The sequence below is a fragment of the Salinispora vitiensis genome (assembly GCF_000378825.1).
GTDB classification, from domain to species: domain Bacteria; phylum Actinomycetota; class Actinomycetes; order Mycobacteriales; family Micromonosporaceae; genus Micromonospora; species Micromonospora vitiensis.
In genome coordinates this window covers 2,783,941-2,898,115 of sequence record NZ_KB900388.1, presented here as the reverse complement: position 1 = coordinate 2,898,115, position 114,175 = coordinate 2,783,941, and the positions used below count along the sequence as shown (strand labels likewise).

Annotated in this window: 103 protein-coding genes, 4 tRNA genes and 1 pseudogene (2 of these 108 running past the window's edge); 71 read left to right on the top strand and 37 right to left on the bottom strand. The window is 70.1% G+C overall.

Features of this window, described 5'->3' with window-relative positions; translation table 11 throughout:
* From SALPAC2_RS0113480 to SALPAC2_RS0113435, 10 genes are all read left to right on the top strand, one after another.
* On the top strand, positions 1-1,160 hold the 3' portion of the coding sequence (locus SALPAC2_RS0113480; RefSeq protein WP_018217169.1) for an NADH-quinone oxidoreductase subunit G. 1,360 nt of this gene lie to the left of the window's left edge; 1,160 of the gene's 2,520 nt are visible here — the last part of the coding sequence; its start codon lies off the left edge, out of view; its stop codon occupies positions 1,158-1,160.
* Between the two features lie 61 nt (positions 1,161-1,221).
* A complete protein-coding gene (nuoH, locus tag SALPAC2_RS0113475) occupies positions 1,222-2,568 on the top strand; it encodes an NADH-quinone oxidoreductase subunit NuoH (protein WP_018217168.1) in 1,347 nt (448 codons plus the stop codon).
* A gap of 1 nt (position 2,569) precedes the next feature.
* Positions 2,570-3,205 (top strand): NADH-quinone oxidoreductase subunit NuoI, encoded by a 636-nt coding sequence (gene nuoI, locus SALPAC2_RS0113470; RefSeq protein ID WP_012015255.1) that lies wholly within the window; start codon positions 2,570-2,572, stop codon positions 3,203-3,205.
* Positions 3,202-3,972 carry an NADH-quinone oxidoreductase subunit J gene (locus SALPAC2_RS0113465; protein WP_018217167.1) on the top strand — a complete coding sequence of 257 codons (771 nt, stop codon included), beginning with the start codon at positions 3,202-3,204 and terminating at the stop codon, positions 3,970-3,972. The genes nuoI and SALPAC2_RS0113465 overlap by 4 nt, the downstream gene beginning before the upstream one ends.
* A complete protein-coding gene (gene nuoK, locus SALPAC2_RS0113460; protein WP_018217166.1) occupies positions 3,969-4,286 on the top strand; it encodes an NADH-quinone oxidoreductase subunit NuoK in 318 nt (105 codons plus the stop codon). The genes SALPAC2_RS0113465 and nuoK overlap by 4 nt, the downstream gene beginning before the upstream one ends.
* 13 nt (positions 4,287-4,299) lie before the next feature.
* Positions 4,300-6,258, top strand: coding sequence for an NADH-quinone oxidoreductase subunit L (nuoL, locus tag SALPAC2_RS0113455; protein ID WP_018217165.1), 1,959 nt, complete (start codon positions 4,300-4,302; stop codon positions 6,256-6,258).
* An 82-nt stretch (positions 6,259-6,340) separates the two neighbouring features.
* A complete protein-coding gene (locus SALPAC2_RS0113450) occupies positions 6,341-7,873 on the top strand; it encodes an NADH-quinone oxidoreductase subunit M (protein WP_018217164.1) in 1,533 nt (510 codons plus the stop codon).
* Positions 7,870-9,423 carry an NADH-quinone oxidoreductase subunit NuoN gene (gene nuoN / locus SALPAC2_RS0113445; RefSeq protein ID WP_018217163.1) on the top strand — a complete coding sequence of 518 codons (1,554 nt, stop codon included), beginning with the start codon at positions 7,870-7,872 and terminating at the stop codon, positions 9,421-9,423. The genes SALPAC2_RS0113450 and nuoN overlap by 4 nt, the downstream gene beginning before the upstream one ends.
* A gap of 114 nt (positions 9,424-9,537) precedes the next feature.
* On the top strand, positions 9,538-10,623 hold the full coding sequence (locus tag SALPAC2_RS0113440; protein ID WP_026184711.1) for a polyprenyl synthetase family protein: 1,086 nt from the start codon (positions 9,538-9,540) through the stop codon (positions 10,621-10,623).
* Between the two features lie 198 nt (positions 10,624-10,821).
* On the top strand, positions 10,822-11,604 hold the full coding sequence (locus SALPAC2_RS0113435) for an IclR family transcriptional regulator (protein WP_018217161.1): 783 nt from the start codon (positions 10,822-10,824) through the stop codon (positions 11,602-11,604).
* 99 nt (positions 11,605-11,703) lie between these two features.
* On the opposite strand, the gene SALPAC2_RS0113430 is transcribed toward SALPAC2_RS0113435, so the two are convergent.
* Complete coding sequence (locus tag SALPAC2_RS0113430) at positions 11,704-13,818, bottom strand: PhoX family protein (protein ID WP_018217160.1); 2,115 nt, start codon at positions 13,816-13,818, stop codon at positions 11,704-11,706.
* Positions 13,819-14,068: 250 nt separating this feature from the next.
* Between SALPAC2_RS0113430 and SALPAC2_RS0113425 the strand changes: the two genes are divergently transcribed.
* Complete coding sequence (locus tag SALPAC2_RS0113425; protein WP_018217159.1) at positions 14,069-15,106, top strand: FAD-dependent monooxygenase; 1,038 nt, start codon at positions 14,069-14,071, stop codon at positions 15,104-15,106.
* On the opposite strand, the gene SALPAC2_RS0113420 is transcribed toward SALPAC2_RS0113425, so the two are convergent.
* On the bottom strand, positions 15,087-15,473 hold the full coding sequence (locus tag SALPAC2_RS0113420; RefSeq protein WP_018217158.1) for a phage holin family protein: 387 nt from the start codon (positions 15,471-15,473) through the stop codon (positions 15,087-15,089). The two genes, SALPAC2_RS0113425 and SALPAC2_RS0113420, sit on opposite strands and share 20 nt — an antisense overlap.
* 307 nt (positions 15,474-15,780) lie before the next feature.
* Between SALPAC2_RS0113420 and SALPAC2_RS0113415 the strand changes: the two genes are divergently transcribed.
* Positions 15,781-18,222, top strand: a complete 2,442-nt coding sequence (locus SALPAC2_RS0113415) for an SseB family protein (RefSeq protein WP_026184710.1) — start codon at positions 15,781-15,783, stop codon at positions 18,220-18,222.
* Positions 18,219-18,584: a hypothetical protein gene (locus tag SALPAC2_RS0113410; RefSeq protein WP_018217156.1), complete on the top strand. Its 366-nt coding sequence runs from the start codon at positions 18,219-18,221 to the stop codon at positions 18,582-18,584. The genes SALPAC2_RS0113415 and SALPAC2_RS0113410 overlap by 4 nt, the downstream gene beginning before the upstream one ends.
* Before the next feature lie 11 nt (positions 18,585-18,595).
* Here SALPAC2_RS0113410 and SALPAC2_RS0113405 read toward each other — a convergent pair whose 3' ends face one another.
* From SALPAC2_RS0113405 to acs, 3 genes are all read right to left on the bottom strand, one after another.
* Entirely contained in the window at positions 18,596-19,528 is a 933-nt protein-coding gene (locus tag SALPAC2_RS0113405; protein ID WP_018217155.1) for an alpha/beta fold hydrolase, read from the bottom strand.
* 150 nt (positions 19,529-19,678) lie between these two features.
* Positions 19,679-22,087 (bottom strand): immune inhibitor A domain-containing protein, encoded by a 2,409-nt coding sequence (locus tag SALPAC2_RS0113400; protein ID WP_018217154.1) that lies wholly within the window; start codon positions 22,085-22,087, stop codon positions 19,679-19,681.
* A 237-nt stretch (positions 22,088-22,324) separates the two neighbouring features.
* Entirely contained in the window at positions 22,325-24,310 is a 1,986-nt protein-coding gene (acs, locus tag SALPAC2_RS0113395) for an acetate--CoA ligase (protein ID WP_018217153.1), read from the bottom strand.
* A 200-nt stretch (positions 24,311-24,510) separates the two neighbouring features.
* Here acs and SALPAC2_RS0113390 point away from each other — a divergent pair, with 200 nt between their 5' ends.
* Positions 24,511-25,260 (top strand): Fic family protein, encoded by a 750-nt coding sequence (locus tag SALPAC2_RS0113390; RefSeq protein WP_018217152.1) that lies wholly within the window; start codon positions 24,511-24,513, stop codon positions 25,258-25,260.
* Positions 25,261-25,347: 87 nt separating this feature from the next.
* Here the strand turns inward: SALPAC2_RS0113390 and SALPAC2_RS0113385 are convergent, their stop codons facing one another.
* Positions 25,348-26,151, bottom strand: coding sequence for an HAD family hydrolase (locus SALPAC2_RS0113385; protein ID WP_018217151.1), 804 nt, complete (start codon positions 26,149-26,151; stop codon positions 25,348-25,350).
* 558 nt (positions 26,152-26,709) lie between these two features.
* Between SALPAC2_RS0113385 and ssd the strand changes: the two genes are divergently transcribed.
* The 7 genes from ssd to SALPAC2_RS0113350 are packed head-to-tail and all read left to right on the top strand — an operon-like array spanning position 26,710 to position 31,751.
* Positions 26,710-27,762 carry a septum site-determining protein Ssd gene (ssd, locus tag SALPAC2_RS0113380; RefSeq protein WP_018217150.1) on the top strand — a complete coding sequence of 351 codons (1,053 nt, stop codon included), beginning with the start codon at positions 26,710-26,712 and terminating at the stop codon, positions 27,760-27,762.
* A complete protein-coding gene (locus tag SALPAC2_RS0113375; RefSeq protein ID WP_018217149.1) occupies positions 27,759-28,964 on the top strand; it encodes a TadA family conjugal transfer-associated ATPase in 1,206 nt (401 codons plus the stop codon). Before ssd ends, SALPAC2_RS0113375 begins: the two co-directional genes overlap by 4 nt.
* Complete coding sequence (locus SALPAC2_RS0113370; RefSeq protein WP_018217148.1) at positions 28,961-29,956, top strand: type II secretion system F family protein; 996 nt, start codon at positions 28,961-28,963, stop codon at positions 29,954-29,956. The genes SALPAC2_RS0113375 and SALPAC2_RS0113370 overlap by 4 nt, the downstream gene beginning before the upstream one ends.
* Positions 29,953-30,714, top strand: coding sequence for a type II secretion system F family protein (locus SALPAC2_RS0113365; protein ID WP_018217147.1), 762 nt, complete (start codon positions 29,953-29,955; stop codon positions 30,712-30,714). The genes SALPAC2_RS0113370 and SALPAC2_RS0113365 overlap by 4 nt, the downstream gene beginning before the upstream one ends.
* Before the next feature lie 25 nt (positions 30,715-30,739).
* Positions 30,740-30,907, top strand: a complete 168-nt coding sequence (locus SALPAC2_RS26115; RefSeq protein ID WP_018217146.1) for a DUF4244 domain-containing protein — start codon at positions 30,740-30,742, stop codon at positions 30,905-30,907.
* Positions 30,904-31,308 carry a TadE family type IV pilus minor pilin gene (locus SALPAC2_RS0113355; protein WP_026184709.1) on the top strand — a complete coding sequence of 135 codons (405 nt, stop codon included), beginning with the start codon at positions 30,904-30,906 and terminating at the stop codon, positions 31,306-31,308. The genes SALPAC2_RS26115 and SALPAC2_RS0113355 overlap by 4 nt, the downstream gene beginning before the upstream one ends.
* Positions 31,309-31,361: 53 nt before the next feature.
* Positions 31,362-31,751 carry an Rv3654c family TadE-like protein gene (locus tag SALPAC2_RS0113350; protein WP_223874193.1) on the top strand — a complete coding sequence of 130 codons (390 nt, stop codon included), beginning with the start codon at positions 31,362-31,364 and terminating at the stop codon, positions 31,749-31,751.
* A 91-nt stretch (positions 31,752-31,842) separates the two neighbouring features.
* Here SALPAC2_RS0113350 and SALPAC2_RS0113345 read toward each other — a convergent pair whose 3' ends face one another.
* Positions 31,843-32,421, bottom strand: coding sequence for an LURP-one-related/scramblase family protein (locus SALPAC2_RS0113345; protein ID WP_018217144.1), 579 nt, complete (start codon positions 32,419-32,421; stop codon positions 31,843-31,845).
* A gap of 96 nt (positions 32,422-32,517) precedes the next feature.
* Entirely contained in the window at positions 32,518-34,926 is a 2,409-nt protein-coding gene (locus SALPAC2_RS0113340; protein ID WP_018217143.1) for a DEAD/DEAH box helicase, read from the bottom strand.
* A 152-nt stretch (positions 34,927-35,078) separates the two neighbouring features.
* Between SALPAC2_RS0113340 and SALPAC2_RS0113335 the strand changes: the two genes are divergently transcribed.
* The 6 genes from SALPAC2_RS0113335 (at position 35,079) to topA (ending at position 43,061) form a co-directional block, all read left to right on the top strand.
* On the top strand, positions 35,079-35,414 hold the full coding sequence (locus tag SALPAC2_RS0113335) for an STAS domain-containing protein (RefSeq protein WP_018217142.1): 336 nt from the start codon (positions 35,079-35,081) through the stop codon (positions 35,412-35,414).
* Positions 35,414-35,848: an ATP-binding protein gene (locus tag SALPAC2_RS0113330; protein ID WP_018217141.1), complete on the top strand. Its 435-nt coding sequence runs from the start codon at positions 35,414-35,416 to the stop codon at positions 35,846-35,848. Before SALPAC2_RS0113335 ends, SALPAC2_RS0113330 begins: the two co-directional genes overlap by 1 nt.
* Positions 35,849-36,176: 328 nt before the next feature.
* Complete coding sequence (locus SALPAC2_RS0113325; RefSeq protein ID WP_018217140.1) at positions 36,177-38,525, top strand: sodium-translocating pyrophosphatase; 2,349 nt, start codon at positions 36,177-36,179, stop codon at positions 38,523-38,525.
* Between the two features lie 109 nt (positions 38,526-38,634).
* Complete coding sequence (locus tag SALPAC2_RS0113320) at positions 38,635-39,171, top strand: hypothetical protein (RefSeq protein ID WP_026184707.1); 537 nt, start codon at positions 38,635-38,637, stop codon at positions 39,169-39,171.
* The gene (locus SALPAC2_RS0113315) at positions 39,162-39,938 is read left to right on the top strand and encodes a hypothetical protein (protein WP_018217138.1); all 777 of its coding nucleotides are present in this window, start codon (positions 39,162-39,164) and stop codon (positions 39,936-39,938) included. Before SALPAC2_RS0113320 ends, SALPAC2_RS0113315 begins: the two co-directional genes overlap by 10 nt.
* A gap of 294 nt (positions 39,939-40,232) precedes the next feature.
* Positions 40,233-43,061 carry a type I DNA topoisomerase gene (gene topA, locus SALPAC2_RS0113310; protein WP_018217137.1) on the top strand — a complete coding sequence of 943 codons (2,829 nt, stop codon included), beginning with the start codon at positions 40,233-40,235 and terminating at the stop codon, positions 43,059-43,061.
* Between the two features lie 78 nt (positions 43,062-43,139).
* On the opposite strand, the gene SALPAC2_RS0113305 is transcribed toward topA, so the two are convergent.
* On the bottom strand, positions 43,140-44,453 hold the full coding sequence (locus SALPAC2_RS0113305) for a D-arabinono-1,4-lactone oxidase (RefSeq protein WP_018217136.1): 1,314 nt from the start codon (positions 44,451-44,453) through the stop codon (positions 43,140-43,142).
* A 224-nt stretch (positions 44,454-44,677) separates the two neighbouring features.
* Here SALPAC2_RS0113305 and SALPAC2_RS0113300 point away from each other — a divergent pair, with 224 nt between their 5' ends.
* A complete protein-coding gene (locus tag SALPAC2_RS0113300; RefSeq protein ID WP_018217135.1) occupies positions 44,678-45,271 on the top strand; it encodes a TetR family transcriptional regulator in 594 nt (197 codons plus the stop codon).
* Positions 45,272-45,346: 75 nt separating this feature from the next.
* Here SALPAC2_RS0113300 and SALPAC2_RS0113295 read toward each other — a convergent pair whose 3' ends face one another.
* Positions 45,347-46,564: an amino acid deaminase/aldolase gene (locus tag SALPAC2_RS0113295; RefSeq protein ID WP_018217134.1), complete on the bottom strand. Its 1,218-nt coding sequence runs from the start codon at positions 46,562-46,564 to the stop codon at positions 45,347-45,349.
* 311 nt (positions 46,565-46,875) lie between these two features.
* Between SALPAC2_RS0113295 and tmk the strand changes: the two genes are divergently transcribed.
* The 6 genes from tmk (at position 46,876) to SALPAC2_RS0113265 (ending at position 52,635) form a co-directional block, all read left to right on the top strand.
* A complete protein-coding gene (gene tmk / locus SALPAC2_RS0113290) occupies positions 46,876-49,068 on the top strand; it encodes a dTMP kinase (protein WP_080637005.1) in 2,193 nt (730 codons plus the stop codon).
* Positions 49,068-50,276 (top strand): DNA polymerase III subunit delta', encoded by a 1,209-nt coding sequence (locus SALPAC2_RS0113285; protein ID WP_018217132.1) that lies wholly within the window; start codon positions 49,068-49,070, stop codon positions 50,274-50,276. The genes tmk and SALPAC2_RS0113285 overlap by 1 nt, the downstream gene beginning before the upstream one ends.
* A gap of 131 nt (positions 50,277-50,407) precedes the next feature.
* Positions 50,408-50,737, top strand: a complete 330-nt coding sequence (locus SALPAC2_RS0113280) for a YbaB/EbfC family nucleoid-associated protein (RefSeq protein ID WP_018217131.1) — start codon at positions 50,408-50,410, stop codon at positions 50,735-50,737.
* Positions 50,738-51,043, top strand: a complete 306-nt coding sequence (locus tag SALPAC2_RS0113275) for a hypothetical protein (protein ID WP_018217130.1) — start codon at positions 50,738-50,740, stop codon at positions 51,041-51,043.
* Positions 51,043-51,738 (top strand): hypothetical protein, encoded by a 696-nt coding sequence (locus SALPAC2_RS0113270; protein ID WP_018217129.1) that lies wholly within the window; start codon positions 51,043-51,045, stop codon positions 51,736-51,738. The genes SALPAC2_RS0113275 and SALPAC2_RS0113270 overlap by 1 nt, the downstream gene beginning before the upstream one ends.
* Positions 51,739-51,801: 63 nt before the next feature.
* Positions 51,802-52,635 (top strand): PSP1 domain-containing protein, encoded by an 834-nt coding sequence (locus tag SALPAC2_RS0113265; protein WP_018217128.1) that lies wholly within the window; start codon positions 51,802-51,804, stop codon positions 52,633-52,635.
* 32 nt (positions 52,636-52,667) lie between these two features.
* On the opposite strand, the gene SALPAC2_RS0113260 is transcribed toward SALPAC2_RS0113265, so the two are convergent.
* Positions 52,668-54,521: a metallophosphoesterase gene (locus SALPAC2_RS0113260; RefSeq protein WP_018217127.1), complete on the bottom strand. Its 1,854-nt coding sequence runs from the start codon at positions 54,519-54,521 to the stop codon at positions 52,668-52,670.
* Positions 54,522-54,674: 153 nt separating this feature from the next.
* On the opposite strand from SALPAC2_RS0113260, the gene SALPAC2_RS0113255 reads away from it, so the two are divergent.
* Positions 54,675-54,748 (top strand) — tRNA-Thr (locus SALPAC2_RS0113255).
* A gap of 86 nt (positions 54,749-54,834) precedes the next feature.
* On the opposite strand, the gene SALPAC2_RS0113250 is transcribed toward SALPAC2_RS0113255, so the two are convergent.
* On the bottom strand, positions 54,835-55,590 hold the full coding sequence (locus tag SALPAC2_RS0113250; protein ID WP_018217126.1) for an ABC transporter permease: 756 nt from the start codon (positions 55,588-55,590) through the stop codon (positions 54,835-54,837).
* Complete coding sequence (locus SALPAC2_RS0113245; RefSeq protein WP_018217125.1) at positions 55,587-56,564, bottom strand: ATP-binding cassette domain-containing protein; 978 nt, start codon at positions 56,562-56,564, stop codon at positions 55,587-55,589. Before SALPAC2_RS0113245 ends, SALPAC2_RS0113250 begins: the two co-directional genes overlap by 4 nt.
* 92 nt (positions 56,565-56,656) lie before the next feature.
* Here SALPAC2_RS0113245 and SALPAC2_RS0113240 point away from each other — a divergent pair, with 92 nt between their 5' ends.
* Positions 56,657-57,112 (top strand): MarR family transcriptional regulator, encoded by a 456-nt coding sequence (locus SALPAC2_RS0113240; RefSeq protein WP_018217124.1) that lies wholly within the window; start codon positions 56,657-56,659, stop codon positions 57,110-57,112.
* 288 nt (positions 57,113-57,400) lie between these two features.
* Here the strand turns inward: SALPAC2_RS0113240 and SALPAC2_RS0113235 are convergent, their stop codons facing one another.
* Together SALPAC2_RS0113235 and SALPAC2_RS28485 are read right to left on the bottom strand one after the other, a co-directional pair.
* Positions 57,401-58,414, bottom strand: a complete 1,014-nt coding sequence (locus SALPAC2_RS0113235) for a trypsin-like serine peptidase (RefSeq protein ID WP_018217123.1) — start codon at positions 58,412-58,414, stop codon at positions 57,401-57,403.
* A gap of 171 nt (positions 58,415-58,585) precedes the next feature.
* Positions 58,586-58,959 (bottom strand): annotated as a pseudogene (locus SALPAC2_RS28485) (hypothetical protein).
* Between the two features lie 67 nt (positions 58,960-59,026).
* Between SALPAC2_RS28485 and SALPAC2_RS0113225 the strand changes: the two are divergent.
* Positions 59,027-59,746, top strand: coding sequence for a phosphatase PAP2 family protein (locus SALPAC2_RS0113225; protein WP_018217121.1), 720 nt, complete (start codon positions 59,027-59,029; stop codon positions 59,744-59,746).
* A gap of 39 nt (positions 59,747-59,785) precedes the next feature.
* On the opposite strand, the gene SALPAC2_RS0113220 is transcribed toward SALPAC2_RS0113225, so the two are convergent.
* A complete protein-coding gene (locus SALPAC2_RS0113220; protein WP_018217120.1) occupies positions 59,786-61,033 on the bottom strand; it encodes a sensor histidine kinase in 1,248 nt (415 codons plus the stop codon).
* A gap of 277 nt (positions 61,034-61,310) precedes the next feature.
* On the opposite strand from SALPAC2_RS0113220, the gene SALPAC2_RS0113215 reads away from it, so the two are divergent.
* The 3 genes from SALPAC2_RS0113215 (at position 61,311) to SALPAC2_RS0113205 (ending at position 64,461) form a co-directional block, all read left to right on the top strand.
* The gene (locus tag SALPAC2_RS0113215) at positions 61,311-62,429 is read left to right on the top strand and encodes a glycosyltransferase 87 family protein (RefSeq protein WP_018217119.1); all 1,119 of its coding nucleotides are present in this window, start codon (positions 61,311-61,313) and stop codon (positions 62,427-62,429) included.
* A 134-nt stretch (positions 62,430-62,563) separates the two neighbouring features.
* Positions 62,564-63,874, top strand: coding sequence for a right-handed parallel beta-helix repeat-containing protein (locus SALPAC2_RS0113210; RefSeq protein ID WP_018217118.1), 1,311 nt, complete (start codon positions 62,564-62,566; stop codon positions 63,872-63,874).
* Positions 63,875-63,960: 86 nt separating this feature from the next.
* Positions 63,961-64,461, top strand: a complete 501-nt coding sequence (locus SALPAC2_RS0113205; RefSeq protein WP_018217117.1) for a hypothetical protein — start codon at positions 63,961-63,963, stop codon at positions 64,459-64,461.
* 4 nt (positions 64,462-64,465) lie between these two features.
* On the opposite strand, the gene SALPAC2_RS0113200 is transcribed toward SALPAC2_RS0113205, so the two are convergent.
* Entirely contained in the window at positions 64,466-65,020 is a 555-nt protein-coding gene (locus SALPAC2_RS0113200; protein WP_018217116.1) for a GNAT family N-acetyltransferase, read from the bottom strand.
* 326 nt (positions 65,021-65,346) lie between these two features.
* On the opposite strand from SALPAC2_RS0113200, the gene SALPAC2_RS0113195 reads away from it, so the two are divergent.
* Positions 65,347-66,633, top strand: a complete 1,287-nt coding sequence (locus SALPAC2_RS0113195; protein WP_018217115.1) for a hypothetical protein — start codon at positions 65,347-65,349, stop codon at positions 66,631-66,633.
* Positions 66,634-66,777: 144 nt separating this feature from the next.
* Here SALPAC2_RS0113195 and SALPAC2_RS0113190 read toward each other — a convergent pair whose 3' ends face one another.
* The 4 genes from SALPAC2_RS0113190 to SALPAC2_RS0113175 form a co-directional block, all read right to left on the bottom strand.
* Positions 66,778-67,158 (bottom strand): hypothetical protein, encoded by a 381-nt coding sequence (locus SALPAC2_RS0113190; RefSeq protein WP_018217114.1) that lies wholly within the window; start codon positions 67,156-67,158, stop codon positions 66,778-66,780.
* A gap of 110 nt (positions 67,159-67,268) precedes the next feature.
* The gene (locus SALPAC2_RS0113185) at positions 67,269-68,441 is read right to left on the bottom strand and encodes a serine hydrolase domain-containing protein (protein WP_018217113.1); all 1,173 of its coding nucleotides are present in this window, start codon (positions 68,439-68,441) and stop codon (positions 67,269-67,271) included.
* Between the two features lie 88 nt (positions 68,442-68,529).
* Positions 68,530-69,024, bottom strand: a complete 495-nt coding sequence (locus SALPAC2_RS0113180; RefSeq protein WP_018217112.1) for an OsmC family protein — start codon at positions 69,022-69,024, stop codon at positions 68,530-68,532.
* Between the two features lie 147 nt (positions 69,025-69,171).
* Complete coding sequence (locus tag SALPAC2_RS0113175) at positions 69,172-70,524, bottom strand: hypothetical protein (protein ID WP_018217111.1); 1,353 nt, start codon at positions 70,522-70,524, stop codon at positions 69,172-69,174.
* A 402-nt stretch (positions 70,525-70,926) separates the two neighbouring features.
* Here SALPAC2_RS0113175 and SALPAC2_RS0113170 point away from each other — a divergent pair, with 402 nt between their 5' ends.
* Complete coding sequence (locus tag SALPAC2_RS0113170; protein ID WP_018217110.1) at positions 70,927-72,555, top strand: isovaleryl-CoA dehydrogenase; 1,629 nt, start codon at positions 70,927-70,929, stop codon at positions 72,553-72,555.
* 15 nt (positions 72,556-72,570) lie between these two features.
* On the opposite strand, the gene SALPAC2_RS0113165 is transcribed toward SALPAC2_RS0113170, so the two are convergent.
* A complete protein-coding gene (locus SALPAC2_RS0113165) occupies positions 72,571-73,188 on the bottom strand; it encodes a pyridoxamine 5'-phosphate oxidase family protein (protein WP_018217109.1) in 618 nt (205 codons plus the stop codon).
* A 99-nt stretch (positions 73,189-73,287) separates the two neighbouring features.
* Between SALPAC2_RS0113165 and SALPAC2_RS0113160 the strand changes: the two genes are divergently transcribed.
* The 3 genes from SALPAC2_RS0113160 to SALPAC2_RS0113150 are packed head-to-tail and all read left to right on the top strand — an operon-like array spanning position 73,288 to position 75,461.
* Positions 73,288-73,779 carry a DUF2231 domain-containing protein gene (locus SALPAC2_RS0113160; protein WP_018217108.1) on the top strand — a complete coding sequence of 164 codons (492 nt, stop codon included), beginning with the start codon at positions 73,288-73,290 and terminating at the stop codon, positions 73,777-73,779.
* 10 nt (positions 73,780-73,789) lie between these two features.
* Positions 73,790-74,323 carry an Hsp20/alpha crystallin family protein gene (locus tag SALPAC2_RS0113155; protein WP_018217107.1) on the top strand — a complete coding sequence of 178 codons (534 nt, stop codon included), beginning with the start codon at positions 73,790-73,792 and terminating at the stop codon, positions 74,321-74,323.
* 7 nt (positions 74,324-74,330) lie between these two features.
* A complete protein-coding gene (locus SALPAC2_RS0113150) occupies positions 74,331-75,461 on the top strand; it encodes a glycosyltransferase family 9 protein (protein ID WP_018217106.1) in 1,131 nt (376 codons plus the stop codon).
* A gap of 13 nt (positions 75,462-75,474) precedes the next feature.
* Here SALPAC2_RS0113150 and SALPAC2_RS0113145 read toward each other — a convergent pair whose 3' ends face one another.
* From SALPAC2_RS0113145 to SALPAC2_RS0113135, 3 genes are all read right to left on the bottom strand, one after another.
* Positions 75,475-76,335, bottom strand: a complete 861-nt coding sequence (locus SALPAC2_RS0113145) for a glycosyltransferase family A protein (RefSeq protein ID WP_018217105.1) — start codon at positions 76,333-76,335, stop codon at positions 75,475-75,477.
* Positions 76,332-78,014, bottom strand: coding sequence for a D-glycero-beta-D-manno-heptose 1-phosphate adenylyltransferase (gene rfaE2 / locus SALPAC2_RS0113140; RefSeq protein WP_018217104.1), 1,683 nt, complete (start codon positions 78,012-78,014; stop codon positions 76,332-76,334). The genes SALPAC2_RS0113145 and rfaE2 overlap by 4 nt, the downstream gene beginning before the upstream one ends.
* Before the next feature lie 61 nt (positions 78,015-78,075).
* Positions 78,076-78,567, bottom strand: a complete 492-nt coding sequence (locus SALPAC2_RS0113135) for an NUDIX domain-containing protein (protein WP_018217103.1) — start codon at positions 78,565-78,567, stop codon at positions 78,076-78,078.
* 83 nt (positions 78,568-78,650) lie between these two features.
* Here SALPAC2_RS0113135 and SALPAC2_RS0113130 point away from each other — a divergent pair, with 83 nt between their 5' ends.
* The gene (locus SALPAC2_RS0113130) at positions 78,651-80,300 is read left to right on the top strand and encodes a fatty acid--CoA ligase (protein WP_033662109.1); all 1,650 of its coding nucleotides are present in this window, start codon (positions 78,651-78,653) and stop codon (positions 80,298-80,300) included.
* Positions 80,301-80,534: 234 nt separating this feature from the next.
* On the opposite strand, the gene SALPAC2_RS0113125 is transcribed toward SALPAC2_RS0113130, so the two are convergent.
* The 5 genes from SALPAC2_RS0113125 to ku all read right to left on the bottom strand — a co-directional run bounded on the left by SALPAC2_RS0113125 (position 80,535) and on the right by ku (position 85,216).
* Entirely contained in the window at positions 80,535-81,548 is a 1,014-nt protein-coding gene (locus SALPAC2_RS0113125) for an NADPH:quinone reductase (protein WP_018217101.1), read from the bottom strand.
* Between the two features lie 68 nt (positions 81,549-81,616).
* Positions 81,617-82,312, bottom strand: a complete 696-nt coding sequence (locus tag SALPAC2_RS0113120) for an HAD family hydrolase (RefSeq protein ID WP_026184702.1) — start codon at positions 82,310-82,312, stop codon at positions 81,617-81,619.
* A gap of 35 nt (positions 82,313-82,347) precedes the next feature.
* The gene (locus SALPAC2_RS0113115; RefSeq protein ID WP_018217099.1) at positions 82,348-83,202 is read right to left on the bottom strand and encodes an SCO6745 family protein; all 855 of its coding nucleotides are present in this window, start codon (positions 83,200-83,202) and stop codon (positions 82,348-82,350) included.
* A gap of 128 nt (positions 83,203-83,330) precedes the next feature.
* Positions 83,331-83,966 (bottom strand): FKBP-type peptidyl-prolyl cis-trans isomerase, encoded by a 636-nt coding sequence (locus tag SALPAC2_RS0113110; protein ID WP_018217098.1) that lies wholly within the window; start codon positions 83,964-83,966, stop codon positions 83,331-83,333.
* Positions 83,967-84,139: 173 nt separating this feature from the next.
* Positions 84,140-85,216 carry a non-homologous end joining protein Ku gene (gene ku, locus SALPAC2_RS0113105; RefSeq protein WP_026184701.1) on the bottom strand — a complete coding sequence of 359 codons (1,077 nt, stop codon included), beginning with the start codon at positions 85,214-85,216 and terminating at the stop codon, positions 84,140-84,142.
* Positions 85,217-85,301: 85 nt separating this feature from the next.
* Between ku and ligD (SALPAC2_RS0113100) the strand changes: the two genes are divergently transcribed.
* The 3 genes from ligD (SALPAC2_RS0113100) to SALPAC2_RS0113090 all read left to right on the top strand — a co-directional run bounded on the left by ligD (SALPAC2_RS0113100) (position 85,302) and on the right by SALPAC2_RS0113090 (position 88,105).
* Positions 85,302-86,240: a non-homologous end-joining DNA ligase gene (gene ligD, locus SALPAC2_RS0113100; protein ID WP_026184700.1), complete on the top strand. Its 939-nt coding sequence runs from the start codon at positions 85,302-85,304 to the stop codon at positions 86,238-86,240.
* Positions 86,233-87,141: a non-homologous end-joining DNA ligase gene (gene ligD, locus SALPAC2_RS0113095; RefSeq protein ID WP_018217095.1), complete on the top strand. Its 909-nt coding sequence runs from the start codon at positions 86,233-86,235 to the stop codon at positions 87,139-87,141. The genes ligD (SALPAC2_RS0113100) and ligD (SALPAC2_RS0113095) overlap by 8 nt, the downstream gene beginning before the upstream one ends.
* 139 nt (positions 87,142-87,280) lie before the next feature.
* Entirely contained in the window at positions 87,281-88,105 is an 825-nt protein-coding gene (locus SALPAC2_RS0113090; RefSeq protein ID WP_026184699.1) for a LolA-like protein, read from the top strand.
* 85 nt (positions 88,106-88,190) lie between these two features.
* On the opposite strand, the gene SALPAC2_RS0113085 is transcribed toward SALPAC2_RS0113090, so the two are convergent.
* On the bottom strand, positions 88,191-88,448 hold the full coding sequence (locus SALPAC2_RS0113085) for a hypothetical protein (protein WP_018217093.1): 258 nt from the start codon (positions 88,446-88,448) through the stop codon (positions 88,191-88,193).
* Positions 88,445-88,762, bottom strand: a complete 318-nt coding sequence (locus SALPAC2_RS0113080) for a DivIVA domain-containing protein (RefSeq protein WP_026184698.1) — start codon at positions 88,760-88,762, stop codon at positions 88,445-88,447. The genes SALPAC2_RS0113085 and SALPAC2_RS0113080 overlap by 4 nt, the downstream gene beginning before the upstream one ends.
* Before the next feature lie 356 nt (positions 88,763-89,118).
* Between SALPAC2_RS0113080 and SALPAC2_RS0113075 the strand changes: the two genes are divergently transcribed.
* Entirely contained in the window at positions 89,119-89,328 is a 210-nt protein-coding gene (locus SALPAC2_RS0113075; RefSeq protein WP_018217091.1) for a GntR family transcriptional regulator, read from the top strand.
* A 190-nt stretch (positions 89,329-89,518) separates the two neighbouring features.
* Positions 89,519-90,514, top strand: a complete 996-nt coding sequence (locus tag SALPAC2_RS0113070) for an NAD-dependent epimerase/dehydratase family protein (RefSeq protein ID WP_018217090.1) — start codon at positions 89,519-89,521, stop codon at positions 90,512-90,514.
* 61 nt (positions 90,515-90,575) lie between these two features.
* On the opposite strand, the gene SALPAC2_RS0113065 is transcribed toward SALPAC2_RS0113070, so the two are convergent.
* On the bottom strand, positions 90,576-90,950 hold the full coding sequence (locus SALPAC2_RS0113065) for a VOC family protein (RefSeq protein ID WP_026184697.1): 375 nt from the start codon (positions 90,948-90,950) through the stop codon (positions 90,576-90,578).
* A gap of 309 nt (positions 90,951-91,259) precedes the next feature.
* On the opposite strand from SALPAC2_RS0113065, the gene SALPAC2_RS0113055 reads away from it, so the two are divergent.
* The 3 genes from SALPAC2_RS0113055 (at position 91,260) to SALPAC2_RS0113045 (ending at position 94,893) form a co-directional block, all read left to right on the top strand.
* Positions 91,260-92,573, top strand: a complete 1,314-nt coding sequence (locus SALPAC2_RS0113055; RefSeq protein ID WP_026184696.1) for a M48 family metalloprotease — start codon at positions 91,260-91,262, stop codon at positions 92,571-92,573.
* A gap of 21 nt (positions 92,574-92,594) precedes the next feature.
* Entirely contained in the window at positions 92,595-93,863 is a 1,269-nt protein-coding gene (locus tag SALPAC2_RS0113050) for a zinc ribbon domain-containing protein (protein WP_020493363.1), read from the top strand.
* 238 nt (positions 93,864-94,101) lie between these two features.
* Positions 94,102-94,893, top strand: a complete 792-nt coding sequence (locus SALPAC2_RS0113045) for a LolA-like protein (protein ID WP_018217086.1) — start codon at positions 94,102-94,104, stop codon at positions 94,891-94,893.
* 105 nt (positions 94,894-94,998) lie between these two features.
* Here SALPAC2_RS0113045 and SALPAC2_RS0113040 read toward each other — a convergent pair whose 3' ends face one another.
* Complete coding sequence (locus SALPAC2_RS0113040; protein ID WP_018217085.1) at positions 94,999-96,678, bottom strand: DNA repair helicase XPB; 1,680 nt, start codon at positions 96,676-96,678, stop codon at positions 94,999-95,001.
* 422 nt (positions 96,679-97,100) lie between these two features.
* Here SALPAC2_RS0113040 and SALPAC2_RS0113035 point away from each other — a divergent pair, with 422 nt between their 5' ends.
* Positions 97,101-97,337, top strand: a complete 237-nt coding sequence (locus SALPAC2_RS0113035) for a hypothetical protein (protein WP_018217084.1) — start codon at positions 97,101-97,103, stop codon at positions 97,335-97,337.
* Between the two features lie 46 nt (positions 97,338-97,383).
* Here SALPAC2_RS0113035 and SALPAC2_RS0113030 read toward each other — a convergent pair whose 3' ends face one another.
* Positions 97,384-99,849: a helicase-associated domain-containing protein gene (locus SALPAC2_RS0113030; RefSeq protein WP_018217083.1), complete on the bottom strand. Its 2,466-nt coding sequence runs from the start codon at positions 99,847-99,849 to the stop codon at positions 97,384-97,386.
* Positions 99,850-100,057: 208 nt separating this feature from the next.
* Here SALPAC2_RS0113030 and SALPAC2_RS0113025 point away from each other — a divergent pair, with 208 nt between their 5' ends.
* On the top strand, positions 100,058-100,444 hold the full coding sequence (locus tag SALPAC2_RS0113025) for a cold-shock protein (RefSeq protein WP_026184694.1): 387 nt from the start codon (positions 100,058-100,060) through the stop codon (positions 100,442-100,444).
* Here SALPAC2_RS0113025 and SALPAC2_RS0113020 read toward each other — a convergent pair.
* On the bottom strand, positions 100,405-101,298 hold the full coding sequence (locus SALPAC2_RS0113020) for a 1,4-dihydroxy-6-naphthoate synthase (protein ID WP_018217081.1): 894 nt from the start codon (positions 101,296-101,298) through the stop codon (positions 100,405-100,407). The two genes, SALPAC2_RS0113025 and SALPAC2_RS0113020, sit on opposite strands and share 40 nt — an antisense overlap.
* A 67-nt stretch (positions 101,299-101,365) precedes the next feature.
* Here SALPAC2_RS0113020 and SALPAC2_RS0113015 point away from each other — a divergent pair, with 67 nt between their 5' ends.
* On the top strand, positions 101,366-102,619 hold the full coding sequence (locus SALPAC2_RS0113015; RefSeq protein WP_018217080.1) for an MFS transporter: 1,254 nt from the start codon (positions 101,366-101,368) through the stop codon (positions 102,617-102,619).
* A gap of 53 nt (positions 102,620-102,672) precedes the next feature.
* On the opposite strand, the gene SALPAC2_RS0113010 is transcribed toward SALPAC2_RS0113015, so the two are convergent.
* On the bottom strand, positions 102,673-103,137 hold the full coding sequence (locus SALPAC2_RS0113010; RefSeq protein ID WP_026184693.1) for a hypothetical protein: 465 nt from the start codon (positions 103,135-103,137) through the stop codon (positions 102,673-102,675).
* Positions 103,138-103,537: 400 nt separating this feature from the next.
* On the opposite strand from SALPAC2_RS0113010, the gene SALPAC2_RS0113005 reads away from it, so the two are divergent.
* From SALPAC2_RS0113005 to rpoB, 14 genes are all read left to right on the top strand, one after another.
* Positions 103,538-106,066, top strand: a complete 2,529-nt coding sequence (locus tag SALPAC2_RS0113005) for a putative bifunctional diguanylate cyclase/phosphodiesterase (protein WP_026184692.1) — start codon at positions 103,538-103,540, stop codon at positions 106,064-106,066.
* 92 nt (positions 106,067-106,158) lie between these two features.
* Positions 106,159-106,231: transfer RNA gene (locus SALPAC2_RS0113000), tRNA-Thr, on the top strand.
* 24 nt (positions 106,232-106,255) lie between these two features.
* A tRNA-Met gene (locus SALPAC2_RS0112995) sits at positions 106,256-106,328 on the top strand.
* 133 nt (positions 106,329-106,461) lie between these two features.
* The gene (rpmG, locus tag SALPAC2_RS0112990) at positions 106,462-106,629 is read left to right on the top strand and encodes a 50S ribosomal protein L33 (RefSeq protein WP_012184342.1); all 168 of its coding nucleotides are present in this window, start codon (positions 106,462-106,464) and stop codon (positions 106,627-106,629) included.
* Positions 106,630-106,740: 111 nt separating this feature from the next.
* Positions 106,741-107,187, top strand: coding sequence for a MaoC family dehydratase N-terminal domain-containing protein (locus SALPAC2_RS0112985; RefSeq protein WP_018217077.1), 447 nt, complete (start codon positions 106,741-106,743; stop codon positions 107,185-107,187).
* Position 107,188: 1 nt separating this feature from the next.
* Entirely contained in the window at positions 107,189-107,581 is a 393-nt protein-coding gene (locus tag SALPAC2_RS0112980) for a MaoC family dehydratase (RefSeq protein ID WP_018217076.1), read from the top strand.
* A gap of 125 nt (positions 107,582-107,706) precedes the next feature.
* Positions 107,707-107,779, top strand: a tRNA-Trp gene (locus tag SALPAC2_RS0112975).
* A 206-nt stretch (positions 107,780-107,985) separates the two neighbouring features.
* On the top strand, positions 107,986-108,363 hold the full coding sequence (gene secE / locus SALPAC2_RS0112970; protein ID WP_018217075.1) for a preprotein translocase subunit SecE: 378 nt from the start codon (positions 107,986-107,988) through the stop codon (positions 108,361-108,363).
* A gap of 38 nt (positions 108,364-108,401) precedes the next feature.
* Entirely contained in the window at positions 108,402-109,130 is a 729-nt protein-coding gene (nusG, locus tag SALPAC2_RS0112965; protein ID WP_018217074.1) for a transcription termination/antitermination protein NusG, read from the top strand.
* Between the two features lie 194 nt (positions 109,131-109,324).
* Positions 109,325-109,756, top strand: a complete 432-nt coding sequence (rplK, locus tag SALPAC2_RS0112960) for a 50S ribosomal protein L11 (protein ID WP_018217073.1) — start codon at positions 109,325-109,327, stop codon at positions 109,754-109,756.
* Between the two features lie 80 nt (positions 109,757-109,836).
* Complete coding sequence (gene rplA / locus SALPAC2_RS0112955) at positions 109,837-110,553, top strand: 50S ribosomal protein L1 (protein ID WP_018217072.1); 717 nt, start codon at positions 109,837-109,839, stop codon at positions 110,551-110,553.
* Positions 110,554-110,968: 415 nt separating this feature from the next.
* Positions 110,969-111,514, top strand: coding sequence for a 50S ribosomal protein L10 (rplJ, locus tag SALPAC2_RS0112950; RefSeq protein ID WP_018217071.1), 546 nt, complete (start codon positions 110,969-110,971; stop codon positions 111,512-111,514).
* Between the two features lie 55 nt (positions 111,515-111,569).
* Complete coding sequence (rplL, locus tag SALPAC2_RS0112945; RefSeq protein WP_018217070.1) at positions 111,570-111,956, top strand: 50S ribosomal protein L7/L12; 387 nt, start codon at positions 111,570-111,572, stop codon at positions 111,954-111,956.
* Positions 111,957-112,518: 562 nt separating this feature from the next.
* Positions 112,519-114,175, top strand: the start of a protein-coding gene (rpoB, locus tag SALPAC2_RS0112940; protein ID WP_026184691.1) for a DNA-directed RNA polymerase subunit beta. 1,775 nt of this gene lie beyond the right edge of the window; 1,657 of the gene's 3,432 nt are visible here — the first part of the coding sequence; the start codon lies at positions 112,519-112,521; the stop codon falls past the right edge of the window.

The window sequence follows — 114,175 nt, the reverse complement described above, 5'->3', positions numbered from 1 at the left end:
GCGAGGAGGCGAGCGTGCTCGCCGAGCACGCGACGGTCGCCGAGGCGCTCAGCCAGCCGGGGGCGGTCCTGCTCGTCGGTGAGCGGCTGGGCGCGACCCCGGGTGGGCTCTCCGCCGCGGCGGAGGTGGCCCGGCGTACCGGCGCCAAGCTGGCCTGGGTGCCGCGGCGCGCCGGTGACCGGGGCGCGGTGGACGCGGGCTGCCTGCCGAACCTGCTCCCCGGTGGTCGTCTGGTCACCGAGCCCGCCGCCCGCGCCGAGCTGGGCGAGGCGTGGGACGTGCCGGCCGGGACCATCCCGAGCCAGGCGGGCCGGGACACGGACGCCATCCTCGCCGCGGCAAGCGCCGGCGAACTCGGCGCGCTGGTCGTGGCCGGCGTCGACCCGGCGGACTTGGCCGACCCCCGACTGGCCGAGCAGGCGCTGGACACGGTGCCCTTCCTGGTCAGCCTCGAGCTGCGCAACAGCGCGGTGGCGCGGCGGGCGAACGTGGTCCTTCCGGTCGCCCCGGTGCTGGAGAAGGCGGGAAGCTTCCTGGACTGGGAGGGGCGGCTGCGTCCCTTCGAGGCGGTGCTGAACACCGCCGCGATGACCGACGGCCGGGTGCTGGACGCGCTCGCCGCGCAGCTTGACGTACGGCTCGGCACCGCCGATGTGCCGGCCGTCCGCCGCGAGTTGGGCGAGCTGCCGCCGACCCGGACCACGAAGCCGGCCCCGCCGACGGTGGCCCCGGCGGCCGTACCGCAGCCGGGCGCCGGCGAGGCGGTGCTGGCCACCTGGCACCAGCTGATCGACCTGGGCACGCTGACCGAGGGGGACGAGCACCTCGGCGGTACGGCCCGCCCGGCGGTGGTCCGGCTGTCCCGGAGCACCGCGGAGTCGATCGGTGTCGCCGAGGCGGAGGCGGTGACCGTCGGCACCGAACGCGGCGGCGTCACCCTGCCGGTGGTGGTGACCGAGATGCCGGACGGTGTGGTCTGGTTGCCCACCAACTCGCCCGGCTCGACCCTCCGCCGCAGCCTTGGCGTCGCGGCCGGCGCGGTGGTGCGGATCTCCGCCGGTACGACCGGCTCGACCGTTCCCCCGCAGTCCGACGCCCCGGTCGCCGCCGACGTGACCGACCGCCCGGGCCCGCTCCTCAACTCCGGTGGTGTCCAGTGAGGGTGGGGAGAGCACGAGTGGGGCGGGTTAGCCCCGCAGTCGCGACCGAAAGGTGGGCACAGTGACCTTCCTCGCCCAGGAACCGACGCTGGCCGATTTTGGCCAGGACCCGTGGTGGCTGGTCCTGATCAAGGTTGTCTTCGCGTTCGCGTTCGGCCTGCTGGCCACGCTGCTCGGCGTCTGGTTCGAGCGGCGGGTCGTCGGCCGGATGGCGGTCCGGCCGGGTCCCAACCAGCTCGGCCCGTTCGGCCTGCTCCAGACGCTCGCGGACGGCATGAAGATGGCCTTCAAGGAGGACATCCTGCCGCGCTCCGCGGATAAGGTCGTCTACTTCTTCGCGCCGGTCATCTCGGTGGTCTGTGCGGTCACCGCGCTGTCGGTGATGCCCTTCGGCCCGATGGTCAGCATCTTCGGGCACCAGACGCCGTTGCAGGTCACCGACGTCTCGGTGTCGGTGCTGCTGGTGCTGGCCTGCTCGTCGATGGCGGTCTACGGTGTGGTGCTGGCGGGCTGGGCCTCCGGGTCGACCTACCCGCTCCTGGGCGGCCTGCGCTCCGCCGCGCAGCTGATCTCGTACGAGGTCGCGCTGGGCCTCTCCATCGTGGCGGTCTTCATGCTCTCCGGCACGATGTCGACCAGCGGGATCGTCGCGGCGCAGGGAGAACGCCCCCAGCTTGAGTTCTTCGGCTTCGATATCTCGGCGCCCGGCTGGTACGCGATCCTGCTTTTCCCGAGCTTCGTCATCTTCTTCATCGCCATCGTCGGGGAGACCAACCGGGCCCCGTTCGACCTGCCCGAGGCCGAGTCCGAGCTGGTCGCCGGCTTCATGACCGAGTACAGCTCGCTGAAGTTCGCGCTGATCATGCTCTCCGAGTACGTCGCCATGGTGACGATGTCGGCGTTCACGGTGACGCTCTTCCTCGGCGGCTGGCGCGCGCCCTGGCCGATCACCTACTTCTGGGATGGGGCGAACTCCGGCTGGTGGCCGATGCTGTGGTTCTTCGGCAAGGTTCTCCTCCTGGTCTTTGTCTTCGTCTGGCTGCGGGGCACCCTGCCCCGGCTCCGCTACGACCAGTTCATGCGCCTCGGCTGGAAGGTTCTGCTCCCGCTCAACCTGGTCTGGATCCTGGTGCTGGCGGGCTGGCTGAAGACCCAGGGCTGGGAGCGCGCGGACCGGCTGATCCTCTACGGGGCCATCGCCGGTGTGGTGCTGATCGTCACCCTGTTCTGGCCGAACCGGCAGCCGGCGCCGAAGCCGACGCTGGCCGAGGAGGTCAACAACCGGCCGGCGGGCAGCTTCCCGCTGCCGCCGCTGGATCTTCAGGTACCACCGAGCCCGCGGACGCAGCGCATCGTCGCCGAGCGGGAGCCGGCCAACCTCGCCGACACGGACTCCAGGGAGGTGTGACGTGGGCGCGATCACCGGAACGTTCAAGGGCTTCGGGGTCACCTTCTCGCACATGTTCAAGAAGGTGGTCACCACCGACTACCCGTTCAAGCCGCCGGTCGCGGCACCGCGCTACCACGGGCGGCACATCCTCAACCGGCACCCGGACGGCCTGGAGAAGTGCATCGGCTGTGAGCTGTGTGCCTGGGCCTGCCCGGCGGACGCGATCTACGTGGAGGGTGGCGACAACACGGAGGAGGAGCGTTTCTCCCCCGGCGAGCGGTACGCCAGCGTCTACCAGATCAACTATGCCCGCTGCATCTTCTGCGGACTCTGCATCGAGGCGTGCCCGACCCGCTCGCTGACCATGAGCAACGAGTACGAGCTGGCCCGGGACAACCGCCAGGATCTGATCTTCACCAAGGAGCAGCTCCTGGCGCCGCTGCTGTCCGGGATGGAGCAGCCGCCGCACCCGATGCGGTTGGGTGACAGCGAGAAGGACTACTACGTCGGCGCGTTGGAGAACCCGGGCACCTCTGCCGGGGCGGAGCGCTCGCCGATGGGCCCCGGCCGCTACCGGATCAGCGAGCACCCCGGTGTGCAGTTCCCCGGCGCCGACCAGGCCGCAGAGCGGGCGGACAAGGGAGACGGAGCATGACCACGCAGACGGTGCTCGCCGCGGCGGGTTCGGTACCCGGCGGTGAGGCAGTCACCTTCTGGATCCTCGCCCCGCTGGCGCTGATCGGCGCGATCGGCATGGTCGCCGCCCGCAACGCGGTGCACTCGGCGTTGATGCTGGTCCTGACGATGCTCTGCCTGGGCGTCTTCTACGTGGTCCAGGCCGGGCCGTTCATCGGCTTGGTGCAGATCATCGTCTACACCGGCGCGATCATGATGTTGTTCCTCTTCGTGCTGATGCTGGTGGGCCGCGGCGCCTCGGATTCGGTGATCGAGACGCTGCGCGGCCAGCGGGTCGCGGCGCTGGTGCTCGGCGTCGGGTTCGCCGGCCTCGTCGGCACCGGCATGTACCGGGCGCTGGCCGGTAGCACCGCCGCCGGTCTCGCCCAGGCCAACGCCGAGGGCAACGTGCAGGGCATCGCCCGGCTGCTGTTCACCAGGTACGTCCTCGCCTTCGAGCTGACCTCGGCGCTGCTGATCACGGCGGCGGTCGGCGCGATGGTGTTGGCGCACATCGAGCGGCGCCGGGAGGACCGGATGGACCAGTCCGCCACCATGAGGGCGCGGTTCCGTCCCGGTAACTACCCCGGCCCGAAGCCCGGCCCCGGCGTCTTCGCCACCTCCTCGTCGGTCGCCACGCCGGCCCGCCTGCCCGACGGCCGGCTGGCCGAGCAGAGCACCCCGGAGATCCTGCCGGTTCGGGAGCTGACCGCCGAGGACACGACGTTGAAGGGGACCGAAAAGTGAGCGAGTTCTTCTCGGTCGAGCCGAACTACTACCTGGTCCTCGCCGCGGTGCTGTTCACCATCGGCGCCGCCGGGGTACTCGTCCGGCGGAACGCGATCGTGCTGTTCATGTGCGTTGAGCTGATGCTCAACGCGGCCAATCTGACCCTGGTCACCTTCAGCCGGATCAACGGTGACCTCAATGGGCAGATCATGGCGTTCTTCGTGATGGTGGTGGCCGCGGCCGAGGTCGTGGTCGGACTCGCGATCATCATGGCGATCTACCGGACCCGGCGCTCGGCGAGCGTCGACGACGCCAACCTGCTGAAGTACTGAGGGGCCTGCGGTGATGGAGATTCTGGCGAAAGCCCCCGTCGAGCCGGTGGGCGCCGTCACGTACGGCACCGCCGAGGGGTTGCTCGGCAGTGTCTGGCTGCTGGTGGCGATCCCGCTGGTAAGCGCTGCGATCCTGCTGCTGCTCGGCCGCCGGGCGGACCGGTGGGGGCACTGGCTGGGTGTCGCATCGGTCGGTGTCGCGTTCCTGCTGGGCCTGACCTACTTCTTCCAGCTCCGCGGCCTGGAGAACCGGTCCGTTGAGCTGAGCCTCTGGGATTTCATCGCGGTCGGTGACCTCCGGGTGGACTTCGGGCTGCTCTTCGACCCGCTGGCGGCGGTCTTCGTACTGCTGATCACCGGGGTGGGCTTCCTGATCCACCTGTACGCGGTGGAGTACATGGCCCACGACCCGGGGCGTCGGCGGTTCTTCGCGTACTTCAACCTGTTCGTCGCCGCCATGCTCCTGCTGGTGCTCGGCAACAACTACGTGATGCTCTTCTTCGGCTGGGAGGGCGTCGGGCTGGCGTCGTACCTGCTGATCTCCTTCTGGTACGTGCGGCCCGCCGCCGCCACCGCCGGTAAGAAGGCGTTCCTGATGAACCGGGTCGGCGACGCCGGCCTGCTGATCGGCATCTTCATCATGTTCGCCACCCTGGGCACCACGCAGTACGACGAGGTCTTCACCGGCGTCGGCTCGCTGACCGCCACCACGGTCCTGCTGCTCGGCCTGCTCCTGCTGCTCGGTGCGGCCGGAAAGTCGGGTCAGTTCCCGCTGCAGGCGTGGCTCCCGGACGCGATGGAGGGCCCGACCCCGGTCTCGGCGCTCATCCACGCGGCCACCATGGTCACCGCGGGTGTGTACCTGATCGCCCGCTCCAACCCGATCTTCTCGGCGAACTCGACGCTGCAGCTGGTCGTGGTGAGCATCGGTGCGCTGACGCTGCTGCTCGGCGCCGTCATCGGGATGGCCAAGGACGACATCAAGCGGGTGCTCGCCTGGTCAACGGTGAGCCAGATCGGCTACATGTTCCTCGGTGTCGGTCTCGGTGGCGCGGCGTACGCGCTGGCCATCGTGCACCTGCTGGCGCACGGCTTCTTCAAGGCCAACATGTTCCTGGGCGCCGGCTCGGTGATGCACGGGATGAAGGACCAGGTCGACATCCGGCGCTTCGGCGGGCTGGCGAAATACATGAAGATCACCTGGTTGACCTTCATGGCCGGCTGGCTGGCGATCATCGGCCTGCCGCCCTTCTCCGGCTTCTTCTCCAAGGAGCCGATCATCGTGGCCGCGTTCGAGCGGGACGACTGGACGGCCTGGCTGTTCGGCATGGCGGCCCTGCTCGGTGCCGGCCTGACCGCGTTCTACATGACCCGGCTGTTCGTGCTCACCTTCCACGGCCCGGCCCGCTGGACCGAGGAGATCGACCACCCGCACGAGTCGCCGAAGCTGATGACGATCCCGCTGATCCTGCTCGCGGTCGGTTCGATCGCCGCCGGTGCCCTGATGGTCGGGCCGGTCCCCGAGTGGCTGGAGGCGACCGCCGGACTGGGCGGTGGCTCGGAGGCCGCGCACGAGACGGTGCTCTCGCACCTCGCCATCACGATCCTGTCGATCGGGGTGACCGTGGTCGGCGCCGGGCTCGCCTGGTTCCTGTTCCGGCGTGGCACGGCCACGGAGCCGCAGCCGGCGGGGGTGCTGGTCACCGCCGCCCGGAAGAACCTCTACACCGACGCCGTCAACGAGACGGTGTTCGAGAAGCCGGGCATCTTCCTCACCCGGGCGCTGGTCTACCTGGACAACCGGGGCATTGACGGACTGGTCAACGCCCTCGCCGCCGGCGTCGGCGGTGGCTCGGGTCGGCTCCGGCGGCTGCAGACCGGCTTCGTCCGGTCGTACGCCACCACGATCCTGGCCGGTGCCCTGCTGGTGGTGGCGGCCTTCCTGGCCGTCGAGGCGGGGTGGCTGGTGTGATCGATCTCAGGAGGCGGTCGGGGAACCCCGCGGTGGCCGCCGTCGGCGGACCGCACAGTGACGACGGAGGTAAGGCCGCGTAATGTCCGACTTCCCGTTTCTTTCGGTGCTCACCGTGGCGCCGCTGGTCGGTGCCCTGGTGGTCGCCGTCCTGCCCCGCCGCCGGCCGGAGTTGGCCAAACAGGTGGCGCTCGGCTGGTCGCTGTTGGTGCTGGCGCTCTCGGTGGTCATGTGGGTGACCTGGCAGACCGGCGGTGACCGGTTCCAGTTCCGCGAGTCCTATCCGTGGATTCCGAACTGGGGCGTCAACTTCACCTTCGCCGCCGACGGCATCGCGTTGGTCATGCTGATGCTGATCGCGCTGCTGGTGCCGCTGGTGATTCTGGCGTCCTGGCACGACGCCGAGTCGTCCAAGCGGTCGGTGCCGGTCTACTTCGCCCTGCTGCTGGTGCTCGAGTGCACGATGATCGGCGTCTTCGCCGCCGCCGACGTCTTCCTCTTCTACGTGTTCTTCGAGATCATGCTCGTGCCGATGTACTTCCTCATCGGCAGTTACGGCGGACACCAGCGGCAGTACGCGGCCGTGAAGTTCTTCCTCTACTCGCTGGTCGGCGGCTTGTTCATGCTCGCCGCGGTGATCGGCCTCTGGGTGGTCGGCGGAAAGACCTTCGACTGGGCTGCGCTGTCGGAGGTGGACATCTCCACCGGTGCCGAGCGTTGGCTCTTCCTCGGCTTCTTCATCGCCTTCGCCATCAAGGCCCCGTTCTTCCCGTTCCACACCTGGCTGCCGGACGCCGGTGGCGCCGCCCCCGCGGGTGCCGCCGCACTGCTGGTCGGGGTGCTCGACAAGGTCGGGACGTTCGGTCTGCTGCGCTACTGCCTGCCGCTGTTCCCGGACGCGGCCAAGTGGTTCGCGCCGTGGGCGCTGGCGCTGGGCGTGATCGGCATTATCTACGCGGCGCTCCTCGCGATCGGTCAGAACGACCTGAAGCGGCTGGTGTCGTACACCTCGATCGCGCACTTCGGCTTCATCGGGGTCGGCATCTTCGCGTTCACCAGCCAGGCGGCCACCGGCGCGGTGCTCTACATGGTCAACCACGGGCTCGCCACCGGTCTGCTCTTCCTGGTGGTCGGGATGCTGGTGGCCCGCCGGGGCTCCGCGCTGATCAGCGACTTCGGCGGTGCCGGCAAGCTGGTTCCGCTGCTGGCCGGGGTGCTCTTCTTCGCCGGTCTCGCCTCGCTGGCGCTGCCCGGCACCGCACCGTTCATCTCCGAGTTCCTGGTGCTGATCGGCACCTTCTCGGTGAACAAGCCGGTGGCGGTGATCGCCACGCTCGGGGTCATCCTGGCCGCCGCGTACGTGCTGTGGATGGTGCAGCGCACCACCCAGGGCACGCTCAACCCGGCGCTGACCGAGGTCGAGGGGATGAAGCGTGACCTGAACCTGCGCGAGAAGGTCGTGGTGGCCCCGCTGGTCGCGCTGATCCTGCTGCTCGGCTTCTACCCGAAGCCGGTCACGGATGTCATCAACCCTGCGGTCCAGGCGACCATGCAGGATATCGGCAAGACTGACCCGGCCCCGTCGGCCGGAACTCCACAGGAGGCGAGCCGGTGAGCGAGCTGAAGCTTCCGTCGATCGATTACGCGGCGCTCGCGCCGACGCTCATCTTGTTGGGCGCCGCCCTGGTCGGTGTCCTGGTCGAGGCGTTCGTGCCGCGCCGGCTGCGGCACGTGGTGCAGCTCGCGGTGGCGCTGCTGGCGGTGCTCGGTGCGCTGACCATGGTGGTGCTGAACGCCAATGATCGTCTGGTCACCATCGGTGGGGCGATCGCCATCGACGGGCCGGCGCTCTTCCTGCAGGGCGCGATCCTGGTGTTGGCCGCGATGGCCTTGCTGCTCATTGGCGAGCGTACGGTCGAACGCGGCGGGGCGTTCGTGGCGCAGGCGGCGGTGACCGCCGAGTCGGCGGACGACCGTCGGCAGGCCGAAGGGGCCCCCGGTCTGACCGAGGTGTACCCGCTGATCAGCTTCGCGGTCAGCGGCATGCTGATCTTCGTGGCGGCGAACGACCTGCTGACCATGTTCATCGCGCTCGAGGTCCTCTCCCTTCCGCTCTACCTGCTCTGCGCCCTGGCTCGCCGCCGGCGGCTGCTGAGCCAGGAAGCGGCGATGAAGTACTTCCTGCTCGGCGCGTACGCCTCGGCCTTCTTCCTCTTCGGCGTCGCGCTGGTGTACGGCTTCACCGCCGGCACCCCGGATCGGGCGGCGGGGGTCGACTTCGCCACGATTCACGCCGCGGTCGCGGAGAGCTCGTCCAGCTCGGTGCTGCTCTTCGGCGGTATGGCGTTGATCGCGATCGGCCTGCTGTTCAAGGCCGGCGCCGCGCCGTTCCACGTCTGGACGCCGGATGTGTACCAGGGGGCGCCGACCCCGATTACCGGCTTCATGGCCGCCTGCACGAAGGTCGCCGCGTTCGGCGCCCTGCTGCGGGTCTTCCACGTCGCCTTCGAGGGTGCCCGGTGGGACTTCACCCCGGTCCTCGGCGTGGTGGCGGTGCTGACCATGCTCGTCGGGGCGGTGCTGGCGGTCACCCAGACCGACATCAAGCGGCTGCTCGCGTACTCCTCGATCGCCAACGCGGGGTACTTGCTGGTCGGGGTGCTCGCGCCGACCAGCGAGGGGGTCTCCGGAACGATGTTCTACCTGGTGGCCTACGGCTTCTCGGTGTTGGCGGCGTTCGCCGTGGTCACCCTGGTCCGGGATGCCGATGGTGAGGCCACCCACCTGTCCCGCTGGGCGGGTCTGGGCCAGCGTTCGCCCTTCTACGCCGGGCTGTTCACCTTCGTCCTGCTCGCCTTCGCCGGTATCCCGGCGACCAGCGGCTTCACGAGCAAGTTCGCGGTCTTCAGCGCGGCGTTCGACGGCGGTCAGGGCTGGTTGGTGATCGCCGGTGTGCTCACCAGCATGGTGCTGGCCTTCCCGTACCTGCGGGTGGTCGTGCTGATGTGGCTCTCCGAGCCCGGTGAGTCCACTCCCGCCGTCGTCATGCCGGGCTGGCTGACCTCGGCGGCGCTGACCGTCGGTGTGGTCGCCACCCTGGTGCTCGGCGTGTTCCCACAGCCGCTGCTCGATCTCGCCGCGGGAGCCGCAGAGTTCGTGCGGTGACACTGTTGATCCGAGGCCGGCACGTGACCTCTGTGCCGGCCTCGGGGCTGTTTTCGGAGGTCATGGACGCATTCCGGGCGATCCCCGCCCCGGGGTCGACGGTACTGGTGTGGCATGGTGGGAGGCGTGGTGAATCCGGCTGACAAGCTTTCGGGTGCCACCGGCGTGGGCAGTCATTCCGGCCGGGGCGGCGTGGGTCAGCTGGGTGCCGTCGGGTTGCACCCGGTTGACGCGGGGCTTCCGGATTCGGCGCTTCAGGTGCTGGCGGGGGTCGAGGCCGCGCTGCGGGCCGATGTCGTCAGCGCCGACCCGTTCGTCACCGAGGCCGCCCGGCATCTCCTCGACGCCGGTGGCAAGCGATTCCGCCCGTTGCTGGTGGCGCTCGGCGCCCAGTTCGGGGATCCGACCCGGGCGCAGGTGGTGCCGGCCGCCGTGGTGGTGGAGCTCACCCACCTGGCCACGCTCTACCACGACGACGTCATGGACGAGGCGGCGGTGCGTCGGGGGGGCCCGAGCGCCAATTCGCGGTGGACGAACTCGGTGGCCATCCTGGTCGGTGACTATCTCTTCGCCCGCGCGGCGGATATCTCCGCCGATCTGGGCACCGAGGCTGTCCGGTTGCAGGCGCGGACCTTCGCCCGGTTGGTGCACGGCCAGATCGCGGAGACCGTGGGGCCGCGTACCGGGGTGGACCCGGTGGCGCACCACCTGCACGTGATCGCCGAGAAGACCGGTTCGTTGATCGCTACCGCGGCCCGGTTCGGTGGGATGTTCAGCGGGGCCAGCCCAACGCACACCGAGGCGCTGGCTGGCTACGGTGAGACCATCGGGGTCGCCTTCCAGCTTTCGGACGACCTGTTGGACATCTCCAGCGAGGCGGAGCGCTCCGGCAAGACCCCCGGGACCGATCTCCGCGAGGGTATCCCCACCCTCCCGGTGCTGTATGCCCTCGCCTCCGACGATGCTGACGCCGCGTCGGTGCGGCTGCGGGAAATCCTGGCGGTCGGTCCGCTGACCGACGATGACCTGCACGCCGAGGCGCTCGGACTGCTCCGGGAGAGCCCGGCGTTGAAGCGGGCCCGGGAGACGGTGCGGAGCCGTGCTGAGGAGGCACGCGCGCAGCTCGCGCCGCTGCCGTCGGGTCCGGCCCGGCAGGCGCTCGAATCCCTCTGCGACCAGATCGCCGACCGGACCAGCTGACCCAGCTGTCGGAGTGGCGGTGGCGCCTCCGGCGGCGGACATCACCTCGGCTCAGCAGTAACCGGGCACCCATGCGTCACCCTAACGTGATCAGTGATCACCGACAGTGGATGATGATCTGGTGGTCTCTACCCGAACAGGCGTTTCCTACCGGTCCTAAATTTCATATGGTGTAAGTCCCCGGCTGCGGAGGTGGTTGTGCGTGACCCCCTGGCGGAGCCTTCGGACCTCATCCGAAGCGTGTCCCGCGCGCTACGAGTGCTCGAGTCAGTCGGTCGTGCCCCGAAGGGGCTGACTGTCAAACAGATCGCGCGACGGTGCGAGCTGACCGTGGCGACCACGTACCACCTTGTCCGCACCCTGGCGTACGAGGGCTACGTGATCCGGCGCGAGGACGGCACGTACATCGTGGGCTTGGAGATCGCCGACCGCTACCGTGAGCTGGTCAGTGCCTTCCGCGGACCGCCGACGGTCGGGGAGTCCCTGCGGCGCGCCGTCCTGGACACCGGCTACAGCCACTTTCTCGGCCGGTTCGTCGGGGGGCAGGTCGCCATCACGGCCGTCACTGAAGGCCCGCGCTCCCCCCACCTAGAGGACCTGGTTCCCGGCTTCGACGAGGGGGCGCACGCCACCGCACTCGGTAAGGCGCTGCTCGCGACCCTCACCACCGAACAGCGGCTGCGCTACCTGCGCGAGAACGGCATGCGCCCGTTCACCACCGGGACGCTGACCACCACTGAGGCGTTCGAGACCGACCTCGCGGCTGGCGAGCGGCGGGGGATGCAGCTGGAGCTGGGGCAGTACCGGCCGGGGGTGGCCTGCGCGGCGGTGTTGGTGAGCGCTGACAAGGACGTGGAGCGGCGGGTGGCGCTCGCCTGTGCCCTACCGGCCGGCGAGATGATGGCCTCCGCCCGGGTCGTTCGGGCGAAGCTGCTCGCCACTGCCCGGAGCATCGCCGACGGCCTCATCGGCGACACCTGACCGGAGGCGAGGTGTGGGCCGGGTGCAACGGGAACGGGCCCTCACCCACGCGGGGAGAGGGCCCGTTCGCGCCCGGAGGGGACCGGGGGAGCTGAGCGGTCAGCTACCGATCGGGCCGCCGTCCAGGCGCCAGGTGACCACCACACCCGGCTTGGCGTAGTCGCCGTCCGGCCAGGTGGAGGCGGGGTTCTCGACCGAGGCGCCGGAGACCTCCCCCGGGTGCTGCACGGCCACGAAGACCGAGCGGTTGTCGCCGGTGACGAACGGTCCGCAGGTCTCCGCGCCGACCGGCACGGTGAGGAACTGCTTCAGGTGGCCGCGCTCCGGGCCCTCGATCGGCGTGGCGAAGAGGCCGTCATTGCTGCCCAGCGCGTTGCCGTCGGTGGAGATCCAGAGGTTGCCGGTGGCGTCGAAGGCCAGGTTGTCCGGGCAGGAGATCGGGGAGACCTTCGTCTTGTCGTACCCGGCGAAGTAGGTCGAGGAGTCCGCCGGGTCGCCGGCGACGATCGGCAGCGACCAGGTGAACGTCTCCGCCGAGTTGTCCCCGTGCTTCTCGACCAGCTCCAGCACGTGGCCGTGGCGGTTGGCGTTACGCGGGTTCGCCTCGTCGGCCTTCGGGTTGCTGCTAACCCCACGTGAGGAGTTGTTGGTGAGCGCCACATACACCTTGCCGGTGTGCAGGCTCGCCTCGACATCCTCGGGCCGGTCCATCTTGGTGGCGCCGACCTGGTCCGCGGCGAACCGGGTGAAGGTGAGTACCTCGGCGGCGGTCATGCCCTCGATGTACGAGCGGTTGCCACTGACCAGCTTGATCCACCGGCCGCCGCCGTTGAACGCACCGTCGCTGGGCAGCTCACCGGAGCCGTCGATCTCGTCGGCGCTGGTGTAGTCCAGCTTGGCGACGTAGAGGGTGCCCGACTCCAGCAGGGTCAGGTTGTGCTCCCGGTCCCGCCAGGAACTCCCCTTCTTGTACTTCTTCTCCGACACGAACTTGTAGAGGTAGTCGAACCGCTCGTCGTCGCCCATGTACGCGACCACGTGTCCGCTCTTCGCCACGATGACGTTCGCGCCCTCGTGCTTGAACCGGCCCAGCGCGGTGTGCTTGCGCGGCCGGCTCTCCGGGTCGTACGGGTCGATCTCGACAACCCAGCCGAACCGGTGCGCCTCGTGCGGATGCGCGGTCAGGTCGAAGCGCTCGTCGGCGCGGTCCCACTTCCGGTTCCCGCTCGGGTAACGGTCGGTGGTGTTGATGCCGTACCGGGCCAGCTTCGGCTTCAGCTCCTCCGGGGCGCCGTCGCCGCCGATGAAGTACTGGTTGAAGTTCTCCTCGCCGGAGAGCACCGTACCCCAGGGGGTTACCCCACCGGCGCAGTTGTTCAACGTGCCGATGGCCGTGCGCCCCTTCGGGTCGGCCGCGGTCTTGAGCCAGTCCGAGCCGGCGGCCGGGCCGGTCAGCTCGAACTTCGTCTTCGAGGCGGTCACCCGGCGGTTGTACGGCCGGTTGCCGGATTTGACCGGGCGCCACTCGCCGGTGTCCTGGACCCGCTCCAGCTCCACCACGGACATGCCGTGCGCGGCCATCGCGACCTTCAGCTGCTCGACGCTGAGCGAGTCCAGGTCGGTGAAGCCGGGGAAAATCAGGTTCTCGTTGGTGTACTCGTGGTTGACCACGAGCAGCGCGTTCTTCCGGCCCAGCGGCAGCACGCCGACGAAGTCGTTGTTGTAGCCGAACTGCAGGGCCTGTGCCTTGGCCGTCTGCTTGTGTAGGTCGAACGGGGGCGCGCCCGGCACCACCTCGTCACCCCAGCGGATGACCACCGAGTGGTCGTAGCCGTTCGGGACGATGAAGCTGTCCAGGGTGTTCGGTGGGACCGGCTTGAAGGTCAGCTTCCCGTCGCCGACGCCACCGGGCGGGGCGGCGAACTCGGTCGCTTCCGGCGTCACCGGAACGGAGCTGGCGGCGGAAGCGGCGCCGCTGCCCGCGAGCGCCCCGGCGCCGGCGAAGCCCAGGACCAGCGCACCGACGGTGCCGGCGCGGACCACGCCGCGGCGGGAAACCTCGGCGTCCACCAGGTCGCCGAAGTAGGTGTTGTCCGAGGTGTTGGGCGCCGGGTGGTCACAGGCGTTGCCACACCGGTAGAGACAGGTCATGACGTCACGACTGCCGTGGCGGATGGAGCCGAGCAGCGGGAGCAGCCGAGGGCGGTCGCTCATGTGGAGGAGCCTCCTGGTTTCGATGGTGCACGCCGAGGTCAGCGGATGGCATGCGTACTCGCCGGAGGCTAGGAGGAGACAATTACCGCCAGTGTGCAGCCGTGTGAACCGAAGCTGAACTCCGGCGGTTGGGCGGCTGACGCCGTAGTCAGCTGGCCGGGGGCAACCGCCGTGCATTTTTCGGTGCGCTCAGCCCGATATCCACGGTTTCGATTGTCCGGCACCGTCGTCACCTCGTAGCGTGGCCCGAGTGACTACTGCTCTCATCGTCGGGGGTGGGATCGCGGGCACCGCCACCGCCATCGCACTGCGGACCGTCGGCATTGGCTCCGTCATCTACGAGGCGTATCCGAGTGGGGGTGAGGACGCTGGCGCCTTCCTCACCGTCATGCATAACGGCATGGCCGCACTTCAGGAGATTGAAGCCGGCCGCGCGGTGATCGACGCGTCTTATCCGGCGAGGGGTGTGTCGCTCCTCGACGCTGGCGGGGGCCTGCTGGAACAACGGTCGATTGATCCACCCGGACGGACGCTCACCCGAGCGACGCTCTACCGGGTGCTGCAGGGTGAGGCGGTTCGCCGCGGAGTTCGGATCGACCGTGGTCGCCGGCTGGTCAACGCCACGGTCGAAGCTGGCGGCGTCCGGGCTTCCTTCGCTGACGGGAGTGGGGCCCGGGGCGACTTCCTCGTTGGCGCGGACGGGCTCCATTCAGTGGTCCGTCGCCTCATCGACCCCGACGCGCCGGGTCCGCGCCACACCGGCCAGCACGTGGTCTACGGGTACGCGGCGGGAGGCCGGGTCCACACCGCGCCCGACGCCTACCACATGGTGTTCGGCAGCCGCGCCTTCTTCGGGTACACGACCCCGTCGGACGGGTGGACCTGGTGGTTTGCCCGGCTCGCCGCCGCCGAGTCGACACAGCGGATCGGGCCGGGGGGCTGGCGGCACCGCGTACTGGACGCGTTTCGTGACGATTCCGGACCGGCAGCGGAGATCGTCGCGGCGACCGGTGACGACATCGTGGGTGGTGACTCGTATGACATCCCCACCACACCGAAGTGGCACAACGGGTCGATGGTGTTGGCTGGTGATGCCGCGCATGCGGCATCACCAGCCGCCGCCCAGGGCGCCTCTATGGCGCTGGAGGACGCCGTGACGCTGGCGCGCTGCCTGGCAGCGCGCGGCGACCTGCGGAATGCCTTCGACGGCTACGAGTCGTTACGCCGCGAACCGACCGAGGAGACGGTCGCCGCGAGTGCCCAGCTGACTAGTCGCGGTCGAAGATAGCTCCGAGTAGCCAGGTGGCCACGCCGACGAAGAGCGCGCCGAGTACGGCGGCCGGCCAGAATCCGTCTACCTGGAAGGGTAGTCCGGCCTCGCCGGCGATCCAGCTGGTCAGCAGGAACAGCAGGCCGTTGACGACCAGTGCGATCAGACCGAGGGTGAGGAGGTAGAAGCCGCAGCCCACGGTTCTGATGATCGGCTGGAGTACCGCGTTGACGACGCCGAAGATCGCGGCGACGACGACCAGCGTGGTGACCGTCTCAGTGGCCGATTCCGCGTTTAGTGTGATGCCCGGGATCAGGAGTGTGGCCAGCCAGAAGGCAACCGCGGTGGCGCCTAACCGGATCAAGAGCCCTTTCAGGAAACCCATGGCGGAGAATGCTGCCACGGACCGTTCTTTCTGGGAAGCTCGGGTCCTGTTTGGCGGGTGAACCGGCCTGGAGCCGGCGGCTCTGGGTCTCCCTCGCCTCCGGCGCGAGCACCACGAGCGAAGTCGCCGAAGAAGCGGCGAGCCGGGTGCGACCGGTTCCATTACGTCGACTGACTCCGTATCGTATCTGCACTGGAGCGGGGCGTTATCGCCCGTGATGATTCGGTACGGTCACGCCGTCATGATCTTGTGCGCACCTTGTAGGTTGTATCCGATACGGGTGCGTTGTCGCCGGGAGGAGCTGGCCTTGACCAAATGGGAGCCGGCCACCGAGGCGGAGGTTACGCTGAGTGAAGCGTTGCTTGCCAAGGATCAGCAACGATACTTCCGCGTCCTGGCCCGCACGGAGCTGTTGCTACCCGTCTCCGCGCAGGCGCTGGCCGGTCAGGCACCGATGAGCTGGGGCACCTGGACCACCGGTGGTCGAACCCACGTGCTGGCGTTCACCTCGGTTGCCGCGCTACGCGCCTGCCTCGGTGAGCACGCGGGCGCGAACCGCCGAGCCCGCTACGCTGAGCTTGCCGACCATTGGCCCAACCACGAGTGGTGGCTGGCGGTCAACCCGGGCTTGCCCATCGAGGGCTACCTGCCGGCCTGGTATGTCACCCAGCTCTCCCGTGGCGACGTCCGCCTGCCCGGTCGCACGATGGGGACGCGGGCCCGGCTGGAGCGCGACGAGGCCTACCCCCGCCCCCGTCCCTCCGGGCGCCGGGAAGGGGAACCGGCCGCCGGGACGAAGGGGTCGGACCGCGCTCCGCGGGCGGGCCAGACGCCCGACGGCTTCGCCTCCCTGCGCCCGTCGCCACCGGCGTCGTCCCCCGGTGCGCCGCTGCGCACCCCAGCCGACCTGCGTGCGGCTACCCTCCGACGGCCGATGATGGACGCTGGTCGCCTCGCCGGCGGGGAGCCGGTGGCCCCCGGGGCTCGCCCATCCGGGTCCGGCCTCGGCCACCAGCCGGTCAGCGGATCCGCGTCGCCGAGGGAGCAGCCCCGGGGTCGCTCCGGACCGCCCCCCAGCCGCCGGTCATTCTTCGAACCGGCCGCGGGCCGTGGCGACCGGGATGAGCAGAGCGTCGGACCGCCGCGCCTTACCCGGGGCGCGCAACAGTTCCCGCGCCGCCGCCCGGCCAGTGACCCGCCGCCGGCCGCGTCGCCGATGTTCTCGGCCCGAGCCACGACCCGGGTTGACCAGGACGCCGCTGCCCCGTCCGGCGAGCCACCACCCGGGCTGGCTCGGCAGCAGACGCCGGCCGAGGAGACCCGGACCGTCCGTTTCCCGGTGCCCGACCCGGCGACACTTCGGCGGTACGCCCGTCGTGCCGCCGAGGAGGAGAGAGCCCTCCGACCGCACCCCACCTCGGCGGAGTCGGAGTCCAACCAGATCACTGAGCCGGTGTCCGGTTCGCTACCCCGGCGAACGCCTCCGCCGACCGTGATCGAGGGGACGGTCGTTGATTCTCAGAACTTGACCGCCGCCGGTACGGCCGACGCATCGATGACCGTACCCATGTCGGCGACGGCAGGCGTGGTCACCGTCAACCGCGTTTCAGCGGTACCGGCCACCGGTGACCCGACGCTGCCCGACGGCGGCGTTCCGGCCGAGGCCACGCTCCGAATCGACGTGGCGGGAGCGGGTGACCTTTCCTCGCCCTCGCCCTCGGCCTCGCCCACGGCAGCTGTGCCCCCCGACTTCGACCCGGCCAATGAGGTCGAGGCGGACCTCGTCACGGCGGCCATCAGCGGCAACACCGACACATTCCTGTCGACGCTGTTGCTTGCCCAGGTGCTGCTTCCGGTGGCAGCCGACTCGGCACCGGACAGCCGGCCCGGCGGCACGGGGTTCGTCTGGCGGACCGAGGAGCGGGATGGAGCCGTGTCCGTGGTCGTCTACACCTCCCCGGAGCGGCTCGCCGACCACACCGCCGGGACGGTCGAGACCATCCGAGTCCGCTTCGTGCAGCTCATCCAGCGTTGGCCGGACCGGTCGTGGTCGTTCGCCGTCAACCCGGGATCTCCGATCGGCACGACGATGCCCGGCGAGCAGATCGTCGGTCTCGCCAACTGGGCGGCGGAGGTGGGCCTGGGTGCGGATGGGCCAGAGCCGGAGCCAGGGCCGGAGCCAGCGGCGGCGACTGCGTCGGCGCCGGTCGACTCACCGGCAACTGCCGACCGGCCGCGCTACCGGCCGCCGAGCCCCGACGCCACGTGTCCCGTCCTGATGCAGAAAGCGGTGGCGGCCAGCCAGCTCGCCTACTATCTGGACCGGGGGTACGACCGCGTCTCCGGTTTCGTGCACCGGGCGGCCGAGCTGGCACACCTGACCACCCCGGCTCAGCTCTTTGACGCGCTCGGCCTGGGCTACCCCGGTTCTCCCTTCGAGCGGAGCGCCGAGAAAATCTACGTACTGCGGTGGCCGGCGTTCCGACCGAACCTCTACCGAATCCCGTACGGCGGGCAGAGTGAAGCCGCGATGCGGGCCATGGAGGGCTGGGTGATCGAGCGGCCGCCGTTCCGTGGCAACGGCTTCGCCCCGAGCGAGAGTAGCGATGTCGTGGCGGAGTTCAAGGTCGACAGTGCCCGGCTGCCGCACGGCGCACAGCTGTGGCGGATCGGCGCGGACGGCGCCGAGCGGCTCGTAGCCACGTTGGATGTGGACGCACTGCGGTGGCGACAGGCGGGTGACGGGTGAGACGGGACGGGTACGTGGCTCGCTGGCGGGACCGCGAATACCAGGCCAGCCCGGACGGTGACGACATCCGGCTCTATCAGCACGAGCCGGATGCGGGTTTCACCCAGGTACGCCCCGGCCGCCACCTCCGCGTCGTGCCGGCGGCCGAGGTCGACGAGCTGACGTACATCCGCACCACCTGCACCTGGCAGGGGCAGCCGTTCATCGTGTTGGGCGAGCACGAGGGTTGGCTGCGGGTCGAGTACACGGGTGGGCGCTGGCCGGTCGCCGAGGCGATGGGTCTCGAGGCGTTCGACTACGGCGTCTACCAGGGCTGGGCACCGGCCGCCGAGGTCCGCGACCTGCGGGAGCTTCGCGTCTAGCGCCGGTCAGCTTAGGACTTCGACCAGCGCAGGATCTCGCCGAGCACGATCTCCGGGGCCTCGAGGTGTGGGAAGTGCCCGACCTGGTCGAGCAGGCGCCACTCGTACGGGGCCACCACGTACCGGCCGGAGCCCTGAGCGGTACGTGGCAGGATCGCCCGGTCGAGGGCGCCGTGTAACTGGAGGGTTGGCGTGACGAGGGGCTTCTGCATGAGCCGAACGAAGCGGTAGCCGTGCAGCCGGAGCACTGACCGGAAGGCCCACCGGTAGCCCTCCAGGGCACAGAACGCCGCCTGTGGGATCTGCATCGCGGTCCGGCACCGAGCCGCGTACGGCTCGAACTCGGGGCTGTGCACCCAGCGTGGCCCGCCCCAGCGGCGCAGGATCTCCGCTACCGCCGCCCCGTCGTCGCGGGTCAGCACGTGCTCGTAGCGCGGCAGCTGGAACAGCAGCGTCGGGGTGGAGGCGGCGAACTGGCCGCGCGGATCAGCGAAGATCGCGGCCCGTAGCCGGAGCGGGTGCGGGGCGCCGAGCACCACCAGTCGGCGGACCAGCGTCGGGTGGAACGACGCCGCTGTCCAGCCCAGTAGCCCGCCGGCGCCGGAGCCCACCACGGTGGCGGAGCGCTCACCCAGCGCCCGGATCAGCCCGGCGACATCGCCGGCCAGGGTGTACCCGTCGTACCCCCGGGGTGGCTTGTCACTGGCGCCGTAGCCGCGTAGGTCGACCGCGACCGCCCGGAACCCGGCGTCGGCGACCGCCGGTAGCAGGTTGTGCCACGCCCACCAGTGCTCCGGAAAACTGTGCAGGAAGAGCACCATCGGGCCGGTCCCGGCCTCGACCACGTGGAACCGGCTGCCGTTGGCGCCGACGAACCGGTGCGTCCACGGCCCCTCGGCGAGGACGCAGGACTCGTCAAGGGCCCCGTCGCGCTGCTCGGTCATGTGCCACAGCCTAAGGCCCGGGTCATAACCGGTCCGGACGCGTGGCGCACAAGCCGGGGCCCGTGCCGGTGTCGGGTCGGGTGTCGGTGTCGGGGAAGGGCGATGCCCGAGCCGGTCACCGGCCCGGGCATCGCCCTCGTGTGGTTCTCGTTACTTGAAGCGGACCTTGATCGACGTGCCCTTCTGCTTCAGCACCTCGATCTTCGTGCCGGTCGCGGGGAGCTTCACCCCGTGGTTGGGCAGCTCCTCGTACCAGTACTTCTGGGTGTCGTCGAAGAGCGGCTGCGCGGCCTGGCCGCGGATGTACTGCGGCTGGCTGTCGATGTGCAGCGTGAACGAGTCCGCCTTCTGGAGGCTGAACGGCGCGTCGTACACCTGGACCCGGGCCCGCCATGGCTCGCCGGTCAGGTTGTAGATCGGCCGCGGGCGCGAGTCGATGTAGAGGTTGCGCCCCTCACCCGGGTGCGCGAACGTGTCGTTGTCCGCCCAGCGGGTGTTCCAGTAGGAGATCAGCAGACCCTCCTGGTACGCGTAGTGGTCCACCCAGTCCGGGCGGGTGTTCGCGTACCCGAAGTAGTACGGCCCGGTCTCCAGGTACTTGTCGTACGAGACGTACGACCGGTGGCCGGCGATGTAGTAGTTGTCGAAGAGCTGGGTGTACTTCTCCTCGGCGATGCTCCAGCCGGCGAGGTTCCAGTCACCGGCCCCGGTCTCCCCACCGTCGTTGAGGATCGTCTCGCCGTCGGCGGTGACCGTGATCTCGTCGCCGAAGAAGCCGCCCTCGGAGACCCCACCGTCGGTCTGGTAGCGCAGCCGGAACTGGACTGACTTCCCAGCCTGGGCGTCCATCGGAAGGTTGACGTCGACCCACTCGTCGTTGCTACTACCGTCGAGGGCGAACCGACCGGGGGAGATCTCCTTGAACGGCGTGCCGTCGGCGGTACCGGGCAGCGGCGTCCAGGTGTCCCCACCATCCTCCGACACCTCGAAGAAGAGGTAGTCGTAGTCGGCCTCGATGCTGTAGCGGCCCTTCATCGTCAACGCGGCCGACGATTTCCCGGTGAGGTCGAGCGTCCGGGTCATCGTGTTGTTGAGGCCGTCCTCGTTGCCGGAGAAGAACTGCTTCGTGCCGGCGAACGGTGCGCCGTTGTCGAACTCGTACTCGCGCTTCGGGAGCACGACCACGGCGGCCTGCGGCTTCTTGGAGTTGTATGCCTGTGGGCCGAGGGTCATGGTGCGCTTCTGCCCCGCGACGACCACCTCGTAGTCGAGCCAGCCGAGCTGGAGCTTGTTCCAGGCACCCAGGTCGCCGCCGCGCTCGCCGATGCCACCGTCGCCCTCGGCACCGAGCCGGCTCTGGGCCATCAGCGTCCAGTGCTCGTTGTTGTTGTCGCCGCCACTAACCACGTTGTAGTCGTCCGGCAGACCGAGGTCGTGCGCGTACTCGTGGTAGAAGACGCTGCGTCCGCCGTTTTCCGGCTGGATCGTGTAGTCACCGATCCAGATGCCGGTGTCGCCGATCTGGGTGCCGCCCGCCGGGAAGTTCGGCGGGCCGGTGCGGCCCTGGTCGGACGCGAACGCGTACCACCGGTGGCTCCAGATCGCGTCCTCGCCCTGGTGCGGGTCGCTGTTGGCCATGTCGCCACCGGAGTGGACGATCTGGAAGTGGTCGATGTAGCCGTCCGGCTCGTTGAAGTCGCCGTCGGAGTCGTGGTCGTACCGGTCCCACCGGTCCATCGCCCGGAGATCATCGGCGATCTCCGCGTCGGTACGGCCAGCGGCCTTCTGGTCGGCGACCCACTGGTTCGCGGCGTCCCGCACCAGGGTCCAGACGTTGGTGCAGACTCTGCCGCCGCAGACCGCCGGGTCGTCACCGTTGGCGTCGGTCGGGTCGTCCAGGGAACGGCCGTAGCGGGCCGCGTTGTACTGGACCTTGACCCAGTCGGTGACCGTGCCCTCGACGCTGTACCGGCCCGAGGACTGGGCCTCGAAGTACTGCTTGACCGATTCGTCGCCGTCCGCGTCGCCGAAGTACAACGTCCGGAAGTGGTCGGCGCTGTAGTCCGCCTGCCAGCTCGTGGAGTTGTCCAGCGCCCGGTTGGGCTCCGGGATCTCGTTGTGCAGCGGGCCGTCGAACCGCGCCGGGCCCGGCCAGGTGGGGGCGGTGTCCTGGTCGGGATAGGCCGGGTGCCGCTCGTTGCCGAACTCGGCCAGGATCACGAAGATCCGGTCCGTGTTCTCCCGGGAGAGTTCGACGTACTGGTCCTTCTTGCCACGGTGACCACGGGCGGTCGGGGAACCGCCGTCCGTCTCACCGACCTTGACGACAGTGCTGCCGTTGACTCGCTGCGATGTCGCCTCGCCGGAGAGGACGCTGCTCAGGCCCTCCTGGCGTAGCGCCCGTCGCTTCTCCTCGAGCGGGTTGGGCAGATCGTGGTCAACGTGATCAGGCTCTGCGGCTGAGGGAGCCGATGTCGGCTGCTGGAGCTTCGGCGCGGCGCTGGCGGATGGTCCGACCGCCAGTCCCGTTGCCGTCAGCGAGAGCCCGAGTAGACCCACTGCGACTTTGCGCACGCGGTACCTCCGGGTGTGAAGGAAACCGGCCTAGCGGGGGCATGGGCCGGTGCGGCGATCCCACGGGTGGGACCACTGGTGAAGATAGACATCGTTGCTGATGAGGGGAAGACTGTCCGGACACTTTGTTGCAAGAAGTTGTTTGCCAGGCGTTCCGGCGTCATACACCTGCCGGCCAGCTGACACCCCCGCAGCTGGCCGGCACCGCCGATGCGCTCCGGCTCAGTCCTCGCCCCTGCCAGCGCCCATGCCGGTGGCGATGAGCTCCATCACCGAGGAGTCCTGCAGCGTGGTCACGTCGCCCAGCGACCGGTTCTCCGCCACATCCCGCAGCAACCGTCGCATGATCTTGCCGGAGCGGGTCTTCGGAAGCTCCGGTACGAGCATGATCTGCCGCGGCTTCGCGATCGGGCCCAACGTGCGCGCGACGTGGGTACGCAGGTCCGCGATGAGCTGCGCCCCCGCCGCCCCCTCGGTCTCAGCGCTGGCTCGGGGGATGGCGAAAGCAACGATCGCCTGCCCCGTGGTCGGATCCGTCGCGCCGACCACCGCCGCCTCTGCCACCGACGGGTGCGACACCAGGGCCGACTCCACCTCGGTGGTGGAGATGTTGTGCCCGGACACCAACATCACGTCGTCCACTCGGCCGAGCAGCCAGATGTGGCCTTCGTCGTCCTTCTTGGCGCCGTCCCCGGCGAAGTAGACCCAGTCGTCGCCGACACCCGCACCGGCGCCGAAGCGCGACCAGTATGTCTCCACGAACCGGTTGTCGTCGCCCCAGATGGTCCGCAGCATCGACGGCCACGGGTCCCGAATCACCAGGTAGCCGCCGCCGCCGTTGGGCACCGGCTGCCCCTGGTCGTCCACCACGTCGCCGTTGATCCCCGGTAGCGGGGTCATCGCCGACCCCGGCTTGGCGTGGGTAACCCCGGGCAGCGGAGAGATCATGATGGCGCCGGTCTCGGTCTGCCACCAGGTATCCACAATCGGTAGCTTTCCCCCGCCGACGTGCTGCCGGTACCAGATCCAGGCCTCCGGGTTGATCGGCTCGCCGACGCTGCCCAGCAGGCGCAGGGAGGACAACTCGAACCCGGCGGGGATCTCCTCACCCCACTTCATCATCGTGCGGATGAGGGTCGGGGCGGTGTAGAGGATCGTCACCCGGTACTTGTCGACCAGTTCCCAGAACCGGCCCCGGTGCGGGGTGTCCGGAGTGCCCTCGTACATGACCTGGGTGGCGCCGTTGGAGAGCGTGCCGTACACGATGTACGAATGGCCGGTGACCCAGCCGACGTCGGCGGTGCACCAGTAGACATCGCTCTCCGGTTTCAGGTCGAAGACCCCGTGCATCGTGTACGAGGCCTGGGTCAGGTAGCCGCCGCTGGTGTGCAAAATCCCCTTCGGACGCGCGGTGGTGCCGCTGGTGTAGAGGATGAACAGCGGATGCTCGGCGTCGAAGGCGACGGCCTGGTGCTCGGCCGACGCCCGCCCGACCGTCTCGTGCCACCAACGGTCCTTCGCCGACCAGGCGCACTCCTCGCCGGTGCGACGGACCACCAGCACGTGCTCCACCGACGGGCAGTTCGACACCGCCTCGTCCACGGTCGGTTTGAGCGCGGAGGGCCGACCCCGCCGGTAGCCGCCGTCGGCGGTCACCACCACCTTCGCCGCGGCGTCCTGAATCCGATTTGTCAACGCGTCGGCGGAGAAGCCGCCGAAGACCACACTGTGGGTGGCGCCGATCCGGGCGCAGGCCAGCATCGCCACCACGGCCTCCGGCACCATCGGCAGGTAGATCGCCACCCGGTCGCCGGCCCTCACCCCGAGCTCGGTCAGCACGTTCGCGGCCTGGCAGGTCAGCTTCGTAAGTTCCGCGTAGGTGATCGTCCGAGTGTCACCCGGCTCGCCCTCCCAGTGGATCGCGACCCGGTCACCCCGGCCGGCCTCGACGTGCCGGTCCAGGCAGTTGTACGCCACGTTGAGCTGACCGCCGACGAACCACTTCGCGAACGGCGGCTTCGACCAGTCGAGTACCCGGTCCCACGGCTTTGTCCAGGTCAGTCGCTGGGCCTGCCGTTCCCAGAAGGCCAGCCGGTCGGCGTCCGCCGCGGCGTACGCCGCACTGGTGACGTTGGCGCTCGCGGCGAGCTCGGCCGGCGGCGGGAACTGGCGCGTCTCGTGCAACAGGTTGGCCAATGCCTCGCTCATGCCTGCTCCCTCGTCGCTTGGGGTGACCTGCGTCTCGGTGCAGAGGTTAGCCCGCCGGCCGGGCGCAGGCGACAGTCGAGAGCAACGGATCGCGCCGAACGGAGCCTCCCCCGCGCCAGGCGGCATGCCACCCGGCCGGCTGCGCGCCGGGTGGCATGGCACCCCGCGGGGAGTACGAGCGGTCCCGTTAACGTGGCGGGGTGACCGATGACCCGCTCGCCCCGCTACTTGCCCTCGCCGATGTCGCCGCTGCCGTGGAGCGGGCCCGCGAGCGCTTCGACCAGGCGCAGCGGCACCGCGCCCTGCGCCGGCACGGCGGTCGGGTCGCCGCGGAGGTAAGCCTCCGCTGCGCGGTGGCCAGCGCGGCCCTTGAGGGGCACACCCATGATCGCGAGGAGGTTCGTGCCGGTACCGTCACCGAGCCCGTGCTACAGGGTGCGCTGCGGGTCGCCGGGGCGCTACCCGGGCTGACCGACCTTTGGCCGAAAGCGCCCCGGCAGGCGCTCGCGAAGCTGCACGTGCTCGCCGCGCGGGAGCTGGTGCCGGAGACCGACCTGGGACGCCCGGTGCCCGACGCGGTGGTGGCGGCCCGGCTGGACGGGCTGGCCGCCCTGGTGGCCGGGGGAACCACGGCTCCGCCGCTGGTGCTCGCCGCGGTTGTCCACGGTGAGCTGTTGAACCTGCGGCCCTTCGCCGGCCCCTCCGGGGTGGTCGCCCGTGCTGCCGCCCGGCTGGTGCTGATGTCCCGGGGCGTTGACCCGCGGGGCCTGCTCGCCGTGGACGTCGGGCATCGGGAGCGGGAGCCGGAGTACGTCGGCTCGGCCGGGGCCTTCGCCACCGGAACCCCGGATGGGCTTCGCTCGTGGCTGCGGCACTGTCTGAGCGCCGTCGAGGTGGGCGCCGACCAGCTCACCGCTATTGGCGACGAGGTGCTCGCCGCGACCCCGTAACGTTCCCCGCCCGACCTACCCCGACCCCGTGGCTTTTCCCGCCCGACCTGCCCCGAGCCCGGTCCGGCCCGCAGCCGGCCGCGGCGGTCAGGTCGTCGGGGCAGCCCGGGCCCGACGGTACCGGCCGTACCAGGCGATGCCGATCGCCACGCCAACCCCGACGCCGAGCGCGGCGGCGGCGACCGGCACGGCGGGGCGGTCCCGCAACCGACGCCCCAGTGGAATCGGGTGCCGGAACTCCAGCACCGGCCAGGAGTTCTCCCCGGCGAGCCTGCGTAGCTGGCGGTCCGGATTGACCGCGGTCGGATGGCCGACGCACTCCAACAACGGGCGGTCCGTGTACGAGTCCGAGTAGGCGTACGAGCCGCTGAGGTCGTAGCCCCGCGTGAGTGCCAGCTCGCCCACCGCGTCCACCTTGGCCGGGCCGGCCGCGTAAAACTCGATCTCTCCGCTGTAGTGGCCGTCCACCACGGCCATCCGGGTGGCGATCACATCGGTAACCCCGAGCAGCGCCCCGATCGGCCGGACCATCTCCTCTCCGGAGGCCGAGACCAGCACGACGTCCCGGCCGGCAGCCTGGTGCTCCTCGATCAGGGCAGCGGCTTCGGCGTACACGTAGGGGTTGATCAGCTCGTGGAGGGTCTCCGCGACGATCTGGCGGACCTGCTCCACCTGCCAGCCCTTGCACAGCGCGGCGAGATAGTCCCGGGTCCGGGCCATGGTCTGCTCGTCGGAGCCGCCCAGCCGGAACATCAGCTGCGCGTACGCCGACTTGACAACGTCTCGTCGGGTTATCAGCCCATCTCGATAGAACGGCCGACCGAACGCCAGTGCACTTGACTTGGCGATGACGGTCTTATCCAGATCGAAAAAAGCGGCGCTTCGGCCCACGGCGCGCAAGTCTAGCCCGATGGTCTATCGTCTGCGGGGGCCCGGGTCCGTCAACCCCTCGGACGTGTGCGATGTGATCGACTGCAGGCCTGTTCTGAGTGACCGTGACCACCCTTCCGCGCTGAATTTAGCAGGGAGTGGAAGCGGCGCCACTCGACGTAACCAGGTTCACTCAGGCAGACTGTCGACACAACAGGCGTTCATCTTTCGGACAACCGGCAGGCCCTCGGCGGTTGCGCCCCCGTGACCGCTGAGCGGTTCGGCTCGCCCCCCCCGGAGCCGAACCCGACGACCCCCGTCTTCCCCCCGACGGGGGTCGTCCCTTTATGGGGGTGATGGCGCGATCGCAGGCCGACAGCCGGTGCGGGCATAGCAGATCAACTTTTTCGGTGGAATCCGTCCACAGGTGCCGTGCTCATCCACAGGCCGGCAGCCGGTGTCACCCTCGGGTCAGTCGGGCGGCGAAGGCTTCCAGTCCAGCGAAGCCCGAGCCGACTGCTGGAGGCCGTGATGCCACCTCGCCCCGACGTACCACCCCCGCGCCGCCTGCCCCTTCTCGTGACCTCCGACGATGTGCTCCTCGACGACCTGCTGCGGCTCGCCGCAGCCGGTGGCGTCGAAGTTGACCTCGCACCGGATCCGGTAGCCGCCCGATCCCGCTGGGCCCCCGCGCCGTTGGTCCTGGTCGGCAGCGACCAGGCACAGCCATGCCTCCGGGCGCGGCTGCCGCACCGGCGGCGGTTGGTGCTGGTCGGCCACGCCGGGCATCTTGATCCCGGCCGGGATGTGGCCGACCTGATGGGTGCCGAGTTCGTGGCCGTCCTGCCCGCGGCCGAGCCCTGGCTGGTCGACCGGTTCGTCGAGTGCGGCCCGGAGCAACCTGAACCGGCAGCGGCCCGGGCCGTCGCCGTCCTCGGCGGACGGGGCGGCGCCGGCGCCAGCGTCCTTGCTGGCGGGCTCGCTGTCACGGCGGCCCGCTCCCGCCTGCGGACGCTGCTGGTGGACGCAGACCCCCTCGGGGGCGGGCTGGACCTGGTGCTCGGCTGGGAACAACTGGGCGGACTGCGCTGGCCCGCGCTGACCGACGCCGACGGTCGGGTGGACGCCGCGTCGCTGGTCCGGGCCCTGCCCAGCCGGGGCGACCTGGTGGTCCTCTCGTGGGACCGAGGTGATCTTCGGTCGTTGCCGACTGTGGCGATGGCGGCGACCCTCGACGCGGCCCGGCGGGCTCGCGACGTGGTCGTGGTTGATCTACCCCGGCACCTGGATGACGCGGCGGTAACCGCCCTGCAGTCGGTCGACCGGGCCCTCGTCGTGGTACCCGCTGAGCTCCGCGCCACCGCTGCTGCCGCTCGGGTGGTCAGCGCCGCCGCACCACACTGTCCCAACCTCTCCCTGATCGTCCGTGGTCCCGCCCCCGGCCGACTCAAGGCCACCGAACTCGCGCGGACGCTTGGGTTGCCGTTGGCCGGCACGCTGCGTCTGGAGCCGGCACTCGGCCGCGGCCTGGAACGGGGTGAAGCGCCGGCGGCGGACGGGCGGGGCCCACTGGCCACCCTGTGCCAACGGCTCCTCAACGAACTGACCGGTACGGCGCCGGGTGCGGCATGACCACGACGGACGATGGCCTCGCCGCGCGGGTCCGACAGCGAATCGTGTCCTCCTCAACGCCGGTCACCCCGGCGGCGATTGTCTCCGCCGTACGCGCCGAGCCGGCCGCCGCGGTGCTCGGCGATACCACGCTGCTCCGCCTCGCCGACCGGGTGCACGACGACCTGGTGGGCGCCGGTCCGCTGGCACCACTGTTGGCCGACCCAAAGGTCACCGATGTTCTCGTCAACAACGTTCACGTCTGGGTCGACCGGGGGGAGGGCCTGAAAGAGGTCGCGGTGCCGGTGGGCTCGGTGGACGACGTCCGCCGGCTCGCGCAGCGACTCGCCGCCAGCGCCGGCCGGCGGCTGGACGACGGCTCACCGTACGTTGACGCGCGACTCGCTGACGGCACCCGGCTACATGCGGTCCTGCCACCGGTGGCCACCGACGGTCCGTACCTATCCCTGCGGACCTTCCGGCAGCGACCGTTCACGCTCGACGAGCTGGCCGGTCAGGGGGCCGTGCCGCGGGCGGTCGCCCCGGTGCTGGCCGCTGTGGTGGCGGCCCGGCTCGCGTACCTCGTGATCGGCGGCACCGGTTCTGGCAAGACCACATTGCTCAACACGCTACTCGGCCTCGTTCCCGGCACGGAACGGATCGTGCTGGTGGAGGACGCGGCTGAACTGCACCCGGCGCATCCGCACGTCGTCGGGCTGCAGGCGCGCACAGCGAATGTGGAGGGCATGGGCGCGGTGGGCCTGACCGACCTGGTCCGGCAGGCGCTGCGGATGCGACCGGACCGGCTCGTCGTCGGCGAGTGCCGGGGCCGGGAGGTCGTGGACCTGTTGGTGGCGATGAATACCGGTCACGAGGGAGGCGCCGGGACGCTGCATGCCAACACCCCCTCGGACGTGCCGGCTCGACTCGAGGCACTCGGTCTCCTCGGTGGATTGCCCCGCCCCGCACTGCACGCCCAGGTTGCGGCCGCACTCCAGGTGGTGCTGCAGGTACGCCGCGCGGATCGGGGGCGGGTGCTGGATTCCATCTGCCTGCTCCTGCCGGATGGCCCTGATCGGCTGGTCAGGGCGGTTCCGGCGTGGGATCGCGCTGGTGGGCCCGGGCCAGCGGCCCGGACGCTGGCCGAGCTGCTGGGCGAGCGGAAGGTGCCGGTCCCACCGATCCTGCGGGAGTCCCAGCCCGGTCCGGTAGGTGTGGGATGACCCCGACCCAGCTCCTGCTACCGCTGCTCCTGGTAGCCCTAACAGTGGTCGCGGTGTGGATGGTGACCCGGCTCGCCCGGCAACGGGTCCAGCCCAGCAGCGGCGCGGGTGCCGCCGACGACCCACTGGTGACCTGGGTGGCCAGCCTGCGGCACAGCACCCCGCCGACCGGACCTGGGCGCGGGGTGGTGCGGGATGTGGCGCGGTCGAAGCCGGCCGGGACGCGGCCCCAGCAGCGCGGGCAGGGCCATTCGGCAGGGCCGCCATCCCGGCGTGACTCGAGGCGTCCGAGCAGGATGGCGCACCCGATGTCTGGTGCCCGCCAGGATGGTGCGGTCTCCGGTGCGTGGAGCGCGGGGCCCCCGCCACGTTCTGCCTGGTATCACCCCCTGGCGGCGGCACCCCGGCGCACGCTGGTGCTCTCGGGGGTCCTGGCCGCCGCCGTGGGTGCCCTGCTGGGCGGTCCGGTCGCGGCCGTGGTCACCGGCGCGTATGGCACGTTGGGAGTCCGGGCGCTGCTGCGACGACGGGCGACCCGGCAGGCCGACCAGCTTCGCCGCCGTCACCTCGACCAGCTCTGTGATCTCGCCGCTGACCTGCGCGCCGGTCTGCCCGTGGGCCAGTCCACGGCGCTGTCGACGGCCGGAGGTCCGGGCGGCACCTTGATCCGGGCGGCTGTCCGGCTCGCTGATCGTACCGGTGCGCCCCTCGCTGACCTGCTGGATCGGATCGACGTGGACGCCCGCGCCGCTGACCGGGGCCGGGCCACGGCAGCGGCGCAGGCGGCCGGGGCGCGGGCGACCGCCTGGCTGCTCGCGGCGCTTCCGATCGGTGGCATCGCCCTGGGGTACGGCATCGGTGTTGACCCGGTCGCGGTGCTACTGCACTCGGCGGCCGGCGGTAGCTGCGCGGTCCTCGCTGTCGTGCTCCAGGTCGCCGGGTTGTTCTGGACGGAGCGGCTCACCGCGGTCCCCGGCGGGGAACTCGGATGACCCCGCCGGTGCTGACTGCCGAACGTTGGGCCGTGCCAGCCCTGCTGAGCAGACTCGGATGGCGGAGGCGTCGTCCGGTCCGTCGGCTGCGTGACCTCAACCGGGTCCCGCCCGGCCCGCCACTGATCAGACCGGCGGGTGCGATCCCGGAGGAGTCCCGCCACCGGCGGCGCGCGATCCGGCTCGTCGCAGTGCTCGCGGCGGTGGCGCTCGCTGTGCTGGCCGGTGGAGTGCCGGGCCTGCTCGGGGCCCCGCCCGCCGCGGTGCTGCTCGACCGCCTGCTCCGTCGGGTCGAGTCACCGGCCGTCCGGGAGCGGCGTCGACGGGAGAACGCGGCCCTGCCGCTCGCTGCTGACCTGCTCGCGTCGGCGATGCGCGCCGGCGCCCCGGTCGACCGGTCGGTACTGGCGGTGGCGGAGTCGCTCGATGGGCCCCTCGCCGAGCGACTCGTCCGGGTCGGGCGCCTGCTCCGCCTCGGAGCGGAGCCCGCGGAGGCCTGGTCATCGCTTGCGGCGGTGCCCGGCGCCGAGCGCCTGGTCGGTGCCGCGCTCCGCTCGGCAACCAGCGGTGCCTCCCTGGCGGGCGCGTTGACCCGTCTCGCCGAGGATCTGCGGGCCGACCGGGCTGCGGCGGCCGAGGCGACAGCCCGCCGTTCCGGGGTGCTGATTGTGCTGCCGTTGGGGCTCTGCTTCCTACCGGCCTTCATTCTCGCCGGCCTAGTGCCGGTGATCGTCGCCGTTCTCGGTGACGTGCTCTGACCGATCTCGAGAAAGGACCACGGACATGCGCAGAATCACCGCCCGACTTCGAGGCGACGCCGGGATGAACACCGCCGAATACGCTGTCGGCACGCTCGCCGCAGTCGCCTTCGCCGGGCTCCTACTCAAGGTGCTTACCTCTGACAGTGTGCAGGCCGCGTTGACCGGCATCATTGACCGGGCACTTCAGTGAGGCGGTGCCGGTGGGCCGGCCGCGACCGGGGCTCCTTCACCGCTGAACTGGCGGCCGGCCTGCCGGCATTGCTCTTACTCCTGTTCGTTGGTCTGACGGCGGTTGACGCGGTGGGCACCAAGGGCACCGCTCTGCACGCGGCACGGGAGGCGGCGGTCGCGGTATCTCGGGGTGCAGATGGGTGGGCCGTGGCCCGCGCGCTCGCCCCACCCGGAGCCAGGGTGTCGATCGACAAAGACGGGCAGCGGGTACGCGTCACTGTTCGCGCCCCGGTCCGGGGCCTCGGGACGCGGATTCCCCGACTGACGGTCACGGCGACGACTGTGGCCGCGGTCGAACCCGGCCCTGAGCTGTTCCCGCCGGTCGAAGCTGTCGTCGGTGGATCCGGAGTAGGAGGGTGACCGGCAGTGGAAGCGGGGGCCGCCGCTCCGCCGGTTGGGACCGGAGGGCTTGGTTGGGGCAGCGGGCGACCGGCGAAAAATGGGGGCGGGTGTGTGCTGGTGGCGACCGGGGCGGTGCCACGGTCCTGCTGCTCGCGGTCGGCCTCGCATTCGTGGTCTTCGGGGTGGCGGGCATGGCGGTTGGGGTGGCTCGGGTGGCCCGACAGCAGGCAGGTGTCGCGGCCGACCTGGGTGCGCTCGCTGGGGCGGCAGACGCCGTGCTCGGAGTCACCACCGCGTGTGAGTCGGCCCGAGCGATCGTGACCGCGAACGGCGGCCGGCTCGTCGACTGCCGGCTCGACGGGCTGGATCTGTTGGTCACCGCGGAGGTGACCGCCACCGTGTTGCCGGGCCTGGTCCGGGCCGCGACCGGGCGCGCCCGGGCCGGCCCGCTGCGTGGGTGAGCACGCGGGCCCCCGGGCCGTCTCCGCTGGTGCGGGCGCTACCAGCCGTGCACGGTGAGCCGGGCCTTCGGGGGCTGGTAGCGCCAACGGATCAGCGGGACTGGAGCGCGTCCAGTCCGATCGCCATGGCGATGACCAGCCGGCGATCGAGCTGTGGGTTGTGGATCTGCACGACATACCGGTCGCGGAGACCCCACTTCTTGACGACCGAGAAGGCCGGCTGGTCGTCGGCGACGAAATCGAAGTGGTAGGGCAGCCAGGAGAGCGAATCGACGAAGCGGCGGAGCAGAGCGACCGGCAGGGACCGTTCCGCCCCGGTGAACTGGGGCAATCCGTCCTGCTCGAGATGCCACGTGGAGCGCAGCAGGGACTTCGCGAAGTCTTTGCGGAACAGGCCGATCGGGTTTCCGGCTTGATCAGTGACGTCGTAAGTGGCGCCTAGGTCGAGGCGCTGCCGTGCCTTGAATCCGAGCAGCGGCTGCTGCTGTGTGTCGTCAGTGTAGATGGTCACCTGTTCCTTGAAGGCGAGCCGTTTCTGCTGGGCGAACGCCAGCAGACCCCCCTCCGAGCCGTCCGCGGCGACGGCGTGAACCTGGTACTGGTTGACGGCCAACCGGATTCGCTGGCGGATGTGGAACTGCTGGTGAGTCTGAAGGGTGTCGGGTTGCATGAAAAAATTCCTTTCGGTTCAAGCGGGCTGGACCGGGGGCAGGGGTTGTCGGCGTTCCGCGCGCCGTCGGTGCGCGGAGCCCAGGCCCGTTGGCGCTCAGGACCCCCAGCTGGCCCGCGCCACTCCGGACAGCAGGTTAGCCAGCACGATGTCGAGGACCCGAATCGCGTCCGCCTTGGACAGCGGGTTGTTGCCATTACCACACTTCGGGGACTGGACGCAGGACGGGCAGCCGGACTCGCAGTCACACTCCGTGACCACGTCCCGGGTCGCCCGCAGCCACGTCGCCGCCGTGCCGTACGCCCGCTCGGCGAAACCGGCCCCGCCGGAGTGTCCGTCGTAGACGAAGATGGTTGGTGCCCCGGTGTCGGGGTGTGCCGCGGTGGACAACCCGCCGATGTCCCACCGGTCGCAGGTGGCGGTCAGTGGCAGCAACCCGATCGCGGCGTGCTCGGCGGCGTGCAGCGCGCCCGGTACGTCGGCGGGGTCGACTCCGCCCGCAGTGAGGGATTCCGGCGAGAGCGTGAACCACACCGCCACGGTCCGCAGCTCCCGGGCCGGCAGGTCCAGGGGGCGGGTGTCGATGATCTCGCCGGTGGCGATCCGGCGGCGCTGGTACGACACCACCTGGCTGGTCACGTCGACCTCACCGAGGAAGAGCCCGACCGGCCCGGCGTCCACGTACGACCGGACTGCCGCCACCGACAGCGAGGTGACATCACGGGCGTGGGTGGACCAGTCCGGCTCCTCGGGGTGCACCAGTGCGCACCCGTCGGCGAGGTCGAGGGTGTCGACCACGTACGAGATGCCCTGGTGCAGGTAGACCGCCCCGGGGTGCAGCAGGAAGTGCGACGACCCGCCGTCGACCGTGCCGAGGAGTCGCCCGGTCGCGGTCTCCACCACGCAGATCGGGGCGCCGTCTCCACCACGGAGCTCCACCTGGGGACGCTCTCGGTGGCGCCAGTACCACCCGGTGGGGCGTTGCCGGAGCGCACCGGCCTCGACCAGGGCGTCCACCGCCTCCTTCGCACCCGCCCCAAACAGGTCCAGGTCCGCCGGGGTGAGTGGCGCCTCGGCTGCGGCGCAGGCGAGCTGCGGCCGGAGCACGTACGGATTGGTGGGGTCGAGTACGGTCGCCTCGACCGGGGTCCCGAAGACCGCCTCGGGGTGGTGGACGAGGTAGCTGTCGAGCGGGTCGTCCCGGGCCACCAGCACCGCCAGCGCCTCCTGGCCGGAGCGGCCGGCCCGCCCCGCCTGCTGCCAGAGCGAGGCGCGGGTGCCGGGGTAGCCGCAGATCAGCACCGCGTCCAGCCCGACTAGGTCGACGCCGAGCTCGAGGGCGTTGGTCGAGGCCAGTCCGCGCAGTTCACCGCTGAGCAGAGACCGTTCCAGCTCGCGTCGCTCCTCCCGCAGGTAGCCGGCGCGGTAGGCGGCCACCTGGTCACCCAGCCCGGAGAACGCCTCGTCGAGGGACCGCCGGGCGTTGGCGGCCACCGCCTCGGCCCCCCGTCGGGACCGGACGAAGGCGAGCGTGCGGACCCCGGCGGCGACCGCGTCGGCGAGCAGGTCGGCGGTTTCGCGCAGCGCGGATCGTCGTACCGGCGCGAGGTCGGTGTCGTCGGGGGAGTCGGGCGGGGCGGGCAGCGTCGGCGGCTCCCACAGCGCGAAGGTCACTCCGCCGTGGGGCGAGGTGTCTGTTGTGACGGCCGCCACGGGCAGGCCGGTGAGCCGTTCGGCGGTCGCGGCCGGGTCACCCGAGGTGGCGGAGGCCAGTACGAAGACCGGCGTACGACCGATTCGGGTGCACTGCCGGCGCAGCCGGCGCAGCACGTGTGCGACCTGCGAGCCGAAGACGCCCCGGTAGCTGTGGCACTCGTCCACCACCACGTACGCGAGCCGGCGCAGGAACCTCGCCCACTGGGCGTGACCGGGCAGGATGCCGTGGTGCAGCATGTCGGGGTTGGTCAGCACGAACCGCGCGTGCTGCCGGATCCACTCCCGTTCGGCTCGGGGGGTGTCGCCGTCGTAGCAGGCGGGGCGCACTCCGTCCAGCTCCAGCTCGGTGACGGCCCGGAGCTGGTCAACGGCGAGTGCCTTGGTGGGAGCGAGGTAGAGCACGGTGGCGCGGGGGTCGGTGAGCAGTGTCGACAGCGCCGGTAGCTGGTAGGCCAGGGACTTGCCGGACGCTGTGCCGGTGGCGACGACGACGTGGCTGCCGGCGTGGGCGAGGTTGGCGGCTTCGGCCTGGTGCCGCCACGGTGCGTCCACGCCCTGCCGGGTGAGTGCCACGCGCAGTTCCGCCGGGACCCAGCTGGGCCAGGGCGCGGGCTCGCCGGCGCGGGCGGGTACCCGTTCGACGTGGGTTACCGGGTCGGTGTCGTGCCGGGCGCGGAGCTGACCCAGCAGCTCTACCGGGGACGGGCCGGGGGTTGCGGCACGGGCAGCCCCGGGTGGCCCCGGCCGGCCGGGGCGCCGCGGCCGGGGCGCCGGGCTGTCGGAGGTCACGTCTGCACACTCGCACGGGTGTTCGGGGATGGGTAGCGTTGGTCCCGGGGGGCTGAGGTGCCTGCCTGCCGGGGCGCTGCTGGTAACCAGTATTACCGGTGGTGATGGTTGAATGCCCGGGGAGAGTTTACGGCTCTTGCGAGGAGGGTCTGATGGAGCTGTCGCTGGCGACGCGCACCGTGGGGGAGTTCGCGGTGGTCGTGGTCGGCGGTGAGGTGGATGTCTACACCGCCCCGCAGCTCCGGGAAAACCTGTTCGAGTTGATCGATTCGGGGGTCGAGCACGTCGTGGTTGACCTGGGCCGGGTCGATTTCCTCGATTCCACCGGGCTCGGCGTGCTGGTGGGTGTCCTCAAACGGCTGCGGACCGCCGGTGGCTCCTTCGCGTTGGTCTGTGACCGGGAGCCGCTGTTGAAGATCTTCCGGATTACCGCGCTTGACCAGGTTTTCCCGCTGTATCCGACGGTTGACGCGGCGACCGGCGCGTGATGGCCGTGGTCCGTCTCTCCTTCTCGCCCGCGCCGGTGCACGTTCGTACGGCGCGGCTGGTTGGTGTCGCCGTGGCGCGACGCGCGGGGGTCCGGCAGGGCCTGCTGGACGAGGTGCGACTGGCGATTGGTGAGGCGTGCACCCGGGCGGTGGCGCTGCACCAGCAGCACAACCTGTCTGACCCGGTGCGGGTCGAAATGTCCGATGACGGGACTTATGCCGTCCGGGTGGTGGACCGGGCGCCGATCGAGGCCGGCGCAGATCTTGCGGCATTGCCGCCGTACGAACTGGCCCGCGAGCCGCTCAGTGAGGACGCCTTGACCACCGGCGTCGGATTCGCGTTGCTTGCCGGCTTCGTCGATGACCTCCTGGTACGTCCGGCGGACGGGGGCATTGGCACCGAGGTGCAGATGGTGTGGCCGCTCGAGCGCTGAGCGCGCTGGAGTGCCGCCCGGCTCTACCGCTGTCCGAAACGGACCTCGGCTGTCCTCTTGATCTCGATCGGCGCTTCGCTATATCAGAGTTTCGCTCATAGCACAGCGATGAAGATCATTCCGACACGATGACCACTAGGTGTGACCTCGGACACTGCGGAGGGCTACAGTACCCGGGTTGTCAGCAAGTGAACCCTTCCGCAGCCAGCGGGAACGGTGCTCCATCGCTGGTCCGCTCGGTGGGTTGGCGCGTGCTTGCGACACCGCATCCAGGCGCCGGCCCTGCGTCTCCACGGTCGGCGCGAGCGTTCGGTACAGGAGGACACAGATGTCCGACACCTTGGCCGCCGAGGGCGGCGGGATCTCCCTAACCGGGAACAATGTCACGTTGGTGGTTCTCGCCGCCGTGATCGCGGCCGTGGCGCTGGCTTTCGCCGCCGGGCTGACGCGGACCGTGCTGGCCGCCGGCAGGGGCACCACCAATATGCAGGAAATCTCGGGTGCGGTGCAGGAGGGCGCCTCGGCGTACCTGTTCCGGCAGTTCCGTACCCTGGCGATCTTCGTGGTCGTCGCCGTGCTGCTGCTCTTCCTGCTGCCGGTGCACGAGACCGACGGCAGCGAAACCGCCGTGAAGATCGGCCGATCGGCCTTCTTCGTCATCGGCGCACTCTTCAGCGCGTTCATCGGGGGAGCCGGCATGTGGCTGGCGACCCGGGCCAACCTGCGGGTCGCCGCCGCGGCCCGGGAACGGGTGGGTGGCCGGGAGGCCGCCATGCGGATCGCGTTCCGCACCGGTGGCGTCGTCGGCTTCCTCACCGTCGGCCTCGGTCTCCTCGGCGCGGCACTGGTCGTCCTCTTCTACCGGAGCGACGCCCCGACCGTGCTGGAGGGCTTCGGCTTCGGTGCCGCGCTGCTCGCCATGTTCATGCGGGTCGGTGGCGGCATCTTCACCAAAGCCGCCGATGTCGGCGCCGACCTGGTCGGCAAGGTGGAGCAGGGAATCCCCGAGGACGATCCGCGCAACGCCGCCACCATCGCCGACAACGTGGGCGACAACGTGGGCGACTGCGCCGGCATGGCCGCCGACCTGTTCGAGTCGTACGCGGTGACCCTGGTCGCCGCGCTGATCCTCGGCCGGGCCGCCTTCGGTGAGCAGGGGCTGGTCTTCCCGCTGATCGTCTCCGGCATCGGGGTGATCGTCGCGATCATCGGCGTCTTCATCACCCGGCTGCGCACCTCGGACCGTTCCGGGCTGACCGCTATCAACCGGGCCTTCTACGCCTCCGCGCTCATCTCCGCGGTGCTGGTGGCCATCGCCGCCTGGGCGTACCTGCCGGCCAGCTTCGCCGAGTTGACCCAGGGACTGGCCGACGTGGACCAGAACCCGCGACTGGTGGCCATCGGCGCGGTCGTCATCGGTATCGTGCTGGCCGCCGCGATCCAGGCGCTGACCGGTTACTTCACCGAGACCGAACGGCGCCCGGTGCAGGACATCGGCCGCAGCTCGCAGACTGGTCCGGCCACCGTCATCCTCGCCGGCATCGGCGTCGGCCTGGAGTCCGCGGTCTACTCGGCGCTGCTGATCGGGGCGGGCGTCTTCGGCGCCTTCCTGCTCGGCGGCAGCTCCATCACGCTGTCGCTGTTCGCGGTCGCGCTGGCCGGTACCGGACTGCTCACCACGGTCGGCGTCATCGTCGCGATGGACACCTTCGGTCCGATCTCCGACAACGCCCAGGGCGTGGCGGAGATGTCCGGCGACATCGACGCGGACGGCGCCCGCACGCTGACCGAGCTGGACGCGGTCGGCAACACCACCAAGGCGATCACCAAGGGCATCGCGATCGCCACCGCGGTACTGGCCGCGACCGCGCTCTTCGGCTCGTACACCGACACGCTGCGCATCGCGTACGCCGACGCGGGCATCACCGATGTCGGTGGCGAGATTCTCAACTCGCTGAACGTGGCGAACCCGCGGAACCTGGTCGGCCTGATCATCGGTGCCGCGGTGGTCTTCCTCTTCTCCGGGTTGGCCATCAACGCCGTGTCCCGTTCGGCGGGGGCGGTGGTGATGGAGGTTCGCCGGCAGTTCCGGGAACTGCCCGGGATCATGGACCGTACCCAGCGCCCCGAGTACGGCAAGGTCGTCGACATCTGCACCCGGGACGCGCAGCGGGAGCTGATGACCCCCGGCCTGCTGGCGATCATGGCGCCGATCGCGGTCGGCTTCGGGCTCGGGCCGGGCGCGCTCGCGTCCTACCTGGCCGGGGCGATCGGGGCCGGCACCCTGATGGCCGTCTTCCTGGCCAACTCCGGCGGCGCCTGGGACAACAGCAAGAAGATGGTCGAGGATGGCGCGTACGGCGGCAAGGGCTCCGAGGCGCACTCCGCGACGGTTATCGGCGACACCGTCGGCGACCCCTTCAAGGACACCGCCGGCCCGGCGATCAACCCGCTGCTCAAGGTGATGAACCTGGTCTCGCTGCTGATCGCGCCGGCCGTGGTGGCCTGGAGCGTGGGCGACGACCGCAACACCGGGCTGCGGATCTCGATCGCGGTGGTCGCGACCCTGATCATTGTGGCCGCCGTACTGTTCAGTAAGCGGCAGGGTGTGTCGATGTCGGATCCCGGCGCGGGCACGGGCAGCCCGGAACAACGTCCGGAGGCGGTCCGGGCCTGACCTGCCCCCGCACCGCCGCCCGCCCGGCCCGCGTCGGGAGGGCGGCGGTGCGGATGCCCGGCGAACCTGATCGCGGTACGGGACGGCGCGACACCGTACGCTGCAACGCATGCGTGTGTGCCGGGCGACAGCCGGAAGGCTGGCGGCGATGCTGGCTGCGGTTGTCCTGATCGCCGGATGCGGTGGTGGGCCGAGCCCTGGGGCGTGGGCGACCTCGGTCTGCTCCGCCCTGACCCCCTGGCGAGCCGAGATCAGCAAGCTCACCAGTAGCACCGACCAGCAGATGACCGCCCAGACCAGTCCGGCTCAGGCCCAGGAGAATCTCGTGCGGCTCTTCGACGGGGCGGCGCAGGCCAGCGAGACGGCGCGGCGCCGGGTGGAGCAGGCCGGCGTCCCCGACGCGGAGCGGGGCGCCGAGGTGTCCGAGCGGGTCCGTGCGGCGCTGGCGCAGATGCGGGACGCGTACGCCAAGGCCCGGGACTCCATCGACAGCCTCAGCACGAGCCAGTCCACCGCCTTCTACGACGGGGTACGGGATGCGGTCCAGACCCTGAACCAGGAGTACGAGGCCAGCGCTTTGGATGCCAGTAACCTGAACTCGGAGGAGCTGACCCGCGCCTTCGCCGAGGTCCCCGAGTGCCGTTGACCGGGCCGTTGGACGGGGAGCCGGCGCCGGGGCTCTTCCCGGCGCCCCAGCTGGACCCGCCCGCTACCCGGAGCCGCGCCACCCGGAGCCACGCCGACCGGGCCGCGCGTCCGGGTGCGGCCATCGCCCGGGCCGCGCGTCCGGGTGTGGCCGCCGCCCGGGTCGACCCGGCGGATCGCCGGCAACGAGGTCACGACGCGGGTCGTCAGCTCGCCCTCTTCGGCGCCGAGGCCACCGAACCCGCCGTCACCGACCTGGCCGGCCTGCTCGCCGGACCGGCCGAGGGGTCCGTGATGGGGGGCACCGCCCGCCTGGCCGTGGTGGTTGACGACGCCTGGCGGGTGCACGTGCTGGTCGCCGAGTTGGCGGCGCGACACCTCCCCACGAGCTGGGCGGCCGCGGGGGGTGGCCGGCATTCCGTGCGGACGGCGTACACGACGGTGCTGAAACCGCTCGTGGCGGCGTGGCTGTGCGGCTCGGTGAAGCACCCGCCCGACGCCTTCCACCTGGATGGGCGGGGGTTGCGGCTGTGGTTCGTCGCGGCCGGTTCGATGGCGGACTCCGAGGTCCTGCTCCGCCTCGGGCTGGCCGCCCACCAGCGGGTGGGGGCAGCGCTCGCCGCGGTGGGGTTGCCCGCGGTGCCGGAGTCGGGGCCGGACGGCCTGGCCTACCGGATCACCGGACGGCGCCTGCTGAACCGCTTCGCCGAACTGGTCGGCGACCCACCCCCCGCCGTGCCCCCGGTGGCCTGGCCGTACCGCGGTTGAGCGGCGGCGCTCGCGACGCCGTTGCGTCGGGGCGGGCGGCGGGCAGCTCCTGCGACGGCACCCCGCCCCGACCGGGTGCGTTGGGTCCCGTTCGTCACGGGAAGCGGTGGTCGGGCCTACGGGCAGTGTACGGTGACGCCGGTCGGGTCCCTCCGGTGTTTGTCGCCCACGAAACCGGAATCCCGGATGACGCGTTACGTTGGACATCCGGACTGTTGGGGCACCGGCGGGGTCAATGCGCCCCGTACCGGACACCACGGCGGTCGCGATGCGGAAGTGAGGTCGGAGAGAGACGTGCCGAGCAATGCTGGAACCACCCGTCTGGTCATCGTCGAGTCCCCGGCGAAGGCCAAGACGATCTCGGGCTACCTCGGCCCGGGGTACGTCGTGGAGGCCAGTTTCGGGCACGTCCGCGACCTGCCGCGGAACGCCGCCGATGTGCCGGCGAAGTACAAGGGCGAGGCGTGGGCCCGGCTCGGCGTCGATGTCGACAACGGCTTCCACGCCCTCTACGTCGTCTCCCCCGACCGCCGGCAGCAGATCAGCAAGTTGACCAAGCTGGCCCGGGAGGTTGACGAGATTCTCCTGGCCACGGATGAGGACCGGGAGGGCGAGGCGATCGCCTGGCACCTGGTGGAGACCCTCAAGCCGAAGGTTCCGGTCAAGCGGATGGTCTTCCACGAGATCACCAAAGCGGCGATCCGGGCCGCCGTGGCGAACCCGCGGGAAATCGACCGCGATCTGGTTGACGCCCAGGAGGCCCGCCGCATCCTCGACCGGTTGTACGGCTACGAGGTGTCCCCGGTGCTGTGGAAGAAGGTCATGCCGAAGCTCTCGGCGGGCCGGGTGCAGTCGGTGGCGACCCGCATCGTGGTCGAGCGGGAGCGGCAGCGGATGGCGTTCCGCAGCGCCGAGTACTGGGACATCCTCGCCACGCTCGCCGCCGAACAGCCCGGCGCGGGACCCCGCACTTTCACCGCCACCCTGGTCGCGCTCAACGGTGACCGGATCGCCACCGGCAAGGACTTCGAGCCGACCACCGGGCGGGTCCGTCCCGGCGCCGGTGTGGTGCACCTGGACGAGGGCGGGGCCCAGGGGCTGGCCGCCCGGCTGGCGGATCGGCCGTTCACGGTTACCCGGGTCGAGGAGAAGCCGTACCGTCGCCGCCCGTACGCGCCGTTCATCACCTCGACGCTGCAGCAGGAGTCGGCCCGTAAGCTGCGTTTCTCCTCGCAGCAGACGATGCGCACCGCGCAGCGGCTCTATGAGAACGGCTACATCACCTATATGCGTACCGACTCGGTGAACCTGTCGGAGACCGCCATCGCCGCGGCCCGGCAGCAGATCGTCGAGCTGTACGGGGAACGTTGCGTCCCGCCGGAGCCGCGTCGCTACACCGGCAAGGTGAAGAACGCGCAGGAGGCGCATGAGGCGATCCGCCCCGCGGGCGACACCTTCCGCACCCCCGGTGAGCTGCGCAACGAGCTGTCGGTTGAGGAGTACAAGCTCTACGAGCTGATCTGGCGGCGCACCGTCGCCTCCCAGATGACCGACGCCGTGGGCTCCAGCGTCTCGGTGCGGATCCGCGCCGTCACGGCGGCCGGTGAGGAGGCGGACTTCGGCGCCACCGGCAAGACCATCACCGACCCGGGCTTCCTCCGCGCCTACGTGGAGTCCAGCGACGACGAGAACGCCGAGGCGGAGGATGCCGAGCGGCGCCTACCGACGCTGGTGAAGGACCAGCCGCTCACCGCCGAGCAGCTCGCCGCGCAGGAGCACCACACCCAGCCGCCCGCCCGTTACACCGAGGCGTCCCTGGTCAAGGCGCTGGAGGAGCTGGGCATCGGCCGTCCCTCCACCTACGCGTCGATCATGCAGACCATCCAGGACCGGGGGTACGTCGTCAAGCGCGGTCAGGCGATGATCCCGTCGTTCCTGGCCTTCGCCGTGGTCGGGCTGATGGAGCGGCACTACCCGCGCCTGATCGACTATGGCTTCACCGCCAGCATGGAGAACGAGCTGGACGAGATCGCCGGCGGCGACCACGCGGCGGTGGACTTCCTCACCGCGTTCTACTTCGGCACCACCAACGGCGCCGGTGACCAGGACATCGCCCGCTCCGGTGGGCTGAAGAAGCTGGTCACTGAGAACCTGAGTGAGATCGACGCGCGGAGCGTCAACTCGATTCCGCTCTTCAGCGACGACCAGGGGCGTCCGGTCGTGGTCCGGGTGGGCCGTTACGGGCCGTACCTGCAGCGGGAGTTGCCCGGGGAGGCGGCTGCCGTCGACGGTGAGGAGGGCGGTGGTCAGGGCGACCGGGCTCCGATTCCGGAGGGGCTGGCCCCGGATGAGTTGACGCCGGAGAAGGTGCACGAGCTTTTCCTCGGTGGCGGTGGCGAGCGCAAGCTCGGGGAGGATCCGGCCACCGGCGAGCCGATTTTGCTCAAGTCGGGCCGGTTCGGCCCCTACGTGGCCAGCGGGGAGCGGAAGTCGTCCCTGCTGCGCTCCCAGTCGCCGGACGCCCTCACCCTCGACGAGGCGCTGCGGCTGCTGACCCTGCCGCGGCTGGTCGGTGTTGACCCGGAGGGCAACGAGGTCTTCGCGAACAACGGCCGCTACGGCCCGTACGTGAAGCGGGGCGAGGAGTTTCGGTCGCTGGAGTCCGAAGAGCAGATGTTCACGGTCACGCTGGACGAGGCGCTGGCGCTGCTGGCCGCCCCGAAGACCCGGCAGCGTCGGGCTCCCGCACCTCCGCTGCGGGAGTTGGGCGCCGACCCGCTGACCGAGAAGCCGCTGGTCATCAAGGATGGCCGGTTCGGGCCGTACGTGACCGACGGGGAGACCAACGCGTCGTTGCGGCGGGGGCAGACCCCGGAGGCGCTGAGCCTGGAGCAGGCGTCGGAGATGCTCGCCGAGAAGCGGGCGAAGGGCCCGGCGCCGCGGAAGAAGGCGGCCAAGAAGGCCGCGCCGGCCAAGAAGACGACGGCGAAGAAAGCGACGGCGAAGAAGACGACGGCGAAGAAGGCGACGGCGACGAAGAAGAGCGCCGCGGCGGCCAAGACGACGGCGGCGAAGAGCGCCGCGGCCAAGCCGTCGAAGCGGGCGGGCAGCGCGGCGGAGTAACGAATCCGCCGGCCTGCGGTCAGCCGCGGCGGGACGGGCCGGGGCTGCGCCAGCCGCGGCCGGACGATCCGGGGCGCGTCAGCCGAGGACGCGGGACAGGTGTTCGCTGGCGAACACCCGGTGCGGGTCGAGCCGGTCCCGGACGGCCTGGAAGCTGTCCCACCTGGGATAGGCGGGGGCCAGGGAGGCCGCGTCGCGCCAGTGCAGTTTGCCCCAGTGCGGCCGGCCGCCAAGCCCTTCGGCCAGCTCTTCGACGGCGCGGAAGTACGGCTCGTACGGCATCCCCACGTACTGGTGGACGGCGAGGTACGCGGAGTCCCGGCCGTAGCCGTGCGAGAGCCAGACGTCGTCGGCGGCGCTGAACCGGACCTCGACCGGGAAGAGGACTTTGACCGGCAGCCGGTCCACGATCCGGCGCAGGTCGGCCAGGGCCGGGGCGAGGGCCGCGCGGGGCAGCGCGTACTCCATCTCGACGAAGCGGACCCGACGTGGGCTGCAGAAAACCGCGTCGGAGGGGCCGGTGTAGCGGCGCTCGGTGAGCACCCGCGCGGCGACAGAGCTGATGCCGGGGGCGAGTGCCGGTATGGCCCGGCCGAGCCGGCAGGCCCCGGCGAGAACCGTGTTGGAGAGGAACTCGTCGTTGAGCCAGCGGTGCCAGTGCGGCAGCGGACGGTCGTTGACGGGCACCCGGTCGTTGCTCTTGACCTGGACCCGATCGGTGTAGGGGAACCAGTAGAACTCGACGTGGTCGTGTCGCTCGACCAACTCGGGTACCTCGGCCAGCACCGCGGCCAGCGGCGCGGGCCGCTCATGTGCGTGCAGTACGAACGCGTCCACACAGCTCAGGGTGACGTCGACTAGGACGCCGAGCGCGCCGAGCGAGACCCGGGCGGCGGCGAAGACATCCGGGTGCTCGTCGGCGGAGCAGTGCAGCACCTCGCCGGCGCCGGTGACCATGGTTAATGCGGTGACGAAGGTGGACAGACAGCCGTGTTGGGCGCCGGTGCCGTGGGTGCCGGTCGAGATCGCGCCGGCTACCGTCTGCGCGTCGATGTCACCCAGGTTCGGCAGGGCCAGCCCGTAGCCGGCGAGCAGTCGGTTGAGGGCGCGCAGCGTGGTGCCGGCGGGGACCGTGACCAGCCGCCGATCGAGATCGACCCGTACCTCGTCGGTCAGGCCCGTCAGCTCCATCCGATGACCGTCGGTCCGGGCGACCGGGGTGAAGGAGTGGCCACTGCCGACTGGGCGGATCCGCTCTCCGGCCGCTACGGCGGCCCGTACCGCCGCCGCTATTTCCGCGCTTGACGTGGGACGGAGCACGCTGGTGGCGGTGCCACGCTGATTGCCGGCCCAGTTGGACCAGGCGCTGACGGAGCTTGCGGTAGCGGCCATGGACGCTCCTCGAAATGAATGTGAAGTGACTTCATATCAGGAACGTTGTGCCTGGTAAATACCGTAATCGAGTTCCGCTCGTTGTACCGGTAGTCACGGACTCGTGACGTGCAGATATATGTTCTTCCGTCGAAGGGGGGTGGCGAGTGTCCACACCAGCCGCCACGACCGGGCCGCTGCGCCGCGTACCGGTGCAGGGTCGAAGTGTCGCTCGGGTCCAGCGAATGCTGGACGCCTGTGCGGAGCTCGTCGACGAGGTGGGGTACGAGGGGCTGACCACGACGCTGCTCGCCGAGCGCGCCGAGGTGGCGATCGGGTCGGTCTACCAGTTCTTTCCGGACAAACGGGCAATCGTGCAGGCGTTGACCCTGCGCACGATGGAGTCCTATCTCCAGCGGCTCGACGAGAGGTTCGCCTCGGATGACCTGACCCACTGGTGGGACGGGGTCGACGCGGCGATCGACGAGTACATCACGATGCACCGCACCGTTCCCGGGTTCCGTACCCTGCACTTCGGCGACGTGGTCGACCTGCACCTGCTCGATGAGCAGCGGGACAACAACGGGGTGATCGCGGATCAACTCGCCCGGGTCCTCACCGAGCGCTTCGGACTCACCGACGTCCCGGAGCTCCAGTTCCACCTCGAGATCGCGGTCGAGGGTGCTGATGCGCTCATCCAGCTGGCGTTCCGCCGGCGGCAGGAGGGCGATGACCGGGTGCTCGTCGAGGCGAAGGCGTTGATTCGGGAGTACCTGTACCGCCAGCTCGACGCTCGGGGGGGCGTGGACCGGCCGGTGGAGGTCGTCCAGCCAGCCTGATCGGTGTTCACCCGCCCGGACGTCCCAAACCGGTCCGGCCGGCGGGCTCCGGCCCCGGACGTCCGGGGTGGGTCCTCAGAGGAAGGCCCACCCCTCACCGCGGTAGGTGGCGGCGGCCGCTGCGACGGTCTCCGTCTCCACCAGGTGGAGCTCGTTGACGTGCTCGGCGAGCTCGCCGGCCTTGGCGTGCCGGAACCAGACCCGGTCGCCGATCCGAAGCGTGTCGGCTCCCCGGCCGGTCAGCGGAGTCTGCACCTCACCGGCGCCCTCCGCGCCGACCAACCGGAGGCCGGCCGGGAGGACCGGGCGGGGGAGGCGACTGCGTTCGGCCGGCCCGGAGGCGATCCAGCCGCCGCCGAGCACGGTGGCGTAGCCCGGCGCCGGCCGGCGCGCCACCGCGCAGGCGAAGAAGGCGGCGGGGGTCGGGCGCCAGGCCCGGTAGGTGTCGAAGAGCGTCGGCCCGTACAGCCCGGAGCCCGCGGCGACCTCGGTGACCGCGGGGTCGGCGCTGGTGGCGGCCAGGCTGCCGGTGCCACCACCGTTGACGAACTCCAGCTCCGCGTGCTCGCGGACCGCCGCCACCGCCGCACTCCGGCGGGCCAGCAACTCCCGGTACGACCCGCGCTGAACCAGTCGGATCGCCGCGCCGAGCAGCGCCCGCCCCGGCGGCGCGTCGCCCATCCCGGCGATCTGCGCCTCGTACGCCATCAGTCCGACCAGCCGGAACCCGGGTCGGGCGGCGACGGCGGCGGCGAGCGCACCGGCCGCCCGTGGATCATGTACGGGGGAGCGGCGCACCCCGAGGTGCAGCCGCCCGCCCAGCGGTCGCCAGGAGGCGTCCAGGTCCAGGCAGACCCGCAGCTCGGGCCGGTGACCTGGGGCGCGAACGGCGTCCACCAGATCGAGCTGGGCGGGATCGTCGATCATCAGGGTCACCGCGGCGGCGAGCGTCGGATCACTGGCCAGTTCGGCGAGCGCGGCCCGGTCGGTCGCGGGGTAGGCCACCACCACGTCGTCGGTGACCCCGCAGCGGACCAGCCAGAGTGCCTCGGCGAGGGTGAACGCCAGCACACCCGCCCAGCCGGGGGTGGCCAGGGCCCGGGAGATCAGCGTCCGGCAGCGTACCGACTTGCTGGCCAGGCGGACCGGCTTACCGCGGGCGCGCTCGGCGAGGGCGGTGGCGTTGGCGTCGAACGCCCGGAGATCAACCACCGCGTACGGCGGGTCGAGGCGGGCGGTCGCGCGGTCGAGTCGGGCACGCAGTTCCGCGGTGTCGGGGGCCACGTGGTGCACGCTAGCCGGACCGGGGTCGACGCCCAAGCACCTCGCCTCGGGCGGGGCTGCGGGCGGTGGACCCCCCCGCCTAGGCTCGGCGAGCAGGGGAATGTCATGGCGGGATGCCATCGGTCCGGGGCTAGAGTGTTGCACCGAGACCGCCCGGTAACGGGTTGCGACGTGGAGGTACGGCCATCAAAAGCCAGCAGAACGGCGAGTCGGCCAACGGCTCGTCACCCGCCGCCCAGTCCGGACCGGCGGGCCCGTCCGGTACCGCGGCGCCGGCCAGCCAGCCCGACCACTCGGGCTACGCCGCGATCCGCTCAGTCCTGCGCATCCGCCCGTTCCGGCGGCTCTGGATCGTGCTCGGCGCCGCCTCCTTCGGTGACTGGTTCGGCCTGCTCGCCACCTCCGTCTTCGCCGCCTCCCAGGTGGAGGGGAGCACCGCCAAGGGCGCGGCCTTCGGCACGGTCATCGCGATCCGGCTGCTGCCGGCGCTGGTCCTCGGGCCGATCGCCGGCGTCTTCGCCGACCGGTTCGACCGCCGCTGGACGATGGTCATCTGCGACCTGCTGCGGTTCCTGCTCTTCGCCTCGATCCCACTGGTCGCCGTCCTGGGCGCGAGCGGCGCGGTGGCGGTCGGGTGGGCCACGATCGCCACGTTCCTGATCGAGTCGATCACCCTGCTCTGGATTCCGGCCAAGGAGGCCGCGGTCCCGAACCTGATCCCGCGGGCCCGGCTCGAAGCGGCCAACCAGCTTTCGCTGATCACCACGTACGGCCTCACCCCGGTCGTCGCGGCGACTGTCCTCGCCGCGCTGGACGGCGTGGTCCGGGCCGCCACCGGTGGTGCCGCTCCGGACTGGGCCGAGCCGGCCCAGCTCGCGCTCTGGTTCAACGCGCTCTCCCGGCTGGCCATCGCCGTGGTGGTCGCGTACGGCATCCGGGAGATCAGCCAGGGCCCCGCCGCCGAGCGGGACCAGACCGAGCAGAGCATGCTGCGCCAGTTCAAGGACGGCTGGCGGTTCATCGGCCAGACCCCGCTGGTCCGGGGTCTGGTGTTGGGCATCTTCGGTGCCTTCGCCGGCGGTGGCATCGTGATCGGCACGGCCCGCTTCTTCGCCAACTCGCTCGGTGCCGGTGACGCCGCCTTCTACCTGCTGTTCGGAGCCATCTTCATCGGCCTGTCGATCGGCATCGGGCTCGGTCCGATGATCGTCAAGGAGATGTCCCGGCGGCGCTGGTTCGGCATGAGCATCGTGCTCGCCAGCGCCGCGGTGATGACCCTGGCCTTCGCCATCCACCTCTCCATGGCGATGGTCGGTGCGGTCCTGGTCGGCGCGGGCGCCGGCATGGCCTTCCTCGCCGGCACCACGCTGCTCGGTGGTGAGATCGCCGACGAGGTGCGGGGGCGGGTCTTCGCGGTGGTGCAGATCGGTACCCGGCTGGTGCTGATCATGGCCATCGCGTTGAGCAGCCTGCTCGCCGGGGTTGGCGGATCCCGCCGCTTCGAAATCGCCAACCTGGGGATCTCGATCTCGTCCACCCGACTGCTGCTGCTCGCCGCGGGGCTGGCGGGCATCTTCGCCGGAATCAGCGCGTTCGGGCAGATGGACGACAAGAAGGGCGTTCCCGTCCTGGCCGACCTGTGGGGTTCGATACGCGGGCGACCGCTGACGCCAGCTGAGCCGTTCGCCTCCGCCGGGCTGTTCGTGGCCTTCGAGGGGGGCGAGGGAGCCGGCAAGTCCACCCAGCTCGCCCTGCTCGCCGACCGGCTGCGGGACCAGGGGCGGGACGTGGTGATCACCCGCGAGCCGGGCGCCACCGGAGTCGGCGAGCGAATCCGGTCCCTGCTGCTCGGCCAGCCGGGTTCCGACGTGCCCTCCCCCCGCGCCGAGGCGCTGCTCTACGCCGCCGACCGGGCCCACCATGTGGCCACCGTGGTGCGGCCGGCGCTGCGCCGGGGCGCCGTCGTGGCCAGCGACCGTTACATCGACTCATCTCTGGCCTACCAGGGCGCGGGGCGGACGCTCCCCGTTGACGAGGTCTCCTGGCTCTCCTCCTGGGCCACCGGTGGGCTCAAGCCTGACCTGGTGGTGCTCCTGGACATTGATCCGCGTGCCGGGCTGTCCCGGGTGGCGGCCCGGAGTGGGGCCCCCGACCACCTGGAGGCCGAGTCGGTCAGCTTCCACGAACGGGTCCGGCACGCGTTCCTCGACCTCGCCGCCGCCGATCCGAAGCGCTACCTGGTGCTGGACGCCGCCCGGTCGACCGACGAGATCGCCGACGAGGTGGCTCGGCGGGTCGGCGAGCTGCTCGGCGCTCAGGCCGACGGGCCGCACCCGCCGGCGTCGAGCGGCGGGCCGGCGGCGAGTGGTGGGCCGGCGGCGAACGCACCCGCGGCGGGCGGGCCGCATCCACCGGCGGGCGGACCGCATCCGCCGGCGGGGAGCGGGCCGGACACCACGGTCCACTCCGAGTTATCCGACCCGAAGCTGGTGACGATGGAGCGTCGGAGCTGATGCCAGACGTCTTCGCCGACCTGGTCGGCCAGGACGAGGCGGTGGACGTGCTGCGGCGGGCCGCAGCGGACGCCGCCGCCGTGCTCCGTGCCGGGCCGCCCGGCCCGGCGGAGCGCGAACCGGGGGCGGGGATGACGCACGCCTGGATCTTCACCGGGCCGCCCGGGTCAGGCCGGTCGGTCGCCGCGCGAGCCTTCGCCGCCGCCCTCCAGTGCGGGGACGGCAGCGGATGCGGCACCTGCCCCGGCTGCCACACAACGATGGCCGGCACTCACGCCGATGTCCGGCTGGTGGTACCGGAGGGGCTCTCGATCGGCGTCACCGAGATGCGCGCCCTGGTGCTTCGTGCCGCCAGTACCCCCTCCGGCGGGCGGTGGCAGGTGGTGGTCATCGAGGACGCGGACCGCCTCACCGAGGCCGCCGGCAACGCCCTGTTGAAGGCGGTGGAGGAGCCACCCCCGCGAACGGTCTTCCTGCTCTGCGCGCCGTCCATCCACCCCGACGACATCTCGGTGACCATCCGGTCGCGCTGCCGGGTCGTACCCCTGCGGCAGCCCGCACCGGCGGCGGTTGCCGAGGTGCTCGTTCGGCGCGACGGCGTCGAGCCCGACGTCGCGAGCTGGGCGGCAGCCGCGGCCCAGGGGCATGTCGGGCGGGCCCGGCGGCTGGCCCGTGACCCGCAGGCACGTACCCGCCGGGAAGCGGTGCTCGCGGTGCCCCGCCAGCTCACCGGCGTGGGCGCGGCGATCGATGCCGCCGCCGCGCTGATCGGAGCCGCCGAGGCGGAGGCCGCGGCGTTGGTGGCGGACACCGACGCGGCCGAACGGGCCGCCCTGGAGACGGCCCTCGGCGCGGGCGGCACCGGCCGGCGGGCCGCCAGCGCGTTCCGCGGCGCCGCCGGGCAGGTCAAGGAGCTGGAGCGGCGGCAGAAGTCCCGGGCCACCCGGGCGCAGCGGGACGCCCTGGACCGGGCTCTGGTGGACCTCGCCGGCTTTTACCGGGACGCGCTCACGATGGCGCTGGGCGCCCCGGTCGAACCGGTACACACCGACACCGCCTCGGTCGCCGAGGCGGGGGCGCGCAGGTGGGACGCCGACGGCGCGCTGCGTCGCCTGGAGGCGGTCCTGGCCTGCCGGGCCGCGATCGAGGCGAACGTCAAGCCCCGGATCGCCGTCGAGGCGATGATGCTCGGCCTCTGGAAGGGCTGACCAGACCCCCTGTTGCCCCGCTGGCGGGACAGTTTCGCGGCATCGACACACTCCACTTCGGTGCGGTACGGTCCGGGGTGCCAAAGTGACGCGGGGGCGACGCTGAGTTATTCCAGTGTGGGAGGACGCCGATGCCGCGGGGGGAGATCGACGAAACCTGGATCGAGGAGGCGGTGCGGCGCTACCGCCGGATCGAGTCCCTGCAGTCCGAGTTCGACCAGGCGGTGACGACAGTCGAGGTCACGGTCCGTTCGCCGGACGGGCTGGTCGAGGTGGCGGTCACCGCGGCGGGGCGGATCACCGGCGTGCGGTTCCTCGGCACGTTGCAGAACCGCCGGCCCGGCGACGTCGCCGGGTCCGTGCAGGCGGCGGTCACCGCCGCAGCGGACGCCGCGCAGTGGGCGCGGGAAAAGCTACACAACGAGACCTTCGCCGCCTACCGTCCGCTCACGGGGGCGTGAATGGAGACGTTGCGCTCCCTCGCCGGTCGGCTGGAGGCGGCGAGCGACACCCTGACCGACCTTTCCTACGCTGCTCCGGCCGCCGACCCGCCGGGAGTCGCCTTTGGCGGCGATGCGGTGGGACGCCCCGGCGAGATTGGCCGGGCCCTGCACCGGCAGTGGACCGCCGCCACCGGTGATCGGGCCCGCGAGGCTCACCTGGCCGCCCAGCGGCTGGCCGCGGTGGCAGCCGCCGTCCGGTCCGCCGCCGACAACTACGTCGAGACCGACCAGGACGCGCGTTGGCAGTTCCTGGGGGAGACGTGATGGACCCACTGGACCGAATCGCCGAGCCCGGCCTTGACCTGCTGCGTCGGGTCGACACCCTGCTCGCCACCGGTGCCCCGGAGGGGCACCGGGTCTGGCCGTTGCTGCGCCGCATGCAGGTGCTACCCGGTGCGGCGGTGCGGAGCTTCCTGGAGCTACCCGCCGTGGCCTTCTCCGATGCCGGCCGGTCGGTGCGTCAGCTGATCCGGGGGTATGACGAGGTCTCCGCCGCGCTCACCGCACCGGTGCGCTGGTCCGGCGCCGCCGGGACCGCCTTCGGGGAGTACCGGGCCGCGCTGCTGCGTCACCTCGACGAGGGGCCGGAGAGCCTGGTGGGGCGGTTGGAGTCGACCGCCGGCTACGCCGATGCCATCGCCGATTGGATCGAGGGCAGTCGGCGTACGCTCGCCCGGACCCTGGCCGGCGCGTTGGGCTCGACCGAGGCGGTGGCCGTGGTCGTCGCGACGTCGGCGCCCGCTGCGGCCTCGGCGCAGTTCGCGGTGCCGGTGCCACACCCCGCGGCGGAGGTCGAGGCGGCCGAGATCGGCGCACAGGTGCTGGCGGTGCTCTCCGCCGCCTACGACGGGGTGGAGACACTTCTGCGGCACTGGGGCCCTAACCTGGCCGAGTCCCCCTGGCGGGAGCCGGTCATCGGGACGCCCCGCTACGACACCCCGACCCACGTCGGATGGTGAGCACCCCCGCGCCGGCCGAGAGTGTGGCTCAGGACGGGCCCGGCAGCGACGTAGGGTGGGGGCATGGGCATGCTCTGCGCGGTCAGTTTCCACCGGTACGGGCGCCTCTACTACTTCGATCCGGGTGAGTTTCGGCCTCAGGTCGGCGACAAGGTACTGGTCCCCACCGACGAGGGGCCCGAGGTGGCCGAGTGCGTCTGGGCCGCCCAGTGGACCTCCGACGACACGGAGGGGTTCCCGCGCCTGGCCGGGCTGGCCCAGGCGGAGGATCTGCGCCGCGACGAGCTGCTGCGCCGACGCAGAGCCGAGGCGAAGGTCGCGGCGAAACGCCTGATCCGGGAGCACGACCTGCCGATGAAGGTGGTCGCCGTGGACCACGTGCGCGGTGCGACGGAGGGCGGCGAGCGGAGCACGATCTACTTCACCGCCCCGCACCGGGTCGACTTCCGGGCGCTGGTCCGGGACCTCGGCGCGACCCTGCACTGCCGGGTCGAGCTGCGTCAGCTCTCCGCCCGTGACTCGGCCCGGGCGCAGGGCGGCATCGGCTCGTGCGGGCGGGACCTGTGCTGCGCCACCTTCCTCACCGACTTCGAGCCGGTGACCATCCGAATGGCCAAGGACCAGGATCTGCCCCTCAACCCGCTGCGCATCTCCGGCGCGTGCGGTCGGCTGATGTGCTGCCTCAAGTTCGAGCATCCGCTCTACTCCGGCAGCGGTTCCTACCCCGCCTCGGGTCAGCGAGTCGAGACACCAGCGGGAACGGCGAAGGTGGTGTCCCGGCATCCACCGAGCGAGACGGTCACCGTCCGGCAGATCTCCGACGGATCCATTCGACGGTGCGCGCTCTCCGACGTCTGCGGATCGCGCCAGGCGTACGAGTCCCGCGACCGCGACTGACCCCAACCGCGGCGCGAGCGGCGGCCGGTGGTTCAGCGGAGGACCACCGGGGGCTCGGCCAGGCGGGGCTCCAGCGGGGTCCGCGGGACCAGCCACGACGATTCGGGCGACTGGTCGGGGTTGACCTGCCAGTGGCGACTCACCCGATCCACCCCGATCGGGTAGATCGTCAACGTCCCGTCCGGGGCGATGCGCATGCGGACAAAACCCTTCGCGTCCTCGATCCCCTGCCCGGCGAAGAGCTCGTTGGCGTTGACCCCGAAGGCGCTGGCGACCAGGAGGTACGCCGCCACCAGCTGGCTGGCCACCAGCCCGCCCACCGAGCCGAAGAAGACAACCGCGGCGACCACCGACAGCGGCCACGGCCAGTCGTGGAACGGCAGCGCCAGCCACACCCAGGTGCCGGCGGCCGCCAAACCCAGGTGGGCCAGGCCGTGCCCCAGGCCGAGCAGCCAGTGCCGGAGCCGTCGCTGCACGGCACTGGGTGCCTCGGCGAAGAGGACCGTCGCGGTCAGGGTCACCAGCAGCATCGCCACCAACGGAACGCTGAACAGCCGTAGCTGGGTGCCGTTGTGGTTCGTGGAGACGCCGACCATCGACAGGATCAGCAGGGTGTACAGGGCGCCGAGCAGCGTGGTGAAGCCCGGGTTGCGCCACGGCAGCCGCGGGAAGATGCCCCAGGCGTACCGTCGGGACCGCGCCGCTTCCGGGTAGCGTCCCGCCAGCTCGTAGGAGTGCGGGGCGCTCGCCCGCCGCGCCCGCGTCCCCTTCGGCGGGACCTCGATGCGCTGGGGCAACAGGTGCGTCGGATAGAGGTACGCGCCGCCGCCACCACAGGTGATCAGCTGGCGGCCCGGCCCCGCGTAACGGGCGTAGTGGTGGTGGTCGCCGGAGATGAGCAGGCGTACCTGGGCGCCGGTCGGCGCGACGATGGTGCGGATGAAATAGTCGATCGAGTCGTACGCCGAGGGGTCTTTGGTGGTGGCCTTGGTCCAGGTCGGCATCGGTACGGCCAGGATCACCCGGCTCTGCGGCCCCAGCCGCTCCGCCACCGAGTCGAAGTAGCTGAGCTGCGGGTCGTCCAGGTATGAGCCGGACTGGTCATCCAGGCCGAACAACCACCAGTCCGCCGGCAACTCCACCGCGAAATACGACCGGGTCTGCGCGGTGCTCCAGCCGCCGAAGTGCCGGTCCCGGGACCGGACGAAGAGGCGCAGGAACGCGGTGAGACCGTCGTACCAGTCGTGGTTGCCGGGGATCGCGAAGAGCGTCGGCTTTTCGGGCGGGGTGACCGGCAGCGCCGCCTGGTACGGGCCCTTGCACCGGTCCTCATACGTGTCGAAGGCCGCCGACGGGTAGACCTGATCACCCCCCAGCACCAGCACCTGCGCCCGGGGCAGCCGATGCCCGTCCACCGTCAGCTCCCGCTGGGCCAGCAGGTACGCCACCGAGTACGTGGCGTCGAAGCCATCACCCAGGTCGGCGACGTAGTCCAGCCAGAGCCCACCGTCCGGCCCGACCTGCCGGGTCACCGTCGCGTCGAAGGTGTGCTGTAGCTCCCGTTTGTCCAGGTAGGCGCCGAATAGCAGCGCGAGTAGCGTCCGGATACCGGTGCTGATCAGCAGAAGCGGCGCCAGCCACGGCACCGGCCTGCGTGGGGTGAAGCCCAGCTCGAGCGGGTCGGTGCTGCGGGGGCGGTGCGCCGGCTGCCCGCCGGCCGCCTCACTGGCGTGTGGGCCACTCGGCGGGGGCTCGGGCCGTTGGGTCGTCGGTCCCGGACCAGCGCCCCGGTGACCGGGGCCCTGCTCGTCCTGGTCACCGTTGCCGTCCGACCCGTGCGGAGTGGGATGCTGGTCTGGGAGGCCAGCAGCATGGTCGTCCGTCATCTGCGCAGCGTAGTGCGGTCGGGTCGGCGGCGCTATCTGGAGAACGTCAGGTTACGGCCCCCGGTCCGGGGAAGGTGCCGCGCTCGGCCCCGCGGTCCCGGTGGGGATCCCAATCGGCGGGCCCGGCCGGGTGGCGTACACTTGCTGATCGTTGCCGCCTTAGCTCAGTCGGCTAGAGCGACGCACTCGTAATGCGTAGGTCGACGGTTCGATTCCGTCAGGCGGCTCAAAGTGAGGCCCTGACCAGCAGGAATGCTGGTCAGGGCCTCATGTGCTTCCTCGCGGCGGCCAGCTGAGCACCGCCGCGGGTGGGTCAGACGCGCACGTCGCGCATCACCCGGGCACCGAAGAACAGGCCGAGACCGGCGATGGCCAGGGCGCAGACGCCGCCGTACAGCACCGCTGGCTCGGCGAACCGGCCGGCGAACAGCGCACGCTCGGCCTCCACAATGTGGGTCACCGGATTGAACCGGCTGACCGTGTAGAGCCACGACGGCGCCAGGCTCATCGGCAGCAGCACTCCGGAGAGCAGCATCAGCGGCAGGAAGCACGCCTGCTGGACGAGGTAGAACACCTGCTCCTGCTTGCGGGCGAGCACCGCGAGCGTGAACGACAGCGCGCCCAGGCCCACCCCGAACGTGGCCAGCAGCACCAGCCCGGCCAGCGCGCCGAGCGGGAACAGCTCGAAGCTGGTGGGCAGCAGCACCAGGATCAGCAGCACACCCTGTGCCGCCAGGGTCAACACCTCCTTGAGGGTGCGACCGGCCAGCAGCGCGGTGCGGTTCATCGGGGTGACCAGCATCCGCTCGAACGAACCAGAGTTGATCTCCATGAGCAGATTCCCGCCAGCGCCGGCGGTGCCGGACAGGGCGAGCAGCACCAGGATGCCGGGCAGGAACCACTGCCACGGCGAGCCCTCGCCAATGCCCGGCGTGCTGGTCAGCAGCGGACCGAACAGGGCGAGGAACAGCAGCGGCAGGACTGCGTTGACCGCCAGCGCGATAGGGGCCCGCAGCTCGGGCACCATCTCCCGGGCGAATGCGATCCCGGTGTCCGTCACCATCTTCATGCCTCGCCACCCGCCTGCTCGGCGGCAGTCTCGCGCAGCCGGCGACCCGTCAGATTGAGGAAGACGTCGTCGAGGGTGGGCCGGCTCAGCTCCGCGGTGAGCGCCTTGACCCCGGCGGCCTCCAGGGCACGCAGGTACTCCGGCAGCCCGACCGCGCCGTCTCCCAACCGCAGACGTACGGTCTTGCCGTCCGCCGTCGCGCCGTGTGCGCCCGGCACCTGCTCGCCGACCGTGGCCGCGTGCCGAGCCGACTCCTCGTCGCCCGTCGTGACCGTGATGCAGTCGCCGGCTTGTTGCTCCTTAAGCCGCTCCGGCCGGTCGTCGGCGGCCACCCGGCCGTTGTCGATGATCAGTACGCGTCCCGCGTACTGGTCGGCCTCCTCCAGGTAGTGGGTGGAGAAGAAGATGGTGGTGCCGTGCAACTCGTGCAGGCGCCGGATGTGCTGCCAGATGTGGGCCCGGCTCTGCGGGTCGAGGCCGGTCGAGGGCTCGTCGAGAAAGAGCAGCCTCGGCCGGTGTACCAGCGCCAGCGCGATGTCGAGGCGGCGGCGCTGACCACCGGATAGCGAACCGACCCGCCGGCGCGCCATCGGCGCCAGGTCGAAGTCGGTCAGCAGCTCGTCGGCGCGTCGGCGGGCCGCGCGCCGGTCCATCCCGTAGAAGCGGCCCTGGTTGTAGAGCTCGTCGCGGGGTTCATACAGGTGCCCGGCGTTGTTGCCCTGTCCCAGATAACCGATGTGCCGGCGCACCTGCGCGGGTTCACGGACCACGTCGTGCCCGGCGACGACGGCGGTTCCCGAGGTCGGCGACAGCAGCGAGGTGAGCATGCGCAGGCTGGTCGACTTGCCGGCGCCGTTGGGTCCGAGGAAAGCCACCAGCTCCCCCTCGGAGACGGACAGATCGAGGCCGCGTACGGCTTCGACGACTCCTTTCTTGACCCGGAAGCTCCGGGTGAGGGCACGAGTTTGGATCATCGATTCGGCTCCCAATCGGGATCGTGCACTTGACTAAATCAGGCTAGGGGAGTTTCATACGTTTCTGTCAGGGAGCCTGACAAGGGGGGAACGTGGACGACGACGGCACCTTGCTGCCCTACCTGTTCGCCGGCGCCGCCACCGTCGCCAGCCGGTGGGCGGACGAGGCGCTGCGCCCGTACGGGGTCACCACCCGGCAGTTCGGGCTGCTCACCCAGCTCCAGCGCGAACCCGAGCTGTCCACCTCCGAAATCGCCCGCCAGCTCGGCGTCAGCCGGCAGTCGACGCACGAGATGATCGGCCAGCTGGAACAGGCCGGATACCTGCGCCGCACCGCCGGCGTCGACGGGCGCAGCCGCCGCATCGACCTCACTCCGAACGCGCCGCACCTCATCTCCCGGATGAGCACCGCGGTCGGCCGCGTCGAGCGGCGGCTCACCGCCGACCTCGGCGACCACGAGCGGGAGGCGCTGCGACTGCTGCTGCGCCGGGTGCTCGCCCGCGCCACCGACGACGAGGCGTGGCTGCCTACCGGCGGCGTTCGATAGCGGTTCGAGTCACCCCGCCTACGGTGCGGCCATGACCGCCGCGACTTGACCAGGCCCTTCGTCATGTCAGTGGTCGACCGGTGGCGATCAAGTACATCGTGTGATCACTATCTGAGGACAAATCTGAAAACACACAGCTACCCGGCGCTCTTCCGAGCCCGATGCTCAGCAAGATCGGAGAGGCGCGGTGGCCGTGGTTGCCCTACGTGTTGCCGGACGGGCGCCCCGTCATGTCCGGGGCAGCCCACGCGTTTCTTGGTCGGCGGTCAACTACGGTTGACCCTGAACTTAGGAGGCGGCGTACTCTTCCACGTCGTCATAAAGGTCCCCGACATGAGCGCCGAATAGCGGCCCCCAGCCTTTCCCAGGGATAGACGAATAGCCGTGAGTATGTATGCTGTTAATATAACCCACGCCACCGTTGTAATCGGTCAGGAAGGGAGACCCGCTGGCGCCGCCCTCCGATGGGGTGTCAATCCCAACGTATACGTCATCCCGCAGCTCGGCCGAGTCATCCACGTTGAAGAAGGGCCGTTGGCCGTTGTGGAAGTTGGTCGGATAGCTGATTTCCGTGACTTTGCCGAACGGAAAGTCCAATATTAGACCGTGAGCACCAACAGTATCCCTGAGTACCCCCGACCCGATCAGGGGGCTTGTTACGACGAAACCCACATCGTACTGGCGCTTCTCGTTTTGCGACCACCCGACGAAAGTGAATTTTCTTACCGCAGCCCACAGTCCGGTCGTTACATCCATACCATCATCATAGGCTGGCGCGAAAATGAACGATTCGTGCCAGCCATCGCTGTCTTTGCCTCCATCATGCACACAGTGTCCGGCGGTGGAGACCAGCCGCCCCGAGGGGCTGTTCACCGCACTCGCCGAGCAGACGTAATCGCCGCCGCTGGACTTAGTAAAGAAGACTTTCCCAGTAGCAACCGAGTCGACGCTGGTTGGGGCGTTGGGGCTGCGGGTGATGCTCGGCGGTGCCGGTTCGCTGATAGTAATCGGCGGCCCGTCCGCCTTGGGTGCCTGCTGCGGCACCGTGGGCGCGCCCTCCACCTCCGCGCGGTCCATGGGGATGGCGTTAGCCATCCGCTCAGGTGTCCAGTATTCGCGGAGCTCGCTAAGGGCTTCCTCGTTGGTGAGTTCCCGACCATCGCTGGTGCGGCTGACGTCACTCACGATGCTGCCAGGGTCGGTCGTGCTCGTGGTTGGTTCGGCGCTCACCGGTCCGGTCGCGACCAGCGCGAGCGTCAGGCCGGCCATGATGGACCAGCGCAGGGCAGACTTCAACGTCACGTCCTCTCATTCATCACATGCAATGGCAAGCGCACGATATCGAACCATCGTCCATAGTGGAAGACATTGATGCGAGTGCTAGTTAGATTTCTTTTCGATACGACCACGCCGCTCAACGACGACGTCCCGCCTGGCCTTACGGCCGGGCAGGGCGCTTCGTCGTGTCCGGGGCTATCCCGTGCGCTCTTCGAGCTTCGCGCACAGCTCGGCGTAAGCCTCGGCCAGCGCCGCGTCGACTGTTTTCGGCGCCCACGGCTGGCCGCACCCGAGGTAGGCGCGGGTCTGCGCGTCCTCCCGGGACAGCTCCACCGCGTCATCCGGGCCAGGTTCAGATACACCCCGTCCGGTACGGCCTTGTCGACGACAAGGATCTCTCCGGCGCAACCGAAGTGGGAACCGGGAGCTATCTTGCTGGGCTGGTTCATCGGAGCGGGCACCGGCTCGGCCCGGTGACCCCCACTTTGGTTAGGGGTATCCCTGACCAAAGCTCGATGGCCCAACGGCTGCTGGCACCTACGGTGGGAGCGAACACCGCGAAGAGGCAGTGATGCCGGATCAGGGGACGGGAAATTGACGACAAAACCGCAGTACGTGATCCCTGCCGTAGCTGCGGTGGTGCTGGCGGCGGTCGTCGCAAACCCGCACCCGGCTCTGGCAGCCGCCGGCGTCCGCGCCGACCGGATCAAAGATGTCCCGGATGTCGCCGGGCAGTGGTACCGCGACATCGTCGAGTGGGCCAACACCACCCCCGGCATCGTCCAGGGGTTCATGGCGCACTTCACCGATCTCGGCATCGTTCTCCTGGCGGTGACCTGGTTGTTGGTCTTCCGGCACGCTCGTCGAGGACCGTCCCGGCTGATGGCGATGACGCTGGTCAGTGGGTTCGCTGTGGTGCTCGCCTACGGCATCAGCGAGTGGGCCAAGACCTACCTGGACGCGGAGCGCCCCTGCCGGACGTTCTCGGGCTTGCCGATCATCGCGCAGACGTGCCCACCCCCCGGCGACTGGTCTTTTCCCAGCAACCACAGCACCATCGCTTTCGGGTTGGTCGTAGCGATCTTCCTGGCCTCCTGGCGGGTGGGCCTGCTCGTGCTGCCGCTCGCCGTGCTGGCCGGCTTCTCGCGGATCTTCGTCGGCGTGCACTATCCACACGACGTACTGGCCGGGCTTCTGATTGGTGCGGCGGTGACCCTGATCGTGGCGGCCCTGCTGGCCCGCCCAGCGACCGGGCTGGTCGACTCGCTACGGGAGAAGCCCGGTCTGGGTCGGTTGCTCGCCGCGCAGGGAGCCGCACCTGCCGTTACCCGGCCGGCTGGTCGCCGTGGTCGGTGAGACCGAGGTGTAGGGCTGCGGAGATGCAGGCGTGGGCGGCTACGGGCTCCGGTCAGCGGCGGTGACCGGTAGGAGCGCGGTCACGGCGAAGCCCCCGTCGGACGTCGGGTGCCAGTCCAGGTGGCCGCCGAGCAGGGTGGCCCGTTCGTGCATGCCGTCGAGGCCGTAGCCGCGACTGCCCCCGGGCAGGTGGGCCGGTGTTGGGCCGCTGGGGGTGGTGTTGGCGACGTACACCCGGAGGTGCTGTCGGGTGTGGTCGATCCGGCAGGTGGCGTGGGCGCCGGGGGCGTGCCGGCGGACGTTGGTCAGCGCCTCCTGGATGATGCGGTAGGCGGCCAACTCCACCGCGGCGGTGGCGTGGGGTCGGGGGCTGGTGATGAGCAGGTCCACCGTCCCACCGGCGGCGCGGTGGGCTTCGAATAGTGCGGTGAGATCCGCCAGGGTCGGCTGCGGTGCGGTGGCGGCGGCCCCGTCTTCCTGGCGCAGCACGTCAACGAGGCTGCGCAACTCCACGAGCGAGGCGCGGGCCGAGTCGGCAATGGACTGAAAGCCGTCCCGGGCGTCGGCGGGCAGGTTCGGGATGGTGTAGCTTCGCGCCTCCGCCTGTACTGCGATCACGGAGACGGTGTGGGCCACGATGTCGTGCAGTTCGCGGGCGATCCGGGCGCGTTCGGCCGCCGCGGCCTCCCGGCGTTCCAACTCCACCAGCCGTCGCCGGGTGGCGTCGCGCTCCCGGCGGTACTGTTCGCGGCTGTGGGCGGAGTCCGCGAGCACCACGATGGCGGTGATGGCGCAGGCCAGCACGAACGACTCGGCGAAGTAGGAGAGTGATCCCGCGGCGCCCAGCTCCGGATTGACGGCGTCAAGCTCTGGGTGGGCCCCGCTGACGTCGTAGGCGCCCAGGGCGAGGTGACCCAGGTTGACCAGGACCGCCGCGCCGATCCCGGCGGCGGTGAGAATAGTCGGGGGAAGCAGGCGGTTTCGCGCGGTGGCGTAGAGACCGGTTGCGCCGGCTAGGGCGGTGCAGAGCAGCAGTTCGGGCTGGACGAGGAAGTTGAGCAGCGCGGCGGCGGTGGCCGCGGCGGCCAGCCAGGGACGACGATGCCGCCAGACCAGCGGTACGACCGCGGCCGCTGCCGTGACGACGACGGTGGGCGAGGTGAGGCGGGCCACGGCGATCTCCACAACCGCCACCGCGGCGATCATGCTGGTGCTGACGGCCGGGTACCAGGGTTGCCGCGGTACGTCGGCCAGGCGTAGCGCGGCGGGGCGGCGCAGTCGGGGCATGCACCGATTCTCTCGAAGCCACCACGCCGGACACGTCACCGTCGGGTTTGATCTGTGGCGCCGACGTCAAACCCCGGGTTGATACCGAAGGTCCCGCTCTGGAGTGACGATCCAGACCCGTTGCTTTCTCGAGACTTGCGCTACTCCGATGTGGAAGGCGCAGGGAATGTCCATAGCTCCGTTACTACCTCAATCGCTTTCGGTGACCGCGTCCCGGCGGTGGTCACCCGGTCGGGCCGGGCCACGGCGCTGGCTACTGCTGTGGGCGGGGTGCGCCGTGGCGGCGCTGATCCTGGCCGCGGTCACCGACCAGGAGCCGCACCGGGTCTGGGGGATCTGCGCGGCCATCGGCTACGCCGTGGCCGGGGCCCTGGCAGTCAGCGGTTCGAGGGGACTGCGCCGCGCTGCGCCGTACGTCGCGGCGGTGGGAGCGGCCCTCGTACCCATGGTGTGGCTGGTCGCGCACCGGCAGGGGCAGCTCGAGGTCGATGTCGTGCAGCAGTCGGGCGTGCTGCTGCTGAACACCGGCAGCCCGTACCTGCCCGAGCCATCCCAGCTCGAGGACTACAACCCGTACCTGCCGGGGATGGCGCTGTTCGGGCTGCCGTACGCCCTGGTCGGCGACAGCCCGATGACCGATGCCCGCTGGGGGTTCGCGTTGGTCTTCGGGCTCGCCCTTGTGGTGGCCGCCCGGGTCGCCCTCGGCCACTGCGTGCCCCGGGCTCTCGCGCTCCTGGCCGCTTTTCCGCTGCTGGCCCTGCCGCTGGCCACCGGGGGCATCGACCTGCCGGTCACGGCGCTGATGTGCCTCGCCCTCGCGACCGCGGCCGCGGGTCGCCCCGCGGCGACCGGGCTGGCCGCTGGCGTGGCGGCAGCGATGAAGTGGACGGCCTGGCCCGTACTGGCGGTGGTGCTGGTCCTGCTCGCGGTACGTCGGGGTGGGCGGGCCGCGTCGGGCGCGGGCGCCGTGGCCGCCGTGGTCCTCGCTGTGCTGACGGTTCCGAGCTTCCTCGCCTCGCCGGGAGCCTTCGTCGAACATGTGCTGCGCTATCCGCTGGGGGCGGGTCAGGTCACCTCGCCCGCCGCGAGTCCGTTGCCCGGGCACCTTGTCGCCACGCTGCTGCCGGGCGGGCGCCTGATCGCTCTGGTACTGCTCGCATCGGTCGCGGTGGCTGTCGCCGTCGCACTGGTGACGAGGCCGCCGTGGACGCTGGTCGCCGCCGCCGACCGGCTCGCCTTCGCCCTCGCGGTGGCCGTCTGTCTGGCCCCTGCCACCCGGTTCGGCTATCTCCTGATGCCGTTGACCATCGCTGTGTGGTTCCGCCTGCATCCCGGCTCCGCGCGGGTGCCCGACAGTCAGGCGTCCGGTTTGAGTCTTTATACCCGAATTGAGTAGGTTTCTCAGGAACGCGGCCAGTGGCGAGGGTGTCGGCCTAGCGTGCGGATGGCTGCTACCACCGGTCTGGTAGCCGAGGAACACCCGGCCTGCGGGCTCCTCGTCGTTCACGGGGAAAGGGTGTCAACGCCGCGATGAACCATCAGCGCCACGCGACCAGGGTCGGTTCGGAGCAACCCGGCGAAGGTCGGGCGAGGTCACGGTGGCGGGCTGCCGGGCTGGCCGGAGCGGCCGGCCTGGCGCTTGCCGCCGCCGCCACCGGCATCACCGTACCCGGCGTGGACGCTGTCGGCCGCGCCGCCGCCGATGACCGGCTCGGAAAATCGAAGGGTACGCCGGTGCTCTGTGACACGGGTCGGCTGATCGCCGAGATCACCCGAGCCAACGCCCAGGGTGGTGCCGTGCTTGACCTCGCCGCGGGCTGTACCTACCTGCTCACCGCTGATCTCGACGGTGCCGGTCTGCCCGCGATTACCACTCCGATCACCCTCAACGGCGGTAAAAACACTACCCTCAAACGCTCCGCCGCGGCCGACGAATTCAGAATCCTCAACGTCGAGGCCAACGGTCGACTCACCCTGAAGAACCTTACCGTCACCGGTGGGAAGATTTCCGGCGACACCGACGGTGGCGGGATCCTCATCAATCCGGGTGGCGGTGCCACCATCAAGAATAGCAAAATTGTCGAGAATGTATCCAGCGAGGGTGATGCCGGCGGGATTGGAAATATTGGCGGTGCGCTCCATATCGAGCACTCGGTCGTCAGTAGGAATACCGCGGCTAACATCGGTGGCGGCATCTTCAGTATCGGCGCGATTTCCATCGACAAGTCACGGTTCGAGGCGAACGCCGCGCTCACTGGCGGAGCCATGACCGTCAGTGGTCACCTTTCGGTTACCCGGAGCGAGCTAGTCGGTCATCAGGCCGCCGAGGGCGGGGCCATCTTCGTCCTTGGCGGGACGACCGGCGTCATCGCCGACACGCGCTTTGCGAAGAACACGACAACGGGTGCGGGCGGCTCCGCCATCGCCGGTGCACCCCTCCAGCTCACGGTTTCCCGGGTCACTATCGCCAACAACACCGCAACCGGCGGTGGTCAGGGGGCGGTCTTTCTGCAGGGTGGAGCCATCCTCGTCGAGGACAGCGTCATCAAGGACAATGTCGGAGTTGACGGTGGCGGCGTGCACAACCTTGGCATGTTGACGCTACTGCGCACGAAGGTCACCGGCAATCAGGCCACCGAATCGGGTGGCGGAATCTACAACGGTGCGAGCGGCTCGCTCACCCTGCTGCGCGCGAAGGTCACCGAGAACGTCGCCGGCGTCGACGGTGGCGGCATCTTCAACGAGGTCGGCGGCACGGTCGATCTCTCCACTGCTACCGGCACCACTGTTGCCAAGAACCGACCAGACAACTGCGTGAACGTTCCCGACTGCTCCGGGTGACCTCCACCGTGCCCTCGGGCTCTTCGTCACTGCCGGATCCGCTGTCGTGAGCCGTTTGGCTCCCGACATGACCTTAGGCTCCCGGCATGACCGATCTACCGCTGGTTGAGGACGCGTTCGCGGTACCGGAGGCGATTGTCGCCCATGGGTTGAGGCTTGAGTTGCTCGGACCGCAGCACAACGAGGCGGATCACGCCGCCTGGATGTCGAGCATCGCGCACATCAGGTCAACGCCGGGCTTCGACCAGGGTTGGCCACCGGTGGCTGGGATGACGCTCGCCGAGAACCGCGAGGACCTGGTGGGGCATGCGCAGCGGTCGCGGCAGCGGGTGGACTTCGCGTACTCGGTCATCGAGATCGCCACCGGAGACGTGGTCGGCTGCGTCTACCTTGAGCCGTCGCCGATGGGGGAGCAGGAGGTGGCGGCCTCGTCGTGGGTGACCGCTGCCCGAGCGGAACTGGATGCTCCGCTGACCGAGATCGTGGGGGCCTGGCTGCGAGACGTGTGGCCGTTCGCGGTCGTCCACTACCGCCGTGGTGCGGTGCCGGTGACGATCCGTCAGAGCCCCGAACAGCCGGCGGAGTAGGGGTTTACGGCCGGTGGCGCCACTCCTCGGCCAGCAGGGCGTACGTGTAACCGTCCACCCAGCCCAACTCGGCGTGCCAGGAATCGCCGACCCCGTGCTGCTCCCGCCGCATGCCGAGCTTTTCGAGGAGGCGCACCGAGGGGAGGTTGTCCGCGTAGCAGCCAGCGGTGATCCGACGTACGCCCAACCGGTCGAAGGAGTACGTGACCATCGCCGTGACCGCCTCGGTCGCGTAGCCGTGGCCGCCGTACCCCGGGTTGAAGATGTAGCCGATCTCGGCCTCCGTGTTCGGCGGAGTGCCGGGCTGCCCCAGGCTGTCGCGTACGTCGAGCGAGACCGTCCCGATGACGACGCCGTCGCGGGTCACCGCCGCACTATGATCGTTGGGGTCTTCCGCTGAGCGTCGCCACCTCGCCCGGAAGGCGGCAGGATCGACCTCGGGGCGTAGTAGCCAGCGGCTGACCTCCGGCAGGTTGCGGTACTCCAGGATGCGGTCGATGTCGTTGTCGCGTACCGACCGAAGCTCGAGGCGCTCGGTCCGGAGGTTCGTGCTTGCCACGGCACCGGACAGTAACGAACAACGCGTCGCTGGTCACGTGGCGCTGACCTGGTCTGGGCCCGTGGGCCGCATCCGTTCCCGATTGAGGCCTTCTCGCCAACTTTAGGGATGTTTTTCGGGTTCGTGTTTATGTGAGGTCTATGTCAGTTTAGGTTGCGGGGTGGCTGCTACCGCCGTCCGGTAGCCGAGGGTGACCCCCGTTGGTGCGGGTGGTGGGTCCTTGTCGTTCGCGGGGGAAGGACATCGAGTTCGCGATGAGGTACCAGGACCACACCCAGGGGTCAGCTCGACCCGGCGGGGGTCGGGCGAGGTCGCGGTGGTGGGCGGTGGGGCTGGCCGGGGTGACCGGTCTGGCCCTGAGCACCGTCGGCGTCGCCGCCAGCCCGGCCGCGGACGCGGTCGGGCGCACCCTGACCGCCTCCGATGATCACAGCGACGACCGCGGTAAACACGACGACAAGGGCAAGGGCTCGGAGAAGAAGTCGACCGGTATCCCCGTCCCGTGTGACGCCGACGCGTTGATCGCCGCGATCACCCTGGCCAACGCCCGCGGTGGTGCCATGCTCGACCTGGCCAAGGACTGCACCTACCTGCTCACCTTCGACATCGACGGTGCGGGGCTACCGATGATCGTCACCCCGATCACCCTCAACGGCGGCAAACACACCACCATCGAACGGGCCGCCGCCGTTGATCCGTTCCGGATCTTCACCGTTGGCGTCGGCGGTGATCTCACCCTCAACAAGCTGACCATCACCGGCGGACAGACCGACGACGAGGACGGCGGCGGGATCCTGGTCAACGCCGGTGGGGAGTTGACCACCAACCACAGCACCATCACCCGCAACATCGCCAGTGGCGGCCTCAACTCCGGCGGTGGCATCGCCAACTTCGGCACCACCCGGGTCAACTACTCCACAGTCGACCGCAACACCGCCGCCGAAGCAGGGGGCGGCATCTACAGCACCGGCCTACTGGAGATCGTCAAGTCCCACATCGACAACAACACCAGTGGCGACGGCAACGGCGGCGGCGTATCCGCACTTAACAGCACCGTCACCGTCAAGGGCGGCAGCATCTCCGGCAACCAGGCATTCAGCGGGGCAGGGGTGCTCCTGTCCACCTCCATCGGCACGGTCACCGGCACCAAAATCACCGGGAATACCAGCAGCGGTAGCGGTGGTGGTATCCGAGCTGGTGTCGGGAGTCAGCTGACGATGCGAAAGGCCGAGCTGGCGGACAACACCGCAGCCGCTATCGGCGGCGGCTTGTTCGTCTCCGGAACCGAGGAAGGGGAGAGCTTCGCGACCATCGAATACAGTGTCATCAAAAACAACGTGGCCTCGACTTCCGGCGGAGGAATCTTCACCCAGGGGCAGACGGTGCTGCGACACACCAAGGTGATCGGCAACCAGGCCGACCTGGACGGCGGCATTTACAACGAAGGCACGACCAGCCTATTTGCCACGAAGGTGGTCGAGAACATCGCCACCGCCCCCGCCGGGGGAATCTACAACGAGAACGGCACGGTGAACCTGAACACCGCCACCGGCACCATCGTGATCAAGAACCGACCCAACAACTGCGTCAACGTCCCCGGCTGCGCCGGCTAGCCACCGCAACAAACGGACAAACAACAGAGTTCCGCCCCGTTGCCTCGGCGACGGGGCGGAACCGTCATCTCGGTCCCGAGCAGGTCAAGAGACCACACCCAGTTGCGCCAGCCCGACTCCGGGCCGAAGGGGCCACCGTCGGCCCTACCCGCGCTGGCCTTCCGGCTGCCCGTCGCCACGCTGGCCGGATCGACCATCCTCGGCGCCACCGTCGGAGGAGTTGGAGATCCCGATCCGTTCCAGGCGTTCCCGCACTTCGGTCGCGTGCTGCTGGGCGATGGTCATGTCAGCTCCAGCGGCCTGAAGTAGTTCGACGGTTGGCTGGCTGACGCCGTACGGATCTGCCAGCGCCACCCCGGCCTGGATGCCGAGCAACACCGGGTCGTCGGTAATCGCCCGTACCGCGGCAACGGCCACCTCCTGCGGCAGGCCCCGACCTTCACCGATGCTGTACCGGTTGGCCGTGCCGGCCAGCTCTGCCAGGAGCAACCGCTGCGGCTGTGGCAGCGACGGCATGTACACCATCCCGTGACCGTACCCAGCTGGGGACCCCGAGAACCCTTGACCGGCTGATTTTTCGCCATCCGCGCCGACCTTCCGATGGTCGGTTGGCGCGGCTCGTCGCGGCGGGGCGCCTACTCGCAGAGGGCTCCGTCCACGGCCGCCTCGACCTGACCGACGGCGCTCTCGGTGGGGGGCTGCGCGGTGACGGCGAGGGTGACGGCGCGGCCGTCCTCGGTGACGCCGCCACGGGTCGTGAAACCGGGGGTGTCACCACCGTGGCCCCAGGCGCGGCCGCCGCAGGGCAGGTCCCAGCTCATCAGGCCGAGGCCGTAGTCGCGGCCCGGAAAGGCGGGGGCGGTGGTGCGCATCTGGTCGAGCTCGGCGGGCCGGAGCAGGTCGCCGGCGAGCAGGGCGGCGAAGAAACGGTTGGTGTCGCTGGGGCTGGAGATCATCGCACCGGCCGCCCAGCCCCAGGACGGGTCCATCTTCGTGACGTCCTGCAGCGGCTTGTCCGGGTCGTCGGTGTAGTAGCCGTGTGGGTGTCGACCACGGATGCCCTGTTCGCCGACGTTCGGGAAGTAGGTGTCGCGCAGCTTGAGGGGGGCGATGATCCGGTTGGTGATCTCCTCGGCCACCGGACGGCCGGTGACCTTCTGGATGAGCAGCCCGGCGACGAGGTAGTTGGTGTTGCTGTACTCCCACTTCGTGCCGGGTGCGAAGCTCGCCTTGTTCGTGAGGGCCAGGTCGAGCAGGTCGCGCGGCTCGAAATAGGTGTGCCGGAGAAGGAAGAAGTCCGGGGCGATGTCGTCCACATAGCGGGGAAGGCCGCTGGTGTGCTGCAGCACCTGCCGTACGGTGATCTGCCGTCCATCGATGCCGTCACCGCGGACCAGGTCGGGCAGGTACGTCTCGACCGGCTCGTCCAGGTCGACCTTGCCCTCGCCGACGAGTTGCAGGACGACGGTGGCGACGAAGGTCTTGGTGTTGCTCCCGATGCGCACCCGCCCGTCAACCGGTGGCTTCCGCTGGGTGCCGAGTTCGGCCACCCCGGCGGTGTGGTTACGGGTACGACCGTCGGAGGTGCGGACGGCGGCGAGGGCGGCCGGGAACTTCTCCTCGCTCACGAGGCGGTCGAGGTCGGCCTGCATGCCGTCGCGGTGGCGGACGGGGTCGGCGCTCGCTGCGGGGGCCGCCCCACTGAGGGCAAGACCGCCGACGAGGGCGAATGACGTCACGGCGGCCAGCGCGCGTCGCCGGGGCGAGAACACCGGCGGGCGGCGGTGTGGGCGGTTCCGTTGGGACATGGGAACAACTCCTCATTGCCCTCGACGTGAGGGCGGGCTCGTTGGGAGGAACCCAGTTTCGACGGAACGGGCGTCGAGATCGATGCTGCTAGCTGGCCGGGGCTGGTGGTGCTAGCCGGACCACGGTGCGCGGTTCGTGCCGTACCGGGAAGGACACCGAGGCGGCGATGAAACATCGGTCATTCGCCGCGGCATGCAGCGCGGTCGCCCGCTCGACCATGTCGGTGTGGGTGACTGTCACCTGCGGGCGGAGCAGTACGTCGGTGAAGCGGGCGGCACCGGTGTCGTCCTCGCGCATTGTGCCGTGGGCGGCGTCGTGGTAGTCGACGACCACGATGTCGTTGACCGCACACAGGTGTAGGTACCACAGCAGGTGGCACTGGCTGAGCGAGGCGACGAGGAGTAACTCGGGGTTCCACTGTCGCGGGTCGCCGCGGAAGGCCGGGTCCGCGGAGCCGGCGAGGAGCGGGCGGCCGGGGCTCACCGTGTCGTACGACCTGTCGTAGGCGCGGTAGCCGGTTGTGCCGTGCCCACGGTCGCCGGTCCACGTGGTGGAGACCTCGTAGGTGTGGTTCCGTTTCACGGACGAATTCTGGCAGGCGAATCGTGGGCGTCAACCGATGCTGATGGATGCCCCGGTGCCGGGACAGTTCGATCTCGAGTCGGCGAACGGGGAGGGCCCGTTCCGGCCGGTTGACGGCGGAACGGGCCCTCTGGAATCCGATGATCGCTACCCGGCGCAGCCGGGGACGTTGACGCAGTTGTTGGGTCGGTTTTTGATTACAACGGTGCCGGTGGCGGTGTTGAGGTTCACCGTGCCGTTGTTGTAGATGCCCCCGCCGTCGGTGGTGGCGATGTTCTCGACCACCTTTGTGGAGAAGAGGCTGATAATACCGTCGTTTTGGATGCCGCCACCCTGGCTCGCCTGGTTGCCGATCACCTTGGTGTGTCGCAGCACCGTCTGCCCCCCGTTGAAGATTCCTCCGCCGATAAGCGAGGTCACATTGTTCTTGATCACGCTGTCCTCGACGGTCGCGAAGCTTTCCCCCTCTCCGGCAGCGGAGACGAACAAGCCGCCGGCCAGGCCTGATGCGTTGTTGTCAGCGAGGCTGACATGCCGCATCGTTAGCTGGCTCGCGACGCTGGCCCGGATACCGCCGGTGCTGCCGCTGGCGGTGTTCCCGGTGATTTTGGTGCCGGTGACCGTGCTGATCGAGGTGGACAGGAACATCGCTGCCCCGTTGGATGCCTGGTTGCCGGAGATGCTGCCGCCCTTGACGGTGACGGTGCTGCTGGTGGAGAAGATGCCGCCACCGTTGTCGCCACTGGTGTTGTTGTCGATGTGGGACTTGACGATCTCCAGTAGGCCAGCGCTGTAGATGCCGCCACCCTGGAAGCTGGCGGTGTTTCGAACGACTGTGGAGTAGTTGACCCGGGTGGTGCCGAAGTTGGCGATGCCACCGCCGGAGTTGAGGCCGCCGCTGGCGATGTTGCGGGTGATGGTGCTGTGGTTGGTGGTCAACTCCCCGCCGGCGTTGACCAGGATCCCGCCGCCGTCCTCGTCGTCGGTCTGTCCGCCGATGACGGTCAGCTTGTTGAGGGTGAGATCACCGCCGACGCCAACGGTGAAGATCCGGAACGGATCAACGGCGGCGGCCCGTTCGATGGTGGTGTGTTTGCCGCCGTTGAGGGTGATCGGGGTGACGATCATCGGTAGCCCCGCACCGTCGATGTCGAAGGTGAGCAGGTAGGTGCAGTCCTTGGCGAGGTCGAGTACGGCACCACCGCGGGCGTTGGCCAGGGTGATCGCGGCGATCAACGCGTCGGCGTCACACGGGACCGGAATACCGGTCGACTTCTTCTCCGAACCCTTGCCCTTGTCGTCGTGCCTGGCCTTGTCGTCGTGCCTGGCTTTGTTGTCCCGCTTGCCCTTGTCGCCACCCTTGCCCTTGTCGTCGTGCTTACCGCGGTCGTCGCTGTGATCATCGGAGGCGGTCAGGGTGCGCCCGACCGCGTCCGCAGCCGGGCTGGCGGCGACGCCGACGGTGCTCAGGGCCAGACCGGTCACCCCGGCCAGCCCCACCGCCCACCACCGCGACCTCGCCCGACCCCTGCCGGGCCGATCCGGCCCCTGGGTGTGGTCCTGGTCAATCATCGTGAACTCGATGTCCTTCCCCCCGTGAGCGACAAGGAACCCACCACCGCACCGGGCAGTGGACGGCTCCTCGGCTACCAACCGGCGGTAGCAGCCACCCGCAAACTAAACCGACATCGCGCCCAAACGAACACGAATACGAAGAAACATGCCTAAAAGGGATTCGTGGCTGGGATGGGTGGCTGGTCGTCGGGGAGCGCCGGCCCGACAACCCCTTCCCCTGCCCGTCCGCCTCAGCGACAGTGAATGCGGAGCAGCCGCACCGGCCACCACCGTGGCCCGTGCGAACCGTGTCGAGCGGGCTGAGTTGACCCGGGTGGGGAGGCCACTGTGTCGACGCACGAAGTGTTCAACCAGGTGCCGCCCCTGGTCGACTACGACATGTCCGACGACCCGGCACTCCACTCCGGGCTGGCCCGGGAGAGAGCCGGCTGGGCCAGCGCCGAGCTGCGCGAACTCGGCCGGCTCGGCGGCACGGAGGCGGCGGTCGAGCACGGCCGGTTGGCCAACGAACACCCGCCCGTACTGCGCAGCCACGACCGCTACGGGCACCGGATGGACGAGGTGGAGTTCCACCCGTCCTGGCACGAGCTGATGCGGACCGCGGTGACCTACGGCCTGCACGCCGCGCCGTGGGCCGACGACCGGCCCGGATCGCACGTCGCCCGGGCCGCGAAGTTCTACACCTGGCGGCCGGACGCCGGGCACGGCTGCCCGATCTCGATGACCTACGCGGCGGTGCCGGCGCTGCGGCACGCCCCGGAGTTGGCCGCCCAGTACGAGCCGCTGCTGACCGCCACCGCGTACGACCCGGGGTTGCGTCCGGCGCTCGGCAAGCACGGCCTGCTGGCGGGCATGTCGATGACCGAGAAGCAGGGCGGTTCGGACGTACGCGCCAACACCACCGTCGCCCAGCCGGCGGCGGACGGCAGCTACCGGCTGGTCGGGCACAAGTGGTTCACCTCCGCACCGATGTGCGATCTCTTCCTGACTCTCGGTCAGGCCCCGGGTGGGCTGACCTGCTTCCTGGTGCCTCGGGTGTTGCCCGACAGCACGCGCAACCCGCTGCGGTTGATGCGGCTCAAGGAGAAGCTGGGCAACCGGTCGAACGCCTCCGCGGAGATCGAGTACGAGCACGCGGTGGCGTGGCGGGTCGGCGACGAGGGGCGCGGCGTCCGCACCATCATCGACATGGTCAACCTGACCCGGCTCGACTGCCTGATCGGCGCCGCCGCCGGGATGCGCCAGGGAGTCGTCACCGCCGTCCACCACACCCGCCACCGACGGGCCTTCGGGCGCCCGCTGGTCGACCAGCCGTTGATGCGCAACGTCCTCGCCGACCTGGCGGTGGAGTCGGAGGCCGCCACCGTCCTGATGCTGCGGCTCGCCGGTGCGACGGATCGTTCGGCCCGGGGTGACGCCGACGAGGCCGCGTTCCGGCGCCTCGGCGTCGCGGTCGGCAAGTACTGGGTCTGCAAGCGGTGGCCGGGCCACGCCGCCGAGGCCCTGGAGTGCCTGGGTGGCAACGGGTACGTGGAGGAATCCGGCATGCCCCGGCTGTTCCGGGAGTCACCGCTGAACTCGATCTGGGAGGGCTCCGGCAACGTGGCCGCCCTGGACGTGCTGCGGGCGCTGACCCGCGAGCCGCGGGTGCTGGCCGCCTTCGAGGCCGAGGTGGACGCCGCCGCCGGTGCGGATGCCCGGCTCGACGCCGCGGTCCGGCGGCTGCGGGCGAGCCTGGCGGATCCGAACGACGCCGAGCTGCGGGCGCGGCACCTGGTGGAGCGGCTCGCCCTCGTCCTACAGGGGGCACTGCTGGTGCGACACGGCCACCCGGCGGTCGCCGAGGCGTTCTGCGCGTCCCGGCTGGGCGGCGCGCACGGCTACGCGTACGGCACGCTGCCCGCCGGGATCGACCTCGCCGCGATCATCGACCGCGCCACGCCGAAGGTGGGCTGACCCGCCGCGGTCGGCTCAGGCGTAGAGGCGGCGCGCGTACTCCGGGCCGTAGTAACTCTGTAGGTCGGTCAGGCTCTCCGTGCGGGCCTCGACCTCCTTGGCCAGGCGGGCCCGGGACGGCAGCACCTCCGGCGTCCAGGTCTGCGGGCTCCACAACTGCGACCGGAGGAACGCCTTCGCGCAGTGGTAGAAGATCTCCTCGATCGCTACCACCAGCGCCAGGACCGGCCGGTGGCCCTTGACCGTCATCGAGTCGAAGAAGGGCGCCTCCCGTATCAGCCGGGCCCGGCCGTTGATTCGCAACGTGTCGGTGCGCCCGGGAATCAGGAAGATCAGCCCGACGTGTGGATTGTCCAGGATGTTGTGAAAGCCATCGGCCCGTCGGTTGCCCGGTCGCTCCGGGATGGCGATGGTGGTGTCGTCGATCGGCAGGGCGAAGCCGGGCGGGTCCCCCTTCGGCGAGACATCGCAGGTGCCGTCCGCGCCGGCCGTCGCCACCAGACAGAACGGGGAGGCAGCCAGCCACTGCCGGTCCCGCTCGTGCAGGTGGGTTCGCTCCTTCGTGGCGGCCTGAGCCGTCGGTACGCCCAGTAACTCCCGCAACTCCTCGTGAGTGGTGATATCTACCGTCACGTGCCCCTCCCTCATCCGTTGACCATGGCGGCGGTGCGTCATCGGCAGCCTAGACGACATCGGCCGGGGTGAGGTTTGCCGAACAGTGGAGGCCCGGGTATGGAGAGCCGACTCAAAGTGCTGGGTCACCCCCTCCACCCGATGCTGGTGATGTTCCCGGTCGCCCTGCTCGCCACCGCCGTGCTCTTCGACGTGGTCGACATCGTGGGCGGGCCCGACTTCCTCGGTGAGGTCGCCTACTGGAACCTCACCGTCGGCCTGGTCGGTGCGCTGCTGGCCGCGGCAGCCGGGACGGTCGACCTGCTCGCCATCCCGACCGGTACCCGGGCCAAGCGGGTGGCGCTCACCCACGCCGCCGCGAACGTGGCGCTGATCCTGCTCTTCGCCGCGGTCTGGGCGGTCCGGCTCAACGCCGACTCCCGGGCCGCCGGCGGCGCGCTCCTCGCCATCGAGATCGTCGCCCTGGCCATCCTCGGGGTCAGCGCGTGGCTCGGTGGAGAGCTGGTTGACCGGCTCGGCGTCGGAGTCGACCGGGACGCCGACCTGGACGCGCCCAGTTCCCTGCGGCCCTCGACAACCCCCAGCGAATAGGAGAAGTGTGATGAGTGAACCCGGCGGCGGGATCGGCCAGGGCAGGCGCGGCCGACAGCAGGGGCGGGACCCGATGGGCGAGTGGCAAACGCTCCGCGCCGAGCTGGGGCGGCTGGTGGGGGGTCGGTCCGACTCGACGGACCTGCAGCTGGACGAGACCGAGGACGGCTGGGAGGTGATCGTCCGGCTGCCCGGGGTCGCACCCGACGAGGTGGCGGTCGAGCTGGACGAGCGGGAGCTCTGCGTCCGGGCCCGCTCGGAGGCCGAGGTCAACGCCGACTACGGGATCCTCGACGGCTCCGAGGACCGGGCGTTCGTGTACCGGGTGGAGCTGCCGTCCCGGGTGGACCCGGAGGCCATCGACGCGGTGATGGATCACGGCCTGCTCCGGATTCGACTGCCCCGGACCGTCCGACCCGAGCCCCGCACCATCACCGTCGGGCGCAGCGGTGCTCGCGGCGCCGACGGTGGCACCCAGTTCCCGGTCGACCCCGTCGCCAACCGGGAACTGCACCACCCGCCCGTCGAGTCCGACCGGCCGTAGCGCGCCGATGGTCGCCCCGCACCTGCTCGGCCCGGCCGCGCAGCGCGTACCCGAGGTGGAGCGGATCGCCGTGCTGCGGGCCAACGCGCTCGGCGACTTCATCTTCGTCCTGCCGGCGCTGGCCGCGTTGCGGGCCGCGTACCCGGCGGCGGAGATCGTCCTGCTCGGCGCGCCGTGGCACGCGAAGCTCTGGCGCGATCGCCCGGGTCCGGTGGACCGGGTCCTGGTGGTTCCGCCGGCTCCCGGGATCCGCCGCCCGGAGCCGGACGAGCCGGAGTCCGGGCTGGCGGACTTCCTCACCCGGGCCCGGGCGGAGCGCTTCGACCTGGCGCTGCAGGTGCATGGCGGCGGGGCAAACTCAAACCCGGTGGTGGCGGGCCTCGGTGCCCGGGTGACGGCCGGTCTGCGGGCCGAGGACGCGCCGCCGCTGGACCGCTGGCTGCGCTACGTCTACTACCAGCATGAGGTGATCCGCTACCTGGAGGTGGCGGCCCTGGTAGGGGCCGCGGCGACCACGGTTGTCCCCACCCTGGCGGTCACCGACGCCGACCGGGCGGAGGCGGCCGGGGTGCTCGGCCCGGCGGACCGGACACGGGTGGCGCTGCACCCGGGTGCCACCGATACCCGTCGACGTTGGCCGGTCGAACACTTCGCGGCCGTCGCCCGGCAGCTGCACCGGGACGGGTACGAGGTGCTGGTCACCGGCACACCGGTGGAGCAGGAGGTGGTGGAGCGGGTGGTGGCGGCGGCCGGGGTGCCCCTCCGGCCGCAGGTCGGCACGCTCAGCCTCGGCGGGTTGGCCGGCTGCTACGCCGGCTGCGCGCTGGTGGTCGCCAACGACACCGGGCCGCTGCACCTAGCGGCCGCGGTCGGTACGCCCACGGTGGGCATCTTCTGGGTCGGTAACCTGATCACCACGGCGAGCCCGCTGCGGGGCCGGCACCGCCCGATCACGTCCTGGACGGTGCATTGCCCGGTCTGCGGGGTCGACTGCACCCCGGGTAGCTATCCACACCGGCCCGGCGACGGCGAGTGCCCGCACCGCGACTCGTTCGTGGCCGAGGTCCCGGTGATCGAGGTCCTCGAAGCCGCCCGCGACCTGCTCACCGACGGAGCGCAACCGGCCTCGACGCCCTGAGCCGCGGCTGGTGCTACGCCTGTTCGAGGAGTACCTCCCACGCCTCCACCTCACGTTCGGTGACGGTGGTCGGTGACTCCAGGTGGAATGCTTCGCTGGGCAGGACGCCGGCGCCGCCATGCCGCTCCAACACCGCGAGCTGGGCGGCGACATCCTCCCCCTGGTGCCGCTCCGGCACTCGTCGCCAGAAGTCGAAGCCGCCCGCGTCGACCAGCTTCTCCCGGTCGTACAGCACACAACCACCGATCCAGGACACCTTGTACGCCCGCCAGGCCTCCGGTGGTAGCCGCAGCCGCTCGGTGACGTGCAGCAGGTTCGCGGCCGGGTGGAGCAGTGCGCGCTCCCACTCCGGGCCGCCCGGGCGGATCCGTTCCGGCACCGGCGGCCCGTCCCACTCCTCGTAGTGCCGGTGCGTCTCCGGGCGGATGTCGTGCCGGTACGACAGACCGTGTACGGCGTTGCCGACGAACCCGCAGCCCAGCTCCGCGATCGCGGTGACCAGCCGGCGCAGGGCTCCCGGCGCCAACCACACGTCGTCGTCGAGACAGAGCACGTAGCGGGCGGTCGAGGCGGCCAGTAGCGCTGCCCGGTGCTCGGCCATTCCACGCCGGGGTAGTCGGCGGGTCAGCAGGACCGGGTGTCCCCGGTGGCGCAGAACCCGGACCATCGCCGCCACGGCCGGGTGCGCGTACGCGGGGGCGTCGTCGGACTGGTCGCTGACCACCACCCCGAAGTCGGGTACGGCTTCCTGGGCGGCGAGCCCGGAGAGGGTGACCGCCAGCTCGGCGGGGCGGTTTCGGGTGGGGATCAGTACGTCGAGGTGTCGCTCGGCGCGGAACTCGTCGGAGGTGCCGTGGTCGAGGGGTCGGCTCACGCCTGCCCCGCCACTGGTGCGCTGCCGCCGTGCGCGCGGATCCGGTCGATGATCGCCGAGGTGGAGCGGTCCGGCACGTAGCCGAGGGTGCGGACCTGGCCGCCGAGCCGCCGGACCAGGGGTGCCTCCGGCACCAGCTCCGGCGGGTAGTCCCCGCCCTTGACGTAGATGTCCGGCCGGATGGCCTCGATGAGCCGGGCGGGCGAGTCCTCCTCGAAGACCACCACATGGTCAACGTGGGTCAGCGCCGCCAGCAGGGCCACCCGGTCCTCGACCGGGTTGACCGGTCGGTCGGCGCCCTTGAGCCGGCGGACGCTGCCGTCGGCGTTGACCGCCACCACGAGCAGGTCACCGAGGGCGCGGGCCTGCTCCAGGTAGCGGACGTGCCCGGGATGCAGGACGTCGAAGCAGCCGTTGGTGAAGACGACCGAGCGGCCCGCGCGGCGGTGCGCACCGGCGATCGTCGCCAACTCGTCGGCGCCGACGAGGGTCGGGGCGTCGCCGTCGCCGGACCGGTTGAGCGCGGTGAGCAGGTCCTCCCGCCGGCAGACACAGGTGCCGGTGTCGGAGACGGTGATGGTGGCCGCGAGCTGGGCGAGCTGCGCGGCGGTCGGTAGGGGAGCGTCGGCGGCCAGGGCGAGGGTCATCGCCGCCAGGTACGCGTCTCCGGCCCCGACCGTGTGACTGGCCGGCATCGGGTTGCTGTGGCTGCGGTTGGGCTCGCCGTCCGGGCCGGCGACGACCGCGCCCTCGGTGTCCAGCGTCACCGCCACGACATCGGCGCCGGTGTGTTGCCGTAGCTCCGCCAGCCGGGACTCGGCCAGTACCGCCCGGTCCGGCCGCGCAGCGTCCCCGCGCGCTCCGGGTTCGATCTCCTCCGCGGCGACTCGACCGTCGCCGGGTGCGACCCCCACGGTCAGCTCGGAGGGGCCGTCGGAGCGGGCGCGGTCCGGGTGGTCCAGGTGCAGGCCCTCGCCCCCGCCCCCGGGGCGGGCCGCGGTGTGGGCGAGCAGTCGGCTCGCCTCGGCGAAGCTCGGCGTGACCACGGTCGGGGCGAGCCCACGCCAGTCGGCGAGGTCATGCGCGTCCAACGCGACCGTGGCGTACCGCTCCCGGTTGGCCACCAGCCACCCGCGTACCGGTGCGGGTAGGGCCCCCAGCGCGTAGTCGCAGACCACCAGGGTCGGCGCCGCGCCGCCCGCCGCGTGTAGTTCCGTGGTCGCGCAGGCCAGGGCGTCGAGCAGCCGAGCCACCCCGGCGTCGTCGAGGGGTTCCGCGGGACCACCGGAGTCCTCCCGGAGCAGGATCTGGCTGCCGGCGAGCATCCGTCGCTTGACCGGGGTCGGGCGGCTCGAGTGGCTGACCGTGCGGTCCCACACCCCGGCCCGGTCCAGGCAGTCGTGCACCTCGTCGCCGGCCACGTCCGCGCCGATCGGTGCGACCAGCGCGGCCCGTCCGCCGAGCGCGGCGATGTTGACGGCGGTGTTCGCCGCACCGCCCGCGGCGGAGATCCGTCGGCGCAGGGTGAGGATCGGGGCCGGTGCCTCCCGACAGAGCCGATCCGAGTCGGCGAACCGCCACTCGTCGAGCATCGCGTCCCCGACGACCAGTACGGGGCGTCCCAGCCAGCTCTCCACCACGGCGGCGAGTCGGTGCTGTTCCGCTGCTGCTCCTGCCATGTCCGTCCGGGTCCCCGCCGGTCCGCCGGGCCAAACCTGGCGGTGCGGGACCGGCGGCGGACTATTTGAGGATCAGTCGGTTCGTCTGCTCGAAGACATCCAGGTCGGCGAGGGTCTCCGGGACGCTGGCCGACAGCGGGCTGGGCAGGTGGCCCCGGTCGAAGAAGGCGGCGTCGGTGGTCTCATCGGTGACCCGGGTGAGGTCCCCGTCCCACTCCTCCACCCGGAACGCGGTGGTGAAGATCTGGTACGTGTGCCCGTACATGTTGGTGTGGGTGCGGTCCGGCCCGGTGTAGAGGGCGAAGGCGCTGACCCGCAGGGCGCGCAGCCCGGTCTCCTCCCGAACCTCCCGCACCGCGCAGTCGGCGATGGACTCACCCAACTCCATCGCCCCCGCCGGCATCGCCCAGTGCCCGTTGTCGGCGCGCTGGATCAGCAGGATCCGGTCTGCGTTGTCCCGCACCACCGCGCGGGCACCGACGAACATCAGCGTCCGGTCGCCGGCGAGGGCGCGGAGCTGTCCGACGTAGGAATCTGCCCAGGAAATGCTCACTCCGGCTAATCTACGCACCGCCGCCGGGGCGAGATGGAGATCCGGGGTTCCCAGATGTGATCGGCGACACTACCTTGTTGCTCATGCGGAGCACGATGATGGATGCCCCCCTCCAGGTTTCCCGGATTCTTGGCCACGGCGCCACCGTGCACAGCTCGGCCGAGGTGGTCACTTGGACCGGCGCCGAGCCGCGTCGGATGACCTACGCCGAGGTGGCGCGCTCGGCCGCCCAGCTGGCGCACGCGCTGCGGGACGAGTGCGGCGTGACCGGGGACGAGCGCGTCGCCACCTTCCTGTGGAACAACACCGAGCACCTGGTGGCCTACTTCGCGGTGCCGAGCATGGGTGCGGTGCTGCACACGCTCAACATCCGGCTCCTCCCGGACCAGGTCGCCTACATCGCCAACCACGCGCAGGACCGGGTGGTGCTGGTCGACACGACCCTGATCCCGCTGCTGGCGAAGGTCATCGGCGACCTGACCACCGTCCGGCACGTGGTGGTGGTCGGCGGCGGTGACCCCGCCCCGCTGGTCGCGGCGGCCGGTGACCGGATCTCCGTGCACCACTGGGATGCCCTGCTGGCCGGCAAGCCCGACAGCTACGACTGGCCGGACGTGGACGAGCGCTCCGCCGCCGCGCTCTGCTACACCTCCGGGACCACCGGCAACCCCAAGGGGGTGGCCTACTCGCATCGTTCGATCTACCTGCACTCGCTCCAGGTCTGCATGCCGGAGTCGTTCAGCCTCGGGCCAAAGGACCGGGTCCTGGGCATCGTGCCGATGTTCCACGCGATGTCCTGGGGGCTGCCCTACGCGGCGTTCCTCTGCGGTGCGTCGCTGCTCCTGCCGGACCGGTTCCTCCAGGCCGCCCCGATCGCCGGGATGATCGCCGCCGAGCGGCCGACCGTCGCCGGTGCCGTCCCGACCATCTGGACCGATCTCCTCGCCCACCTGGACAGCCACGACGTCGACACCAGCTCCCTGGCGGAGGTGATCGTGGGTGGGTCGGCCTGCCCACCGGCGCTGATGCACGCGTTCGAGGAGCGGCACGGCATCCGGATCATTCACGCCTGGGGGATGACCGAAACCTCTCCGCTCGGTTCGGTGGCCCGACCGCCGGCCGGGGCGGACGAGGCCACGGCGTGGCGGTACCGCTACACCCAGGGGCGGGTCCCGGCCGGCGTCGAGGCCCGGATCGTTGGCCCGCAGGGCAGGCGGCTGCCCGCCGACGGCACGTCCGTGGGGGAGTTGGAGGTCCGCGGGCCGTGGGTGACTGGACGGTACGTCGGCGACGAGACCCCCGACGAGGAGACCTTCCGGGACGGCTGGCTGCGTACGGGTGATGTCGGCACCCTCTCCCCGGATGGCTACCTGACGCTGACCGACCGGGCGAAGGATGTCATCAAGTCCGGCGGTGAGTGGATCTCCTCGGTGGAGCTGGAGAACGCGCTGATGGCCCATTCGGATGTGGTCGAGGCCTGCGTGGTGGGGGTTCCGGACCAGCGGTGGGGCGAGCGGCCGTTGGCGACCGTGGTGCTCCGGGAGGGGGCGAAGGCCGGGGTCGCGGAGCTGCGGGGCTTCCTCGCCGAGTCGGTGGCCCGCTGGCAGCTCCCCGAACGCTGGGCGGTCATCGACGCCGTCCCGAGGACCAGTGTGGGCAAGTTCGACAAGAAGGCGGTTCGGGCCCGGTACGCCGAGGGGGATCTCGCCGTCCGGGAGTTGACCTCTTCCTAGCCACCACCGCACCCGGCCGGGCCGGATCGGACCGGTGCGAGGCAGGGGCGCCGCAGCCCCGCGCCGATGTACGTGGCCATGGCCCAGGGGGGCGGCCCCGGCGTTCGCACCGCGCCGGGGCCGCCCGTTCAACGCGGGGCGACCCGCACCGTTATTCTCGCGAGGACGATTCGCCTCTGTCCCCGATACCTGGGAACTTGCTACCGGGGGAGGAGTGCCCGGCGCGATCCGGGTTCACCGGTCGTCCGCGGTGTTGATCAACACCTTTCCGATCGCCCCCTCCTCCACTGCCCGGTGCGCGGCCTCGGCTGCCGGCAACGGGTAGTGGTGCAGCGGTAGCCCCGCCTCCTCGCCTACCCGGACGCCACCCTGCTCCACCGCCGCCGCCACATCCACGACGGCCTGCGCCTTCGCGGCCTTCGGCGCGGTGTAGACCAGAACGAACTGCCAGCGGGCGTTCAAGGCCATGAGGGGCCGGACCGGCAGGGTCACCTCGCTGCCGCCGTCGTCGGCGTACACACAGACCGCGCCGCCGGTCCGGAGTAGCTGGGCATCGATGTCACTGTTGCGGGTGGAGACCTCGACGATCGCGTGGACCCCCGCTGGTGCGATCTTGCGGACCTCCGCCACCACGTCCTGTTCCCGGTAGTTGACCACGACATCGGCCCCGGCCGCCGCCGCGAGCTTCCCCTTTTCCGCGCTGCTCACCGTGGTGACCACGCAGGCGTCCGCCCAGCGTGCGAGCTGGATCGCCGCGTTACCCACCGCGCCCGCTCCACCCTGCACCAGCACGGTGTGACCGGCGAGCGCCCCGGCGTGCAGTGCGTCCGGCAGGTACTCACCGGCGGTCAGGCACCGGTGCGCGGTCAGGAACGGAATGCCCAGGCACGCGCCGAGGTCGAAGGAGGCGGCACCGAGGCGGACGGCCTGCCGGGCCGGGAGCAGCGTGTACTCGGCGGTCGTTCCCCAGGGCCGCTGCCAGGCGGCCTCCCACACCCAGACGCGTTCGCCGATGAGGGACCGGTCGACCCCCTCGCCGACCGCCTCGACCACCCCCGCGCCGTCCTGGCCGGGTATCTGCCAGCCGGCCGGCAGTTGGCCGTTTCGTCGTGCCTTCCAGTCCGTCGGGTTCACTCCCGCGACGGCCATCCGGACCAGCACCTCGCCGGCCCCCGGCTCGGGCACCGGCCGGTCGACCAGCCGCAGCACCGTGGGGTCGCCGGTGCGCTCGTACACGATCGCTCTCATGCCGCCTCCATCGCCTTCATGCGGTCATCGCCTTCATGCCGCCATGGCCTTGCCTTTATGCGGTCTTCTCAACCGCCCTGTTGGTCTGCCGTACCTGGCCGTTCCTCGCCGCCGTGGACCGTCGCCACGACCTCCGGCGTCAGCTCGTCGATCGAGGAGAGCACCACCGCGGCGAGCCGCTCGGCGTCCGGTTCCAGCGGGTACGCCCCGTGCGGCACCGCCACCACGGCCATCCCCGCGGCCGCCGCGGACCGGACGCCGTTGGCGGAGTCCTCGACCGCGACGCAGCGGGCCGGGTCGACGCCGAGCCGTTCCGCGACCGCCAGGTAGACATCTGGAGCCGGTTTGCCGTGCCTGGTCTCCTCGGTCGACAGCGTCGCGTCGAAGGTGTCGCTGAGTCCGGTAGCGTCGAGCGCCGTGCGGATCAGCCGGGTCGGGGAGGAGCTGGCCAGGCCCAGCGGCCACCGCCCGGCCGTCCGGCGCACGGCGTCAACGCCACCGTCGATCAGCGGTACGCGGTGTGCGTACCGCCGGGACATCTCCGTGACCACCTCGGTGGCGACCTGCTCGGCGGTCCGGTCGACGCCGAGTTCGTCGCTGAGGTAGCGGGACCACTCGCCGGTGCTCATGCCCATCATCCGGCGCTGCGAGTCGGCCTGCCAGGTGCCGCCGTGCGCCGAAACGTACGCCCGGCGGACCTCCTCCCAGACCGGTTCGGAGTCCACGATCACGCCGTCCAGGTCGAAGATCACCGCAGCTACCATGCCCTCATCCTGCCGGACCGGGCCGGCGGCGCCGGTCAACCCAGGGACGGCAGGCCGATCGGGTTCTCCGGCGGGATGATGGTGTGCCCGGCCCGGACCATTGGGTCGAGCAGTTCCCGGAGTCGGGCGCTGCGCTCCGGGCCGAGTGCCTGCCACGGGCGGGTCGCCGTCGCGTCGGTGGCGGCCTCGACGGTGTCGAATCCGGCCCGGCCCCGCTCGGTCGGTTCGCCGTCGGCGGTCAGCCACCCCCGGTCGTGGAGCCGACTCTTGGCCGCCGCCCACTCCTGCTCGGTCCAGCCCCGGCCGAGCAGGGTGGCCGCTGGCATTCCCACCGCGACCCGCCAGGCCAGCGTCTCCACCGGGTCGAGGTCGGCCGCGACGAGCGCGGCGATGTGCCCGTCCCCACGGTGCTCCCGCAGGACCGTCGCCGCCTGCCAGAGCCGGGCGAGCGGGTATTCACCGCGCGGCAGCGCCGCGTTCGCGGCCCCCAGCACCCGGCCGGCCGTCCTGGTCTCGGCCGCCGCGGCCTCCATCAGGTCGGCGGTCTCCGTGAGGTGGGCTTCGGGCAGCTCGTAGGTGAGCTCGGCGAGGGCCTGGACGGCACCGGTGAGTCGGGCGCGCAGGGCCTCCTCCGGGGACGCCAGTTTCCAGACCGCGGGCAGCGCGCGCTGCACCATGTGCGGGGCGAAGTGGTAGAAGGCCGCGGTCACCGGTGCCGCGGCGGTGGCGCCGAGCGGCGCGGACCGGCCGGCGAAGTAGCCCCGCCAGTAGCCGCGTAGCCCGGTCGCCTCGTACGCCGCGCGGGCCCGGGGATGGAAGTACGTCACCGCGTGCACCGGCTCGAAGTGGGTCCACATCAACCGGGCTGTCCGCCCCGCGTCGTCTGTCATGCGCACCTCCGCGTCCGTTCCGGCCCCTTGGGGGTATCTGCCCCCGGTTCGACGAACCTACTGCCGTTCGGTAACGGTGTGGAAGCCCACTGTGGCCAACTGCACCGGCGGCGGGGCGGGGCGGCGGCTTACTGCGCGTCGAGCACGTCCACGACGAAGCGCAGCGGACCGGCCGGGTAGCCGCCGCCCGGGTCGGCGCCGTACGCCAGTTCGGTGGGGATGTCCAGCTGCACCCGGCTGCCGATGGTCACACCGACCAGGCCCTGGTCCCAGCCGGGGATCACTCCGCCGACGCCGATCGGGGTGGTGAACGGTTCCTCGCGCGACCAGGACGAGTCGAACTCCTCGCCCTCGTTGTAGAGGATGCCGACGTAGTTGACGGTGATCGACTGACCGCTCTCCACCGCGGGACCGGTGCCCTCGATCAGCGGGGTGACGACGAGCTCGGTCAGCTCGCCCTCGCCCGCCTCCACGGTCGGCCGGGTTTTCAGCGCCGGGTCGAGGACGTCCGCCGACGGGGTGTCCGCCGCGGTCGGGTTGCTCTCGTCGTCACCGGCCGGGCCGACCAGCACGAACACGGCGACCAGGAGGCCGACCACGGCAACCCCGGCGAGCCCGCTGATCCAGGCCTGCCGGCGGCGCTTCGCCTCGGCCGCCTTCTGCTCGGCGAGCTGCGCGGCCAACCGCCGCTCCGACTTCTGTGCCCGGTTCTGCGTCCGCTCGCTCACGGCGTCGACTCCCTGTTCGAAGATGGTGGCCGGCACCGCGTGCCGGGGGAAGGCCGACGAACACGGTACCCGCCGAGCCCCCCGTGGTGCAGGTGTCGGACGCCCCGTTGTCTGGTGGAAGCCGGTATCACTGGTGGTGCCTGGGATCGCCGGTGGTGGCTGGTACCAACGGTGGTGGTTGGTATCACCGATGGTGTCGGTCCCGCCGTTCAGGCGGTCTTGCGGGCGGTCTTGCGGGCCGCGGCTTTCTTGGCCGGCTCCGCCCGCTGCCCCGCATCCTTCTTGGCGGTCGGCTTTGTCGCCGTCTTCTTGCCGGCTGTCTTCTTGGCGGCCTTCTTCTCCTCGGCCTTCTCCTTTTCCGCCGCCTTCTTCGCCGGAGTTGTTTTTTCGCTTTTCTTGCCGGCGGCCTTCTTCGGTGGGGCCTGCTGCTCGGCGGCCTTTCGCTGGGCGGAACGCGCCGCCGAGATGGGGGTCGGTTCGCCCGCGCCGGACCCGGCGGGTTTCTCGCCGCGTGCCGCCTGGGCCCGCTCCACCGATGCCTTCAGCGCCGCCATCAGGTCGACCGCCGCCGCCGGTGCCTCTTCGACCTCCTCCGGCTGGACGACCTCGCGGCCCTCCACCTTCGCGTCGATGACCTCCTTCAGGGCGGTCCGGTAGTCGTCGGTGAAGTCATCGGGCTGGAAGTCACCCGCCATCGAGTCGATCAGGGAGCTGGCCATCGCGAGCTCCGGGGGGCGGACCTTCAGATCCTCGTCGAGAAAGCCGAACTCCGGTGTCCGGATCTCGTCGGGCCAGAGCATCGTGTTGAGCAGCAGGACGCCCTGGTGGACCCGGAGTGTCGCGAGCTGCTCGCGTTGCCGGATCGCCACCTTCACGATGGCCACCCGTTCCGAGTCGGTGAGCGCGTTGCGCAGCAGCACGTACGGCTTGGTGGCAGTGCCCTCCGGTTCGAGGAAGTACGCCTTGTTGTAGAGGATCGGGTCGACCTGTTCGGCGGGGACGAACTCCAGTACGTCGATCGCCCGCGAGGTGCTCAGTGGCAGGTCGGCGAAGTCGTCGTCGGTGAGGATGACCAACTCGCCGCCGCCGAGGTCGTACCCCTTGGCGATGTCGTCGTAGCTGACCTCTTGGCCGCAGACCTGGCAGGTGCGCTTGTAGCGGATTCGACCCCCGTCATCCCGGTGCACCTGGTGGAACCGAATATCCTTCTCCTCGGTCGCGGAATACAGCTTCACCCCGATCGAGACGAGCCCGAACGACACGGCTCCTTTCCAAATGGCCCGCACCCTGTGCTCCTTTCGCCGGTATCGACCATGTTCTCATCCGATGGAACCGGGCGCCATCAGTTCCGCATTCGACTAAGGTCGGTTCGTGCCCGGCGTGCCGTCTAAGCCGATGCTCGCGACCACCGGGGAGCTGCCGGTGGGCCCGGGCTGGGCCTACGAGTTCAAATGGGACGGAATTCGGGCGCTGGTCAACATCGGCGACGGCCAGCAGCGGGTGTACGCCCGCTCCGGCGTCGAGGTCACCGTGGCCTATCCGGAATTGGCTGGCCTCGCCGCGCAGGTGGATGACGCCCTCCTCGATGGGGAGGTGGTGCTCTTCGGCGCGACCGGGCAGCCGTCGTTCACGGCGCTCGCCGAGCGAATGCACGTCCGGGACCGGGGTCGGGCCGCGCGGCTCGCGGCGTCCCTGCCCATCACCTACCTGGTCTTCGACTTGTTGCGACTCGACGGCGTCGACCTGACCGGCTACCCGTGGCAGCGGCGGCGAGCTGTGCTCGACGAGTTGGGGCTGGCCGGGCCGCGATGGGCGGTCCCGCCCGCCTTCTCGGACGGCCCGGCGACCTTCCAGGCGGCGGGGGAGCACGGCCTGGAGGGGGTGATGGCCAAACGGGTCGGTTCGGTCTACCGGCCGGGTGCGCGTTCACCGGACTGGGTCAAGGTCAAGTTGGAGGTGACCGGCGACTTCGTGGTGGGTGGCTGGCGGCCGGGGGCCCGCCGGCTCGGGGGGCTGCTGGTCGGGGTGCCACGGCCGGACGGCCGCCTCACGTTCCGGGGCCGGGTCGGGGGTGGCATCGGCGCGGCGCTGGAGCGGGAGCTGCTGCGCGAGCTGGAGCCGTTGCGCACCGATGGTTCCCCCTTTGCCGAGGAGCTGCCCCGCACGGACACCCGGGCCGTGGTCTGGGTCGCGCCCCGGGTCGTGGTGGAGGTGAAGTACGGCCAGCTCACTCCGGATGGGCGCCTGCGTTTTCCCCGGGTGTTGCGGTTACGCCCGGACAAACTCGCCGAGGAGGTTGACGATGCCTGACCGGCTTCGGGTCGACGTGGCTGGCCGTACGCTGGAGTTGTCGAATCTGGACAAGGTGCTGTACCCGGCGACCGGCTTCACCAAGGGCGAGGTGATCGACTACTACACCCGGGTCGCCCCGGTGCTCCTGCCGCACCTCGCCGGCCGGGCGTTGACCCGGATCCGGTTCCCGAACGGCGTCGACGGCAGCTCCTTTTTTGAGAAGAACGCTCCGGCGGCGACCCCGAGCTGGGTTCACACCGAGACGTTGCCGGTGCCCGGCTCGGCGAAGGGCCGGGAGACGATCGACTACGTGGTCGCCGACGAGCTGCCGACCCTGGTCTGGTTGGCCAACCTCGCCGCCCTCGAATTGCACACGCCACAGTGGCGAATCGGGGCGGATCCGGACCTGATGGTGGTTGATCTCGATCCGGGTGCGCCGGCCGAGCTTCGCCAGTGTTGCCGGGTCGCCCTGTTGCTGCGGGAAAGGCTCGCGGACGACGGGATCGAGTCGTATCCGAAAACATCGGGAAAGAAGGGCATGCAGCTCTGCTGTCCGATCGCCGGCACCCAACCGGCCGACGCGGTTTCCGGCTACGCCCGGCGGGTCGCCCAGGAGTTGGAGCGGGCCCATCCGAAGCTGATCGTGTCCAAGATGACCCGAAAGCTACGGGCGGGAAAGGTTTTCATCGACTGGAGCCAGAACAGCGCGGCGAAGACGACGGTGGCGCCGTACTCGTTGCGTGCGCAGTCGATGCCGGCGGTGTCCACCCCGCTGACCTGGGCCGAGGTTGCGGCCGGGGCAGCCGGCAAGCGCCCGGCGGTCAAGCCCTACCCGGCGGCCGAGGTGCTGACCCGTATCGCCGAGCAGGGCGATCTACTCGCCCCGCTGCTTGATGGCGGGCCGGAGCTGCCGGGCTAGACGGCGTGGCGGTCACCGATGCCCGGTCCGGTTGGAGTGCCAGCGCGGTGCGTCCGAAAAGATGATGTTCGTCGTCGGACGACTGGGGTAGCGTGACCCGTCGTTTAAATTCGCACCTTTTCGGGGGGAGTGGCTACCCGTGTCACGTTGGAAGAATATCGCCGTCCTGTCGGCTGCGACTGCCGCGGCGGTCGCGGTGGCCGGATGTGGACCCACCACGGCTTCTCAAGAAACAGCACAGGAGTCGAACGTGCTGGAGCTGCTCGCCAGCGACCTCAAGGGTTCCCTCCAGGAGGCGGCGGATCGGACCGGCAAGGTCGAGACCGTACGGGCGGCGATGGTGGTCTCGGGTCCCGAGGACTTCGAGATGCAGATGGTGATGGATCTGCGTGACTCCGTGAGCTACGAGATGGTCATGGAGATGGAGGGAGAACCCACCACCATCCGTTTGGTCGACTCCGCGATGTACATGGAGATTCCCGAGGCGGAACGCGAGCGCAGCGACGGTAAGAGTTGGATGAAGATGGACTTCTCTGCCGTCGCGGGGATGGGTCTTGACGAACAGATGCAGGATGCCGACCCGGTCCAGCAGGTAAAGACACTGCTGGAAATTGAGGGCGTCGCCGTTGTCGGCGAGGAGACGGTGGACGGGACACCCACGGTCCACTACAGCGTCACCGCCACCGCGGAGGAGCACCTTGCTCTGTTGGAAGAGCAGGGCAAGCTCGACTCCGCCGGCCAGGCGAACGCCGCGGACCAGATGGCCGAGTTCGGCGTCACTGAGATCAAGACCGAGCTGTGGATCGACGAGCAGTACTGGCCGCGACGGGCCCGCATTACCATGGGCGAGATGGGCGTGATGACGGTCGACTACACCGACTATAACGAACCGGTGACCATCGAGGCGCCGCCGGCCGCCGAGATCGCCGACTTCGCCGACCTCCTCGGCGACCTCGGGGAGTAGCTCAGCACCCCCACGTGACCGGGACGCACGGTCCCACTGATCGCCACGACTCTGCCCGGCCGGGCTCACCGGCCGGGCAGAGCCGTTACCGGGGCGGGCGCGGCCGGCAACGGGAGGTGTGGTCCACCGCGAGTACGCACCGTCCACCTCCCTCCGGCAACAGCCGGTCGCAGAAGACCCAGTGGCGCACATCCTGCTGGTCCTCGGCGGAGACGGTTACCCCGCCCGGTTCGACCCGGGCGCTGAACCGAATCAGCACCCGGGCGGCGGTCCGGGCCAGGATTCGGGCTCGCATCAGGTCGGCTGCGGTGACCGGGAGGTGGATCACCCAGCGGCTGGTCATCGGTAGTGGTGGCGAGCCGCCTGGGCGCTCTGCCACTCCCGTAGGGCGTTCTTGATCCGTACATTTTCCTCCCGCACCGCGACCAGGGCGGTCTGCGCGGTGGTCAACTCGTCGGCGACCCGGTGCAGGAAGTCGCGGATCTCCACCGGGTCGAGCCCCTGTCGCCGGATCGAGAAATACCGGTCCCGGACCTCCCCCGGCCGCAGCGGCAGTCGGGGGTGCGTGGGCGGGGCGGGTTTGTGGTGGTGGGTGACCCCGCTGTTCGGACCGGGTCGGTGCTTGAGTCGGCGGATCAGGTTGCGCATGGTGGCCACCCTTCGTGGAGTCGGGGGTAGGTGGAGGGGCGCTCCGTCGGTTGGGGCCGGCGGAGCGCCCGCCCGGCCGTCGCAGCCTCAATCGGCGGTACGACAACCGGGCCGCGCCTGGGGGTGGCGCGGAGGTGTGATCTCGGCGGCGATGCGAGACCAGTACGAGAGGCGCCAACCGACCGCAGCGGCACCGCATCACCGACAGCGACGCTACTGACACCAAGTCACCTATGTTAAGAAGTCACTTGCCCAGCTACCCAGCTATGTCATACATGCAACATATGTTGCCTATGGCGAAAGGTTGATCGATACTGGGCGGGCCAACCGACTGCAAGGGGCCCGACGTGCCTATTCCACCCACGATGGACGAGTTGCTCGAAGACCTGTTGAGCAAGATCAAAGATGGGACCTACCCGCCCGGTTCGCAGTTGCCCTCCGGGCGGGTGCTGGCGGACAACTACGACACCTCTCAGTCCACTATCAGTCGAGCCGTGGCGCGGCTGCGGGCGCAGGGGGTGTTGGTGGGTCGTCCCGGGCGCGGCGTCTTCGTCGCGGAGCCGCCACGTCGTTGACGGGGCGCTGCCCTTGATCGGGCGGCACCCCGCGCTGCCGCCACCCGTGCCTCGTTAGGCTCGAGGTCATCGCACCGGCCACGACCCGGGTTGGCCTACGCCACACTTCGGGGCTCTCAGCTGTGGACACTCGACGAGCAAATGTCACTATGCGCGGCGCAGGCGGCATTCGGTGGAGCGAAGGGGCAGCATGGAACAGGTACTTGTCACGGGAGCCACCGGCACCGTGGGCAGCCTTCTGGTTCGCGACCTCGCCGACCGCGGGGTGCGAGTGCGGGCGCTGGTTCGTTCGCCGGAGCGGGCGGCGGCAGCCCTACCCCAGGGCGTGGAGACGGTCCGGGGGGATGTCACCGACCTGGCCTCGGTCCGGTCCGCGGTCGGCGGGTGTGACACCGTCTTTCACGCTGCCGGGCTCCCCGAGCAGTGGTTGGCCGATCCCGACGTCTTCGAGCGGGTCAACGTCGGCGGCACGCGGCACCTGGTGGAGGCAGCTCTCGCCGAGGGCGTGGCGACGTTCGTCTACACCAGCACGATCGACGTTTTCGACCAGGCCCCGGGCCAGCCGTTCGACGAGTCACGGATCGCGGAACGTCCGCTCGGCACCGCGTACGAGCGTTCCAAGCAGCGCGCCGACGTTCTCGTGACCGATGCGGTCGAGCGGGGCCTGCCAGCCCGGTTCCTGCATCCGTCCGGGGTCTACGGGCCCGGTCCGGCGACCGCGACCGCGCTCAATCTGCTGCTGCTCAGGCTGGTCCGTAATCAGATTCCCGCGCTGCCCCCAGGTGGCATGCCCGTCGTCTACACCGAAGATGTCGCCCGGGGACACCTCCTCGCGGCCGAGGCGCCGGTCGGCAGCCGGTTCATCCTCTCCGACCGCTACCTAACCCTGACCGCCATCGCTGAGCTGGTCCACACGTTGGTGCCGACGGCCAAGGTCCCCCGCACCATCCCCCCGGCGCTCGCGAAAGCCATGGCCACCACCGGGGAGGCCCTCTCCCGCGTGACCCGCCGGCCGCCGCTGCTCGCCGCGGGCGAGCTGCACTTCCTTCGTTCGCACCCGCTGCCGGACGCCTCCCGGGCCCGCAGTGAGCTGGGCTGGCAGACCACCGATGTACCGGAGGGCTTTGCCCGCGCCCTGCGGCACTTCGACGTGCTGCCCCAGCCACATTCCACCCACGGTGGATGAGTTGCGCGAAGAGCTGACGCGGTGCTGCCCTTGATCGGGTAGCCCGCCGTTCCCGTCGTCGTTACGCCTCGGCCCAGACGGCCAGTTCGTTGCCGCTCGGGTCGGTGAAGTGGAACCGCCGCCCGCCCGGGAAGTCATACGGGCCGTCGACCACGGTGCCGCCGGCCTCGGTCACCGCCTGGACCGACTTTTCCAGGGCGGTCGAGAACAGCACGACCAGTGGGCCGCCCGCCCGCACCTGCGGATCCTGCCGCAGCCCGCCCACCTCCGGTGCGGACTCGCCGTGCGGGCTGCGGATGCCGGCGTATTCCGGCCCATAGTCGGTGAACTGCCAGCCGAAGGCCTCGCCGTAAAACCGTTTCGCCTCCGCGAGGTCGGTGACGGCGAACTCAATGTAGTCGATGGCGTGCTGTCGGTTTGTCACAGAATCGGTCATGCACCAGATCATGCCCGGTGGGTACGACCAACTCGGGGAGGCGAGCCCCTTCCACGCCGTCCGCCGTCGAATGCCGCCGGCCCAAACGTTACCCAGCGCGAAGGCCGCCCGTTACGACTAACGTGCCGGGTGGAAATTCGTGGGTCGGTCGTTGCCGGCGCCATAGCGGGTGAAGTAGTGCAGGGCGGTGAAATCGGGCACCGATTCGACCGCGTTCCTCGCCATTCCCGGATCGGCGGGGTCATCGCCCGGCCGTCGTCCGTGCAACAATCCGTTCGGATTCAATGACGAGGTTCCTGGGAGTCGACGGTGCAGTGCACGAACTGCGGCAATTATATTGATCCGGCAAAGGGCGAGTGCGAGTGTGGCACTCCGTTGCCGCAGCCAACCGGAGCGGAGGTGCCCGGCCAGCGGCCCGCGCAGCCGATCTCCGTACCGCCGCACAATGTCCAGCCGGCCCGGGGGCAACGGCTCTTCGCCCGTCCTCCTGGCTATCCGACCTTCGTCTCCTGGCTGGTGACCGGTGCGTTGCGGAACCGGCGTGGCGCGCTCGGCGCGTTCCTCGCCGCCTGGTTCAACCTGCCGCTCGCCGTGTTCGTCGGCGGTCTGGGGATCGTGTACGGCGGGATAGCTGGCTACCTCGGTGGGCTCACCAGCGGCAATGAATTCGGCCCCGATTTCCTCGCCGAGGTTCCCCTGCTCGGTTCGGTGCTCAGCGGTGCCGCGCTTCAGGTTGGCGGCGTGCTCGGCCTTCTGGTCGGCGTGCTGCTCGGCTGCCTGGCCGGGTTCTTCGGCGGCCTGTTCGTGCCGTGGTCTCTGGTCACCACCGAGCCGGGCTATGCCATCGGCTACTTCGTCGCCCAGACCATTGTCGCGATTCTCCTCAGCCTGCTCTACACCAGCTACGGAATCGCTACCGAAGGATGGCGGTTCCGGGCCGCCGGCTACCGCGAACCAAGCCGCCGAGAAAGGGAACTGCTCCAGCCGATCCTGGTCGACTGCGCGACGCGGCTGCAACTTGACACGTACCCGAAGCTGCTCATCGATGACAGTCACGATCCGCACGCAATCGGCGGGACCCGACACGTGGTGCTCAGCCGCGGACTGCTCGACGAGTTTGACTACGCGCCCGAGCCGATCGCCGCGGTGCTGTGCCACGAGCTGACGCACTGGCGCAACGCCGACCCGGTGTCCGGCCTCTTCGTGCGCGGGCTCGGCCTGCCGCTCTACCTCGCCTACGCGTTGGTCGCCTGGCTGCGACGGAAGTTCCGGCACCCGATCCTCTCCCTCGCCTTGGCGCTCAGCGCCTGGCCGCTCCTGCTGACTGTGCGGTACTTCGTCATGCCGATGCAGGCAGGGGCGAACCGAGCCGCCGAATACCTCGCCGACCAGGGCGCGATCTGGGCGGGGCACCACCTCGGGCTGCGGCAGGTGTTGAGCCGGGTCCAGGGCGGGTTCGACGGTGCCCGCGATGGGTGGGAACTCGCTGTCTGCGCCAACCACCCCCCGAGTGAGCTGCGTTTGGAGCGCGCTGAGGCGCCCGGTGCTGACTATCCGCTGCCCGACCGAGACTCGCCGGCACGTCCGCTTCCGGTGGTCGTGTCCAGCTCATCTCGTGACTGAGCCAGTGGCGGAGAGGCAGCGATGACGACGATTCAGGCCTGCGCGAAGTGCCGGACCGTGCTCCTCCCGGGCCAGCAGGGGTGCCTGCGATGTGGCTTCCCGGCCGCCGAGCAGACGCGGGAGTGCTCCACCTGTCACCGTCCCACCGGGGTGGACGCGCGGTTCTGCCCCGCCTGTGGGCAGCGACTGGGGCAGGGGTCGCCGATGCCCGCCGGTGAAGCGGCGACGGCACCGACGCCCGGCACCGATCCAGCCGCCCTGTTGCCGCCGCCCGCCGCGTTCGCCAAGGTGCGCAACCCCAATCGCTGGCTGTACCGGCTCACCGGCGTCGGTCTGGCCGTGCTGTTGGCCGGTATTGCCGGCCTCTACGTGGTCCAGAGCGTCTTCTACACCCCCGAGCGCGTGGTGGCGGAGTACTTCTCCGCGCTCTCCGAGCGGGACTTCGCCGCCGCGCGTTCGCTCCTGGAGGAACCGTCCGGGGATGGTCCGAACGATCCCGGGAAGCTGCCGTTGATCCCCCTGAACGCGTCGTACCAGCCGCCGTCGGCGGCGGAGGTCACCTCGATCGAGGTACCGAACGAGATCGAGCTGGCGGGGGTTCCGGCCGGAACGGACCGGGCTGACTGGCGGGTGGCCGGCGTCACGTACCGGGTGGGCGACCGTACCTTTCGGGAAGTGCTGTATCTACACCGGCAGAAACGGAAGGAGCTGGGTGTTCTTCATGGCTGGTTGATCTACGGCGGGGTTAGTGAGCTGACCGTGTCGGCCTGGCAGAACAGTCCGAGCGTGCTCATCAACGGGCAGGTGGTGCCAGTTCTCGAGGGGAACGCGACCGCACGCGTCTTCCCTGGTGTCCATGAGGTGGGATTGGCTGACGACCCACTACTCCGGGCCGAGCTGGTGTCTGCGGAGGTTGGTCTGCTGAGGCCGCACGAGGCGCGGCTACGGCCAACGGTCCGGGACACGGCGCGCAAAGCGGTCGAAAGTCAGGTGAAGTCGTACCTTGACCATTGTGCTGAGAGCACCGACCCGTCGCCGGAAGACTGCCCCTTTTCCTGGACGGCGGTTGACTCCTCGCAGACCGTGCAATGGACGATCGAAACGTATCCGGAGCTCGACTTCGATATCTATGACGGTCAGGTCGCTGTCACCGGTTGGTCGGGGCGGGTCAACGTGGCATGGGCCGGCTATGGCGGTGCGGAGATGGATTACGACATCGGCTTCGCCGTCACCGGTTGGGCCACCTTGGTCAGTGCTCAGGTGACCTTCGACCACGACTTGATGTACTGATCAGTCTGTTATGGATGGTCTGGCCACGATTCCCGGTGCCGACGTGGTGTTGGTTGGAAGGTATTGATTCGCCGGCCCAAAGTTGCCAGGCAGATGGGGCCGGAAGGGGCTTGTCCGGCTTGAGCGGCTGGGTTACTGTGTCCAGTCGACCTAGTTTTGCTTCCCGGGGGAGTGGCTTCACGTGTCACATTGGAAAAAGTTGAGCGCACTGGCAGTCGCGGCCGTTGCGGCGGTTTCGATGACTGCCTGCGGGCCGAACGACTCCGAGGGAGAGTCGGGTGCGCTGGAACAGCTCACCGATGACGTCCCTGGCTCGCTTCGCGCGGCAGCCGACAAGGCCAAGGAAGCCGAAACGGTGCGAGCTGACGTGGTCACCTCGGGAGGTGCCGCAGATTCTGAAATGCAGATGACGATAGACTTCCGTGATTCGCTCAACTTCGACGCGGTCGGCGAGGTTCTTGGTGAACCCGTCGCCATTCGCCTGGTTGACTCCGTGATGTACACGGAGAACTCCGCGGAGGATCGGGAGCTCTACGGCGGTAAGCGCTGGACCAAGATCGACCTCAGCTCGGCGCCCGCAGGCGATACGGGCATGGATCAGATGTTGCAGGAATCCAACCCATCCCAGCAGATTGAGGTGTTGCTGGAGTTGGAGGGCGTCACCGTCGTGGGCGAGGAGACGGTGGATGGGGTCCGTACGGTCCAGTACACCGTCACCACCACCCCCGAGAAGCTCGCCGAGGCGCAACCGGAGGGGTCCTCGGACCTGTCGACGCTGGGGGACACTCTCGGTGCAACCGAAGTAACGCTCGATATCTGGATCGACGAAGAGCACCTGCTTCGTCGGTCCCGCTCGGACCTGGGCGAGGCGGGCGTGACGACGGTTGACTACTACGACTACAACGAGCCCGCGCAGATCGAGGCGCCGCCGGCAGCGGAGGTCGCCGACCTTGAGGATGTCTTCGCGGACATCGACAAGGACCTTGAGGATGCCATGAAGGAGCTCGAAGAGCTTACCGGTGGCAGCTGAACGGGATAGTCCTAGCTGAACGTCGTACACCGCCCGGCCGGGCTCCCCGGCCGGGCGGAGTCGTTGCGGGCCCTGCCAGACCGTCGGCGCGCGCGCCCCGCGCCGTCAGTCGACCGAGGGCAGCGACGGGCCAAGGACATCGTCGGCGTCCACGATCGTGTAGGCGTACCCCTGCTCGGCGAGGAAGCGTTGCCGGTGGGCGGCGTACTCGGTGTCGATCGTGTCCCGGGACACCACCGTGTAGAAGTGCGCCTGCCGGCCGTCGGCCTTGGGCCGGAGCACCCGACCGAGCCGCTGCGCCTCCTCCTGCCGGGAGCCGAACGTGCCCGACACCTGGACCGCCACCGCCGCCTCCGGCAGATCGATCGAGAAGTTACCCACCTTCGAGATCACCAGGGTCCGCAGCTCACCGGAGCGGAACGCGTCGAAGAGCCGCTCCCGCTCCCGGTTCGTGGTTGACCCCTGCACGATCGGCGCGTCCAGATACTCCCCCAGCTGGTGCAGCTGGTCGATGTACCCGCCAATCACCAGGGTCTGCTCGCCCGGGTGCCGGTCCAGCAGCGCCTTCACCACCGGCAGCTTGGTCCGGGTGGTAGCCGCCATCCGGTAGCGCTCCTCGGCCTCCGCCATCGCGTACGCCATCCGCTCGGCCTCGGTGAGCGTCACCCGCACCTCGGTGCACCGGGCCGGGGCGATCCAACCCTGCTGTTCGATGTCCTTCCACGGTGCGTCGTATCGCTTCGGACCGATCAGGCTGAAGACGTCCCCCTCCCGGCCGTCCTCGCGAACCAGGGTGGCCGTCAGCCCCAGTCGGCGACGGGCCTGCAGGTCGGCGGTGAACCGGAAGATCGGTGCGGGCAGCAGGTGAACCTCGTCGTAGACGACCAGACCCCAGTCCCGTGCCCCGAACAGGTCCAGGTGGGTGAACGCGCCGCCCCGCCGGGACGTCAACACCTGGTACGTGGCGATGGTGACCGGACGGATCTCCTTGCGCTCACCCGAGTACTCGCCGATCTCCGCCTCGGTCAGCGACGTACGGGCCACCAACTCCCGCTTCCACTGCCGCCCCGCCACCGTATTCGTCACCAGGATCAGCGTGGTCGCCTTCGCCTCGGCCATCGCCGCCGCCCCGACCAGGGTCTTCCCCGCGCCGCAGGGCAGCACCACCACGCCCGACCCGCCGGCCCAGAACGCCTCCACCGCCTCCCGCTGGTAGGAGCGCAGGGTCCACGGCTTTCCGCCGTCCCCGCCAGCCTCGGCCAGCTCGATCGGGTGGGCCTCACCATTGACGTACCCGGCCAGGTCCTCGGCCGGCCAGCCAAGCTTGAGCAGGGCCTGCTTGAGCCGCCCGCGCTCGGACGGATGCACCGCGATGGTGTCGTCGTCGAGCTTCGCGCCGAGCATCCCGGCGAGCTTCTTGCTCTTGGCGACCTCGATCAGCACCACCCGATCCACGGCCCGCAGCACCAGGCCGTGCGCCGGGTCGTTGATCAGTTGCAGCCGGCCATACCGGTCCATCGTCTCGGCCACGTCAACCAGCAGGGCATGGGGCACCGGATAGCGGCTGTACGTGATCAGCGCGTTGACCACGCCCTCGGCGTCGTGCCCGGCGGCCCGGGCGTTCCAGAGGCCCAGCGGGGTCAGCCGGTACGTGTGTACATGCTCCGGTGAGCGTTCCAACTCGGCGAACGGCGCGATCGCCAACCGGCAGGCCTGCGAATCGGGATGCTCGATCTCCAACAGCAGGGTCTTGTCCGACTGCACGATCAGGGGTCCACCACTCACGTGAGCGCCTCTCTTGATCTTTGGATGTCGATCGTCGTGCCGGCTGTGGGGCCACGGGACGACCATCCAGTGTTGCACGCTCCGCTCCGGTTGCAGGTTTTTTGGGCGCACATGCAACCTGGCGGGGCACTGGTACGTCTTGCAGGGTGACAATCAATGCGGGTGAGTCTCGCGTTCCTGGTTCCGGGCTGCCTTCCGGATCCTGCCCGCACGGTTGTCACGCTGGTCGGCGCCGGTGCGTACGCGTTCGATCCGCGGCCGAGGGCGGCGGGGTCGGAGGGCCCGCGTCGGTCGGGGCGGCGGAGTCGCCAACGGGGGCGGGCGCAACGCCCGGGCCGGACCGGCCGGTCGTGGTGCTGGCCCACAGCCACGCTGAGTGTCACCCTGGATCCTCGGAGTTCGTCGATGGCGGGGAGGGCGGAATGACCGTCGACCAGGACATGATGACCGAGACACCGCGGAGACCCGATCCGCCTGTCTCCGCCGGCACCATGGTCGCCTACGTGGCCGGCGGGGTGCTTCTGTTCGGTTGGTTCCTATTTGGTCTGCTGGTGCAGCGGCAGGGCCTCGTGGACTCGGTCGGCGAGACCGCCGGTACGGCGTTTGGTCTGCTGTTGGTGGTCGCGGTGGTCGGAACGTTCCGCCGCGACCGGCGCTGACCCGTTGGTCTTCTCCCGCGCGACCGGCACGGACCTGGCGCGGCGTTCAGTCCGCCAGCACCGCTGCGGCCACCCGGTGTAGGGCGAAGGTGTGCAGCATTTCGGTCCGCTCGTCTTCCGCCCGTAGGTAACCGGCCCCGATCGACACCGGCCGGACCAGCCGGGAGGCAGTTGCCCCGTGCGCGTCGACATAACCCACCCAGACCAACGCCTTGTCCCGAACCGCTTGCTGGAGTACGGCCAGCGCGTCGGTGTGGCGGTGCGCGGCTCCGGCGCCTTCCTGGCCGCGGAGCGACGCCGGCGCCCGCTGTGCGGCCCGGGTGGCGGCGTCGCCCCGCCGGATCTGCTCGACCATGCCGAGGAGCCGGGGCATCGGGAGCCTCGGGGCGGTGACCGGGTCAACGATCCGGGCGGCGGTGCCCGGCGGCCGCGCCGGTGCCCGGCGGGTCCTGGGCCGGGTGAGTACCGCCGCGCCGGTGGCGTCCTCGGGTACCGGCGCATAGCCCGCCTCGCGCAGCGTGGCGAGCATCCGGTTGACCGGGCCCGGCGTGACGAGCACGGTCGGCGCGAGCCGGCGGAGCGCCAGCACCTCCAACCGGCGGTCGGCGAGTACCTCGCCGAGTAGCGCCTCATCGTCGCTGCGCAGGTACGCCCCGGTGGCGCCGACCCGCAGCCCGCCGTGCCGGCGGGCGACGTCGTCGACCAGGTAGGTGAGCCCCTGCGGCACCGGGGTCCGCGAGCGCCGGGCGAACAACCCGTGTAGGTCGTCTGCCGAGTAGCCGGCGTCCAGCGCCCGGCGGACGCTAGCCGGCGTCACCCGGTGCACGCTGGCCCCACCGGCCGACTCGTGCTCGGCCACCACGTCCAACTCGGCGGCGAGGGTCGGGTCAGCCGGTCCGGGTACGACGACAGTCAGATCGGCCTGCACCAGGAAGTGGTCAACCGGGGCGGGGAGCAGCCCGTCCAGCGCCCGTACCGCCGTTGACGGCTCACCGTCGACGTGCAGGCCCAGCGGGTCGTCCGCGCCCCGCTGCTCGCCGGCGGTGGCGTCGGTGAGTAGCAGCCGCCCGTACGAGGTGAGCGCCCCCAGCCCGGTCACGCCCAGCGTGGCCGCCTCGGTCAGCACCTCCCGGTGTGCCGCCTCCCGTCCCCGACTGCGCCGGGGCGCTCGCCAGTCCAGCAGCTCCAACACCTCGTCCGGGGTGGGTGCGGTCGCCGGCTCCAGGTCGGCGAGGACACCGAGCGCCGCCTGCCGGGCGATCGGCGTCCCAGCGCGTTCCGCCTCGGGGGAGAGCACCGTGATCGGCCGGTCCCGGTCGTCGCGTTGGCCGACCAGCCCGGGCTGTCGGGTCATCGTCAGCCACGCCCGGGCCAGCTGTTCCCACCGTTGCGCCAGCGAACCGGCGCGCCAGGCCTCGTACCCGGTGCTCGGCAGCACCTGCTGGTCGCCACCGGTTCGGGGCGCGGCGAGCCCGGGCGCCTCCAACTCCCCGGTCAGTCCGGCGGCGTGCGCCGCCTCCAGCAGCAGCGCGGCGGTCGGTTCGTCCAGGCCGAGGGCGCGGGCCAGTCGGCGCAGGTCGCGGACGCCCAGACCGCCGGAGCGAAGCACCGAGGCCGGCTCCGCGGCGAGCTGTTCCAGCAGTGCCTCGGCCTGGCGGACCACCTCCATGGTCTGGCCGGCTCCGGCCGAGTCGACCGCTTTCGGTTCCCGCGGTGGGCTCGCGACCTCTGGTGGGTCGGTGGGCATGGGGCCGAGCGGGCCGGTGTCCCGGCGAAGCAGGAGCCCCACCTCCCGGGGCAGCTCGACGGTCCCGGGGCGGCCGCCCCCACCGGTGGTGACCGAAACCAGGAGCCGGTGGTCAACCAGCCAGCGCACCGGTGAGCCGGTGGGCGCGCCGCCGTTCGTGGGGTCCGGCGGCAGGGCATCCTCGGCGCCCAGGGGCGGGGCCTGCAACGCCCCCGGTGGCACGCTGCCGACCGGCGGACCGGCGGCGAGCCGATCCAGGATGGCCCGCGCCGACGGCGGTGCCGAGAGCAGGGTGCGCCGCAGCTTCGCCGGGTCCGCGCAGAGGGCCGCCGCCCGCGAGTCCAGCTCCGCTGCCGGCCGGCCCAGCCCCGCGGGGTACGGGGAGATCTCGTCGATGCCGCCGACCACGTGCAGCCGTTCGTCGGGCCCGTACAGCAGCAGGCGGGACCGGAGAAGTCGCACCGCTTCGCGTACGGCGGCCGGGTCAGGGGGGCGCGCGTTGGCCGCGGCCATGGCGAGGATCACGTCGAGGCTGGTCGTGTCGGCCGCTGCGTCGCGGGTGAGCCGGGCGGCGTCGAGGACCTGAAGCGTGAACCGGTCCAGGCTGTCCAGCACGCGGGCCACCGATACCCGGGACTGGGCTCGGAGGGCGAGCGCGGCGAGGTCGCTGGGGACCGGTACGACCAGGTCCGGCCGCTGCTGGAGCAGGGCCGCGAGCTCCTGGTCGGGCAGCGCACGCAGGTGGTCGGCGAGTGAGTTGGTCATCGTCTTTCCACGCTAGCCCGGCGGGTGCCCGCTCCGCCCCTCGGTCGGCCAGTCGCCCCCACCGCATCGGTGACCGCCGTACCGGTGGCAGCCGCGGCCGGGGTGACGCCGGTGCGCGATGATCTCACTGGATTCCCAGCGGCGCCCGACGCCGCGGTCCGGCTAGCCTTAGAGCAGTAGACGTCGTGAGTGAAGCAGAGGTTTTCAAGTGCCGACGGGTCGAGTGAAGTGGTACGACGCGACCAAGGGATACGGGTTCGTCACCAGTGACGAGGGCGGCGACGTGTTCCTGCCCAAGGCGGCGCTTCCGGCAGGTGTCACCGACCTCAAGGGTGGGCAGCGGGTCGACTTCAGCGTGGTTGACAGCCGTCGTGGCACCCAGGCGATGGGGGTCAAGCTGTTGGAGGCCCCACAGTCGGTGGCGGAGCTGCGTCGCCGCCCGGCGGAGGAGCTGCACGGCCTCGTCGAAGACATGATCAAAGTTCTGGAGGCGAAGGTGCAGCCGAACCTACGCCGAGGCCGGTTCCCGGACCGGAAGACCGCGCAGAAAATCGCTCAGCTGGTCCACGCGGTCGCCCGCGAGTTGGAGGTCTGAGGCACCAGGCCGGCGTCGGCGGCCCGGCCCAGCAGCGCGTTGACGGCGGCGTACCCGGCCGCACCCAGGTCGGCGGTGAACTCGTTCACATAGAGGTCGATGTGCCGCTGGACCACGTCGGGCTCCATCTCCTGCGCGTGCCTCAGCACATAGTCGCGGCTGGCCGCCGGGTCCGCCCAGGCGTGGTGGACCGACTCCCGGATCCATCCGGTGGCGGCCTCGGGGTCCACGCTGCCGCGGCGGGCGAGAATCGCGCCGAGCGGGATCGGGAGGCCGGTGTCGGCCTCCCACCACTCGCCCAGGTCGACCAGGGCGGTCAGCCCGTGCCGGGGGTAGGTGAACCGGGCTTCGTGGATCACCAGGCCGGCGTCGTACCGGCCGGCGGCGACTCCCGGCATGATCTCGTGGAATGGCACCACCTCGACCCGGGCGGGTGGCCGCCCGGCTGACCAGAGCCGGAAGAGCAGGTAGGCCGTGGTCCGGTCGCCGGGTACGGCAACCGTGGCCCCGGAGAGGTCGGCCCGGTCCGGGATCCCGGTCACCCGGCCGCCCGAGCCCTCGGGTGCCGCAGTAGGGGCGAGCGTCGGGTCGGTTCGGGTCAGCACCAGGGGTCCGCACCCCCGGCCGAGTGCTCCACCGCAGGGCAGGAGGTGGTAGTCCTCGAGCAGCCACGGCAGCGCCGCGTAGCTCACTTTCACCAGGTCGAACGCACCCCGCTCGGCGGCCGTGTTGGTCACGTCCACGTCGGCGTAGGTCACCGTGACCGCAGGGGCGCCGGGGACCTGCCCGTGCACCAGCGCGTGGAAGACGAACGTGTCGTTGGGGCAGGGCGAGATCGCCAGCGAGAGCGTCACGCACCTACGGTATCCCCGCGGTACGGCCGTTCCTGGCCGGCCTTGTGGCAGCGGCCAAGATCCGGCATTGTCCGGTGGTCCAGATCTGCGTCGCGGCCGCCGGAGGTACCAACTGCCCACCTCGTACCTGCTCTGGCTCGTCGGGATCCTCGCCTCGCTGCTGGGCAACTCGCTGTTCTACTTCGCCCTCGGTTGGCAGGCGAGTGCGCATGGCGGTGCCATCGCCGGTCTGGTGCTCACCGCCATCACGCTGCCGCGGGTGCTGCTGCTTTTGATCGGTGGGGCGGTCGGGGATCGGGTGAGCGCCCGCCGAGTGCTCATCATCGGCGATGCGGCGATGCTCGTCTTCTCGGTCGCCCTGGCGGCAGCGGCCTACCACCTCGGGGCGCCACCCTGGTTGTTGCTCACCGCCGGGGTTGCCGTGGGGGTCGCTGACGCCTTCTATCTGCCGGCGTCCGGTTCGATGCCGCGACGGCTGGTCAACCCGGACCAACTGTCGCGGGCCCTGGCGCTACGTCAGGCCGGCGGTCAGGTGGTGGCCGTGGGCGGCGGTCCGCTCGGCGGGGTTCTCGTCGGGTTGGCCGGGCTGGCGGGGGCCGCCCTGGTCAACGCGGTGACCTTCGCCGCGGTACTGATGCTGCTGATCGCCATCCGGCCGCGGTACGGCGCCCCGCCGCCGCCCGGGGGCGGCGGGGTTGTCCGTGACGCCTTCGACAGCCTCCGCGTTGGCTTTCGTGATCCGCTCCTGCGTCCCGGGTTGACGATGACCGGGGCCGCGGCGGCGTTCCTGCTCCCGGTGCTGTCGTTGCTGGTCCCGCTGCTCGCGCGGGCGGAAGACTGGGATGCCGCGGCTGCCGGTCTCATTCTTGGGGCACAGAGCATCGGCATGCTGGTCGTCACCCTGGCTGTCGCGCGCCGAGGCCCGCTCGGCCGGCCCGGTCTCCTCTCCGCCTGGGGTCTGTTGATAGCGAGCACCGGTGTCCTCGGACTGGCGCTCTCGCCCACCGCCGCTGTCGCCATCGGCGCGGCGGTGGTCCTGGGACTCGGGAGTGGCCTCTTCGCCGCGCACATCGGGCCCCTGATCCTGGGGACGACCCCGGAGACGCACCTGTCCCGGATTCAGGCCCTGCTGACCCTGGTGCAGAGCCTGGCCTCGTTGGTCATGCTCAACGTGCTCGGCACTGTCGTCGAACACCGTGGTGCGGTGGTGGCGGTCGTGATCTGCGCGGTGGCCACCGGCGGCGTCGGGCTGTTGGCACTGCTGTCCGCGCCGCTGCGTACCACTCGGGTCGGGCTCCCGCCAGTCCCGGTCAACCGATGAACGTTCGAGTGGCGTTGCCCGAGCGGCGCAACTCGTGGTGCTGCCCGGCCACGTTACGGAGCTCCCGCCTCCGGTGTGGCCTCGTGCCCCCGCAACCCGTGGGTACGGCGCCGCTGCTTCATCTCCGCCTCGTAGATGTGCCGCCGCCCGCCGGCCAGGCGCTCCCGTGCGTCCCGCTCGATCTTCTGGAACGTGGCGTAGTAACCGTCGTCGAACTCCTCCACGATCTGGAATGTCCACCGTCCGGGTAGCACGTTGCGGCCCAGCAGCTCGTGCTCGACCCGGTCGGCCATGTCGTCGTGCCCGGCCTCGCGGAGCAGCCGTACCACCCGGTCGAGGGTGAGGTCTGCTCCCCCGATGAGCTGGTGTGCCGAATACAGGTGACCCCGCGCCCGGTGGACTGTCTCCAACGCCTCGCTCAATCCGCCCAGTGCTTCGACGGCGGCGTCATCGAGCCCGGCCGGCCGGGAGTGTTCCGCGTCCACTGACCGCTCCTGATCTGGCATGGCGGCTGAGATACCCCGGAATCGCCGGGCTGCACCCGAGGGGGTGTGCCGGGACGGCGGCAGGCGCAGGTGCAGATCGGGTTCGTCCCATGCTGTACCGATGAGTCCGTTCAGCCGGGCCTCCCGCTTGGCTGCCATAGTGGTTCCGGTGGCTTTGCCGGACGATTCACGTGTGGCACCATCGTGGCACCGGCAACCACCTCCGGTCCCCCTCGACAGGAGTTGACCTATGTCTAAATCGACGTACCGCTGGCGTGCCATCCTCGCGTTCGCGGTTGTGGCTGCGTTCGTGGGTGGCTTGCTGGCTGTGGGGTCGAGTGCCCAGCTCTTTGACTACAACTGGACCGCGCCTGCCCTGGAAGCAGGCGTATCGGTACTGCAGTAGCTTCCGCGCCACCGACCAGGGGGCGGTATGTCAGTCAATTCTCCGCCGGTGCGTAGGACCGCCGAGCAGGTCTGGCTGATCACCGCCCCGCTGGCGATGGTCGCGGTGCTCTGTACCGTCTTCCTGGCGCTCGCGACTGAGTCGTCGCCCGCCAACCTGACCATCACCACAGCCCTGTTCGTCGCGATGGTCGCGGCGAGTACGCAGGTCCTGCAGATCGTCGTCCGTCGCCAGGCGCTCGAGGTGATCGCCACCGAGATCCCACTCGTGCTGGCCTTCTACTACCTGCCACCGGTGACGGTGGTGGTGCTCATGGTGCTGTCCGCCCTCGCCGGGCATCTCTGGCGTCGGCTCGGCGTGGTCAAGATCGGGTTCAACCTGGCCCGCACCGGCGCGGCCGCCTCGCTCGGCGGTGTCGTCCTAGTCGGACTCTCTGGTGTGGATGGAACTGGCCCGCGGACGTGGGCGGTCCTGTTCGCCGCGGTGACGGTGAACTCGGTGGTTTCGCTGCTCGCAATCAGCGGCGTGGTGAGCTGGTTGCACGGCTGGCAGGCCGGCCGGGAGCTGTTCCGCAGGTCGCCGGTGACCCAGCTGGTCAATTCGATCAACGCGGTGATCGGCCTGATCCTGCTGCTGGCGTTGGAATCGACCGGGTGGTCGATTCTGTTGATCGCCGTGCTGGCCGTCGCGATGGTGGTGCTCTACCGCTCGTACGCGCAGTTCCTCCGGCAGCATCGCATGTTGAGCAGCATGTACGAGCTGACCCGGGCGATGGCCGAGGGCGGTCGGGAGGGCGCCGTCGCCGATGCGCTGCTGGGCCGGATCCGGGCGCTGATGCAGGCCGAGTACGCGACCCTGTGGCTTCCCGCTCTGGGCCGCTATCCAGAGCTGTTGCTCAGCGCCCGGGTGGACGACCGGGGCCTGCTCGACATCGCCCCAACCCCTGCCGAACTGCGGGAACAGGTCCGGGAGTCCGGGGTGACCCTCGCGGCGGGCCGGGCTCTTCCGAAACTCCCCGACATCTCGCGGGACCTGGCCGGGCATGGGGTGAAGGACGTGATCGTCGTCCCGTTGCGGTCGGGACAGGCGGTCATCGGCACCCTGGAGGTCGTCAACCGGCTCAGCGACGGCGGCCACTTCACCCCCGATGACATCCCCGCCTTCGAGACCGTCGCCGCGCACACCGCGGTCGCTCTCGAGAACTCCCGGCTGGTCGACCGGCTGCGGCACGACGCCGACCACGACACGCTCACCAAGCTACCCAACCGGCGGCGGGTCACCGCGGCACTCGACGAGGCGGTGAAGATCCGAGCGCCGGGTGAGGTGGTGGCGTTGTTGCTCTTCGACGTTGGGCGACTCCGGGAGGTCAACGAGTCCCTCGGGCGTGCCGCCGGGGACAAGGTCCTGGTCGAGGTCGCCCAGCGGCTTCGCTCCTGTGCGCCGTCGTCCGCGCTGGTGGGGCGGGTCGGCGGTGACGAGTTTCTCGTGACCCTGCGGCTACCGGGCGCCGCCGAGGCGCGGGACCTGGCGGCGCGGATGCGGGAGCAGATCCGGGCATTGGTGACCTTTGACGGGCTCCCCCTCGACGTGGACACCGCGGTGGGCGTCGCTGTCCACCCGGACCACGGCAGTGGGGCCGCCGTGTTGCTGCAACGGGTCGACCTGGCCCTGGCCGCGGCCAAGGCCGCCCCCGGGGACGTCCAGCTGTTCAACCCGGTGCTGGAATCCCGGTCGCTGCGGCGTCTTGGTCTCGCCAGCGACCTGCGGCGGGCTCTGGACAACGGCGATTTGGAGGTGTATTTCCAGCCCAAGGTCACCCTGCGGGACCGGCGGTTGGTTGGCGTCGAGTGCCTCACCCGCTGGGAGGACCGGGCCCACGGGACAGTCGCCCCGGAGGACTTCGTGGCGGTCGCGGAGCACACCGGTCAGCTGGGGCGGCTCACCGAGTTCGTGCTCCGGGAGGGGCTACGGCGTAGCCGTGACTGGGCGCTCGGGGAGCACCCGCTCTCCATCGCGGTCAACCTTTCCCCGCGTACGCTGACTGACCAGCACTTTCCGGAGCGGGTGCGGGAGCTGCTCGAGGAGTACGAGGTGCCGCCGGAGCGGCTCACGCTGGAGATCCGGGAGTCCGGGGTGTTGGACGGCACCGACCGCCCCATTCCGACCCTGCGGCGCCTGCGCGATCTGGGCGTCCGCCTGTCGGTGGATGACTTTGGTACGGGTAACTCGTCGCTTGCCCACCTGCGCCGGCTCCCCGTGCACGAGGTGAAGGTCGATCACCGGTTTGTGCAGGGGATGGCGACCGACCCCGGTGACCTGGCGATCGTCAACGCGGTGGTCACGCTCTCCCAGCAGTTCGGCCTCACCGTGGTGGCCGAGGGGGTGGAGAGCGAGTTGACCCTGGAGCTTCTCCAGGACATCGGCTGTGAGTACGGGCAGGGGTTCCTGTTCAGCCGGCCGTTGCCCTATGAGCGGCTGGAGGCGTGGTTCGGCGCCCAGCTGGAGTCGGGGACAGCGGCCGCGGGGGAGCCGCCGCGACTGCGGGTCGTGCCGTGAGCTGGGCCCACGGGCCACCGGGGGATCCGATTTCAGCTCCGCGATCCCGCCGTGTAGGCTTACCTCTGCACGGCCACCGAGTGGTTGCGCAGGCCCCCTTAGCTCAGTCGGCAGAGCGTCTCCATGGTAAGGAGAAGGTCTACGGTTCGATTCCGTAAGGGGGCTCAGAGGGTCCGGCTGGACCCACCCGGCGGTGTAGCTCAGGTGGCAGAGCAAGCGGCTCATAATCGCTGTGTCGCCGGTTCAAGTCCGGCCACCGCTACTTTCGTCCATCGGGCCTCACCCGGCGGATGATGGGACGGGCGCCTTCGGCGCCCGCTTTGCATGTCCACGTGCTCTGCGCGTAGGCTGATGCGCCCGTAGTTGTCACCCATTTACGAGGAAGGCACTCCGCCGTGGCGAAGGCGACCGATGTCCGGCCGAAGATCACTTTGGCGTGTGTGGAGTGCAAGGAGCGCAACTACATCACGCGCAAGAACCGGCGTAACGACCCGGACCGTATCGAGCTGAAGAAGTTCTGCCCGCGTGACGGCCGGCACACGATCCACCGCGAGACCCGCTGATCCTGGCGGTCCACCGCTGATCTATCCACGGTCGCCGATCCTCCGCCCGCGTGGCTTTGCCACTGCCGGTCGGGTGGGTCGGCGGCCGTGTTCTGCGTGTAGGTTCGCGGCATGTCCCTGGACCCCTCCTTTGTCGGCCGGACTTACCCGCCGACCGCCCCCTACCAGGTGGGCCGAGAGAAGATTCGTGAGTTCGCGACCGCGATCGGCGCCACCGAACCGGCCCACTACGACCCGACTGCCGCTCGTGCACTCGGCCACCCGGACGTGGTCGCCCCGCCGACCTTTCCGATCGTGGTCACCATGGCCGCCACCCGTCAGATCGTGGAGGATCCGGATCTCGGTGTCGATTACAGCCGGGTGGTCCACGGCGACCAACGCTTCGCCTACACCCGCCCGGTGGTGGCGGGGGACGAACTGGTCTGCGTCAACACCATCGAGGACGTCCGCACCCGCGGCGGGCACGGGTTCCTGACCACCCGCACCGAGGTCACCACGCCTGATGGTGCGTCGGTGGTCACCGTCTGGTCGAAGATTGTCGTACGGGGGGAGGGCTGAGATGGAGCTGCCGACCAAGACATTCCGGGTAACCCGGGCGGACCTGATCCGTTACGCGGGTGCCTCGGGAGACTTCAACCCGATCCACTGGAGCGACCGGATCGCGACCTCCGTCGGGCTGCCGGGCGTGATCGCCCACGGCATGTTCACGATGGCTTTGGTGGGCCGGGCCGTCGCCGAGTGGGCCGGCGCTGCCGACGCGGTGGTCGACTACGGGGTCCGATTCACCCGGCCGGTAGTTGTCCCAGACGATGACCAGGGCACCGAGATCGAGGTGACGGCGGCGGTTCGGGAGGTCACCGATGCGGGCCTGACCAGGATCGACATCACCGCGACCTGCGGCGGGGAGAAGGTGTTGTCGCAGGCGAGGGCGACGATTCGGACGTCCGGCTGATCGATCTTTGACGTGCCAGGGGCGGACCGGTTGGGAAAGTCGTGCCACTACCCGTACACTGGTCCGCCGTGGGGCACGTGACCCTGCCCAGCCGTTTTGGCGGGGTGAGGTGACGTCCGCCGCATAGGGGTGTAGCTCAATTGGCAGAGCAGCGGTCTCCAAAACCGCAGGCTGCAGGTTCAAGTCCTGTCACCCCTGCGCCTCAGGCCTGATCGTTTCGTGGGTCGCGTCGCCGCTGGCGGCGTCCGGCCCGTGGTGGTGGTATCGGCAGGGCGGCTCCGAGGCACTCGGGCCCCAAGTTCGGACCGCTGGCTACGGCCCGTCGCGGACGGTCGGGCCGGCGTGACCAGACGCCGCGTATGCTGTGACGGCGTGCGAACCGACATCCCGCGACGGAGGGCGATGTGGCCGACAACAAGCGGCGTGGCGAGGATGCCGACGACGAGCGTCTGGACGGCGAGCTCGACGCTGCCGGCGATGCCGGCGCCGACGATGAGCCAGCCTCCCGGGGTGAAAGCGCGAGCAGCTCGTCTCGGGCCGAGTCGGTTGACCGGCCGAAGAGCCGTACCCAGGGTGACAAGGTTGGCCCGATTGGTCGAGTTGCGCGATTCATCCGCGAGGTCGTGGCTGAGCTGCGTAAGGTCATCTGGCCGACGCGCAAGGAGCTGTTGACCTACGCCTCCGTGGTGATCGTGTTCGTCGCCGTGATGCTGGCGATCGTGGCTGGCCTGGACCTCGGCTTCGCCGAGGTTGTGCTGTGGGCTTTCGGTAACCCCAGCTGACCGGCTGACTGTGCTGATAGTGACGGAAGTGAGCAAGCGTGCCTGAGTACGACGAGACCGCCGAGCCTGTGGACGAGCAGTCCACGGTCGCGACGGCGGCTGGTGACATGTCGGTTGAGGCCGCCAGCGAGCCGGAGCTCTCCGCCAGCGCCAGCGAGCCGGCCGAGGAGAACGAGTTCGACCCGGTCGCCGAGCTGCGGCAGAAGCTGCGTTACGCGCCGGGTGACTGGTATGTGGTGCACTCGTACGCCGGCTACGAGAACAAGGTCAAGACCAACCTTGAGACCCGGATCACCTCCCTCGACATGGAGGACTACATCTACCAGGTCGAGGTGCCGACCCGGGACGAGGTCGAGGTCAAGAACGGCAAGCGGTCCCAGATCCAGGCCAAGGTCTTCCCCGGCTACATCCTGGTGCGAATGGAGCTCACCGCGGAGTCGTACTCCTGCGTGCGGAACACGCCCGGGGTGACCGGCTTCGTGGGCGCCACCGATCGGGCCGACCGTCCGGCGCCGCTGAGCCTCGACGAGGTGTTGAAGTGGCTGGCGCCAGCGGTCGAGGCCGTGGAAAAGAAGGCGAAGCCCGAGGTCAAGGTCCTCGACTTCGAGGTCGGCGACTCGGTCACCGTCACCGACGGTGCCTTCGCCTCCCTGCCGGCGACGATCAGCGAGATCAACGCTGACCAGCAGAAGCTCAAGGTGCTGGTGTCGATCTTCGGTCGAGAGACCCCGGTGGAGCTGAACTTCAACCAGGTCGCCAAGATCTGATCTTCAGTACGTCGGCGGTGGGTAGCTACCCACCGCCGACGTACTCGTTTCTGGCCGGGGTCCGGCTGGCAGTCGGACCCCGGAAAGCCGGCAGTCGGGGTGCGCTACCCTAGAACGTCGCCGTCTACGCGGCATGCTGACCGTGCATGCCCGGCAGGCGGTGCGAATTTCCGTTCCACGTCCCAGGAAGTGACATGCCTCCGAAGAAGAAGCTCGTCAAGACGTTCACGCTTCAGCTGCCGGCGGGCCAGGCCACCCCGGCGCCGCCGGTTGGCCCCGCGCTGGGTCAGCATGGTGTGAACATCATGGAGTTCTGCAAGTCCTACAACGCGCAGACCGAGTCCCAGCGGGGCGACATCGTCCCCGCCGAGATCAGCGTCTACGAGGACCGCTCGTTCACCTTCGTGCTGAAGACCCCGCCCGCCGCCCGGCTGCTGATCAAGGCCGCTGGTGTGGCGAAGGGCTCGGGTGTCCCGCACATGGAGAAGGTCGGCCAGGTCAGCCGCGCCCAGCTGCGGGAGATCGCCGAGAAGAAGATGGCTGACCTCAACGCCAAGGACCTCGACCAGGCCGAGAAGATCATCGCCGGCACCGCCCGGTCGATGGGCCTGAACGTCGTCGACTGACCCGAGCCGACCCGCCGATCCCGTTTGTGGGAGGGCTCGCGAGCACCGCGGCCCGCCAGAGACCACAGGAGTAACCACAGATGCAGCACAGCAAGAACTACCGCAAGGCGGCTGCGGCCATCGACCGGTCGAAGCTGTACACCCCCGCCGAGGCCGTCAAGCTGGCCAAGGAGAGCACCTCCACCAAGTTCGACGCCACGGTCGAGGTCGCGATGCGCCTCGGCGTCGACCCGCGTAAGGCGGACCAGATGGTGCGCGGCACGGTCAACCTGCCGCACGGCACTGGTAAGACCGCGCGTGTGATCGTGTTCGCCGCCGGCGCGAAGGCCGAGGAGGCCGTTGCCGCCGGCGCCGACGAGGTGGGCACGGACGAACTGGTCGCCCGGATCCAGGGCGGCTGGCTCGACTTCGACGCGGCGATCGCCACGCCGGACCAGATGGCAAAGATCGGTCGGATCGCGCGGATCCTGGGCCCGCGCGGTCTGATGCCGAACCCGAAGACCGGCACGGTGACGATGAATGTCGCCAAGGCGGTTGCGGACATCAAGGGCGGTAAGATCGCTTTCCGGGTGGACAAGCACTCCAACCTGCACCTGATCATCGGGAAGGCCTCGTTCTCCGAGAGCCAGCTGGTGGAGAACTACGCGGCGGTCCTCGACGAGATCCTGCGGGTGAAGCCGTCCGCGGCCAAGGGTAAGTACCTGCGGAAGGTCACCCTCACCACCACGATGGGCCCGGGTGTTCCGGTCGACCCGAACGCGGTGAAGAACCTGCAGGAGAGCTCCGCCGAGGGCTGAGCACGACTGCGTTCGAACGGGGCCCTGCCGGCTGGTGGGGCCCCGTTCGGCTTTCTGGCTGACGGCTGACGGCTGACGGCCGGGTGGTGGGCGGTAGGGCTGGTGGGGGGCCGTGTGGCAGCCCCTGCGGGCATCGCGTATTCTTGTCGCGAAGTTCCACCCAGAGACCGCTGGTCACCGTGCCTCGGCACGGTCGAAGGTTCCGCGACGACGGGCGACCCGCGCAGGGCGGTAAGCGAAAAACAGGTTGTCTCCCACGGTCCGCCGACTGTGGTGCCAGCACCAGCCTTTCGCCCCGTGCGCCCTGCGCCGGGGCTTTTCTCGTTGCTGTGTTTCCTCCGGATCCGCCGTCGGCTACCGCCGTCGGCTACCGCCGATGACGGTGACCAGCCTGGAGTAACGAGAGAGGAGGGACATGGCGGACAAGCCGATCCGGGCCGACAAGGCCACGGCCGTCGTCGAGCTGACCGAGAGCTTCCGCAACGCGGGTGCGACCGTGCTGACCGAGTACCGTGGTCTGACGGTCTCCCAGCTCACCCAGCTGCGGCGCTCGCTCGGCACGGAGACCACCTACACCATCGCCAAGAACACGCTGGCCAAGCGTGCCGCGGCGGACGCGGGTATCTCCGGGCTCGACGAGCTGTTCACCGGTCCTACCGCGCTGACTTTTGTTTCGGGCGACGTCGTCGAGGCGGCCAAGGGTCTTCGCGATTTCGCGAAGACCAACCCGAAGCTGGTCATCAAGGGCGGCGTTTTCGAGGGCAAGGCCATCTCTGCGGCCGAGGTCACGAAGCTCGCCGACCTGGAGTCCCGCGAGGTGCTGCTGGCCAAGCTGGCCGGTGCCATGAAGGGCAACCTGAGCAAGGCCGCGTCGCTGTTCCAGGCGCCGATGGCCAAGACGGCCCGCCTGGCGGCTGCCCTGCAGGACAAGCGCGAGAAGGAAGGCGCCGAGGCGGCCTGAGGCTGCCCCGGTGCACACGATTCTTAGCAACACCACTTGAGAAAGGACGCCAGATATGGCGAAGCTCAGCACCGACGAGCTGCTCGACGCGTTCAAGGAGATGACGCTGATCGAGCTCTCTGAGTTCGTGAAGCAGTTCGAGGAGACCTTCGAGGTCACCGCCGCGGCGCCGGTCGCCGTGGCCGCTGGTGCCCCGGCCGCCGGTGCTGCTGCGCCGGTCGAGGAGGAGAAGGACGAGTTCGACGTCGTCCTCGAGGCCGACGGCGGCAAGAAGATCCAGGTCATCAAGGTCGTGCGTGAGCTGACCGGCCTGGGCCTCAAGGAGGCCAAGGACCTGGTTGAGTCCGCTCCGAAGGCGATCCTGGAGAAGGCCAACAAGGAGACCGCCGACAAGGCCAAGGCCAAGCTCGAGGGCGAGGGCGCCAAGGTCACCCTCAAGTGACTTTGTGCTAACCCCGGCAGGGTGTCCCGGTGTACGTGTGCCGGGGCACCCTGCGGCACGACGGGCGGTGATCCGGTCAGCGGATCGCCGCCCGCCCGTGTTGGTGGCGTGAGCTGCCCCGGCCGAGCTGGGTGTTCCGCGGTTGGTGGGAGCCTGGCCTGTCTGCGCTGCCCACGTGGCTGCGCCGGCGCTCCGACGCCGACGGGGAGCGGTGGGTCGCAGCCAGCGGTAGCCGGCTCTTGACGCGGCCCGGCCCGGCAGGCACGCTGAAACCAGCAAGACTTTCCGCGCTTGCAACGCCGCCACTTCGGTGCGGGCTCGGCGAGTCGCCCGGTGGGAGTGTCGCGTTCTGAGCGGCCCGGCATGAGGTTCCGAGGCGCGTTCCGCGATGAACTGCGGGGTTGGCTGGACAGCGGCCAGCCTCTCGGCTACACTGCTAGTTTGCGCTGCCTTCCGAATTTACCCCTGCTCGGAAATGTCCGTTTGCGGATATTTCTGGTGGGGTTATTGGAGTGCGCGCGTACCAGCCGTTCTGCAGCACCGGTCCTCGGAAGGACGCATCTTGGCAGCTTCCCGCCCTGCGAAGACCAGTCGTACGTCGAGCGCTTTCGCTCCCCGCCGAGTTTCTTTCGGTCGGATTACCGAACACCTCGAGGTCCCCAACCTCCTTGCCATTCAGACCGAGTCTTTTGACTGGTTGGTTGGCAACGAGGCGTGGCAGGGCCGGTCGGCGGACGATCCGCACGCGCGCTCGGGTCTCGCGGAGATTCTCGACGAGATCAGTCCCATTGAGGACTTCTCCGGCACTATGTCACTCTCCTTCTCGGCCCCACGCTTCGACGAGGTCAAAGCCTCGATCGAGGAGTGCAAGGAGAAGGATCTCACCTACTGCGCCCCGCTCTTCGTGACCGCGGAGTTCACCAACAACACCACCGGCGAGATCAAGAGCCAGACGGTGTTCATGGGTGACTTCCCGATGATGACGCCGAAGGGCACCTTCATCATCAACGGTACCGAGCGCGTCGTCGTCAGCCAACTCGTCCGGTCGCCGGGCGTCTACTTCGACAAGCAGCCGGACAAGACCTCCGACCGCGACCTCTCCAGCGTGAAGGTCATCCCGAGCCGGGGTGCCTGGCTCGAGTTCGACATCGACAAGCGCGAAACCGTCGGGGTCCGAATCGACCGTAAGCGTCGGCAGGCCGTCACCGTGCTGCTCAAGGCGATCGGTTGGACGGCGGAGCAGATCCGCGAGCGGTTCGGCTGGTCCGAGCTGATGATGACCACGCTCGAGAAGGACCACATCGGCAGCCAGGACGAGGCGCTGCTGGACATCTACCGCAAGCTGCGTCCGGGCGAGCCGCCGACCCGGGAGAACGCCCAGACCCTGCTCGACAACCTCTTCTTCAACCCGAAGCGGTATGACGTCGCCAAGGTCGGCCGATACAAGTTCAACAAGAAGCTCGAACTGGACCTGTCGATCGACACCGGGGTGCTCACCCAGGACGACATCGTCGCCACCGTCGAGTACCTCTGCCGGCTGCACGCCGGGGAGGACGGCTACGAAGCCGACGACATCGATCACTTCGGTAACCGTCGGCTGCGTACCGTGGGTGAGTTGATCCAGAACCAGGTCCGGGTCGGCCTGTCCCGGATGGAGCGGGTCGTTCGGGAGCGGATGACCACGCAGGACGTCGAGGCGATCACGCCGCAGACTCTGATCAACATCCGTCCGGTGGTGGCGGCGATCAAGGAGTTCTTCGGTACGTCGCAGCTGTCCCAGTTCATGGATCAGACCAACCCGCTGGCGGGCCTCACCCACCGGCGTCGGCTGAGTGCGCTCGGCCCCGGCGGTCTGTCCCGGGAACGGGCCGGATTCGAGGTCCGCGACGTACACCCGTCGCACTACGGTCGGATGTGCCCGATCGAGACGCCGGAAGGCCCGAACATCGGGCTGATCGGCGCGCTGTCCACCTTTGCCCGGGTCAACCCGTTCGGCTTCATCGAGACGCCGTACCGGAAGGTCGTTGACGGTCAGGTAACCGACCAGATCGACTACCTGACCGCGGACGAGGAAGACCGCTTCGTCAAGGCGCAGGCCAACGCACCGCTGCGGGCGGATGGCTCATTCGCCGAGGACCGTGTCCTGGTCCGTCGTAAGGGCGGCGAGACCGAGGACGTGCCCCCGGCGGCCGTGGACTACATGGACGTGTCGCCGCGAC

Bases quoted from the DNA above. Each gene is read 5' to 3' on its own strand.
- SALPAC2_RS0113465 (WP_018217167.1), top strand. From the start codon at position 3,202: ATGACCACGCAGACGGTGCTCGCCGCGGCGGGTTCGGTACCCGGCGGT.
- nuoL (WP_018217165.1), top strand. From the start codon at position 4,300: ATGGAGATTCTGGCGAAAGCCCCCGTCGAGCCGGTGGGCGCCGTCACG.
- SALPAC2_RS0113450 (WP_018217164.1), top strand. From the start codon at position 6,341: ATGTCCGACTTCCCGTTTCTTTCGGTGCTCACCGTGGCGCCGCTGGTC.
- SALPAC2_RS0113440 (WP_026184711.1), top strand. From the start codon at position 9,538: ATGGTGGGAGGCGTGGTGAATCCGGCTGACAAGCTTTCGGGTGCCACC.
- SALPAC2_RS0113430 (WP_018217160.1), bottom strand. From the start codon at position 13,818: ATGAGCGACCGCCCTCGGCTGCTCCCGCTGCTCGGCTCCATCCGCCAC.
- SALPAC2_RS0113420 (WP_018217158.1), bottom strand. From the start codon at position 15,473: ATGGGTTTCCTGAAAGGGCTCTTGATCCGGTTAGGCGCCACCGCGGTT.
- SALPAC2_RS0113405 (WP_018217155.1), bottom strand. From the start codon at position 19,528: ATGACCGAGCAGCGCGACGGGGCCCTTGACGAGTCCTGCGTCCTCGCC.
- acs (WP_018217153.1), bottom strand. From the start codon at position 24,310: ATGAGCGAGGCATTGGCCAACCTGTTGCACGAGACGCGCCAGTTCCCG.
- SALPAC2_RS0113375 (WP_018217149.1), top strand. From the start codon at position 27,759: ATGACCACGACGGACGATGGCCTCGCCGCGCGGGTCCGACAGCGAATC.
- SALPAC2_RS0113370 (WP_018217148.1), top strand. From the start codon at position 28,961: ATGACCCCGACCCAGCTCCTGCTACCGCTGCTCCTGGTAGCCCTAACA.
- SALPAC2_RS0113365 (WP_018217147.1), top strand. From the start codon at position 29,953: ATGACCCCGCCGGTGCTGACTGCCGAACGTTGGGCCGTGCCAGCCCTG.
- SALPAC2_RS26115 (WP_018217146.1), top strand. From the start codon at position 30,740: ATGCGCAGAATCACCGCCCGACTTCGAGGCGACGCCGGGATGAACACC.
- SALPAC2_RS0113345 (WP_018217144.1), bottom strand. From the start codon at position 32,421: ATGCAACCCGACACCCTTCAGACTCACCAGCAGTTCCACATCCGCCAG.
- SALPAC2_RS0113335 (WP_018217142.1), top strand. From the start codon at position 35,079: ATGGAGCTGTCGCTGGCGACGCGCACCGTGGGGGAGTTCGCGGTGGTC.
- SALPAC2_RS0113330 (WP_018217141.1), top strand. From the start codon at position 35,414: ATGGCCGTGGTCCGTCTCTCCTTCTCGCCCGCGCCGGTGCACGTTCGT.
- SALPAC2_RS0113325 (WP_018217140.1), top strand. From the start codon at position 36,177: ATGTCCGACACCTTGGCCGCCGAGGGCGGCGGGATCTCCCTAACCGGG.
- SALPAC2_RS0113320 (WP_026184707.1), top strand. From the start codon at position 38,635: ATGCGTGTGTGCCGGGCGACAGCCGGAAGGCTGGCGGCGATGCTGGCT.
- SALPAC2_RS0113305 (WP_018217136.1), bottom strand. From the start codon at position 44,453: ATGGCCGCTACCGCAAGCTCCGTCAGCGCCTGGTCCAACTGGGCCGGC.
- SALPAC2_RS0113300 (WP_018217135.1), top strand. From the start codon at position 44,678: ATGCTGGACGCCTGTGCGGAGCTCGTCGACGAGGTGGGGTACGAGGGG.
- SALPAC2_RS0113285 (WP_018217132.1), top strand. From the start codon at position 49,068: ATGCCAGACGTCTTCGCCGACCTGGTCGGCCAGGACGAGGCGGTGGAC.
- SALPAC2_RS0113280 (WP_018217131.1), top strand. From the start codon at position 50,408: ATGCCGCGGGGGGAGATCGACGAAACCTGGATCGAGGAGGCGGTGCGG.
- SALPAC2_RS0113275 (WP_018217130.1), top strand. From the start codon at position 50,738: ATGGAGACGTTGCGCTCCCTCGCCGGTCGGCTGGAGGCGGCGAGCGAC.
- SALPAC2_RS0113270 (WP_018217129.1), top strand. From the start codon at position 51,043: ATGGACCCACTGGACCGAATCGCCGAGCCCGGCCTTGACCTGCTGCGT.
- SALPAC2_RS0113265 (WP_018217128.1), top strand. From the start codon at position 51,802: ATGGGCATGCTCTGCGCGGTCAGTTTCCACCGGTACGGGCGCCTCTAC.
- SALPAC2_RS0113260 (WP_018217127.1), bottom strand. From the start codon at position 54,521: ATGACGGACGACCATGCTGCTGGCCTCCCAGACCAGCATCCCACTCCG.
- SALPAC2_RS0113250 (WP_018217126.1), bottom strand. From the start codon at position 55,590: ATGAAGATGGTGACGGACACCGGGATCGCATTCGCCCGGGAGATGGTG.
- SALPAC2_RS0113245 (WP_018217125.1), bottom strand. From the start codon at position 56,564: ATGATCCAAACTCGTGCCCTCACCCGGAGCTTCCGGGTCAAGAAAGGA.
- SALPAC2_RS0113220 (WP_018217120.1), bottom strand. From the start codon at position 61,033: ATGCCCCGACTGCGCCGCCCCGCCGCGCTACGCCTGGCCGACGTACCG.
- SALPAC2_RS0113210 (WP_018217118.1), top strand. From the start codon at position 62,564: ATGAACCATCAGCGCCACGCGACCAGGGTCGGTTCGGAGCAACCCGGC.
- SALPAC2_RS0113205 (WP_018217117.1), top strand. From the start codon at position 63,961: ATGACCGATCTACCGCTGGTTGAGGACGCGTTCGCGGTACCGGAGGCG.
- SALPAC2_RS0113190 (WP_018217114.1), bottom strand. From the start codon at position 67,158: ATGGTGTACATGCCGTCGCTGCCACAGCCGCAGCGGTTGCTCCTGGCA.
- SALPAC2_RS0113185 (WP_018217113.1), bottom strand. From the start codon at position 68,441: ATGTCCCAACGGAACCGCCCACACCGCCGCCCGCCGGTGTTCTCGCCC.
- SALPAC2_RS0113160 (WP_018217108.1), top strand. From the start codon at position 73,288: ATGGAGAGCCGACTCAAAGTGCTGGGTCACCCCCTCCACCCGATGCTG.
- SALPAC2_RS0113155 (WP_018217107.1), top strand. From the start codon at position 73,790: ATGAGTGAACCCGGCGGCGGGATCGGCCAGGGCAGGCGCGGCCGACAG.
- SALPAC2_RS0113150 (WP_018217106.1), top strand. From the start codon at position 74,331: ATGGTCGCCCCGCACCTGCTCGGCCCGGCCGCGCAGCGCGTACCCGAG.
- rfaE2 (WP_018217104.1), bottom strand. From the start codon at position 78,014: ATGGCAGGAGCAGCAGCGGAACAGCACCGACTCGCCGCCGTGGTGGAG.
- SALPAC2_RS0113130 (WP_033662109.1), top strand. From the start codon at position 78,651: ATGCGGAGCACGATGATGGATGCCCCCCTCCAGGTTTCCCGGATTCTT.
- SALPAC2_RS0113125 (WP_018217101.1), bottom strand. From the start codon at position 81,548: ATGAGAGCGATCGTGTACGAGCGCACCGGCGACCCCACGGTGCTGCGG.
- SALPAC2_RS0113120 (WP_026184702.1), bottom strand. From the start codon at position 82,312: ATGGTAGCTGCGGTGATCTTCGACCTGGACGGCGTGATCGTGGACTCC.
- SALPAC2_RS0113115 (WP_018217099.1), bottom strand. From the start codon at position 83,202: ATGACAGACGACGCGGGGCGGACAGCCCGGTTGATGTGGACCCACTTC.
- ligD (WP_018217095.1), top strand. From the start codon at position 86,233: ATGCCTGACCGGCTTCGGGTCGACGTGGCTGGCCGTACGCTGGAGTTG.
- SALPAC2_RS0113085 (WP_018217093.1), bottom strand. From the start codon at position 88,448: ATGACCAGCCGCTGGGTGATCCACCTCCCGGTCACCGCAGCCGACCTG.
- SALPAC2_RS0113075 (WP_018217091.1), top strand. From the start codon at position 89,119: ATGGACGAGTTGCTCGAAGACCTGTTGAGCAAGATCAAAGATGGGACC.
- SALPAC2_RS0113070 (WP_018217090.1), top strand. From the start codon at position 89,519: ATGGAACAGGTACTTGTCACGGGAGCCACCGGCACCGTGGGCAGCCTT.
- SALPAC2_RS0113065 (WP_026184697.1), bottom strand. From the start codon at position 90,950: ATGACCGATTCTGTGACAAACCGACAGCACGCCATCGACTACATTGAG.
- SALPAC2_RS0113050 (WP_020493363.1), top strand. From the start codon at position 92,595: ATGACGACGATTCAGGCCTGCGCGAAGTGCCGGACCGTGCTCCTCCCG.
- SALPAC2_RS0113045 (WP_018217086.1), top strand. From the start codon at position 94,102: ATGACTGCCTGCGGGCCGAACGACTCCGAGGGAGAGTCGGGTGCGCTG.
- SALPAC2_RS0113035 (WP_018217084.1), top strand. From the start codon at position 97,101: ATGACCGTCGACCAGGACATGATGACCGAGACACCGCGGAGACCCGAT.
- SALPAC2_RS0113030 (WP_018217083.1), bottom strand. From the start codon at position 99,849: ATGACCAACTCACTCGCCGACCACCTGCGTGCGCTGCCCGACCAGGAG.
- SALPAC2_RS0113005 (WP_026184692.1), top strand. From the start codon at position 103,538: ATGTCAGTCAATTCTCCGCCGGTGCGTAGGACCGCCGAGCAGGTCTGG.
- SALPAC2_RS0112985 (WP_018217077.1), top strand. From the start codon at position 106,741: ATGTCCCTGGACCCCTCCTTTGTCGGCCGGACTTACCCGCCGACCGCC.
- SALPAC2_RS0112980 (WP_018217076.1), top strand. From the start codon at position 107,189: ATGGAGCTGCCGACCAAGACATTCCGGGTAACCCGGGCGGACCTGATC.
- rplK (WP_018217073.1), top strand. From the start codon at position 109,325: ATGCCTCCGAAGAAGAAGCTCGTCAAGACGTTCACGCTTCAGCTGCCG.
- rplA (WP_018217072.1), top strand. From the start codon at position 109,837: ATGCAGCACAGCAAGAACTACCGCAAGGCGGCTGCGGCCATCGACCGG.
- rplJ (WP_018217071.1), top strand. From the start codon at position 110,969: ATGGCGGACAAGCCGATCCGGGCCGACAAGGCCACGGCCGTCGTCGAG.
- rplL (WP_018217070.1), top strand. From the start codon at position 111,570: ATGGCGAAGCTCAGCACCGACGAGCTGCTCGACGCGTTCAAGGAGATG.